The 115,075-nt window shown below is 35.9% G+C and carries 130 protein-coding genes, 2 pseudogenes, 1 riboswitch and 1 other annotated feature (2 of these 134 only partly in view); of the genes and pseudogenes, 46 read left to right on the top strand and 86 right to left on the bottom strand.

Features of this window, described 5'->3' with window-relative positions; genetic code table 11:
* A protein-coding gene (locus tag PQF83_RS24245; RefSeq protein WP_000535242.1) for a helix-turn-helix domain-containing protein crosses the window boundary here: on the bottom strand, positions 1-595 show its 5' portion. The gene continues 293 nt to the left of window position 1, outside the view; only the first 595 of its 888 coding nucleotides appear in the window; the start codon lies at positions 593-595; its stop codon lies beyond the left edge, outside the window.
* An 80-nt stretch (positions 596-675) separates the two neighbouring features.
* Here PQF83_RS24245 and PQF83_RS24240 point away from each other — a divergent pair, with 80 nt between their 5' ends.
* Positions 676-1,137 (top strand): DUF523 domain-containing protein, encoded by a 462-nt coding sequence (locus PQF83_RS24240; protein ID WP_000635515.1) that lies wholly within the window; start codon positions 676-678, stop codon positions 1,135-1,137.
* A gap of 28 nt (positions 1,138-1,165) precedes the next feature.
* On the opposite strand, the gene PQF83_RS24235 is transcribed toward PQF83_RS24240, so the two are convergent.
* Positions 1,166-1,519, bottom strand: a complete 354-nt coding sequence (locus PQF83_RS24235; RefSeq protein ID WP_000833137.1) for a YxeA family protein — start codon at positions 1,517-1,519, stop codon at positions 1,166-1,168.
* 106 nt (positions 1,520-1,625) lie between these two features.
* Positions 1,626-1,715: pseudogene (locus PQF83_RS28525) on the bottom strand (methyltransferase); the annotation flags it as partial.
* Positions 1,716-2,186: 471 nt separating this feature from the next.
* On the opposite strand from PQF83_RS28525, the gene PQF83_RS24230 reads away from it, so the two are divergent.
* Positions 2,187-2,750, top strand: coding sequence for a GNAT family N-acetyltransferase (locus tag PQF83_RS24230; RefSeq protein ID WP_001068205.1), 564 nt, complete (start codon positions 2,187-2,189; stop codon positions 2,748-2,750).
* A 150-nt stretch (positions 2,751-2,900) separates the two neighbouring features.
* Here the strand turns inward: PQF83_RS24230 and PQF83_RS24225 are convergent, their stop codons facing one another.
* From PQF83_RS24225 to PQF83_RS24215, 3 genes are all read right to left on the bottom strand, one after another.
* Positions 2,901-3,254 (bottom strand): HesB/IscA family protein, encoded by a 354-nt coding sequence (locus PQF83_RS24225; RefSeq protein WP_000573822.1) that lies wholly within the window; start codon positions 3,252-3,254, stop codon positions 2,901-2,903.
* Positions 3,255-3,295: 41 nt separating this feature from the next.
* Complete coding sequence (gene dapF / locus PQF83_RS24220; RefSeq protein WP_000077383.1) at positions 3,296-4,162, bottom strand: diaminopimelate epimerase; 867 nt, start codon at positions 4,160-4,162, stop codon at positions 3,296-3,298.
* Between the two features lie 244 nt (positions 4,163-4,406).
* Complete coding sequence (locus PQF83_RS24215; protein WP_000595026.1) at positions 4,407-4,646, bottom strand: YuzB family protein; 240 nt, start codon at positions 4,644-4,646, stop codon at positions 4,407-4,409.
* 352 nt (positions 4,647-4,998) lie between these two features.
* Here PQF83_RS24215 and PQF83_RS24210 point away from each other — a divergent pair, with 352 nt between their 5' ends.
* The 4 genes from PQF83_RS24210 (at position 4,999) to PQF83_RS24195 (ending at position 7,966) form a co-directional block, all read left to right on the top strand.
* Entirely contained in the window at positions 4,999-6,069 is a 1,071-nt protein-coding gene (locus PQF83_RS24210) for an NAD(P)/FAD-dependent oxidoreductase (RefSeq protein ID WP_000682081.1), read from the top strand.
* A gap of 228 nt (positions 6,070-6,297) precedes the next feature.
* Positions 6,298-6,471, top strand: a complete 174-nt coding sequence (locus PQF83_RS24205; RefSeq protein WP_001103328.1) for an aspartyl-phosphate phosphatase Spo0E family protein — start codon at positions 6,298-6,300, stop codon at positions 6,469-6,471.
* A 54-nt stretch (positions 6,472-6,525) separates the two neighbouring features.
* Complete coding sequence (locus tag PQF83_RS24200; RefSeq protein ID WP_000470273.1) at positions 6,526-7,185, top strand: ABC transporter ATP-binding protein; 660 nt, start codon at positions 6,526-6,528, stop codon at positions 7,183-7,185.
* The gene (locus PQF83_RS24195; protein ID WP_000679255.1) at positions 7,169-7,966 is read left to right on the top strand and encodes an ABC transporter permease; all 798 of its coding nucleotides are present in this window, start codon (positions 7,169-7,171) and stop codon (positions 7,964-7,966) included. Before PQF83_RS24200 ends, PQF83_RS24195 begins: the two co-directional genes overlap by 17 nt.
* 200 nt (positions 7,967-8,166) lie before the next feature.
* On the opposite strand, the gene phnA is transcribed toward PQF83_RS24195, so the two are convergent.
* From phnA to PQF83_RS24180, 3 genes are all read right to left on the bottom strand, one after another.
* On the bottom strand, positions 8,167-8,508 hold the full coding sequence (gene phnA / locus PQF83_RS24190) for an alkylphosphonate utilization operon protein PhnA (protein WP_000212737.1): 342 nt from the start codon (positions 8,506-8,508) through the stop codon (positions 8,167-8,169).
* A gap of 235 nt (positions 8,509-8,743) precedes the next feature.
* A complete protein-coding gene (locus PQF83_RS24185; RefSeq protein WP_000289369.1) occupies positions 8,744-9,538 on the bottom strand; it encodes a DUF2628 domain-containing protein in 795 nt (264 codons plus the stop codon).
* 301 nt (positions 9,539-9,839) lie between these two features.
* Positions 9,840-11,498 (bottom strand): outer membrane protein assembly factor BamB family protein, encoded by a 1,659-nt coding sequence (locus PQF83_RS24180; RefSeq protein WP_000714462.1) that lies wholly within the window; start codon positions 11,496-11,498, stop codon positions 9,840-9,842.
* 86 nt (positions 11,499-11,584) lie between these two features.
* Here PQF83_RS24180 and PQF83_RS24175 point away from each other — a divergent pair, with 86 nt between their 5' ends.
* Together PQF83_RS24175 and PQF83_RS24170 are read left to right on the top strand one after the other, a co-directional pair.
* Entirely contained in the window at positions 11,585-12,055 is a 471-nt protein-coding gene (locus PQF83_RS24175; RefSeq protein WP_002163484.1) for an SMI1/KNR4 family protein, read from the top strand.
* Positions 12,036-12,680, top strand: a complete 645-nt coding sequence (locus PQF83_RS24170; RefSeq protein ID WP_001027837.1) for a DUF4304 domain-containing protein — start codon at positions 12,036-12,038, stop codon at positions 12,678-12,680. The genes PQF83_RS24175 and PQF83_RS24170 overlap by 20 nt, the downstream gene beginning before the upstream one ends.
* A gap of 51 nt (positions 12,681-12,731) precedes the next feature.
* Here PQF83_RS24170 and PQF83_RS24165 read toward each other — a convergent pair whose 3' ends face one another.
* The 4 genes from PQF83_RS24165 to PQF83_RS24150 all read right to left on the bottom strand — a co-directional run bounded on the left by PQF83_RS24165 (position 12,732) and on the right by PQF83_RS24150 (position 15,445).
* A complete protein-coding gene (locus tag PQF83_RS24165) occupies positions 12,732-13,400 on the bottom strand; it encodes a hypothetical protein (protein ID WP_000049698.1) in 669 nt (222 codons plus the stop codon).
* A gap of 113 nt (positions 13,401-13,513) precedes the next feature.
* A complete protein-coding gene (locus PQF83_RS24160; RefSeq protein WP_000379266.1) occupies positions 13,514-14,191 on the bottom strand; it encodes a CPBP family intramembrane glutamic endopeptidase in 678 nt (225 codons plus the stop codon).
* Between the two features lie 98 nt (positions 14,192-14,289).
* Complete coding sequence (locus PQF83_RS24155; protein ID WP_002163482.1) at positions 14,290-15,084, bottom strand: nucleotidyltransferase domain-containing protein; 795 nt, start codon at positions 15,082-15,084, stop codon at positions 14,290-14,292.
* Between the two features lie 52 nt (positions 15,085-15,136).
* Positions 15,137-15,445 (bottom strand): YuzD family protein, encoded by a 309-nt coding sequence (locus PQF83_RS24150; protein WP_000248585.1) that lies wholly within the window; start codon positions 15,443-15,445, stop codon positions 15,137-15,139.
* 206 nt (positions 15,446-15,651) lie between these two features.
* On the opposite strand from PQF83_RS24150, the gene PQF83_RS24145 reads away from it, so the two are divergent.
* A complete protein-coding gene (locus PQF83_RS24145) occupies positions 15,652-15,888 on the top strand; it encodes a NifU family protein (RefSeq protein WP_000431159.1) in 237 nt (78 codons plus the stop codon).
* Positions 15,889-16,195: 307 nt separating this feature from the next.
* Positions 16,196-16,411, top strand: coding sequence for a hypothetical protein (locus PQF83_RS24140; protein WP_001125487.1), 216 nt, complete (start codon positions 16,196-16,198; stop codon positions 16,409-16,411).
* A gap of 61 nt (positions 16,412-16,472) precedes the next feature.
* Here the strand turns inward: PQF83_RS24140 and yutH are convergent, their stop codons facing one another.
* Entirely contained in the window at positions 16,473-17,474 is a 1,002-nt protein-coding gene (yutH, locus tag PQF83_RS24135) for a spore coat putative kinase YutH (protein WP_000581273.1), read from the bottom strand.
* 120 nt (positions 17,475-17,594) lie between these two features.
* Between yutH and PQF83_RS24130 the strand changes: the two genes are divergently transcribed.
* Positions 17,595-18,086, top strand: a complete 492-nt coding sequence (locus tag PQF83_RS24130; protein ID WP_000665103.1) for a phosphatidylglycerophosphatase A family protein — start codon at positions 17,595-17,597, stop codon at positions 18,084-18,086.
* 20 nt (positions 18,087-18,106) lie between these two features.
* Here PQF83_RS24130 and PQF83_RS24125 read toward each other — a convergent pair whose 3' ends face one another.
* Positions 18,107-18,586, bottom strand: coding sequence for a GNAT family N-acetyltransferase (locus PQF83_RS24125; RefSeq protein WP_000351179.1), 480 nt, complete (start codon positions 18,584-18,586; stop codon positions 18,107-18,109).
* Between the two features lie 610 nt (positions 18,587-19,196).
* Here PQF83_RS24125 and PQF83_RS24120 point away from each other — a divergent pair.
* On the top strand, positions 19,197-19,778 hold the full coding sequence (locus PQF83_RS24120) for an NAD(P)H-dependent oxidoreductase (protein ID WP_000683422.1): 582 nt from the start codon (positions 19,197-19,199) through the stop codon (positions 19,776-19,778).
* Between the two features lie 33 nt (positions 19,779-19,811).
* On the opposite strand, the gene PQF83_RS24115 is transcribed toward PQF83_RS24120, so the two are convergent.
* The 4 genes from PQF83_RS24115 to PQF83_RS24100 all read right to left on the bottom strand — a co-directional run bounded on the left by PQF83_RS24115 (position 19,812) and on the right by PQF83_RS24100 (position 22,474).
* Positions 19,812-20,342: a hypothetical protein gene (locus PQF83_RS24115; RefSeq protein ID WP_000289887.1), complete on the bottom strand. Its 531-nt coding sequence runs from the start codon at positions 20,340-20,342 to the stop codon at positions 19,812-19,814.
* 113 nt (positions 20,343-20,455) lie between these two features.
* The gene (locus tag PQF83_RS24110; protein WP_000276467.1) at positions 20,456-21,220 is read right to left on the bottom strand and encodes a TIGR01457 family HAD-type hydrolase; all 765 of its coding nucleotides are present in this window, start codon (positions 21,218-21,220) and stop codon (positions 20,456-20,458) included.
* Positions 21,221-21,329: 109 nt separating this feature from the next.
* Positions 21,330-21,962 carry a helix-turn-helix transcriptional regulator gene (locus tag PQF83_RS24105; protein WP_000503354.1) on the bottom strand — a complete coding sequence of 211 codons (633 nt, stop codon included), beginning with the start codon at positions 21,960-21,962 and terminating at the stop codon, positions 21,330-21,332.
* 71 nt (positions 21,963-22,033) lie between these two features.
* On the bottom strand, positions 22,034-22,474 hold the full coding sequence (locus PQF83_RS24100) for a DUF86 domain-containing protein (RefSeq protein WP_000274001.1): 441 nt from the start codon (positions 22,472-22,474) through the stop codon (positions 22,034-22,036).
* A gap of 147 nt (positions 22,475-22,621) precedes the next feature.
* Here PQF83_RS24100 and glpX point away from each other — a divergent pair, with 147 nt between their 5' ends.
* The 3 genes from glpX (at position 22,622) to PQF83_RS24085 (ending at position 24,744) form a co-directional block, all read left to right on the top strand.
* Complete coding sequence (gene glpX / locus PQF83_RS24095; RefSeq protein ID WP_000439091.1) at positions 22,622-23,593, top strand: class II fructose-bisphosphatase; 972 nt, start codon at positions 22,622-22,624, stop codon at positions 23,591-23,593.
* Positions 23,594-23,610: 17 nt separating this feature from the next.
* Positions 23,611-23,877, top strand: coding sequence for a DUF3055 domain-containing protein (locus PQF83_RS24090; RefSeq protein WP_000392606.1), 267 nt, complete (start codon positions 23,611-23,613; stop codon positions 23,875-23,877).
* Between the two features lie 369 nt (positions 23,878-24,246).
* Positions 24,247-24,744 carry a hypothetical protein gene (locus PQF83_RS24085; protein ID WP_001174564.1) on the top strand — a complete coding sequence of 166 codons (498 nt, stop codon included), beginning with the start codon at positions 24,247-24,249 and terminating at the stop codon, positions 24,742-24,744.
* A gap of 45 nt (positions 24,745-24,789) precedes the next feature.
* Here the strand turns inward: PQF83_RS24085 and PQF83_RS24080 are convergent, their stop codons facing one another.
* The gene (locus tag PQF83_RS24080; RefSeq protein ID WP_000435941.1) at positions 24,790-25,092 is read right to left on the bottom strand and encodes a YutD family protein; all 303 of its coding nucleotides are present in this window, start codon (positions 25,090-25,092) and stop codon (positions 24,790-24,792) included.
* Positions 25,093-25,210: 118 nt separating this feature from the next.
* Here PQF83_RS24080 and PQF83_RS24075 point away from each other — a divergent pair, with 118 nt between their 5' ends.
* The gene (locus PQF83_RS24075) at positions 25,211-25,789 is read left to right on the top strand and encodes a YhcN/YlaJ family sporulation lipoprotein (protein WP_000744032.1); all 579 of its coding nucleotides are present in this window, start codon (positions 25,211-25,213) and stop codon (positions 25,787-25,789) included.
* A gap of 37 nt (positions 25,790-25,826) precedes the next feature.
* Here the strand turns inward: PQF83_RS24075 and PQF83_RS24070 are convergent, their stop codons facing one another.
* On the bottom strand, positions 25,827-26,558 hold the full coding sequence (locus PQF83_RS24070; protein WP_001241003.1) for a MerR family transcriptional regulator: 732 nt from the start codon (positions 26,556-26,558) through the stop codon (positions 25,827-25,829).
* A gap of 85 nt (positions 26,559-26,643) precedes the next feature.
* Between PQF83_RS24070 and PQF83_RS24065 the strand changes: the two genes are divergently transcribed.
* Positions 26,644-27,459 (top strand): YhfC family intramembrane metalloprotease, encoded by an 816-nt coding sequence (locus PQF83_RS24065; protein ID WP_002163480.1) that lies wholly within the window; start codon positions 26,644-26,646, stop codon positions 27,457-27,459.
* A gap of 22 nt (positions 27,460-27,481) precedes the next feature.
* Here the strand turns inward: PQF83_RS24065 and PQF83_RS24060 are convergent, their stop codons facing one another.
* Positions 27,482-27,955, bottom strand: coding sequence for a hypothetical protein (locus PQF83_RS24060; protein ID WP_000264801.1), 474 nt, complete (start codon positions 27,953-27,955; stop codon positions 27,482-27,484).
* Positions 27,956-28,058: 103 nt separating this feature from the next.
* On the opposite strand from PQF83_RS24060, the gene PQF83_RS24055 reads away from it, so the two are divergent.
* Together PQF83_RS24055 and PQF83_RS24050 are read left to right on the top strand one after the other, a co-directional pair.
* Positions 28,059-28,613 (top strand): histidine phosphatase family protein, encoded by a 555-nt coding sequence (locus PQF83_RS24055; protein WP_000721036.1) that lies wholly within the window; start codon positions 28,059-28,061, stop codon positions 28,611-28,613.
* A gap of 74 nt (positions 28,614-28,687) precedes the next feature.
* Entirely contained in the window at positions 28,688-29,167 is a 480-nt protein-coding gene (locus PQF83_RS24050) for a YbaK/EbsC family protein (protein ID WP_000272742.1), read from the top strand.
* Positions 29,168-29,187: 20 nt separating this feature from the next.
* Here PQF83_RS24050 and lipA read toward each other — a convergent pair whose 3' ends face one another.
* A complete protein-coding gene (lipA, locus tag PQF83_RS24045) occupies positions 29,188-30,084 on the bottom strand; it encodes a lipoyl synthase (RefSeq protein WP_000166370.1) in 897 nt (298 codons plus the stop codon).
* Between the two features lie 189 nt (positions 30,085-30,273).
* Between lipA and PQF83_RS24040 the strand changes: the two genes are divergently transcribed.
* On the top strand, positions 30,274-31,257 hold the full coding sequence (locus PQF83_RS24040) for a M23 family metallopeptidase (protein ID WP_000944673.1): 984 nt from the start codon (positions 30,274-30,276) through the stop codon (positions 31,255-31,257).
* A gap of 36 nt (positions 31,258-31,293) precedes the next feature.
* Here PQF83_RS24040 and yunB read toward each other — a convergent pair whose 3' ends face one another.
* The 20 genes from yunB to PQF83_RS23940 all read right to left on the bottom strand — a co-directional run bounded on the left by yunB (position 31,294) and on the right by PQF83_RS23940 (position 48,330).
* A complete protein-coding gene (gene yunB / locus PQF83_RS24035; RefSeq protein ID WP_002081169.1) occupies positions 31,294-32,025 on the bottom strand; it encodes a sporulation protein YunB in 732 nt (243 codons plus the stop codon).
* Positions 32,026-32,079: 54 nt separating this feature from the next.
* On the bottom strand, positions 32,080-32,382 hold the full coding sequence (locus PQF83_RS24030) for a YunC family protein (protein WP_000248463.1): 303 nt from the start codon (positions 32,380-32,382) through the stop codon (positions 32,080-32,082).
* Positions 32,383-32,447: 65 nt separating this feature from the next.
* Positions 32,448-33,839, bottom strand: a complete 1,392-nt coding sequence (locus PQF83_RS24025; protein WP_080014969.1) for a bifunctional metallophosphatase/5'-nucleotidase — start codon at positions 33,837-33,839, stop codon at positions 32,448-32,450.
* Between the two features lie 559 nt (positions 33,840-34,398).
* Positions 34,399-35,796, bottom strand: coding sequence for a Fe-S cluster assembly protein SufB (sufB, locus tag PQF83_RS24020; protein WP_001118823.1), 1,398 nt, complete (start codon positions 35,794-35,796; stop codon positions 34,399-34,401).
* A 48-nt stretch (positions 35,797-35,844) separates the two neighbouring features.
* Complete coding sequence (sufU, locus tag PQF83_RS24015; RefSeq protein WP_000009523.1) at positions 35,845-36,276, bottom strand: Fe-S cluster assembly sulfur transfer protein SufU; 432 nt, start codon at positions 36,274-36,276, stop codon at positions 35,845-35,847.
* The gene (gene sufS, locus PQF83_RS24010) at positions 36,266-37,486 is read right to left on the bottom strand and encodes a cysteine desulfurase SufS (RefSeq protein WP_001020761.1); all 1,221 of its coding nucleotides are present in this window, start codon (positions 37,484-37,486) and stop codon (positions 36,266-36,268) included. The genes sufU and sufS overlap by 11 nt, the downstream gene beginning before the upstream one ends.
* Positions 37,486-38,778: a Fe-S cluster assembly protein SufD gene (gene sufD, locus PQF83_RS24005; RefSeq protein ID WP_000152165.1), complete on the bottom strand. Its 1,293-nt coding sequence runs from the start codon at positions 38,776-38,778 to the stop codon at positions 37,486-37,488. Before sufD ends, sufS begins: the two co-directional genes overlap by 1 nt.
* Positions 38,779-38,793: 15 nt before the next feature.
* Positions 38,794-39,579: a Fe-S cluster assembly ATPase SufC gene (gene sufC / locus PQF83_RS24000; protein ID WP_000929157.1), complete on the bottom strand. Its 786-nt coding sequence runs from the start codon at positions 39,577-39,579 to the stop codon at positions 38,794-38,796.
* A 238-nt stretch (positions 39,580-39,817) separates the two neighbouring features.
* Entirely contained in the window at positions 39,818-40,624 is an 807-nt protein-coding gene (gene metQ / locus PQF83_RS23995; protein WP_000722401.1) for a methionine ABC transporter substrate-binding lipoprotein MetQ, read from the bottom strand.
* A 72-nt stretch (positions 40,625-40,696) separates the two neighbouring features.
* On the bottom strand, positions 40,697-41,509 hold the full coding sequence (gene metQ / locus PQF83_RS23990; RefSeq protein WP_000735115.1) for a methionine ABC transporter substrate-binding lipoprotein MetQ: 813 nt from the start codon (positions 41,507-41,509) through the stop codon (positions 40,697-40,699).
* Between the two features lie 23 nt (positions 41,510-41,532).
* Entirely contained in the window at positions 41,533-42,198 is a 666-nt protein-coding gene (locus tag PQF83_RS23985) for a methionine ABC transporter permease (RefSeq protein ID WP_000359556.1), read from the bottom strand.
* Positions 42,191-43,216, bottom strand: a complete 1,026-nt coding sequence (locus PQF83_RS23980; RefSeq protein ID WP_000601774.1) for a methionine ABC transporter ATP-binding protein — start codon at positions 43,214-43,216, stop codon at positions 42,191-42,193. Before PQF83_RS23980 ends, PQF83_RS23985 begins: the two co-directional genes overlap by 8 nt.
* 179 nt (positions 43,217-43,395) lie before the next feature.
* Positions 43,396-43,503, bottom strand: a riboswitch (SAM riboswitch).
* A 125-nt stretch (positions 43,504-43,628) separates the two neighbouring features.
* A complete protein-coding gene (locus PQF83_RS23975) occupies positions 43,629-43,973 on the bottom strand; it encodes a hypothetical protein (protein WP_000424933.1) in 345 nt (114 codons plus the stop codon).
* Between the two features lie 152 nt (positions 43,974-44,125).
* A complete protein-coding gene (locus PQF83_RS23970) occupies positions 44,126-44,434 on the bottom strand; it encodes a thioredoxin family protein (RefSeq protein ID WP_001998544.1) in 309 nt (102 codons plus the stop codon).
* 3 nt (positions 44,435-44,437) lie between these two features.
* Positions 44,438-44,782, bottom strand: a complete 345-nt coding sequence (locus PQF83_RS23965) for a toprim domain-containing protein (protein ID WP_000640869.1) — start codon at positions 44,780-44,782, stop codon at positions 44,438-44,440.
* 499 nt (positions 44,783-45,281) lie between these two features.
* A complete protein-coding gene (gcvH, locus tag PQF83_RS23960) occupies positions 45,282-45,665 on the bottom strand; it encodes a glycine cleavage system protein GcvH (RefSeq protein ID WP_000026900.1) in 384 nt (127 codons plus the stop codon).
* A gap of 41 nt (positions 45,666-45,706) precedes the next feature.
* Complete coding sequence (locus PQF83_RS23955; protein WP_000218967.1) at positions 45,707-46,072, bottom strand: arsenate reductase family protein; 366 nt, start codon at positions 46,070-46,072, stop codon at positions 45,707-45,709.
* Positions 46,073-46,816: 744 nt separating this feature from the next.
* Positions 46,817-47,188, bottom strand: a complete 372-nt coding sequence (locus PQF83_RS23950) for a hypothetical protein (RefSeq protein WP_001206595.1) — start codon at positions 47,186-47,188, stop codon at positions 46,817-46,819.
* Between the two features lie 117 nt (positions 47,189-47,305).
* Positions 47,306-47,548 (bottom strand): DUF3937 family protein, encoded by a 243-nt coding sequence (locus PQF83_RS23945; protein ID WP_000475826.1) that lies wholly within the window; start codon positions 47,546-47,548, stop codon positions 47,306-47,308.
* Positions 47,549-47,802: 254 nt separating this feature from the next.
* Positions 47,803-48,330: a hypothetical protein gene (locus PQF83_RS23940; protein ID WP_000826892.1), complete on the bottom strand. Its 528-nt coding sequence runs from the start codon at positions 48,328-48,330 to the stop codon at positions 47,803-47,805.
* Positions 48,331-48,473: 143 nt separating this feature from the next.
* Here PQF83_RS23940 and PQF83_RS23935 point away from each other — a divergent pair, with 143 nt between their 5' ends.
* On the top strand, positions 48,474-49,121 hold the full coding sequence (locus PQF83_RS23935; protein WP_000713754.1) for a phosphatase PAP2 family protein: 648 nt from the start codon (positions 48,474-48,476) through the stop codon (positions 49,119-49,121).
* 56 nt (positions 49,122-49,177) lie between these two features.
* Here the strand turns inward: PQF83_RS23935 and PQF83_RS23930 are convergent, their stop codons facing one another.
* The 9 genes from PQF83_RS23930 to PQF83_RS23890 all read right to left on the bottom strand — a co-directional run bounded on the left by PQF83_RS23930 (position 49,178) and on the right by PQF83_RS23890 (position 59,644).
* Complete coding sequence (locus PQF83_RS23930; protein ID WP_000666170.1) at positions 49,178-50,191, bottom strand: PTS transporter subunit IIC; 1,014 nt, start codon at positions 50,189-50,191, stop codon at positions 49,178-49,180.
* 22 nt (positions 50,192-50,213) lie between these two features.
* Positions 50,214-51,164 (bottom strand): L-lactate dehydrogenase, encoded by a 951-nt coding sequence (locus PQF83_RS23925; protein ID WP_000820654.1) that lies wholly within the window; start codon positions 51,162-51,164, stop codon positions 50,214-50,216.
* 245 nt (positions 51,165-51,409) lie between these two features.
* Positions 51,410-51,658: a spore coat protein gene (locus PQF83_RS23920; RefSeq protein WP_001002987.1), complete on the bottom strand. Its 249-nt coding sequence runs from the start codon at positions 51,656-51,658 to the stop codon at positions 51,410-51,412.
* A gap of 13 nt (positions 51,659-51,671) precedes the next feature.
* Positions 51,672-51,857, bottom strand: a complete 186-nt coding sequence (locus PQF83_RS23915) for a hypothetical protein (RefSeq protein WP_001180555.1) — start codon at positions 51,855-51,857, stop codon at positions 51,672-51,674.
* Positions 51,858-52,665: 808 nt separating this feature from the next.
* Positions 52,666-53,223, bottom strand: a complete 558-nt coding sequence (locus PQF83_RS23910; RefSeq protein ID WP_000074906.1) for a TetR/AcrR family transcriptional regulator — start codon at positions 53,221-53,223, stop codon at positions 52,666-52,668.
* 3 nt (positions 53,224-53,226) lie between these two features.
* On the bottom strand, positions 53,227-53,949 hold the full coding sequence (locus PQF83_RS23905) for an MBL fold metallo-hydrolase (RefSeq protein ID WP_001242587.1): 723 nt from the start codon (positions 53,947-53,949) through the stop codon (positions 53,227-53,229).
* Positions 53,950-54,087: 138 nt separating this feature from the next.
* Positions 54,088-55,872, bottom strand: a complete 1,785-nt coding sequence (locus tag PQF83_RS23900) for an acyl-CoA dehydrogenase family protein (protein WP_000416296.1) — start codon at positions 55,870-55,872, stop codon at positions 54,088-54,090.
* A 196-nt stretch (positions 55,873-56,068) separates the two neighbouring features.
* A complete protein-coding gene (locus PQF83_RS23895; protein ID WP_001206325.1) occupies positions 56,069-57,241 on the bottom strand; it encodes an acetyl-CoA C-acetyltransferase in 1,173 nt (390 codons plus the stop codon).
* Positions 57,242-57,262: 21 nt separating this feature from the next.
* Positions 57,263-59,644, bottom strand: a complete 2,382-nt coding sequence (locus PQF83_RS23890) for a 3-hydroxyacyl-CoA dehydrogenase/enoyl-CoA hydratase family protein (protein WP_000486396.1) — start codon at positions 59,642-59,644, stop codon at positions 57,263-57,265.
* A gap of 235 nt (positions 59,645-59,879) precedes the next feature.
* Between PQF83_RS23890 and PQF83_RS23885 the strand changes: the two genes are divergently transcribed.
* Both PQF83_RS23885 and PQF83_RS23880 read left to right on the top strand, forming a co-directional pair.
* The gene (locus tag PQF83_RS23885; RefSeq protein WP_001096347.1) at positions 59,880-60,026 is read left to right on the top strand and encodes a YuzL family protein; all 147 of its coding nucleotides are present in this window, start codon (positions 59,880-59,882) and stop codon (positions 60,024-60,026) included.
* 87 nt (positions 60,027-60,113) lie between these two features.
* On the top strand, positions 60,114-60,953 hold the full coding sequence (locus tag PQF83_RS23880) for a D-alanyl-D-alanine carboxypeptidase family protein (RefSeq protein ID WP_000831472.1): 840 nt from the start codon (positions 60,114-60,116) through the stop codon (positions 60,951-60,953).
* 22 nt (positions 60,954-60,975) lie between these two features.
* Here PQF83_RS23880 and PQF83_RS23875 read toward each other — a convergent pair whose 3' ends face one another.
* The 3 genes and pseudogenes from PQF83_RS23875 to PQF83_RS23865 all read right to left on the bottom strand — a co-directional run bounded on the left by PQF83_RS23875 (position 60,976) and on the right by PQF83_RS23865 (position 63,730).
* The gene (locus PQF83_RS23875) at positions 60,976-61,893 is read right to left on the bottom strand and encodes a proline dehydrogenase family protein (RefSeq protein ID WP_000436775.1); all 918 of its coding nucleotides are present in this window, start codon (positions 61,891-61,893) and stop codon (positions 60,976-60,978) included.
* 439 nt (positions 61,894-62,332) lie between these two features.
* Positions 62,333-62,632: a hypothetical protein gene (locus tag PQF83_RS23870; protein ID WP_000800688.1), complete on the bottom strand. Its 300-nt coding sequence runs from the start codon at positions 62,630-62,632 to the stop codon at positions 62,333-62,335.
* Between the two features lie 15 nt (positions 62,633-62,647).
* Positions 62,648-63,730, bottom strand: a pseudogene (locus PQF83_RS23865) (cytoplasmic protein).
* Positions 63,731-63,788: 58 nt separating this feature from the next.
* On the opposite strand from PQF83_RS23865, the gene PQF83_RS23860 reads away from it, so the two are divergent.
* Positions 63,789-64,160 (top strand): DUF1433 domain-containing protein, encoded by a 372-nt coding sequence (locus tag PQF83_RS23860; RefSeq protein ID WP_000728342.1) that lies wholly within the window; start codon positions 63,789-63,791, stop codon positions 64,158-64,160.
* 152 nt (positions 64,161-64,312) lie between these two features.
* Here PQF83_RS23860 and PQF83_RS23855 read toward each other — a convergent pair whose 3' ends face one another.
* The 5 genes from PQF83_RS23855 to PQF83_RS23835 form a co-directional block, all read right to left on the bottom strand.
* Positions 64,313-64,558 carry a YusU family protein gene (locus PQF83_RS23855; protein ID WP_001290595.1) on the bottom strand — a complete coding sequence of 82 codons (246 nt, stop codon included), beginning with the start codon at positions 64,556-64,558 and terminating at the stop codon, positions 64,313-64,315.
* Positions 64,559-64,605: 47 nt separating this feature from the next.
* Positions 64,606-64,908: an MTH1187 family thiamine-binding protein gene (locus PQF83_RS23850; protein WP_001018860.1), complete on the bottom strand. Its 303-nt coding sequence runs from the start codon at positions 64,906-64,908 to the stop codon at positions 64,606-64,608.
* Positions 64,909-64,985: 77 nt separating this feature from the next.
* On the bottom strand, positions 64,986-66,986 hold the full coding sequence (locus PQF83_RS23845) for a methyl-accepting chemotaxis protein (RefSeq protein WP_048520110.1): 2,001 nt from the start codon (positions 66,984-66,986) through the stop codon (positions 64,986-64,988).
* 158 nt (positions 66,987-67,144) lie between these two features.
* Positions 67,145-68,275 carry an RNA-guided endonuclease InsQ/TnpB family protein gene (locus PQF83_RS23840; protein WP_000599323.1) on the bottom strand — a complete coding sequence of 377 codons (1,131 nt, stop codon included), beginning with the start codon at positions 68,273-68,275 and terminating at the stop codon, positions 67,145-67,147.
* Entirely contained in the window at positions 68,275-68,403 is a 129-nt protein-coding gene (locus PQF83_RS23835; RefSeq protein WP_000672785.1) for a hypothetical protein, read from the bottom strand. The genes PQF83_RS23840 and PQF83_RS23835 overlap by 1 nt, the downstream gene beginning before the upstream one ends.
* Before the next feature lie 684 nt (positions 68,404-69,087).
* On the opposite strand from PQF83_RS23835, the gene PQF83_RS23830 reads away from it, so the two are divergent.
* On the top strand, positions 69,088-69,846 hold the full coding sequence (locus tag PQF83_RS23830; protein WP_000939490.1) for a TrmB family transcriptional regulator: 759 nt from the start codon (positions 69,088-69,090) through the stop codon (positions 69,844-69,846).
* Positions 69,847-69,876: 30 nt separating this feature from the next.
* Here the strand turns inward: PQF83_RS23830 and PQF83_RS23825 are convergent, their stop codons facing one another.
* From PQF83_RS23825 to PQF83_RS23815, 3 genes are all read right to left on the bottom strand, one after another.
* Positions 69,877-72,306: a SpaA isopeptide-forming pilin-related protein gene (locus PQF83_RS23825; RefSeq protein WP_196240837.1), complete on the bottom strand. Its 2,430-nt coding sequence runs from the start codon at positions 72,304-72,306 to the stop codon at positions 69,877-69,879.
* A gap of 270 nt (positions 72,307-72,576) precedes the next feature.
* On the bottom strand, positions 72,577-72,744 hold the full coding sequence (locus PQF83_RS23820) for a hypothetical protein (protein WP_162200385.1): 168 nt from the start codon (positions 72,742-72,744) through the stop codon (positions 72,577-72,579).
* A gap of 81 nt (positions 72,745-72,825) precedes the next feature.
* Positions 72,826-74,010, bottom strand: coding sequence for an MFS transporter (locus PQF83_RS23815; RefSeq protein ID WP_113732894.1), 1,185 nt, complete (start codon positions 74,008-74,010; stop codon positions 72,826-72,828).
* 398 nt (positions 74,011-74,408) lie between these two features.
* Here PQF83_RS23815 and PQF83_RS23810 point away from each other — a divergent pair, with 398 nt between their 5' ends.
* Both PQF83_RS23810 and PQF83_RS23805 read left to right on the top strand, forming a co-directional pair.
* Positions 74,409-75,164 carry a YiiX/YebB-like N1pC/P60 family cysteine hydrolase gene (locus tag PQF83_RS23810; protein WP_000736809.1) on the top strand — a complete coding sequence of 252 codons (756 nt, stop codon included), beginning with the start codon at positions 74,409-74,411 and terminating at the stop codon, positions 75,162-75,164.
* Between the two features lie 67 nt (positions 75,165-75,231).
* Positions 75,232-76,446 (top strand): hypothetical protein, encoded by a 1,215-nt coding sequence (locus tag PQF83_RS23805; protein ID WP_000788578.1) that lies wholly within the window; start codon positions 75,232-75,234, stop codon positions 76,444-76,446.
* Positions 76,447-76,570: 124 nt separating this feature from the next.
* Here the strand turns inward: PQF83_RS23805 and PQF83_RS23800 are convergent, their stop codons facing one another.
* Positions 76,571-77,884: an APC family permease gene (locus tag PQF83_RS23800; RefSeq protein ID WP_000546301.1), complete on the bottom strand. Its 1,314-nt coding sequence runs from the start codon at positions 77,882-77,884 to the stop codon at positions 76,571-76,573.
* 65 nt (positions 77,885-77,949) lie between these two features.
* Positions 77,950-78,187: a binding site (T-box leader), on the bottom strand.
* A 165-nt stretch (positions 78,188-78,352) separates the two neighbouring features.
* Here PQF83_RS23800 and PQF83_RS23795 point away from each other — a divergent pair.
* On the top strand, positions 78,353-78,580 hold the full coding sequence (locus PQF83_RS23795; RefSeq protein WP_000562238.1) for a hypothetical protein: 228 nt from the start codon (positions 78,353-78,355) through the stop codon (positions 78,578-78,580).
* A gap of 78 nt (positions 78,581-78,658) precedes the next feature.
* Here the strand turns inward: PQF83_RS23795 and PQF83_RS23790 are convergent, their stop codons facing one another.
* From PQF83_RS23790 to PQF83_RS23780, 3 genes are all read right to left on the bottom strand, one after another.
* Positions 78,659-79,474 carry a hypothetical protein gene (locus PQF83_RS23790; RefSeq protein WP_000730857.1) on the bottom strand — a complete coding sequence of 272 codons (816 nt, stop codon included), beginning with the start codon at positions 79,472-79,474 and terminating at the stop codon, positions 78,659-78,661.
* A 130-nt stretch (positions 79,475-79,604) separates the two neighbouring features.
* Positions 79,605-80,387, bottom strand: coding sequence for a membrane protein insertase YidC (yidC, locus tag PQF83_RS23785; RefSeq protein ID WP_000920535.1), 783 nt, complete (start codon positions 80,385-80,387; stop codon positions 79,605-79,607).
* 28 nt (positions 80,388-80,415) lie between these two features.
* Entirely contained in the window at positions 80,416-80,700 is a 285-nt protein-coding gene (locus PQF83_RS23780) for a hypothetical protein (RefSeq protein ID WP_000394930.1), read from the bottom strand.
* 277 nt (positions 80,701-80,977) lie between these two features.
* On the opposite strand from PQF83_RS23780, the gene PQF83_RS23775 reads away from it, so the two are divergent.
* Entirely contained in the window at positions 80,978-81,871 is an 894-nt protein-coding gene (locus tag PQF83_RS23775; RefSeq protein ID WP_000530037.1) for a YitT family protein, read from the top strand.
* 99 nt (positions 81,872-81,970) lie between these two features.
* Here the strand turns inward: PQF83_RS23775 and PQF83_RS23770 are convergent, their stop codons facing one another.
* A complete protein-coding gene (locus PQF83_RS23770; RefSeq protein ID WP_000397311.1) occupies positions 81,971-82,492 on the bottom strand; it encodes a GNAT family N-acetyltransferase in 522 nt (173 codons plus the stop codon).
* Between the two features lie 462 nt (positions 82,493-82,954).
* On the opposite strand from PQF83_RS23770, the gene PQF83_RS23765 reads away from it, so the two are divergent.
* Positions 82,955-83,341: a DUF3938 domain-containing protein gene (locus PQF83_RS23765; protein WP_001077770.1), complete on the top strand. Its 387-nt coding sequence runs from the start codon at positions 82,955-82,957 to the stop codon at positions 83,339-83,341.
* Between the two features lie 399 nt (positions 83,342-83,740).
* On the opposite strand, the gene PQF83_RS23760 is transcribed toward PQF83_RS23765, so the two are convergent.
* The 5 genes from PQF83_RS23760 to PQF83_RS23740 form a co-directional block, all read right to left on the bottom strand.
* On the bottom strand, positions 83,741-83,881 hold the full coding sequence (locus PQF83_RS23760; protein WP_000512264.1) for a DUF3985 family protein: 141 nt from the start codon (positions 83,879-83,881) through the stop codon (positions 83,741-83,743).
* A 96-nt stretch (positions 83,882-83,977) separates the two neighbouring features.
* On the bottom strand, positions 83,978-85,030 hold the full coding sequence (locus tag PQF83_RS23755) for a hypothetical protein (protein WP_002163475.1): 1,053 nt from the start codon (positions 85,028-85,030) through the stop codon (positions 83,978-83,980).
* Positions 85,031-85,072: 42 nt separating this feature from the next.
* On the bottom strand, positions 85,073-85,786 hold the full coding sequence (locus tag PQF83_RS23750) for a DUF3169 family protein (protein ID WP_002163474.1): 714 nt from the start codon (positions 85,784-85,786) through the stop codon (positions 85,073-85,075).
* A complete protein-coding gene (locus tag PQF83_RS23745) occupies positions 85,770-85,991 on the bottom strand; it encodes a helix-turn-helix transcriptional regulator (protein WP_000776167.1) in 222 nt (73 codons plus the stop codon). The genes PQF83_RS23750 and PQF83_RS23745 overlap by 17 nt, the downstream gene beginning before the upstream one ends.
* 198 nt (positions 85,992-86,189) lie before the next feature.
* Positions 86,190-86,804 carry a DedA family protein gene (locus PQF83_RS23740; protein ID WP_000454757.1) on the bottom strand — a complete coding sequence of 205 codons (615 nt, stop codon included), beginning with the start codon at positions 86,802-86,804 and terminating at the stop codon, positions 86,190-86,192.
* Positions 86,805-87,208: 404 nt separating this feature from the next.
* Between PQF83_RS23740 and PQF83_RS23735 the strand changes: the two genes are divergently transcribed.
* The 10 genes from PQF83_RS23735 to PQF83_RS23690 all read left to right on the top strand — a co-directional run bounded on the left by PQF83_RS23735 (position 87,209) and on the right by PQF83_RS23690 (position 97,451).
* Positions 87,209-87,652, top strand: a complete 444-nt coding sequence (locus tag PQF83_RS23735; protein ID WP_000388752.1) for a DUF3978 domain-containing protein — start codon at positions 87,209-87,211, stop codon at positions 87,650-87,652.
* Positions 87,653-87,682: 30 nt separating this feature from the next.
* Positions 87,683-88,144, top strand: a complete 462-nt coding sequence (locus PQF83_RS23730; protein WP_000734937.1) for a L,D-transpeptidase — start codon at positions 87,683-87,685, stop codon at positions 88,142-88,144.
* A 364-nt stretch (positions 88,145-88,508) separates the two neighbouring features.
* A complete protein-coding gene (locus PQF83_RS23725; RefSeq protein ID WP_000148833.1) occupies positions 88,509-89,174 on the top strand; it encodes a response regulator transcription factor in 666 nt (221 codons plus the stop codon).
* Positions 89,152-90,594, top strand: coding sequence for a sensor histidine kinase (locus PQF83_RS23720; RefSeq protein WP_000201972.1), 1,443 nt, complete (start codon positions 89,152-89,154; stop codon positions 90,592-90,594). The genes PQF83_RS23725 and PQF83_RS23720 overlap by 23 nt, the downstream gene beginning before the upstream one ends.
* Before the next feature lie 139 nt (positions 90,595-90,733).
* Positions 90,734-91,636, top strand: a complete 903-nt coding sequence (locus PQF83_RS23715; RefSeq protein ID WP_000410516.1) for an EamA family transporter — start codon at positions 90,734-90,736, stop codon at positions 91,634-91,636.
* Between the two features lie 72 nt (positions 91,637-91,708).
* A complete protein-coding gene (locus PQF83_RS23710; RefSeq protein WP_000154150.1) occupies positions 91,709-91,963 on the top strand; it encodes a hypothetical protein in 255 nt (84 codons plus the stop codon).
* Positions 91,964-92,209: 246 nt separating this feature from the next.
* Positions 92,210-93,028 carry a class I SAM-dependent methyltransferase gene (locus PQF83_RS23705; protein ID WP_001072269.1) on the top strand — a complete coding sequence of 273 codons (819 nt, stop codon included), beginning with the start codon at positions 92,210-92,212 and terminating at the stop codon, positions 93,026-93,028.
* 412 nt (positions 93,029-93,440) lie between these two features.
* Positions 93,441-95,135, top strand: coding sequence for a methyl-accepting chemotaxis protein (locus tag PQF83_RS23700; RefSeq protein ID WP_000878421.1), 1,695 nt, complete (start codon positions 93,441-93,443; stop codon positions 95,133-95,135).
* Between the two features lie 188 nt (positions 95,136-95,323).
* Positions 95,324-97,015 (top strand): methyl-accepting chemotaxis protein, encoded by a 1,692-nt coding sequence (locus PQF83_RS23695; RefSeq protein ID WP_000008428.1) that lies wholly within the window; start codon positions 95,324-95,326, stop codon positions 97,013-97,015.
* Positions 97,016-97,133: 118 nt separating this feature from the next.
* A complete protein-coding gene (locus PQF83_RS23690; protein ID WP_000082521.1) occupies positions 97,134-97,451 on the top strand; it encodes a metal-sulfur cluster assembly factor in 318 nt (105 codons plus the stop codon).
* Between the two features lie 42 nt (positions 97,452-97,493).
* Here PQF83_RS23690 and nprB read toward each other — a convergent pair whose 3' ends face one another.
* From nprB to PQF83_RS23660, 6 genes are all read right to left on the bottom strand, one after another.
* A complete protein-coding gene (nprB, locus tag PQF83_RS23685; RefSeq protein WP_000745137.1) occupies positions 97,494-99,143 on the bottom strand; it encodes a neutral protease NprB in 1,650 nt (549 codons plus the stop codon).
* A 156-nt stretch (positions 99,144-99,299) separates the two neighbouring features.
* Positions 99,300-99,998 (bottom strand): pirin family protein, encoded by a 699-nt coding sequence (locus PQF83_RS23680; protein WP_000488945.1) that lies wholly within the window; start codon positions 99,996-99,998, stop codon positions 99,300-99,302.
* A 50-nt stretch (positions 99,999-100,048) separates the two neighbouring features.
* The gene (locus PQF83_RS23675; protein ID WP_000845457.1) at positions 100,049-100,459 is read right to left on the bottom strand and encodes a MarR family winged helix-turn-helix transcriptional regulator; all 411 of its coding nucleotides are present in this window, start codon (positions 100,457-100,459) and stop codon (positions 100,049-100,051) included.
* Between the two features lie 112 nt (positions 100,460-100,571).
* On the bottom strand, positions 100,572-101,006 hold the full coding sequence (locus tag PQF83_RS23670) for a DUF3920 family protein (RefSeq protein ID WP_000422825.1): 435 nt from the start codon (positions 101,004-101,006) through the stop codon (positions 100,572-100,574).
* Positions 101,007-101,183: 177 nt separating this feature from the next.
* Positions 101,184-102,383 (bottom strand): cation:proton antiporter, encoded by a 1,200-nt coding sequence (locus PQF83_RS23665; protein ID WP_000380208.1) that lies wholly within the window; start codon positions 102,381-102,383, stop codon positions 101,184-101,186.
* Positions 102,384-102,881, bottom strand: a complete 498-nt coding sequence (locus PQF83_RS23660) for a cation:proton antiporter regulatory subunit (protein ID WP_001026069.1) — start codon at positions 102,879-102,881, stop codon at positions 102,384-102,386.
* Positions 102,882-103,288: 407 nt separating this feature from the next.
* Between PQF83_RS23660 and PQF83_RS23655 the strand changes: the two genes are divergently transcribed.
* From PQF83_RS23655 to PQF83_RS23645, 3 genes are all read left to right on the top strand, one after another.
* Positions 103,289-104,722, top strand: coding sequence for an alanine/glycine:cation symporter family protein (locus tag PQF83_RS23655; protein ID WP_000227570.1), 1,434 nt, complete (start codon positions 103,289-103,291; stop codon positions 104,720-104,722).
* A gap of 212 nt (positions 104,723-104,934) precedes the next feature.
* Entirely contained in the window at positions 104,935-105,375 is a 441-nt protein-coding gene (locus PQF83_RS23650) for a Dps family protein (protein ID WP_001041890.1), read from the top strand.
* A gap of 332 nt (positions 105,376-105,707) precedes the next feature.
* On the top strand, positions 105,708-105,905 hold the full coding sequence (locus tag PQF83_RS23645; RefSeq protein ID WP_000656325.1) for a hypothetical protein: 198 nt from the start codon (positions 105,708-105,710) through the stop codon (positions 105,903-105,905).
* 17 nt (positions 105,906-105,922) lie between these two features.
* Here PQF83_RS23645 and PQF83_RS23640 read toward each other — a convergent pair whose 3' ends face one another.
* The gene (locus PQF83_RS23640; protein ID WP_000390889.1) at positions 105,923-106,204 is read right to left on the bottom strand and encodes a hypothetical protein; all 282 of its coding nucleotides are present in this window, start codon (positions 106,202-106,204) and stop codon (positions 105,923-105,925) included.
* A 118-nt stretch (positions 106,205-106,322) separates the two neighbouring features.
* Entirely contained in the window at positions 106,323-106,886 is a 564-nt protein-coding gene (locus PQF83_RS23635) for a TIGR00730 family Rossman fold protein (RefSeq protein ID WP_002163472.1), read from the bottom strand.
* Between the two features lie 88 nt (positions 106,887-106,974).
* Here PQF83_RS23635 and PQF83_RS23630 point away from each other — a divergent pair, with 88 nt between their 5' ends.
* Both PQF83_RS23630 and PQF83_RS23625 read left to right on the top strand, forming a co-directional pair.
* Positions 106,975-107,298, top strand: coding sequence for a MazG nucleotide pyrophosphohydrolase domain-containing protein (locus tag PQF83_RS23630; protein ID WP_000355737.1), 324 nt, complete (start codon positions 106,975-106,977; stop codon positions 107,296-107,298).
* 53 nt (positions 107,299-107,351) lie between these two features.
* The gene (locus PQF83_RS23625; protein WP_000949389.1) at positions 107,352-107,858 is read left to right on the top strand and encodes a ferritin; all 507 of its coding nucleotides are present in this window, start codon (positions 107,352-107,354) and stop codon (positions 107,856-107,858) included.
* Positions 107,859-107,883: 25 nt separating this feature from the next.
* On the opposite strand, the gene PQF83_RS23620 is transcribed toward PQF83_RS23625, so the two are convergent.
* The 5 genes from PQF83_RS23620 to PQF83_RS23600 all read right to left on the bottom strand — a co-directional run bounded on the left by PQF83_RS23620 (position 107,884) and on the right by PQF83_RS23600 (position 114,426).
* Positions 107,884-108,117, bottom strand: coding sequence for a hypothetical protein (locus PQF83_RS23620; RefSeq protein WP_000664134.1), 234 nt, complete (start codon positions 108,115-108,117; stop codon positions 107,884-107,886).
* Between the two features lie 92 nt (positions 108,118-108,209).
* A complete protein-coding gene (locus tag PQF83_RS23615) occupies positions 108,210-109,391 on the bottom strand; it encodes a NupC/NupG family nucleoside CNT transporter (protein WP_000706846.1) in 1,182 nt (393 codons plus the stop codon).
* A 352-nt stretch (positions 109,392-109,743) separates the two neighbouring features.
* A complete protein-coding gene (locus PQF83_RS23610) occupies positions 109,744-110,925 on the bottom strand; it encodes a NupC/NupG family nucleoside CNT transporter (RefSeq protein ID WP_000673861.1) in 1,182 nt (393 codons plus the stop codon).
* Between the two features lie 296 nt (positions 110,926-111,221).
* The gene (locus PQF83_RS23605) at positions 111,222-112,661 is read right to left on the bottom strand and encodes an alanine/glycine:cation symporter family protein (protein WP_000346386.1); all 1,440 of its coding nucleotides are present in this window, start codon (positions 112,659-112,661) and stop codon (positions 111,222-111,224) included.
* Between the two features lie 334 nt (positions 112,662-112,995).
* Positions 112,996-114,426: an alanine/glycine:cation symporter family protein gene (locus PQF83_RS23600; RefSeq protein WP_001022943.1), complete on the bottom strand. Its 1,431-nt coding sequence runs from the start codon at positions 114,424-114,426 to the stop codon at positions 112,996-112,998.
* A gap of 282 nt (positions 114,427-114,708) precedes the next feature.
* Here PQF83_RS23600 and PQF83_RS23595 point away from each other — a divergent pair, with 282 nt between their 5' ends.
* A protein-coding gene (locus PQF83_RS23595) for an NAD(P)-dependent oxidoreductase (protein WP_000689898.1) crosses the window boundary here: on the top strand, positions 114,709-115,075 show its 5' portion. The gene runs 272 nt beyond the window's last position; only the first 367 of its 639 coding nucleotides appear in the window; the start codon lies at positions 114,709-114,711; the stop codon falls past the right edge of the window.

Below are 115,075 nucleotides of genomic sequence, written 5' to 3'. Positions count from 1 at the left end.
ATATATTAATCTTCTTCGGATTACTCGTCATCGGCAGAAGTGCATATATAAAAGGCTTCGGTATATCATGACGGCAATACGTCTCATCAAGCTCGTACGTTCCTTTTCTATTCTCTTTTATTTGTGGAATGTTTTTAGAAAGAATTGTTTCCCCCTCATATTTTTGCCCCATTCCACTACAGCCAGCTGCATCATTCTCACTTTCACATGCGGACAATTTCATACGGTCATCCATGCGGTCAATTGCAGATATAAGAAATACATATAAGTTCGCACTATACCCGCCGCGTTTATGTCTTTCTTTCGTTGCAACACGCTTTATAATTCCTAATTCCTCTAACTTTGCAATGGAGCGGCGTACTGTACGAATACTTTTTCCAACATTCGTCGCAATCGTCTCCATTAACGGACAAGCAACCCCCACTGTTTTTTGTTTCTCATTTACTGCATACTTCCCTAAAAAATGAATGATGGTAGCATCTGTTTTATTCAATTGAAATCGGTAGCATTTCAAAATTTGTTTTTGATATGTATTAAACTCTTCTTTACTTCGAAATTCACTATATGGTTTCATTAAGTTATATAAGCTTCCCATTTTTATCACCTCATTTATAAGTAAGAGGGAGGAAGGGGATTTGGCGTGCTATTTAATATTTTTTTAATGGAGATGAAAATATGATCGTAATTAGCGCTTGTTTAGGTGGTATCGCTTGTCGGTATGATGGAAATGACAATCTCGTTTCAAAAATAGGGGATTTGCTGCAACAAGAAGAGACACTCCTCATTTGCCCCGAAGTATTAGGAGGATTGCCAACGCCTCGTCCCTCAGCTGAAATTATTGGCGGGAATGGCGATGACGTTTTGGATGGAAAAGCGAAAGTGATGACAAAAGACGGTGAAGATGTCACGGAAGCTTTTGTAAATGGTGCTTATAAAGCATTAGAACAAATGAAAGATTTGCGCCCAGAATATATTATTTTAAAAGAACGCAGTCCCTCTTGTGGTAGTTCCACAATTTATACAGGAGAATTTAACGGGAATAAACAAACTGGTTACGGGGTAACAACTGCTTTATTCAAAAGACATGGATTTACAGTCATTTCAGAAGATGATTTTGAAAATATAAAAAGGAATTGACCCTGTTCGTCAATTCCTTTTTTCTTTCTTATTTTGCACCTAATTTTTCTTTCACTTTCGCAGGAAGCTCATCTTTCTTAACTTCTTCCCAAGCCGAAACACCTTTTTTATCTGAGTGGTATACGCGTAGGAATGCATCTTTACGTAAGTTTTTTTGAGCTGTGAATTCTAATTCTTTCTCTTTACCGTCTTTATCGAATCCTTTTAATTTATACTCAAAATATTTGTATGGCTCTCCGCTATCAGACTTCTCATTTTTTTCAATTCCATCAGCTGTGATTTGAACATAGTACTGATCTTTCCCCATACGGTTAATATCACAACCAACTAAAAGGCTTGCGAATACAACTAAAATACTAAACAGTGCAATATATCTTTTCATTTCCTTCACCTCATATGTTTTTTCTTATATTGTTATCTTAAAGCCCAAAGCTTAAAGAAGAAATTCAAAAACATGACATGAACATTACACTTTTGTAAGATAATAATTATTGCTTCACTTTAGAAACCGTCATGCCGTCACCAATTGGCATGAGTACAGATTCTAAATTTAGATGAGTTGCTACTACTTCATTATAAAAAGCCTTAAGGGAAATGAATGAATCATCTCCCTTAAGGCTTTTTATCCTCTATCTCTTTACTGCCAATTTTTTATGTACCTATTACCGCCAATAACGTCTTTCACGCCACTTTCGCCACTTATCACGTAATTTCCTTATACCGTTTATTACACCTTCTATTATGCATTCTATTATAATATCTATCACAAGGTATCTTATACATCTAAAAATAGGACCTATAACGTACTTCAATATAAATTCAAAAATATTTTCCAGCATATATCCCCTCTTTCTACCCTTCAATTATAACTGGAAAAAAGAAAACTTAAAGCTCAAATAACTGATAAAGAAATTAGAAGTCAATAGATGAAAAAGGATTTCTAAATGATGAAGTGAATATATATTTATTGTTCTCTAACTTTTGAACGAAAGTTTTTTTACATAAGTTTCATTCTGTCCTAATTTAAAGGTTTTGAGGGGAGAAATAATATGAATCCTATTTTATTAGATGTTCCGTTACAAATAGAAACAGATAGACTCATTCTTCGAGCGCCACTTCAAGCAGGTGAAGGGAATGTAGTACATAAAGCTATTAAAGATTCAATTCATGAATTAAAGCAATGGTTGTCTTTATTCCAGTCCATTCCTACTGTTGAAGAAACGGAAATTCTTCTGAGAAATGCCCATATAAATTTTTTGAACAGAGAAAGCTTTCGCTACCTTATCTACCATAAGAAGACGAATAATTTTATTGGAACAGCTAGCCTTCACCGAATTAATTGGAATGTTTCTAAATGTGAAATTGGATACTGGGTTAACACGCAATTTAGTGGCAGTGGATACATAACAGAAACAGTACGTGCGTTAACAAACCTTGGATTTCAGTTATTCAAATTTAGAAGGATTGAAATACGATGTGAATCTAATAACACGAAAAGTCGTGCGATTCCTGAAAAACTAGGCTTTGAACTTGAAGGGGTATTACGTAATGAAGATGTTTCAGCTGACGGCAAACAACTAACTGATACTTGCATCTATGCAAAGATAAATTAGTTTAAGATTTTAAAATTTGTTATACAAATATCTTAAGGCTCGTTTCTAAATTTAGAAGGCGGCTTTTTGATTTTTTACTGTAAAAGAAAAGACCTCCTTAACGATTGCACTCCATCGCTAAAAAGGTCTTTCTCTATTTCAACTAAAAACTTAGCACTCTTCTGGCTTACCAGCATTCGTCGCTGTACGGAAAGATGATCCACATCCGCATGATGCGATTGCGTTTGGATTATCAATTGTGAATCCGCCGCCAAGCATAGATTGTTTATAATCAATTTTTACTCCTTTAACAATCGGAGCACTTTCTTTATCGATAACAAATTCGACACCGAAAAACTCAAGAACTGTGTCGTCTTCTTTTGGTTCTACTTCAAATCCTAAGCCGTAAGAAAGACCACTACATCCGCCGCCGTGTACAGCAAGGCGCACGTACTTCTCTCCATCTTCAGCATCTTTTAACATATCTTTAATTTGAAAAGCTGCTTGTTCTGTTACTTCAATCATGAAATACACCATCCTTTCTGTTCTCGTTCTATTATACATCTTTACGCTTCTATCTTGTACTCATACACTCCGTGGCAAATTACTTCTGCTGGTCCTTTCATTAACACGTTGCCTTCTTCTGCCCATGCAATCATTAAATCGCCACCAGCTAAATGAACTGTAATTTCCTTACCACGTTCCATTTTTCCATTTAAAATAGAGGCTACAACTGCAGCGCACGCCCCTGTTCCGCAAGCTTGTGTTACACCAGATCCACGTTCCCAAACGCGGAAGTTCATCTCTTCCTCATTCAAAATCTCAATGAATTCAACATTTACTCGTTCTGGGAACATTTCATGTGTCTCAAGAACTGGTCCAAGTGTTGTAAGAGGTGCTTGTTCTACATCATCCACAAAAATAACTGCATGCGGATTTCCCATTGAAACAGCTGTAAATGCATAACGATGGTTATTGTATAAGAAGTTTTCACGAATAAATGGTGTTTCACCTTCGCCAAGCATCGGTATTTCTGCACGCGTTAAACGCGGTGCTCCCATATCAATTTTCGCTAACGTAACTTTCCCTTCTTCTACCGTTACTTCAGCCGTTACAATGCCAGCTAACGTTTCAATTGTGAAAACTGTATCTTCTACTAGTTTATGCTCATACGCATATTTCGCTACGCAGCGTAGACCGTTACCACAGCTCTTTCCTTCTGATCCATCATTATTAAACATGCGCATTTTCACCGGCGCTACGTCAGACGGACAAATTAAAATCATTCCATCTGCTCCAATACCAGTATTAATATTTGAAACCTTTTCCGCCACAAGAGCTAAATCTTCTTCAGGAATTTGTTCTTCAAACATATTTACATATATATAACTATTGCCAAGACCATGCATTTTTGTAAAAGAAAATTGGCTCATTTGTATTCACTCCAAAAATAATTTGTTATTTCAAGTATAAAATGCACGCTTTTAGAACACAATATGAATGTCCCCCGTTTCTCATATTTGACAACATTTGGCGATGAGCCATTCTTGCGCAAATTGTGTAAGAAAAAAGCCCTTCTAAAAAGGGCCTTTTTTATTTATATACAATATTATCCTCCCCTGCGAAATAAAATTTTATCTAATAGAAAAAGAAAAAGGTGCTGCCGATTGCAACACCTTAAAACATTGGATTTTCATCCAAATACTCATATACATTATTAACAAGTTCTTCTACTGTAGCCCCTTGTACCACTTCACCATTTACAAGTGCAAACGGTCCTTCAAAACAAATACCACAATATCCTAAACAACCATACTCCATTACATCTAAATTCGGATCTTTTTCTAATTTCTCTAAAGCGGCTTGTGAACCACTCGCAAGGTTACCTACACAAAATTCAATTAATGGTTTAATCAAAATTCTCCCCCCCTGTACTACAAAACAAATTACTTTCTGACTTCATCTATAAGAAAAAAACTAAGCTGTTTCTTGTTGTTTTCATTACACCTTCTAAACTATTTAGTTACTTCATTATTTCACTTCAAAATAGATGATTCCTTCTATATAACATGCTATTTACGATGAAATGGTAACTAAATAATGCAGATCGTTTACTCTACTTTTCTTCTTATTGTACAACAGAGTATTCATTCATGCATTGTTATTTGTTCACAAATTCGATATAATTTGATTGAGTAAAGTCAAAATATTTTATTAATATAAAATTTTATGATTAGGGGATATTTCAACAGAAAAGGGGTAATCCATCATGAAACACCTCGTAATATTAGGTGGCGGCTACGGTGGAATGAGAATTCTGCAACGGCTACTTCCAAGCAACCAACTTCCGGATGATGTACAAGTGACATTAATCGACAAAGTACCATATCATTGCTTCAAAACTGAATATTATGCATTAGTTGCGGGTACTATTTCAGAAACGCATATTCGTATACCGTTTCCTGAACACCCACGCCTCAATATTCAATACGGCACAGTAACAAATATTGATCTCAAAGAAAAAGCTGTTCATCTCGATGGCGGCGAAGCAATTCAATATGATGATTTAATTATTGGACTTGGCTGTGAGGATAAATATCATAACGTTCCTGGGGCGAAGGAATATACACATAGCCTACAATCGATTGAACAAACACGTAAGACATATGAACAATTAAATAGTCTAGAACCAAATGCAACAGTAGCAGTCGTTGGTGCTGGATTAAGTGGCGTTGAAGTTGCAAGTGAACTTCGCGAAAGTCGTTCTGATTTAAAAATCTACTTATTTGATCGAAAAGATAGAATTCTATTCCCATATCCAGAGAAATTAAGTAGATATGTAGAAGAATGGTTCGTAAAACATAAAGTTACTATTATACGAAACTCTAACATTACAAAAGTAGAGCCAAATATTGTGTACAACCACGATGAACCACTTGAATGTGATGCAATTGTCTGGACAGCTGGTATTCAAGCAAATGAAGTTGTTCGAAACCTTCCAGTTGAACAAGATGGTAGCGGACGGGTTGTTTTAACAAAATATCACAATATTCCAAATAACGAGCACGTATATGTTGTAGGAGATTGTGCAGCACTTCCACACGCACCATCTGCACAACTTGCTGAAGGTCAAGGGGAACAAATTGTCCAAATATTATTAAAACGTTGGAATAATGAACCACTTCCTGACGAACTACCTGTCATTAAATTAAAAGGTGTTCTCGGCTCTCTTGGTAAGAAGCACGGCTTTGGTTTGCTAGCAAACCAACCATTAATGGGACGTGTACCAAGGTTACTAAAATCCGGTATCCTCTGGATGTACAAATATCATAACGGTTAATACTTTACAGGCTGTCTCCTAATTAGGCAGCCTCTTATTCGTTAAAATATAATTATCAGACACATCTTTCTCAATATGAATCATGATTTATTTTTCATTTTTATATTAAAAACTACCAATAAACAGTGTATGCTATTGATAAGTTGTTTTATTTCCTTTAAGGCCGAATTCATTCGGTCTTATTTTTTGTGTTGTAAATACTTTTACAGGAGGCATTTCATTTCACTTATGAACGTAACGAAACTAAATGATCGAATAGAAGCGAAGAAGAAAGAATTGATCTATCTCGTTGAAAAGTACGGATTCACTCATCATAAAGTAATTTCTTTCAGCCAAGAATTAGATCGTTTACTTAACTTATTAATAGAAATCAAGACGAAGAAAAAACGTTGCTCTTTATAACCGTTACCTTCTCTTTTTTGATACGATAGAACTAGAATCAGAAAGGAGCCATCTATGTTTATATTAAAAGACGTTACATATAAAGATATACTGCACATTCCTTATTTACAGATTCAAAAAGAAAAAATCACATGTATTATCGGCGAGAGTGGGAGCGGAAAAAGCACATTGCTCCGTATGTTAAATGATCTACAATCTCCAACATCTGGAACAATTGAATATAACGGAAAGCTAATTTCTGATTATCCCCCTATTCAATTACGACGTGACGTAGTCATGCTTGGGCAAACGCCACCTATTTTCGATGGAACCATTAAAGACAATCTATTAATGGGACTTCGTCTTTCTGAAAAGCCATTTCCAAATGATGCTGCCTTGCGAAGTGCATTAACGACTGTTAGCTTGGAAAAAAATTTAGAAGACAACGCTGATTCATTATCAGGTGGCGAAAAACAACGACTTGCTTTTGCACGTATCGTACTTATGGATCCACCTGTTTATTTATTAGATGAACCAACTTCGGCGTTAGATAGCGATACAGAACGACGCGTTATGAAGCAATTCACTATGCTAGCAAAAGAAAAGAAAAAAACAGTCATCTTCATCACACACTCACAACAGCTTCCAGAAGAAATTGCAGACGATATTATTGAGATTAGTAAAGCAAACGGTGCAACTAGAAAGGAAGTGCTCTCAGTTGAAGGGCGTGATTGAACTCCAAATTTGGCAACTTGCCGCTGCATATATTTTCATTCTTATTTTAATTGGGCTTGTGAAGTTAAAAGGAATACCTCGCGAAAAACAAATCGCGCTCGCAACGTTCCGTATGACGATTCAGCTCGTACTCGTTGCATATGTCCTTACATACGTATTTGAAAATAGTAATCCATTTTATACAATTGCTCTTATTACTTCTATTACTACCTTTGCAATTTTTAATATTTATAAACGAGTGAATATCCCAATGTCTAAAGAATTAAAACGAGTAGCCGCCCTTTCCATGGTAGCCGGATCAATTGGGCCACTTCTACTATTTATCTTTGTTATTATCGGACATGATCCGTGGTACGCCCCGCAATATATCGTTCCGATTACCGGAATGTTAGTTGGGAATGCAATGACAGGTGTTTCTCTCGGTGCAAATACGTTCTTAAACAATATGAAATCGCAAAGAGGTCAAATCGAGGGGGCACTTATGCTCGGCGCCACACCGAAAGAAGCCGCTGCTCCGCTCATACGCGACGCTTTTGACTCCGCTATTTTACCAACGATCAATTCTATGGTCGGAATGGGGATTATAAGCTTACCGGGCATGATGACTGGTCAAATCTTATCTGGTGTATCACCATTTACAGCTATTCAATATCAAATCGCAATTATACTCGGTATTTCAGGAAGTACCGCTTTTGCGGTTATTATCTTCTTGCAGCTTGGATATAAAACTTTCTTTAATAAGAGGTGTCAGTTGAAGGAGATTGACTATGGCGGACGGTAATCTAGCTTTTTGCTCGGTAAATGATGCACCTTTCTCGGTGAGTGAAATTATATCGACGATTTTTCGAATATATGTATCATAACTCAAAATATATCAACGATTTTTGAAATATATCGACGATTCGACAAGGAATATCGACTTACCGACAAAAAATGACATAATAAAAAGAGGAGGCCTATACGCCTCCTCTTTTTATTTACTTACGCCTTCTTAACGAATTGTGATTTTAACTTCATAGCTCCGAAACCGTCGATTTTGCAATCAATATCGTGATCGCCATCAACTAGACGGATACTCTTTACTTTCGTACCGATCTTCACAACTGAAGAAGTTCCTTTTACTTTTAAATCTTTAATGACAGTAACAGCATCGCCGTCTTGAAGAACGTTTCCGTTCGCATCTTTTACAACTTTTGCACCATCATTATTTTCAGCTTCTGCTTCTTGGCCCCACTCATGAGCACATTCTGGACATACGAAAAGAACGCCATCCTCATACGTATATTCTGAATTACATTTTGGACAATTTGGTAAAGTAGCCATAAATTCATTTCCTCCGTTCATTATTTATACGTAAAAATCAAAATTGATGTTTACATCTCGATAAATAAAATTTGTATAGCATTTCTATATAGTGCCATAGTCTCACGTTATTGACAACCCTACCTCAAATTCTCATTTTTTATTGTATTTTACAAAATTTCAATTCGTATGGTGTTTCCAAGTAAAAAAGAAGAACCTTCACAAGATTCTCCTTTTCAAAATGAATGAGTTCTAACTAGAATACCCAACCATTTTCCTCAATGTGAAATTGATACTCTTCTAGCTCATCTTCACTTAACTTCTTATTATTCTCATATACTTCTTGCCATTCAAAATAGTCTTCACTAAAATAAACAGCAAATTTAATTTTCACGTTTTTCTTCTCTGTATAATCATAACCAGTAAATTCTACTACATCATAATCTTGTTCTTTCTTCACAAACTTCCAAGTTGGATTATCCGTCATAATCTCTAAAGTCACACCTTCACTACTTGAACGAACGACATTTTTAATATTCGGCTCAGTTGGTAAAAGGGAAAATCCAAACATAGCTCCACCAAATACTATCATCACTATAACCTGTAAACCAACCATACCAGCAAAACTAGCGCCACCCTTTGATTGTAAGTAATACGCCTTCTCATGATCTGGCATATCTTCTCCCTTATGTAATACACGAACAGCATGCTTATAATATAAACGGTTTCCTTGCCATCCAGTAAATATCATCGTTCCTAACTGAAGAACTAAACTAGATGTTAAATAAATCCCATCTGGAATATCTATAAAAGGAGTTACAACGATACTAGGTACCGCCAATAACGTAAGTATAATAAACAACTTATACATTTTACGATAAGCTAACCAAAAAGGTGGGAAGAAAAAGGCTACCCAATTCCACGTATTTCCTTGCGCTGGATTTTCTACTTTGCCCCACTTAAAGTCATAATACGCCGTATTCTTTTGAACGACTGTATGTAACTGTTGCGGAGAAATTGTTTCTTGTAAAACAGTGTCCTTCACGTACATCATCCTTTTCTTCTTTCTACATACATGTATTTTATAGAAAGAAAAAGAAGGAATCTAACAAAAAGTACATATATTTCATAAAAATGAACAGAAATCGAATATATTCCTACAATTTACCGTTTATTATTCCATTTTACTTTTAAATATATTAGAATACTTATGAATGATACGTTTAATACACTAAGTTAATTATTTTATATATTCACTAAAAAGGATGCATCAAAATCATTTTATACATCTTTTTTAGTGAATATATACTACTATTTTAAAACAAACATCTCGATTTAAGAGAACTCACAAATTAGCTTTCTACTATTTCAAACATATTTCCACTTACGCAACTAATGAATAATGCATTATTAACTTCCTCAATTGATACAATAAAATCTATTGCTACAACATTTTTAGGCAGTTTAATTATATCTTTTACCTCGCCACATGCAGCATCAAGTATTATCAATTCTAAATTTGAAGTTGCAATATAAATTTCTCGATCTTTATATAACAGAACCTCTGTAATATCATGTAGAGTCGTATTGTTCCAAATCACTTTACCTGTTTGAATATGAATACCACAAATTCTTCCTTCTCCTAAGGACAATACCATCATCTCTCCGATAAGAAATGGAGGCAATTCAATTTCAAAAGGCATATTTACTTCATATAACTTTTGAGCGCTCTTATGGTCATAACATTGTATTTGTTTACTTACCTCTTCATAATCATACTCAGTTCTTGTTAATAATATTTTTGATCCCTGTGATGCAATGTAAGAGTACTGTACCTCATCAAAGGCTTTTTCAAAAATTAAGTTACAACCTTCTTTTCCATATTCCCACTTTTGTAATGAATCTATTGCTACACATATAAAATGTTCATTAGTTAAAGTAACTGGTTCATTTGGATTACAATCTTCCATCATTTGTTTCCATCGTGTAGAAGCATCTAATAATTGAATGGCAATTGCAACGTTACTATATGCATCAACTTCCGCATCTTCATCCAAAGGATTCCCTGCTAACACATAGTAATCTGAGCCAAAATGGCATTGCAACTTCTCTCCTCCAACTCGGACATTCTTTTCCCATACTTTCACTCCACTTTCAAGCTCTAATAAAACATTGTAGCCTTCCTGTGTCATAACTAATAAACGTGGTAATTCTTCCTTCGTAGTTTTTACAACTTGTATAATATGCCCTTCTATTTCTAAATTCCATAGAAACTCCCCAGAACTTGATGAAATAGCGTACAATTTCGCAATATTTTCTCCAAATCTATTCGCATGCCAAATAATTGTGACATCATTCACAGTTATGCAATTACAATCTTCTACTAGTGGAAGATGACACTTCCAAACCTCTTCTTTCGTTTCACTATCGAGTTTACGAATTTCGTGGCTGTTTTCCTCCACATAAAAGATACTCTTCTCATTATGAGATAGTACCGGAGTAAATATCGGTTCAACCTCTACCCCCTTTAAATAATTCCAGTTTAATTCATACTTACCACTTGTAGAATGATATGTTCGGTACATAATTGCGTTATTTCTATTTACAAGTTCAGAAAGAAATGGCTCAATTTCTAAAATTCTATGATACGCATCTTTTATTCGGAAAGAATCAACTCCACTTATGTAAATCTGCTCTATCTCCTTTTTAAGAAACGAAAAGATTACTCGTAAAAATTGCTCGCTATCAACACTAGCTAACTTTTTTCCTCTCTGATTAATAATGAGAAAGTTCCCATCCTTCTTCTTAAACTCTACCTTTTTTTCATATCTATCTAAAAAAATCACAGCACCATCATCTTTAAAACATTCACCCCATGCGTCAAACAACTGACAAATCGGGTCGATTATGTCTGTTTTTTCTTGCAACACAATTCTATCATCTATACTAATTACTATTTCTCCGGCATTTTCTGTCGGCAGTTTATTTAGTTCGATTTGAAACTTTTTCATTATTTCCTCCCTCTATTGCTCGTTATTCAAACTAACTATAATATATGACATAAGATTCTTAAAACTATTATTTGAGGTGACCCAATATGAAGACTACAATTTGGACAGAAGATGATTATTTAAAACTAGCACCCATTAACGACGAACTAATCAAAAAAGCAGAAGAAGTACTGAACGTAAAGCTTCCGGAATCATACATAAACCTTCTAAAAGAACAAAATGGAGGAACACTGCGCCTTGATGCTCACCCTACTTCAGAGCCGAATTCTTGGGCAGACGATCACGTTAATGTTTCTGGCTTATATGGCATTTCTTTTGATGAAAATGAATCTAGTATTTTAGAGAGTCATTATTTAATTCAAGAATGGGAAATGCCTGAGAATCTCGTACTTTTATCTGGGGACGGACATACATGGATTGCATTAGACTATCGAAATGTAGCTGAAAATCCTCCAGTTATATTTATTGATAATGAAGTTGAGCAAATAATTGAATTAGCACCTAACTTTGAAAGTTTCTTACAAAACTTAACTACATATGAATATAACGAAGAGTAAACCTTATTCTAAAGCGGTACAAAATTCCATTGCAAATTTACATGCTGCTTTAAAACTGCTTGGATTTAAGAAAAAAAGACATACATTTTGCAAAGCTGAAAACGGATTTTATAAACTCATTAACATACAAAAAAGTCAATTTGGAGATGACTTCTATATACATATAGGAGTTCATCCTATCGGTCTCCCGCAGCTTATCACGGACCAATTACTAATTAAAGAAAACATCTCAATATTCGATTGCATTCTGCGAACGAGAATAGAGCCTATACATATGAAACAGAACCAGTTATTGCATAATGTTTCACATGAAACTATCGACATTCCGAATTATCTTTCTACTATTTTCGACTGGTTTCAAGTGTGGGCATCTTATGAGAATTTAGTAAAAATAAATATACATTCCGTTACTCCAGTACTAGCCGTCGTTCCAATATTACAGGAAAAAGCGTTTTTGCTTCTTACTTGTTTCTCTTTCTACAATTTAAAACAGTACGAGCAAGCTAATCACTACTTACAGCAATATTTGCAATGTGCTGTACATCTGAATACCGAGGAAAAAGAGCCCGTATTCTTTCACGAAGTTGACATGTATATGAAAAAACTAGTAGAAAACGCAATGTAACTTCACATTGTGCTTTCTGCTAGTGCTTTATCACACTTTTATATCCTTCTCCTACAACTCCCAAGTAATATTCATCTCTTTAAAAGATACTTTACTAACTTCTAACCCTTCACTATCATCCGTTCCAATCATTGCTACCTCATCTTTAGACAATATAATTTCCTCATTTTTACTTTGGATTTTTCTCTCATACACGATTTGTAAAAGCTCTATTTGTTCCTCTGTTAGCTCATACTCTTCTTCCAATCTTTCCATCGCTGATTCCTTATCAAGTAATGGCGTTTCTAATAAGAATCCGCCGTGCTCTTCCATCTCTTCAAATGAATCAATTGAATACGCACCGCTATCCTCAATCCAAAATGCAGTTGTAATAAAAGGAACTGTTTCACCTTCTACTTCTTCTAATACGTATTGAAGAGCTTCTTCTTTCGCAATATCTATCACTTCCGAAGGTGCTCCTTCAAAATAATTTGCCACATCAATCCACTCATCCATTCTCTCACTATTCACATCTTGAAGACATACGATCGTATAATCCGGATGAAACGTAATTGTCCCTCTTCCGCCTTGACTATCTTGCATACTATAGTTACATCCATCCCATGAACTTTCATGTAAAAAGTCCGGAGCATGCGCTACATTAATAGCATGAGCAATCGAATTTAAAACGCACCCTTTCCATAACTGTTCTCTATCTATATGTAATTTATATTTACTCATCGTCTTCCTCCACACACATATTTTTTCTATTATCTTTCCTCTACATAATACTTGTAAAGCCTTTCCCACCTACTACATAATACGAAAGACGCCCTTTCAAAAAGGCGTCTTTTTTACAGTTGAAAATTTACTAATAAATAAAATGAATTGTTTAATACATGAATTCCAATTGGAACGAGTAAATTGTTTGTTTTCTTATAGGTGTAGGCTAAACTTATGCCTATACCAAAAATATATAAAATACTCCCTACTGTAAGGGGATGCCCTAAAGTAAATATGAAAGCACTTATAACGGCACTACTAAGTGTAGAGAAGCGCTGAGATAATTTCATAAAAAACATACCTCGGAATACAAGCTCTTCCCAAATCGGCGCAAAAATCGTGAGTACAACTACATATAAAATGATTTCATTTTTAGTAGGCTCTATTACTATATTAGATTCCCCCACACGAAGCCCATGTGGTAAAACTAAATTTAATACTGCAAGATATATAAGCAGTACGATCATTGTCATTATTATTGTTACATAATGTTTTGAGTTATTGAATTGTATTGATTTTAGTAAATGCACACAGTAATTTCTTGCCGGTGCATACATTACAATAATCATACAAAACGTGAAGGGTGAAATGAGATGATTTACATACCACGGATATAATGAGAATTCATATAAAAAGTTCAAATAACCAATTCCGTACATTACCCCAAAAATAATTACGATCATACCGATTACTTCTAGCATACTCATTTGTACATTCTTTTCTTCATATGTAACTAATTCCGTGTCCACTATATCCCCTCCAGTATAATTAAACCTTTTAAACCATTATATACCAAATTAAACGTAAAAAAAGACAATACACTCAACTGTATTGTCCATTTTCTTCCCTACCATTTCTCTCTACACGTCTCAATTAAGTGCAGCAAATACCTCTTCGTCATATCTGCCCTTCTCCACCTTGAGAGCATTCTCTTTTCTTTTGGATTTTGCCGTATTCTCGCTACTTCTTTTAATAAAAGCTCCCACTCTTCCGCTGAATGTTCTAATAAGTATTGCAATCCTCTATCTTTTGAAACGATTGTTTTATGATCTAGTGTATATAAAATACGCCCCATCGTAACGACCGCTGATTCTACCCATTCTTCTATAAAGAATAAATATGGCTGCTTCGCCTTCCCACTCCAGTACTGTTCTACGTTGTATTTCATCGTATTTACTACATCATCCCACCTTATTTGGAACGAAAGGTCTTCTTTCGCTTTCCCGATCACTGTAATACCTTGATTTTTCAAAGTCCACCATGTGACTGCATTAATATCCCAATGTCCTATATTCGCCTTACCATCCGCACAATACACGTACTCATTCATTTCATCATTGTATTTCCCTAAGTCAGCAAGCGGAATATACATACCATCCATTCTTTTCCCTAACGTACTACCACTAAGTTTCTTATGCAGTTCTACCAGTTGCTGTTTTTCAGCTTCATTCACGGGATCACTTATTACCGTGACAAAATCAACATCACTCGTTTCTGCATGAAATGCACCGAGTGCGATGGATCCGTAAATATATACGCCAACTATTTTTTCATCTAAAAAAATTTCTTTTAACCCTACTATGTACTGCTCCATCAACTGCTCTACTTCTTTCGGTAACGCATGCTTTACTACATTCTCCACATCTATCCCTCCAATAAAAAAAGCCTTTGCAAATTCGCAAAGACTTCCTGCTTTATAAATATTTCTCGATTTCTTCGTAAACATCCTTCAAACGAGGATTTCCTTCTCCAACAATTTCTCCATTTACAAGAACGACTGGATAAAATAAATCTTCCTCCACTACGCGCTCTGCGAATGCTTTTTTATTTTCATCTTCTTGTTCTTCTTGAAAATCAATATACTCGAAATTAAATTTATTTTCTTGTCCTTCATATTTACGACCAATCGCCGCTTGTAACCACTCAAACGTTTCTGTTGAAGATGGCATTCCAACGCAGCTCGCACAAATTGCTTTCGTCCCATACACTTGCACATTAACCATTTCTTCTCCCCCACTTCTTGTTCTAACAGTATATTCAGATGCCTTAGCACATAAGCACATCATTTTACAAACTTATTCCATACCCCTATACTGAAAAAACACGTTGTAAACATGATAAAAAATTTCGGCAATAAAACAAGAACAGAAAAAATAGATTTTCCCCTCTATCTTGATTATAATAAAACTGATGAAAGGAGTCGATAAAAATGGAAAACCCACATATGCAAGAACAAGTACTAGAAGTATTAGATAAATTACGTCCATTCTTACTTCGCGATGGCGGAGACGTTGAGTTAGTAGACATTGAAGAAGGTATCGTAAAATTACGCCTTATGGGTGCATGCGGAAGCTGCCCAAGTTCTACAATCACACTAAAAGCTGGTATCGAGCGCGCGTTACTTGAAGAAGTACCAGGCGTTATCGAAGTAGAACAAGTATTTTAATTAAAAGCGGAAGCGGCTCGTTCAGAACAGGAGGTCATTGGAGCTCCTGACGAAGAGGCGCTTTTTGCCTCACAGGAAGGCGCGAAATGGCCGACTGTTCTAGCCGCTGGAGCTGGATATTATCTAGTGGCTCGTTCAGAATCACTTCCTAGAAAGAGACCCATTTGGGTCTCTTTTTTTATTCAAATCACATTTATCCGTTAACATCATAAAACAAAATTGGAAATCCTTCTCAAAAAATGCGATAATTAATACTATATAGTGGATCGTTCACACATATAAAGTAAAAAACATAGGGGGACGACACATGCCAAAAATGGGGAACACGTTTTTAACAATTCAAGAACTAGAAAAGAAAAAAGAGTATTTATTAGACCTTTCATCCGTTATACCGACATGGAATGCGAGCTATCAATTTTTATTTAAAGAAATCCAGCAAGAATTATTGAGTAAAGTAAATGAAAAAATCGAAAAACATCAATTCATTTTAAATATATGTGCAGATCAACAGGTAGGGGCATAATGTATTACATACAATTGTGGTATATAAAAAAGAGACCTCAATCGGTCTCTTTTTTATATTTTTAAGACAGCCAATCTAATTTTCTAATCCCAAGCTTATCAACTGGTAAACGGAGTGAGCCATAAAAATGCCTCATAAATTGCTCTGAGCGGTTCACATCGTGTAAAATGGCTTCTAAGCGATCTCTATATATGCTTTTTTGTTCTTCGTTTCCAGTTTGGTAATATCGTTCAACTGTTTCAAAATAGTGAAGTGGGAATAAGAGCCTTGCAAATAATAAGCGCCAGCCAAATGAGGATAGCGAATAATTCCGTTCATAATCTGTAACAAATTGAACGATTGTTTGATCCCAGTCTTTCTTTTTTTCAATCATCATATAGCGAATCCATTCTGCTATATCTCGAGTTGGGTGATCATACACCCAATCAAAAGGGAGTTTGAGACGCTTCGTTTGATGCCATAATAAAGGTGTGAATCGTTCTTGGCAAATTGTCGCTGCATCAGTTAGTTGCGGCGTATCATCCATTTCTGTATCAACAACATATTGAATGGCATTTTCTGCAACCCCTAAGTAATACGGGAAGGATTCAATAAACAATTGATCGAATACGTCTGTAGGGTGGTTCATCACTTGTGATTGCCAAAACTTTTCTAACTGATCGAGTCTCTTTTCCCATAACGCTTTCCATTCACCAATGCGGCTTAATTGCTCAATTTCTTCTGGAAAGAATGCACCTCGTTTATGGAATATAGAAAGCTCACTTCCTAATGACGTAGCATGTCGTTCTAACGCGCGCATACCTTTTAATAAGCAGTAATTTTGTTCTTCTATCTCACTTACATAGTAGCCGTGTATAGTCGGAACGAAAGTCGCTACAGTTATATCCCCTTGCTGGTTCATATAGTCACTGAGCTTTTTCATCTCTACAAGTACTTCTTCCTCCATTTCTCCAATTGGAACAAGTACATAAATTTTGTTGCGAATCCAAAAGCTTTTATAGGGGCCAAGGGGGATTAATTCTTTAACATGCATGTGATAATGCTCATAAATATGATGAATCATCGCAGTCGCCACCTATGGTTTTTCTTTATATATATGAGCTTGTGCTCGCCTTTCATTCCTATGCACATGATAAAGCAACGAAACGTATACAAATACTAAAAAGAAAAAAAGGTGATAAACATGAAAGAATCAAATCAACTACAAGAAAGAGCATTACAACTATTACAAGAACGCGGTGTAACAATTGACGATATTGCTGAGCTTGTTCATTTTCTTCAAAAAAAATATCATCCAAATTTAGAGATGTCAGAATGCCGTTATAACGTTGAGCGTGTATTATCAAAACGTGAAGTACAAAACGCACTGATTACAGGTATCGAACTCGATGTTCTCGCTGAAAAAGGAATGTTAAGTGAGCCGTTACAAGATATCGTAAAACGTGATGAAGGCTTATACGGAATTGATGAAGTGATCGCACTTTCTATCGTTAATGTGTACGGCTCTATCGGTTTCACAAACTTTGGATATATCGATAAATTAAAACCTGGTATTTTAGAATACTTAAATGATAAATCAACTGGAAAGGTGCATACATTCCTTGATGATATCGTTGGCGGAATTGCTGCCGCTGCTTCAAGCCGTTTAGCGCACAGAGCTGAGCATTCGGAGTGAAATACGAAAGACCGTCAGTGTCATACTGACGGTCTTTCGTATTCCATGAGCATAAATTCTCTTCCTCGGCTTACAAAAATAGGGCCTTGTTGAAAACCTATATGTTTATAAAGCGTAATCGCTCTTGTATTAAATGTCGCTACGCTAAGTCGAAACGTTTTCGGCTTACATTCTTTAACAGCAAACGCTATCCCAGCTTGAAAAAACATTTTCCCTAGCCCTTTCCCTGTTAACTCCGGCTTCATGCCAAGTCCGATATCCATTACATCTTCTCCACCATATAAATGAGCATCTCTTCCCCCTGGCACTTGTGCATTTTCCCCAAAACAAAAATAGCCGATAAACTCTCCCTTATCGTCACAACAACCATAATACGTCCCATCTAATAATTCTTCTATTACTTCTTCCTCGCCTGAAAAGCTATATAAATTATAGGGTTCTTCGTACGTCCACGTATTTATCTCATTTGCTTCTTCTACCGTTAACTTATGTATATCCATCCTTCTCTCCCCTTATCAAATACTTTATATATACTCATTCATTTTTCGCGCCTCATTTCCCTTCAATTGAAATATGCACAATTGCATACGCACACCCGTGGAAGAAATGGTACAATTTATTCGAATCGCTGTTGCTACACTTCTTGATCAAAGAAAAGGCGTTAAAACGGATATTAGCGCCTTATCAAACTCAAACAATTGGCACATTTTGTCATCTTGAAAGACACTCGAAAGAGTGTCTTTTTTTCTATACCTTACAAGGACTTACTCATTTCAAAGCATAAACACATAAAATAATATAACTCTTTACACGCATGAATCCCTTTCTAAACGTTGCGAAGTAGACTTAAAATAAAAAAGCACTCTTGGCTAGAGTGCTTTTTACTTTCAAACAAGGAGGTTACATAATATGGATAGTACTCTCGTATTTAACTTCGGCATTGGTATTATCATCATTTTATTTGTTTTCTTTGTTCTTTGTATGAGCGGGGTGTAGAAAGACGATTTGAGGCGTCTTTTTATACATATGTATTACTTGACTTTCGTAAAAGAAGTAACAATAATGGTTACAGAGAAACCATTCACATATCCACAAATAGGAGGAAGAACAATGAAACATGTAATCGTTTATGCACACCCAAATACAGAAAGCTTCAACCATGCGATTTTAGAAACGGTAAAAAGTGAATTAGAAGAAAAAGGTCATGAAGTACGGGTTCGCGATCTATATGAATTAAACTTCAATCCAGTATTAGGCGCTTCCGATTTCATCTCATTTTCTCAAGGAAACACACCAGCAGATATTAAAGAAGAGCAAGAGCATATCTCTTGGGCTGATAGCATTACGTTTATTTATCCAGTTTGGTGGGCGGGACTTCCTGCTATTTTAAAAGGATACGTTGACCGTGTATTTAGCCACGGCTTCGCTTATGCTTACGGTGAAAATGGCATCGAGAAGTTATTAAGCGGTAAAAAAGGATTATTATTATCTACAATGGGAAATACGAAAGAGGCATACACAGCAGGCGGTATGTTTGACGCAATGAAAAAAACAGCTGATGTTGGTATTTTTGAATTTACAGGCATTGAAACAATTGAGCATACATTCTATACAAGTGTCCCTTCTGTGGATGATAGTGTGCGTAAACAATATCTTGAAGAGGTTAAAGATGTTGTGAATCGTGCATTTTAATAAAAAAACTCCGGCTTTAACAACCGGAGTTTTTTATTTCATCATTAATTTCGGAATATATCTTTGAAGAATGCTTTCTAATTCATTCATATCTTCCTGTCTAATAAGTAAATTCACATTGTCATTCATTTTTTCTCGACCGCGATATAAAAATATATTTTCTTTTGGATTTTCCCATGTTGATGTTTTATAGCCTTTTAATTCTTCGTATGAATAAAAGTTTAATCCGTCTACTACACCTTTTTCATATATTTGTACACTTTTAATAAGATGGATGGCTATTAAAGTCATAAAACAACTTGCTACAGCATGAATACCTAGCTGAATGAGAAACTGTTCAACTGTATGAATATCGCCACTTACGTACCGAGCATATATATACATACATTGTCCAATGAAATATGCTGGTCCAAGTAATACAATCCAACGTCTTTTCACCCGAGGGTACATTGCAATCAGTTTTCCTGCGCTTTTTTTCATTTCATTTATTTTATATATTTTCCATAGAACAAAAAACAAAACACACAATGTAAAAACAAATATAATACATGACATCCAGTACATTCTTATTCTCCCCCTTACATCATTACATTTAAATTTTACATTTTATATACTTATAGTACATATGCAATTATGCATAAAAAAACAGGTAACCTCTTTCGGTTACCTGCGTTTCCTTACATCTTCTCAATCCACTCCGTCAAGTTATGCACAACTTGCGTCGGTTGTACTTCATATTCTGTTAACTTCTCCACAGTTGTGACTCCAGTGTGGACAAGAAGCGTATGCATACCAGCATTTATTCCTGCTAAAATATCTGTATCGTAGTTATCCCCAACCATTAATGCTTCATTCTTTTCTATGCCAAGCACTTTCAAAGCTTGTTCCATAATGATTGATTCTGGTTTTCCGATAAAGATTGGATCCACACCTGTTGATACTGCTACAACTGATGTTAATGAACCGTTACCTGGTAATAACCCGCGCTCAGTCGGAATGGCAATGTCTCCATTTGTAGAAATAAATGTTGCGCCGTTACGCACAGCAAGACAAGCTTTTGCTAATTTTTCATATGTGATGTCACGATCTAAACCAACAACAACGAAATCAGGATTTTCATCCACAAGTTCAAATCCTTTTTCCACAAGCGCATCATGTAAGCCTTCTTCACCAATCATATATACAGTTGCGTCTTGTTTACGTTCGTAAATGAAGTTTGCTGTTGCCATACTCGTTGTGAAAACTTGCTCTGCTTTCGCTGGAATATCGAAACGAACAAGTTTTTCTGCCACTTGTTCTGGTTTACGAGTTGAGTTATTCGTAACGAATAAATATGGAATGCCGCGCTCTCCTAATGCTTTTACGAAGTCGCTTGCTTCTTCAATTTGTTCTTCTCCGCGATACATTGTACCGTCTAAGTCAATTAAGTAACCTTTATACATCGATTATGTCTCTCCTTCTATGCTAACGTTCTCACCTTATCATACCACTCTTATATTACCCGCTTTTCCAAAAGAAAAAAACGCTTTACCTTAAAGCGCCCCATAACGTTCATTTTTTCTCTTTTATTTGGTAAGAACAACTACAATCGCCCTCGCACATATTTGCTAGCGTCTTTACTTCTGCTCCTGCAAATAAACGATTATACATCTCTTTTTCATCTTCACATACTTGCGGGAATCTCTCAGCGATTTCCTTTAACGGACAGTTTTGTTTTTCAATTATGAAAGAGTTCTCTCCATCTCTCTTAATTTGAACCATATAACCATTTTTCTCTTGCATAGCTGCTATCTCTTGCACTTTATATGCTAAATTCTTTTGGTTACTCACACGCTTTTGTAACTGTTCTTCCATACGCTTCGTTCTTTCTTTTAAAACGTAACGAAGTATTTTTTCATCGCCCATTCGCGCTAAATCTTCTAGCATATCAATTGCAAATTGCTTATACTCTTTCGGGAATGTATCTTCTCCCTTTTCGCTTAATCCATACAAATAAGTTGGTCTTCCGACATGTTGCCTTACCATCTTGGAATAGATGAAACCATCCTTCTCAAGATTACTTAAATGTCTTCGAATCGCCATTTCTGTAATCTCTAAAACTTCAGCTAGTTCCGCTACCGTGTGCTCTCCCTTTACTTTCAACAACTGCACAATTTCATCTTTCGTCGTACGTGCTTCCCCCATGCTTCACCCTTCTCCCTCACATACAATATAAGACCCCCAAAAGGCATTCTTTGGGGATCTTATAAGCATAATTATTCTGGTACAAATGCAGATACAGGCCCTAATTCCTTCTCTAAATAACTGCGAATATTTGCTGGGTATTTTTCTACCACTGCAATATGTTTTTGAATCGTCTTATATAATTCATCATGATTCATTTGAATATAATCTTGCGTAAGCATTTTTCGAAGAAGGATAATTTCTTTCATTCCTTGTCCATCTTCTGCACTTATCACTCGCTCGTCCATTAAAATATCAATAATATCTTCATAGCTTCCTGGGTCGCGCATAATAAATCCATCGATCATCGCATTTCCTACATCTAATACACAATCAATAATTAAATGAGCTATGCGTTCTAATGCGTAAAATTCAAACTCGGTTTCATATATCTTTTTCTCTTGAAATGTACTTGTTGCTCGTTCTAAACATACTAGCATTTGTTCTATTTTCTTTCTGTCTACAAAATACATGAATGTCACCTACCTGGAAATTAAAGCATTTACATTTTAATTGTAACGCTTTCTTCTGAAAAAATCGACAATTTTTCGAATTCACCTTTTCCCCGTAATTTGTTATAGTTATATTTGTATGATTTTTGAAATTGGAGGAATGGAATCTTGGAACGTGAACTCGCACTAGAAATTGTCCGTGTAACAGAAGCAGCAGCATTAGCATCCGCACAGTGGATGGGCCGCGGAAAGAAAAATGAAGCAGATGATGCAGCAACTACAGCAATGCGTGATATGTTCGATTCAGTAAACATGGCAGGTACAGTTGTAATTGGTGAAGGAGAACTTGATGAAGCACCGATGTTATATATTGGTGAAGAACTAGGAACAGGTAACGGTCCAGAAGTAGATATCGCCGTTGACCCATTAGAAGGTACAAACATCGTTGCAAAAGGTCTTGCAAATGCAATGGCAGTTATCGCAATCGCAGATAAAGGAAACCTTCTTCATGCTCCTGATATGTACATGGAAAAAATCGCGGTTGGTCCAAAAGCAGCTGGTAAAATTAGCTTAGATGATCCAATTGAAAAAACAATTGAAATTGTAGCGGAAGCTAACAATAAAAAGATTCGCGATCTAACAGTTATCGTTCAAGAACGTGAACGTCATCAAGATATTATCGATCGTGTTCGCGCAAAAGGTGCACGCGTAAAATTATTTGGTGACGGTGATGTTGGTGCGTCAATCGCAACAGCACTACCTGGAACTGGTATCGACTTATTCGTAGGTATTGGCGGAGCTCCAGAAGGCGTTATTTCTGCAGCAGCATTAAAATGCCTTGAAGGTGAAATGCAAGCTCGCTTAGTTCCAATGAACGAAGAAGAAGAAGCTCGTTGTCGTGAAATGGGATTAGAAGACCCTCGTCAACTTCTAATGCTAGAAGACTTAGTGTCTGGTGATGATGCAATCTTCTCAGCAACTGGTGTATCTGCTGGTGAGTTATTAGACGGCGTGAAATTCCTAGGCGGAGATTTAGCTGAAACATACTCTATCGTAATGCGTTACAAAACAAGAACGGTACGATTCATTAAAACGCATCACCATTTAGATCATAAGCCACACTTAAACTTAGATATTTAATAAAAGGAGCCATGTGTATGGAAGAACGTTTCTTTCTGTACGACGATACTGTCGCTACAAAAACTCGTTTCGTTAGCTTTATGGGAGAAAATGAGCGTCATGATTTAGCGCTACTATACTCCGATCGTCATTACGGTAAAACAATTGTCCTTGATATGCAGCGTAATAAATTTGCAATCATCGGCGCCGACGATTTAAACGAACCAGGCTACTTAGAGCACGCATTTTCTATGACTGAAGAAATTGCAGAAGAACTACGCTCATTTTTATTTGAACTTATATAATTTATCTTAGGCACCAGCTTTTTAGCTGGTGTTTTTTCACTTTAATTATTTTGAATTTTCAATTATCCGTGTTATAATGAAAAATAAATCTATTTGGATAGAAAGGACGTTATCTACGTATGCCAACATTTACTTTGTAATGGACCAGCAATTGGATAGCATTACTCTCAAAAAAGCACCGTGCTTTTTCAAGGGAGTAGTCTGCCCATTCCCATTACAAAGGAGCGTAACTCATCTGTAGTATGATGTTTACGGAGGTTCCTAAGGGAACCTCCTTTTATTTTTGTCTTTTCCTCATGTCTTCATACTACAAGACATCCAAATAGCTGTATTACGTTCCTTTACCACTACTATAAGAGGTGAAGGAAAATGCAGAAAGTACAACTTTCTTGGAGCTTATATGAAAATGAACAAGGTACAATTGAAAAATATTGTAAAAATTGCAGACGCACTACCCTATTTACCGACACAAATATTCGTAGGCATAACGCCAACGGAAAAAATATATATCGTTTTGCTATTTATAAATGCCCGAAAGATCATACGTGGAATCAAAAACTTCGTATTTATAAATCATTTACTGATCATGTGGAAACAGTCGATATGCCTCAGCAAGATCAAACGGAAACAACTACTACCATTTCCATTACACAGCATAAAGAAAGTGGCATAGCCGAAATCACAATTGTATTAGACCTCGTTTTCGGTTCCCACCGGATGGATAAAGCTTTATCCACATATATTTCCGACTGGAGCCGTACACGCATTGTGGATAAAATTAAAAACGGGGATATTCAATTGAACGGACAACAAATGAAACCAAATACAATACTTTCTGAAGGCGATCGTATCTCGATTTGTTTATAAATGAGAATATACAAAAAATCCTCTTACAATTGTAAGAGGATTTTTTTATTTCTTCACTTTTCGTAATACGAAGTGTGCACAACCAAAGTTACAGTACTCGTATAAATACTCCGATAACGTACTAATTTTCGTATCATATGTCGCACGCTGGTTACTATCATCAAAGAATCCGCGCAATCTAAGTTGCTCATAACCCCAGTCCCCAACGATGTAATCATATTTATTTAAAATTTCTGCATAGCGCTCTTTAAATGCTTCTTCACTAAAACCGTCACGAAAGTTTTTAATTACTTCGTACTGCACATTATTAATGCTCACCGTAGCATGAATCTCCTGCTTTTGCTCCATCATTAACTTCCTCTCTAAGCATTCTTCTTTTTATCGTATCACAAAGCATACCAACCAACAATTTCAAATACAAAAAATTGAAAATTAGTGCATGCTATGGAGAAGGAGGTGATACATCGTGAAAAAACAAATTATACTTTCTCTCCTCACTCTTTCCTTATTTGCAGGCTGCCAACCAACGAATAAAGCCGAAATGGAACGTGAAGAAGGAAGTCGTGTTCTTGTTTCCAATAAAAACGACATGTATCATACGGAAAATACAAATACACGATTAACGAGAGTCGGTTATTCATCTAAACAAAAGCATGAAGTATCTAATAAACAAGTAGGAGCCATTAACCGTGAGAAAGTTGCTGAAATGATTACAAGCATGACAGTCAAACTTCCTGACGTTACAAACGCTGCTACGCTCGTTACAGACGATGAAGTATTTGTTGTATACCGTGCAAACACAACGGATCCGAAACTCGTAGCGGATCAAGTATATAGAGCTGCTTTGTCCATCGTCCCTCGCTATTATAAAGCATATGTATCAACAGACCAAAAGTTGATTTCTCAAATTCAAGGGCTTCAATCTGGCGCATTAAATGATACAGAATATACGCAAAGCCTCGATATGTTAAAACGTGAAATGAGTAAAAATCCTCATTTGAACAATACAGGGGATCAGACTTTGAATGATATGATAAAAAAATAAAGAAGGTGGAGAAAACCTCCATCTTCTTTATTTTTTACTATTTCTTACGATTTGCGTAAACCTCCATCGCATCACACATAAACTGCGCTAAACCTTCGCCAAACTTATCGATATTTTTCGTAAAGCGCTCATCAGCGACGTACATTTGACCGAGTCCTTTAAAAGCATCTAATGAATATTCACCGAAGTTTTGCAAGTAATCGTACCATACTCCAATTGCTTCTTGTGCCTCTTTAGAATCTGGTTCTCCGTGTCTAAGCGCCGCTAAGTTTCTGTAAATCGTATTAAACTCTTCTTGGTTTTCTTTAGACATACCTTTCGCATATTCATTCGCTTTATCTACAGCTCTGTCTCCCCATCTTTCACGCGCTTCTTCTTCGTACGGATTATGGCTGAAATCGAAGCCTTCAAATTTCTCTTTGTTCGTCATTTCAATCTCTCCTTTTGTATGCTGAATTGTCTTATCAATCGTCGCAATCACTTTATCTAACCTAGCCCGCTTTTCAAGAAGCATTTTCTTATGAAGCTGCAATGCTTCTTCCCGGTCAAATGATGGACTCATGATAATTTCTTTAATTTTCTTCAAAGGGAAGCCTAATTCTTTAAAAAATAAAATTTGCTGCAGCGTCTCTAAATTTTCATTGGAATACAGACGATATCCAGACTCTGTCGTTTCATCTGGGGTTAACAACCCAATTTCATCGTAATGATGCAGTGTGCGCACACTAATTCCAACTAAATTAGCTACTTCTTTTACCTTCATTGCCATGTGTATCTCCCCCTTAATACATACGATAAAGTATGACGCAACGTTAGAGTCAATAAGTAAATTCATTTTCTTTATAAAATATTTCATGCATAATAGATATGTACATATATTAGAAAGCGGTGAAAATATGGTTTCAAATACTGTAATTGCCAGCATCATCTTTCAACTCATTGTCTCGATTCTGGTCCCAATTATTGTACTCGTTTATTTCCGTAAAAAATATAATATAAATTGGAAAGTAGTCGGTGTTGGTGTTCTTATCTTTATCGGATTTACCCAAATTCTCGAAACACCATTCCACCTATTTATGCGCGGTAATCCAGCAATCGCTCCAATTTTAGAAAATCCATTTGTCTTCGCACTTTATGGCGGACTAACTGCTGGTATTTTTGAAGAATTAGGACGCTTCGTTGCCTTCTTCTTCCTACTAAAAAAATATCAAGAATATAAAGATGGCTTTGCTTACGGAATCGGTCACGGCGGAATTGAATCCATTTTAGTTGGCGGATTCTCTGCATTCCAAGCACTTATATTTGCGAATTCAATTAACAACGGTAGCTTCGCCCAGATGGTCGAAAAAATGCCAGAACTAAGCCGCCTACAAGACATGTTAATTCAGCAACCTGCCTACTTATACTTCCTTGGCAGCTTAGAAAGAATTATGGCACTCGTGCTGCAAATCGCCTTTACAATGCTTGTTTTATACGCAGTAAAACAGAAGAAGTATATCTTCCTTGTGTACGCTATACTATTCCACGCACTTGTAGACTTCTTCGCGGCACTTTACCAAACGAAAACAATTAACATCTTTGTTGCAGAAGGAATCACCCTTCTCTTCACAATTGGCGCTATCATTCTTATTCGTAAAATGAAAGAGAAATTAATGAGTGTGCCAAAGTAAAAATAACCCGCCTGTTGGTGGGTTATTTTTTATAAAGATTATCATAGCGATGATAACTTTTACCGCTTTGCAGCTCCTTCTTTGTTTCTGCATCTATAACGATGTACTTGTGTAACTCTTCTACTTCATTTTGAGAAAAGGAAGCGAAAAAATAAACTTGGCGATCAGGGTGAATAAAAGAATCTTGAAGCACTACTTCACCCCGACAACCCGCGGCTGTTTTTTGTAAAAAGGAATATTCTTCGTCGGGTACTTCTTTAAATAAAATCTTTTTTCGAACACTATACGCTGCATTATTGTATTCTTTATACATTTTCTTATCTAACTGTTCGTAAAACACATCTTCGCTCACAAATGGCTTATTTCGATTACTTGGATAATCTAACTTTTGATTGGATTGTGCATATGTTGTGGACAGTTGTGAGAGAAAACAAATCACAAATACAATACATAGCATTTTTTTCATCATTGCACCTCGATTTTCTATTATCCACATTACTTTTCCACATGATCAGATCATTATGTCCTTTCCAATAAAAAGGAATATTTTCCACATTTGTCGAAGTATATAGCGTCAACTTGAAAGATGGGGATGAATTATGAAGAAAATCATTGTAATACGACATTGTTCAGCAACTGGCCAAGAACGTGATGCCGAATTAACGACCGATGGAAAAAAACAAGCAAACACCCTTGCTACATTCCTTTTAGAAAACCAACTACAAATAGACCATATTATTTCAAGCCCATTTGTGCGAGCTATCGATTCTATTCGGCCCTATGCACTCCAAGCTAATTTGTCTATCCAAGAAGATGAACGATTAGCTGAACGCATATTAAGCGACGTTTCAATGGACGATTGGATGCAAAAACTAGAATCTACTTTTACAAATATAGATATTGCCTTTTCAGGCGGAGAGTCAACAAAACAAGCAACGGACCGTGCTATATCACTTATCGAAGACGTTTTAAAATTAAACCATACTACAATATTACTCGTTACACATGGAAACTTACTTACTCTCATTTTAAAGCACTTTGATCATACGATCGGCTTTCATGAATGGAGAACTTTAACGAATCCTGATATGTATGAAATTACAATTGATGAACAATGTAGCCTAAAACGATTATGGAAAGCACCGTCCAAGTAATATCTCTTTCCAACACATTCAGTTGACGCCACGAGAAGAAACTGTACCAATAATAGAAAGGGGTATCACTCCATATGTACGAAGATGTACTTGCTTTACTACATAAAACAAATGTTTCTTATGAAAAATTCGAACACGAACCGGTACTCGATTATGAGACAGATCGGATTGTACGCGAGAGGCTTGGCTTACAAGGTACTCCAAGTAAAAGCTTATTTTTAAAATCAAAGGCTGGAGATTATTACGTATTTTTCACGTTAGAGGGCACAAGGCTTAACCGCGGAGAGATGAAAGAACTAACAGGAGAACGCTTATCTCTCTGTTCCGCTGATGAACTGCGAGACAAAACTGGTTGTACGCCAGGATGTGTAGCTCCTTTCGGGTATGCACACGATGTAACAATTATTGTGGATAACGCTATTTATACGTACGATAAAATTTTAATTACACCTGGTGTACCTGAATTTACAATTGAATTATCCACAGAAGAATTAAAAAAGATTTTATTAACATGCCCAAATACTGTTTTGGAGTACAAACAAAAAGAGAGCTAATCATTAGCTCCCTTTTTTCATTATTTTGCTTCTGCTGTGTTTTCTTTTGCAGAACGAACTTGCTCGTCCGCATGGTAAGAAGAACGCACAAGTGGGCCAGCTTCACAGTGGCTAAAGCCTTTGCTAAGTGCAATTTCTTTTAGCTCTGCAAATTCCGCTGGTGGGTAATATTTAAGAACTGGTAAATGCTTCTTAGATGGTTGTAGGTATTGTCCAAGAGTTAAAATATCCACATTGTTTGCACGTAAGTCATCCATTGCTTCAATTAAATCTTCTCTCGTTTCCCCTAAGCCCACCATAATGCTCGATTTAGTTGGAATATCAGGCTGCATTTCTTTTGCTCGACGTAAAAACTCTAATGAACGATCATATTTTGCTCTAGCGCGAACTCGGTCAGATAATCGACGTACTGTTTCAATGTTATGGTTTAAAATATCTGGTTTTGCATCCATTAACATTTTTAAGTTTTCTTCTACTCCACCCATATCAGATGGTAATACTTCGATTGACGTAAATGGATTTTTACGACGTACAGCGCGTACTGTTTCAGCAAAAACAGCTGCTCCACCATCTTTTAAATCATCACGTGCAACCGCTGTTATAACAACGTGCTTTAAGCCCATTTGTACTACAGAATCTGCTACGCGTTCTGGCTCTTGTAAATCAAGCTCAGTTGGTAATCCTGTTTTAACCGCACAAAAACGACAAGCACGTGTACAAACCGCACCTAAAATCATAAATGTTGCTGTTTTTCTTACAGCCCAGCATTCATGAATATTCGGACATTTTGCTTCCTCACAAACTGTATGAAGATTTTTAGAACGCATCATTTTCTTTAAGCCTGTATAGTTTTCATTCGTGTTTAACTTAATTTTCAACCATTCGGGCTTGCGCTTATATTCTGTTTGTTTTGTCATGGTTATCAACTCCGCACAATATGAAATAGTTTACCGTGTTCGCTTCTTTCAATGTAACATATCTATTCTAACGTATGAAAGCGATTTGCTCAAATGAAGATTCTAAGATTTTTTCCAATCGTTCCCTATAATGAAATACTCCGTATATCCCACACTAAAAAGAGTGATGATGTGAAAGGAGTCTATTTCATGCTTCGAAAAATTTCTCTTTTGCTTTCGATTTGCTTTCTTCTCCACCAAAACATCGCTTACGGTGAAGATAATCAGCAAAGCATATACGAAAAGCGCATGGCACTATATAAAGAAACCGAGCAATCTTCAGGCATTCCGTGGTATTACTTAGCTGCAATGGATCAATACGAAAGAAATATACGGAGCGTAAGAAAAGATATTCCGAAAAAACCAGATGCCATCATTTCCCTTTATTTCAAACCAGAAATATGGGCTGGACCTGTTAATGGTAACGACACTCTCCCCCACACAATTGCTCTATTTGGCGGGTTAGGTTTAGATGGTGACAAAGATGGATTTGCAAATGCAAATAACGACCGTGATCTTTTGCATACAGCAGCAACGATTTTAAAGAAACAAGGAACGTCAGAAGAACGTATTAAAATCATGCTCTGGGAATATTATAGACGTGCAAAAACAGTTGATTTAATTACCGAATACGCCCAAATTTATAAACATTACGGACGTATTAATTTAGAAGGAAATGCGTTCCCTCTTCCGATTCGCAGTGACCATAGCTACCGTAGTACTTTTGGCGCTGGAAGAAGTTTTGGGGGAAGAAGGGTTCATGAAGGAACCGATATATTCGCAGGCTATGGCGTACCAGTAAGATCCACTTGCTATGGCATTATTGAAACAAAAGGCTGGAACCGCCTTGGCGGATGGCGCATCGGTATTCGTGACCTTCATAACAATTATCATTATTACGCTCACTTAGGCGGGTTCTCAAAAGAGATACAGCTTGGACAAATTGTCGAACCCGGAAAAGTAATCGGATTTGTTGGTAGCACCGGTTACGGTCCTCCCGGCACAGCTGGAAAATTCCCGCCTCACCTACATTTCGGCATGTATAAAGACAATGGTTATACAGAATGGGCTTTCGACCCCTACATGCACTTAAGTCTTTGGGAGCGAAAAGAACGCGCAAATACAAAACGATAACCGTAGCACATTGCTACGGTTATTTTTTATTTATGGCTAACTATCCGTTTTCTTTTTATCAGGTACAACAACACTTCCGCTTCCGTAATAAGTAGGCACTTCCCCTTGAACGATGCGCGTCGCAATTGGAACATTTTGTTTCACTTTTATTTCTTTCGTATGAAATGGAATAATGACTTGCAACGTAACTTCCATCTCCATAATAATTTGAATCGCTGTCGTATTGATTCCGTGCGGCTCAATTTTTTGTTTAATATCCGTATTTACATGACCAATCGTCGTGAAATCAATTGGAATATCGGGTCCGATATTTCCAAGAAGCGCATTATTTGTTACACGACCAAACGGAACTGCCATCGTTGCCCCATTTTTTTCAGAAATACCTAGTCCCTTCAAATTCCCTTGTTCTACTTGCTGTAAATACTTTTCTATGTATGTGGTCGTTGACGTTACGATTTCATTTACTTGCTTCGTATTTAAATTAATTGTGGATACTTTCCCGTTTTTATCATTTTGTACTTTCATTAATGAATCGACATCGAATCCCTCATCAATTCTATCTTTTACCGCCTTCGTCATAACCGCTGTCGCCATTTTATGTGTCTCTACTTCTCCATATTTCATTAATGTCGGCTGAATGCTACTATTCACAATCCATAATCCTTGCACGAGTAATATGACAAAAAGAATAAACGACATAAGCAGTATGTGCCGAAAGGAAATAGGCCCCCTTCGAAACCGCGAATTTTTCGAACGAAATATACTCATAAAAAACCCTCCTTCTTATATCATTTCTATGCAAGAAGGAGGGACGATATATGCTTATCTCATTTTTAATAATGCTTCTTTTCCGATTGTGCCAGCCGTAATACCTAACGCTTCGGCTTCAATCGTTACTGATTCTAGCGGTGCTTCAAGAAGTTGTTCAATCGTTCTTACACCAACCGCGCGACCAGCAATAATACCACGATCCCCTAACTTCTCATTTAAAAGACCTACATCTAATGCACCGCACATAATATATCCTTTATCGCTCATTACAGCTAGCAAATTTGTCTTTGGAAGTTTGACGCTAACCGCAATAAACGTATAATTATCGATTATAATCGGCTCTACATTAACCATAGTTCACACTCCTCTCTTTCTTATCTGTATGACAAGAGAAAAATGAGTGTTACAAGTTAACTAGCCTATAGTTTGACAGAAGATGTATAAGTTATTAACATGTCTGCTAACACATCTCTAAGTAGTTCTGGCATATAATATTGTTTGTCAGAAAGTGTGGATAGCTCTGGGTATAAGTAGCCAAATGTAAACATATCAATCGTTCCTACCGTATATATACGTTCTAATTCCAGCGATTCCCCGTTAATTAATACATCTTCGAGTAAAATTTTATTCCCAGGAATCGTATCTGGAATGACTTCTACACCAGCGTAAATCATTTTCCCCATTACTTTCCCCCGAAATCCAAACCCTTTTACCTCAAGGTTCTCCATATTCGGCCGACGTGCTTTCAAGATCACTTCTCTTAACGTTTTCCCCGGCACTTTTAATAGGCATGGATTAATTGGATGTGGACAAATTCTGTGAATATCTCCGCGCGTCACAACGCCTTCTTCTAATCCTTCAAGAAGTACACCAGCGTTCACCATGCCAATCTCTGCATCGCACCAGTTTTTCAACGCATTTGCTAACATGTGCGAAAATGCTGTCTCATGAAACCAATCAACCGGTAATGATTCCTTTAAATGAACAACAGGTTCTTCCATAATATGTGTACTTTCTTCCTGCAGCGCTTCAATTGTGGATAATGGTTTGTTATAAGCACCTAAACGTTCAGTCTTAATTGCTCTACCATCCTTTTTCAACAGCTTCTTCGTCTCTTTATCCACAGTAAGCTGAACGTGCCCAACGTAACGTCCCCACTTTTCACAACAACAAAGTAACGTATGATTCATAAGAACACCACGCTCAAATAAATGATGCGTATGTGCCCCTAAAATAACATCTATATCATAATGCTCCGCCATATGCTCATCCATACTTTTTCCAAGGTGAGAAAGGACAACCGTTATATGAGCCTCATCTCTCACTTCTTCTAAAATAGACTCTAAATGCTCAATTGGATCTTCAATATGCCAATCTAACATTTGATAAAACTCTGGATACGCAACCGTTAATCCGATAAAAGCAATCGTAATCCCATCTGTCGTTGTATGTAATTTATAAGGCTTTGCCCACTCTGGACGTACCCCTTCTTTTTCAAATAAATTTGCGACAAGCACCTCAAATCCAGCATCATCATATAGACGATTCAAATGCTCCTTCGCTAACGTAATTCCTTCATTATTTCCGATCGTTACATAATCATATAACGCCTCATTTAAAAGCTTCGTATTGCCAAGCCCATTCGTCGCTTCCGAAATACTATGAAAACGATCCACATGATCGCCGATATCTACAGTTAAAACAGTCTCTCCCGCTTCCTGTCTTCGCTTTTTCTCTCCTTGTACAAAGCGAGAAATTTGCGGCCAATTTTCAAAATGACTATGTATATCGTTTGTATGATAAAGGTGGATGATTGTTTCTTTATTTATATTCAGAGAAAAAACCTCCTCTCAGTTCCTTACTGCCATTTACGCTATGCGCACGCAATAATCCTGTAAATACTTTTCGTCTTTTCTTGCTATTTTACATTGTACTCGCATTGTGAGAAAAAGCAAAAGATTGTCCTTTTTATATGAGAAACTTTACTTTTTCCAGTCTGGGGATTTGTTGGTAGAGCGGGGATTTGTCAGAAAGTTCAACAGGAGATTCGCAGGTCTTTTTTCAATTGGATTCACCAGTGGATTTGTCAGTATCTTTGCCTTACTTCCAGTCGGTCCCCTTTCATATAAAATGTTGCAGGGTATATGAAGAATTTCTTTTGTCGTAATTTGTTGATAAGTCGATATTCCTTGTCGAATCGTCGATATATTGAAATAATCGCCGATATATTCCGAGTTGTGATCGATATATTTGAAAAATCGCTGATATATTTAGTCAGAAACCCACCTGGGTATCTCGGCTAACCCCACCCCAAGCCCAACTCACACAATAAAAAAAGCGCCCTGCACAGCAAGGCGCTTCCTTTATATATTATCCAATAGAACCTTCCATCTCAAACTTGATTAGGCGGTTCATTTCAACTGCGTATTCCATTGGAAGTTCGCGAGTGAATGGCTCGATGAAGCCCATTACGATCATTTCTGTAGCTTCTTGCTCAGAAATACCGCGGCTCATTAGGTAGAATAATTGTTCTTCTGATACTTTTGATACTTTCGCTTCGTGCTCAAGTGAAACGTAATCGTTTTTGATTTCGTTGTAAGGAATTGTATCAGATGTAGATTGGTTATCCATGATTAACGTGTCACACTCGATGTTAGAGCGAGAGTTTTTCGCTTTTGGTCCGAAGTGTACGATACCACGGTAAGTTACTTTACCACCATGCTTCGCAATCGATTTAGAAACGATTGTTGAAGACGTGTTTGGTGCTAAGTGAATCATTTTCGCACCAGCATCTTGGTGTTGGCCTTTACCAGCAATCGCGATAGATAATGTTAAACCACGAGCGCCTTCGCCTTTTAAGATAACTGCTGGGTATTTCATCGTTAATTTAGATCCGATGTTACCGTCAATCCATTCCATCGTTGCGTTTTCTTCACAAACCGCACGTTTTGTAACTAGGTTGTATACGTTGTTCGCCCAGTTTTGGATTGTTGTATAACGGCAATATGCATCTTTCTTAATGATGATTTCTACTACCGCACTGTGAAGTGAGTTAGTCGTGTAAACAGGTGCTGTACAACCTTCTACGTAGTGTACGTGTGCGCCTTCGTCTACGATGATAAGCGTACGCTCGAATTGTCCCATATTTTCAGAGTTAATACGGAAATACGCTTGAAGTGGTGTATCAACTTTAACACCTTTTGGAACGTAGATGAATGATCCACCAGACCAAACTGCAGAGTTTAATGCTGCGAATTTGTTGTCTGTCGGTGGGATTACTTTTCCGAAATGCTCACGGAAAATATCTTCGTTCTCTTTTAATGCGCTATCTGTATCTTTGAAGACGATTCCTAGAGCTTCTAGGTCTTCTTTCATGTTGTGGTATACAACTTCAGATTCGTACTGTGCAGATACACCAGCTAAATACTTTTGCTCAGCTTCTGGAATACCTAATTTATCAAATGTAGCTTTAATTTCATCAGGTACTTCATCCCAAGACTTCTCAGATTTCTCAGATGGTTTTACGTAGTACGTAATTTCATCGAAATCTAAGTCGTTTAAGTCGCCGCCCCATTGTGGCATTGGCATTTCATAGAACTTATCCAGTGATTTTAAACGGAAGTCTAACATCCACTGTGGTTCTTCTTTCATACGTGAAATCTCTTCAACGATCTCTTTTGTTAAACCGCGTCCAGCACGGAAAATCGAAACGTCTTTGTCTTTGAAACCATATTTATAATCGCCGATATCTGGCAGTTGCTTCGCCATGTTGGTGTGTCCCTCCTTAGATAACCTCGTTTTTAGGAACCTTTAACATTACTTATCTTCGTTTAAGCCCTTTTCTAACGCTTTCCACGCTAATGTTGCACATTTAATACGTGCAGGGAACTTGCATACGCCTTGTAATGCTTCAATATCTCCTAAATCGATGCTGTCATCGTACTCTTTTCCTAGCATCATGTCAGAGAAAATTTTAGAAAGCTGAAGTGCCTCTTCAATTTTCTTACCTTTTACTGCTTGTGTCATCATTGAAGCTGAAGACATTGAGATAGAACATCCTTCTCCTTCAAACTTCGCTTCTTGCACAATACCTTCTTCTACTTTCATCGTAAGTTGAATACGGTCGCCGCAAGTTGGATTGTTCAAGTTAACTGTAACACTATCTTCTAACACGCCATGGTTACGAGGATTTTTGTAATGATCCATAATAACTTGACGATATAACGTATCTAAATTATTAAATGACATTTGTGAAATACTCCTTTGTCTTGATTAGCGATTCAACAAATGTATCAATTTCTTCTTTTGTATTATATAAATAGAAGCTTGCACGTGCTGTTGAAGAAGCTTTCAGCCACTTCATAAGCGGTTGTGCACAGTGATGTCCTGCGCGAACCGCAATACCTTCTACATCTAATACTGTCGCTACATCATGAGGATGTACGTCTTCAATATTAAATGTAACAAGACCAGCGCGATGCTTTGGACCATAAATTGTAACGCCATCTACTTCTGATAGTCTTTCTAAAGCGTATTGCGCTAATTCATGCTCATGCTTTTCAATATTATCAAGACCGATTTCTTCTAGGAAATCAATTGCCGCACCAAGTCCGATTGCATTACCGATAATCGGCGTACCTGCTTCGAACTTCCACGGAAGCTCTTTCCAAGTAGATTCTTGTAAATCTACGAAATCAATCATTTCACCGCCAAATTCAATTGGCTCCATATTGTTTAGCAATTCTTTCTTACCATATAATACGCCGATACCTGTAGGGCCGCACATCTTATGAGCAGATAATGCGTAGAAATCACAGTTTAAATCTTGTACATCCACTTTCATATGAGGTGTACTTTGTGCACCGTCAACGACCATAATTGCGCCATTTTCATGTGCAATTGCTCCGATTTCTTTTACAGGGTTAATCGTTCCAAGTACGTTAGAAACATACATGATAGAAACGATTTTTGTATTCGGTGTAATTGTTTGACGAGCATCTTCTATTGAAATTGTCCCATCTGGTTGAAGCGGAAGATATTTTAAAGTTGCACCAGTTTTCTTCGCAACTTGCTGCCACGGAATGATGTTACTATGGTGCTCCATGTAAGAAATAACGATTTCATCGCCTTCTTTTACATTTTCAAGACCATAGCTAGCCGCTACTGTATTTAATGCAGTTGTTGTTCCGCGCGTGAAAATAATCTCTTCCATTGATTTCGCATTAATAAACTTGCGAACTTTCTCGCGTGCACCTTCATACGCGTCGGTAGCTTTCGTACCGAGCGTATGAACACCGCGATGCACATTAGAGTTATATTCTTTATAGTAACGTTCTAACGTTTCAATGACTTGAATTGGTTTTTGAGAAGTTGCTGCACTATCGAAATAAACAAGTTGTTTGCCGTTCACTTTTTGATCAAGAATTGGAAACTGTTTGCGTATTTCATGAATATTCATTAGCGAACTTTCCTTTCAATTACCTCAACAAGCTGTGCCTTTACTCCTTCAATTGGAAGCTCATTAACTACAGGTGCTAAGAATCCATGGATGACTAAACGTTCTGCTTCGCGTTTTGGAATACCACGGCTCATTAAGTAGTATAGTTGAGTTGGATCTACGCGACCTACTGAAGCTGCGTGACCTGCCATAACATCATCTTCGTCAATTAAAAGAATTGGGTTTGCATCACCGCGTGCTTTCTCATCTAACATAAGAACGCGAGAAGATTGTTGTGCATTTGACTTAGATGCACCGTGTTCAATCTTACCAATTCCGTTAAAGATAGATGTTGCACTATCTTTTTGTACACCGTGTTTTAAAATCCAACCTTCAGAGTGTTTACCGAAGTGAACAACTTTAGTTGTAAAGTTTTGTGTTTGGTTACCACGGCCAATTGTTACTGTTTTCGTATCAGCATATGAACCGTCGCCCATTAAGTTTGTAACGTTCTCTGAAATTGTGTTTCCGTCATTCATAAGGCCTAGAGCCCAATCAACGCGGCCGTCGCGTCCAACAATACCGCGGCGGTTAACGTAAGTTGTTACGTCTTTTGCTAATAGATCAACCGCACCGAATTTCACTTGTGCGCCTTGTTCCACGATTACTTCTGCTACGATATTTGCAATACCTTTAGCATTTTCATTTGCAACGTAGTTTTCTACATAAGTTGCAGTACTGTTCGCATCAGCTACGAATAATACGTGGTTATATACGTTAGCTTCTTCGCCGTCTACTAAGAATACAGCTTGAAGTGGAGTTTCAAGAACAACGTTTTTCGGAACATATACGAATGCACCACCGTTGATTAATGCAGCATGAAGTGCAGTTAGACGATGCTCGTCTACCTTCACGCCGTCTTTCATTAAGTACTTTTGTACTAGTTCAGCATGCTCAGTTGCAGCTGTTACGATGTCTGTGAAAATAACACCTTTTTCTTTTGCTTCGTCTGCTAAAGAAACGAATGCAGTTGTACCAGTACGTTGCACTAATACACTGTTATTTTCATCGATTAAGTTTTTCACTGCTTCTGGAAGCTCTGTTAAAGAACTTACAGGCTCTTGCTTAGCAGCGTCGCCTTTTCCGATAAAGTCCCATTTGTCAATTTTCGTTTTATCAGGAGTTGGCATTGGAAGTTCAGTTGCTTGTGCAAGAGCTTGTAAGCGGAACTCAGTCAACCAAGCTGCTTCGTTTACTTCGCTTGCGCGTTGACGGATTGTTTCTTGATCGAAAGGTAATGTACCGATTGTCATGTTTATGCTCCTCTCTTACGCTTCTTGCTCTGTTGTTTCGTCTTCAATACCTAATTCTTTTTTAATCCAGTCGTAACCTTCAGCTTCTAGACGTTGTGCAAGCTCAGGTCCACCAGATTTAACGATACGACCATTCATCATAACGTGAACGAAGTCTGGAGTGATGTAGTTTAATAAACGTTGGTAATGCGTAATCATTAGGCAACCGAAGTCTTCGCCGCGCATTTCGTTAATACCTTTAGATACAACTTTTAATGCATCGATATCAAGACCTGAGTCAATTTCGTCTAAGATTGCGATTTTTGGCTCAATCATCATTAATTGAAGAATTTCGTTACGTTTTTTCTCACCGCCAGAGAAACCTTCGTTTAAGTAACGTTGTGCCATTTCTGGATCCATTTCTAGGAATTCCATGTTTTTATCTAATTTACGGATAAATTTCATAAGAGAAATTTCATCGCCTTCTTCACGACGTGCGTTAATTGCAGAACGTAAGAAGTCAGCGTTTGTTACTCCGCTAATTTCACTTGGATATTGCATTGCTAGGAATAGACCTGCTTGTGCGCGCTCATCTACTTCCATTTCTAATACATCTTCACCGTCGATGATGATGCTACCTTCTGTTACTTCATATTTTGGGTGACCCATAATTGCAGAAGATAAAGTTGATTTACCTGTTCCGTTAGGTCCCATAATTGCGTGGATTTCTCCACCTTTTACTTCAAGGTTTACACCTTTTAAAATTTCTTTGCCATCAATTGATACGTGTAAGTCTTTAACCGTTAATGTAGAACCAGCCATCTCAATACCTCCATTAATCCTATATATACATTTTAAAAATTCCTAAAACGTTCATATTCTCATTTTATTCTCATTCTAATTTTATATCAAATAAAATGATATCGCAAACGACGAAAAAAAGTAACAATTTTTTCACAAATGTATATAAGTATTTCCTTCACATCTTTCTATGATACACCTTTCTTCTTATTTATATAAAGAAAAAAGGACTGGTAATTTTCCAGTCCTTTCCTTATATTTATTCACTTACCGGAAGTACAGCACCTTTATATTCTTTATTAATAAAATCTTGAATTTCTTTTGAATGCAGTACTTCTACTAGCTCTTTAATTTCTTTTTTCTTCTCGTCACCTTTACGAACTGCAATAATATTTGCATACGGAGAGTCTGATCCTTCAATCGCAATCGCATCCTTTGTTGGATTTAATTTTGCGTCAATTGCATAGTTTGAATTAATAAATAATGCATCACCTTCATTATTTTCATATAACTTTGGTGAAAGCCCAGGCTCTACATCTGTTTTAAACTTTAAGTTTTTCGGATTTTCTACAACATCTTTTACTGTTGCTTTCACAACATCTACTCCGTCTTTTAGTTTAATAACGCCACCTTTTTGTAACAGTGCTAGCATACGGCCACGCTCCGCTACGTTATTACTCATAATCACTGTCCCGCCATCTGGTAAGTCTTTTAAGCTTTTATATTTCTTTGAATAAATACCCATTGGCTCTAAATGAATTTTTCCCGCGTTTACAATTTTATATCCTTTTTCTTGGATTTCTTTATCTAAATAAGGAATGTGTTGGAAGTAGTTCGCATCAATTTCCTTATCCGCTAACGCTTTATTTGGCAACACATAATCTTGGAATTTTTTAATTTCTAATTTAATTCCCTTTTTCTCTAATATCGGCTGTGCCTTTTCTAAAATAACAGCGTGCGGTACGTTAGAAGCTCCCACAACAAGCTTATTCTCCTCTTTCCCTCCGCAAGCAGCTAATGTAAATACAGACAACGCTGTAACAACTGACAATAGAATCTTTTTCATATGATGTCCCCTTCTCCCGTATAATTATGTAGTTATAAAAAAGGCTGGCATACACCAGCCCTTTTACAGCAATTATTCTTTTACAGGAACAACTGCCCCTTTATATTCTTTATTAATGAAGTCTTCGATTTCTTTAGAATGTAATACTTCTACAAGAGCTTTAATCTCTTTCTTATCTTTATCGCCTTTACGAACAGCTACTACGTTTGCGTATGGTGAATCATTACTTTCAATTGCAATTGCATCTTTTTCTGGGTTTAACTTCGCATCAATTGCATAGTTCGAGTTAATTAAAACCGCGTCGCCTTCTTTATTGTTATACACCTGTGGTAATAAACCAGGCTCAATATCTGTTTTGAATTTCAAGTTTTTCGGGTTATCCGCAATATCTTTTGGAGTTGCTTTAACTGGATCCACCCCATCTTTAATTTTTAAAATGCCTTCTTTTTGTAAAATTGCTAAACCACGTCCATGATCAGCAACTGAATTACTCATAATAATTGTCGCTCCGTCTGGAAGTTCTTTTAAGCTCTTATATTTTTGAGAATATACACCAATCGGTTCTAAATGAATTTTTCCTGCTACTTCAAAATCATATTTTTTATCTTTCATTTCTTTTTCTAAATACGGAATGTGCTGGAAGTAGTTTGCATCTAAATCCTTATCCGCTAACGATTTATTTGGTAATACGTAGTCTTGGAATTTTTTCACTTCTAATTCAATTCCTTTTTTCTCAAGTAACGGTTTTGCCTTTTCTAAAATTTCAGCGTGCGGTACGTTAGAAGCACCAACAACTAGTTTCTTTTCATCGTTATCTTTCCCGCCACAAGCAGCTAACCCAAAAATTGAAGTTGAAATAAGTGCTGTCAGTAATAATTTTTTCATTTGAAACATCCTCCCGTTTTTTATTATCGTTTATCTATTCGAGTCGTTACACGATCACCAATCCATTGAATGAAAAATACAACTAGTAATACACAAATTGTCGCAACGATTGTTACGTCGTTATTTCCTCGTTGGAATCCTTCTAAATAAGCAAGTGTTCCAAGGCCACCAGCACCAACAACTCCCGCCATTGCTGTATAGCCTACTAAAGCAATTGTCGTAACCGTAATACCAGATACTAATGCTGGTAACGATTCTGGAATTAACACCTTCAAAATAATTGTGCTTGTTTTTGCTCCCATCGCTTTTGAAGCTTCAATTACACCTTTATCAATTTCACGAAGGGCGATTTCAACCATTCTCGCGTAAAACGGTGCCGCTCCAATAATTAAAGCTGGAAGTGCTGCACTCGCTCCAAGAATTGTTCCAAGCAGAATCTTTGTGAATGGGATTAATAAAATGATTAAAATAATGAACGGTATCGAGCGGAAAATGTTTACGAACGCTCCAATCGCCGTGTTAACCGCTTTGTTTTCCCATAAATTATCTTTCGCTGTCATAAAGAGTAACAATCCTAAAATGAGTCCTAAAACAAATGTGGCAAGAGCTGCGATTGCCGTCATATATAACGTTTCACCCGTTGCTTCTAACATTTGATTCCAATCAACATTTGTGAGTAATTTATCCATGTGCAATCACCTCCAGCTCTACTTGATCTTGATGTATTCCCTCTATTGCTTGCTGAATCGCTGTTTCCTCACCATTTAAATGAACAACTAAACTACCGTAAGAGCCGTTATTCGTTTGTGCAATATTTCCTTGCAAAATGCTAACTTCTATATCACTGCGCTGCATTAACCTTTGAAGTACTGGTCTTTCTACCGCTTCACCGATAAACTGCAAACGAATTACTTTTCCATCTGGATATTTTTCAATTAAACTTTCAATCGTTTCATTTGTATCTTCAGAATCCGTTAACTGCTGTACAAATCGTTTCGTAATGTCTTGCTGCGGATTACGGAATACATCAAGTACTGGACCTGTTTCTACAATCTTTCCTTTCTCTATTACCGCAACGCGATTACAAATCTTTCGAATTACGTGCATCTCGTGTGTAATGAGTACAATCGTTAAACCGAGACGTTTATTAATATCTAATAATAGATCTAAAATTTGATCTGTCGTTTCTGGATCAAGAGCTGACGTTGCTTCATCACATAAAAGTACTTGCGGATTGTTAGCTAACGCTCTTGCAATCCCAACGCGTTGCTTTTGTCCTCCGCTCAGCTGAGATGGGTACGCGTCTCCTCTTCCTTCTAATCCAACAAGATGAATTAGCTCATCAACGCGTTTTCTTCTCTTCGCCTTATCAACACCTGCAATTTCAAGTGGGAACTCAATATTTTCACGTACAGTTCGTGACCAAAGTAAGTTGAAGTGTTGAAAAATCATTCCGATCTCTTGTCTTGCCTTACGAAGTTCGCTTCCTGTAATCGCTGAAATGACGCGATTGGCAATTGTAATTTGACCTGAAGTTGGTTTCTCCAACTGATTGAATAATCGAATTAAAGAACTTTTTCCAGCGCCACTATATCCGATAACACCAAATATTTCACCTTTCTCTATTTTTAAATTGGCATTATCTACAGCAGTGACATCACCGCTTTTTGCTTTATATATTTTCTTTACATTCTCTAATAGAATCATGGTGTATCACCCCTTTTTTGTTTAGGTCGACTCCGCAATTTTTTATTTTTGATGCGTGTAGTCTACCGTTCTCATTACTTTTATTATTTGAATGTCCTCCACATTCAAACAACAAAAAAACCTTTCCGCTTTAGAGAAGCAGAAAGGTTTATATGCGTATATAACAACATTATCCCTCTCTCTCATCTCTCAAAGCATTTGCTTTGCAGGAATTGGCACCATTTCAACATAAGTTGACGGTTGCCGGGCTTCACAGGGCACAGTCCCTCCACCTCTCTTGATAAGAGAAATCAGATTACATTTTCGTCTGATTTGTAATTTATGAAATTGTCTATATTTTATGAATTGAATTGTATCAATATCCACACACCATGTCAACAGAAATTTTTGTAAAAAACGAAACTTCAGAATTTTAAGCGCCCACTGACATCGGTTTACATATATGAAACATCGATTCAATTAATAACATCGTTCGATACGTTCCCGAATATTGTATACGTCCATCGTTCATTAACGTTTGCAATCGTACATTGCCATTCACCAATTGTTTTACATCTTCTTCATCTACACAAACGATTTGCTCCGTTCCTCTTTCTTCTTTCAACAGTTCTATATAATCTCTTGAAATTTGTAACGAACAACTTTCATCTCCAAAGCGGAAATTAACAGTTTTTTCTCCTTGTCTTAAAAGCGGCTCTAAATGATATTGACCATTAGCGTAATTTACAAATGATTGAAGCAAAGAATATAATTCCACTCTAAATCACATCCTTCATATCACTTTCTATTACATACCATTCCCTCTCACTAAAGAGCAATCCTGTTACTTTCGCTCGACAAATACTGTAACCACCCTGCATCTCGACATATTTCCCAAGAAATATGTCGAGGCGGCAAAAACTTTGCCGCCTACTTTAATTCCGTATATAAATATTCAACCGAATGAAATGCATATATCTTCTTCATGAGTGTCCCATTTTCAAAAACAAGTAAACACGGTACACTTTCAATTCCATACTCTTTCGCGAAATGCGGAGCATAATTTAAATCTAACATCCCAATTTTCAAATCTTCAATTGTCATCTCAACGACTGTTAACATCTTTTTTGCTAATTGGCATGTTCCACACATTGGAGTATATACATATAACACTGTTTTTTCTTCGTTCTCTATTAGGGCTGTAGCTTCGGCTCCTGTCCAATCAATCACTTCTATCATTCCTTACCGTAAATATTCTGTATAAACGTCAATGTCAGCTCCCCATAATACATTTGCTAAGTGTGAAGATGGCGCTGTTGCCACTTCCCGGTACGAGCGATCAATATAAATATGCTCTGCTTGCGGAAATTCTTTTCGAAACTGTTTCCTTAACTTTTCTCCAGCATCATCAGCATCCACTAGGACATACACTTCCTTATCAAAAAACTGATCAACGAGCTCATCCATTTTCGACAAACCAATTGTACCATTTGTACAAACAATTTCCACCGGTTCCCGAATAATAGATTCAATCTTTCTTCTATCTGATGTACCTTCTACAATAATGACTTTTTCTACATAAATCATATGTCATCACCCGATCACCATATACTATACAACCTTTAACTTAGTATATAGTATATTCGTTATTTTCATGTTGTTTCCTGTTTATTTTTGCAAAAGAAAAGCGCAAGCGGCTCGTTCAGATTGTGAGGGGGATGGAGCTTCTGACGTAAAGGCGCTTTTTGCCTTGCAGGAAGAAGCGAAGCCACTGAACAATCTAGCCGCTGAAGCTGGATCATAGTGAAAAGCGGAACCGACTGTTTAGCCCTGTTGGCTAAGGTTCTTTCACACAGAAGACGCTTTTTGTCTTCTCGTGCGGAAGGTTCTTAGACATGAAGGGCTAGGAGGTGGAGCTAGACAATGAAAAGCGCAAGCGGCTCGTTCAGATTACAAAGCCCCATGAAACCTTATCGAAAAACATTCATTCCCATAATAGCTTATTCATTTGCGCTCGTTTTTAAATGCATTATGTAACACAAAATAAAAAAGGACAGCACAAAGGCTGTCCTTCAGTCGACTATAATTAGTCTTGGTTTGTCATTTCTGCATATTTTTCAGCAGTTAATAACTTCTCAACTTGGCTTGCATCAGAAAGTTCAACTTTAACCATCCATGCACCCTCGTATGGAGATTCGTTAACAAGTTCTGGTTGGTCACTTAATTCTTCGTTTACTGCTACAACTTTACCGCTTACAGGTGCGTATAATTCAGAAACTGTTTTAACAGATTCTACGCTTCCGAATGGCTCGTCAGCTTCGATTGTTGCACCTACTTCTGGAAGTTCAACGAATACGATATCGCCTAGCTCACTTTGTGCAAAGTGAGTAATACCGATAACAACTTCATTACCTTCAGTTTTTACCCATTCGTGTTCTTCAGAGTAACGTAAATTATTTGGAATGCTCATGACTGTACCTCCAGTGAATGTATTAATTATGTAAAAATACCTTATTGGTACTTTTTCCACACACTTTCAAACTGCTCTTCGTTAAAACCAAGTGTTACCTTCGTTCCATCTGTTACAATTGGACGTTTAATCAACATGCCATCAGATGCTAAAAGCTCGTACATTTCGTCTTCACTTGCATCTTTTAACTTATCTTTCAGACCAAGTTCACGGTAACGCATTCCACTTGTATTAAAGAATTTTTTTAATGGTAATTCACTTTTTTCATGTAAATTACGTAAATCTTCTTTTGATGGTGGATTTTCAACAATATGAATCATCTCATATGCTACATCGTTTGCCTCAAACCATTTCTTTGCTTTTTGACATGTGCCACACTTTGGATATGAATAAAATGTTACTGTCATAAATTCACCTACTTTTTTACTAACCTTTACCTTTATCATATAGAAAACGTTTTATTATTTCAAACGATTATTCGCTAAACTTTTACTTATTTCGTGATAATTTTTAATAATCCTGCAAATTTTTCTTATTTTTCCGCCATTAGTTAAGGAAAAATAAATATATAAATTTTTTTAGATTCTTCTCTTATCACTCTCCGAACATATATCTTAAACAAACGTTTGATTAACTCCCCTTTTTTCTTTGTTAACCCTTGAGCTGTATCGCTTTCTTCCTACCGAACATACATCTTAAACAAACGTTTGATTAATTTCCTTTTTTCTTTATTAACCCTTGAGCTGCATCGTTTTCTTCCTGCCGAACATACATCTTAAACAAACGTTTATTTAACCAGTTCAGCCTATAGTCACAAAACCCGGAAACACTTTACATGACAAAGGCGTACAGATGAAAGGAACTAACGATTTTGACCGTAGTAGTGAGCCCATAAAAAAGTTATTAAGCCTATCATCAATAAAGCAAAAGTAACTGCTCCTGAGAATATGAAATTCAAATTACTGACTGAAATATAAAAAGAAGTGCCCTTGCTTAGAAACAGGAGCACTTCTTTTTTATCATCAATCTAAAGGTAAACGTATCCTTTATTAAAGCAGAAATGTATACTTTTCTACTTTTTCGTAGTTTATTTAAACTCTTTGCGGAATCGCCACTAGCTTATTTACATCATTATCGTTAGCTGAGGTTAATTATATTTTTCTACGTACTACATAAAAAGCTAAGGAACCCATAATAATAGGTGCAACTAAACTAGAAGCATATGCACTAGTAATAGTAAAAAGAGAGAGTATAAATATATAGATAAGAGATAGTCCAATAAATACAGGAATTCCAACTCGAAACTTCCTACATTGTTTTATGTTCCTGTATAACACTTCTCCAATTAGGCAAGCTACAAGATCTAATACACTACCAAATATGATGAGAATTACAATAAATCCAACTATGTTAGGTAAACCATTCTCGTTAGAATAACTAGGATCCGAAATATACGGTATTAAGAACCATATAATAGTAAAAGTAAGCAGGCTTGCAGCATAACTAATTAAAAATTCCCTCAACGTAATCATCCCCATAAATTTCTAATATTATCTTCATTGTATGGCATAATGCTCTATCATTGATAGCAAGACTACCATCCACAAAATTGCTAATTGCATGAAATAAAAAAGACGCATTTAAATAGATGCGTCTTTTGGCGATGTTTCTTTTGTGAAATCATATAAAGCAATTGCGCCTAAAATAACCAATATACTTTCAGGGGCATCTAACAAAATAGTTTTCCAAGTTTCTGATATTACCCATTTAATACCTGCCGCTGATTCAAGATATGCTTGAAAATAACCGATTGTAAAATCAATTACAAATAAACATACAAGTAATGTTAGACCGAATCGAATTAATTTCTTATTTTTAAACATGTAACACCTCTCAAAATTCATTGGATATTTCTAATTTTAGTTCATTACATATAAAAATCTCTATATTTAATTTTAACATACAAAAATTCCAAATAAATACAATATGCATATTTGCATATTTCGTGTATATTGAGGAATTACTGTTAATAAAAAAGCCCTACTAGTAACCTCATAAAAATGGAATCATTTGGACCATTATATAACCAATTCCTGAATGCAAAATAAAGGAGAAACCTTGTTTACAGGCTTCTTCCTCATCTATTCAAATAATCTGCAATTGTTTGAAATACGACGATATACATATTATGAATACTTTCTTCTGTATTTCCGCCATTAGATAAACCAACTGCCCATTGTTGTCCTTCACCACTTCCGATATTTGCAAACCCTTGCGTATACATCGCATTTACATCTTTTCGGGCACTGTTATACTCTATCCCTTTTGTAATAAAAATCGAATATGATTTATCTTGTAAACCGATAAAAAATACTGGTTTCTTTAGTGATGAAAATACATTTTTATATTGCTCTGTTGAGGCTTCTTGAAAGTGATCTTTCATTATTAGAAAACCATCTACTTCCTTAGATTTCTTTTCCAGTTCCTCTAACTTTATTTCCTCAAACTTTACATTCCTAAACGTATCTTTCGGTTTTTCTCCAACAACTCCAATTACGAGTGCTCTTCCGTTATATTCTAATTTCTCTCCTTCTTTATCCTTTGCACACCCAGCACCGACTAGGCATATGAATATAAAAACTAAGAAATACGATAAACGCTTCATTCAGCACCCTCCCCTTCTTTTCAGTCAAGTGACAAAAACGTAAGGTTCATTCAAGAAAATGTAAGCAAAATCGATAGCCCAAATTACGTTTCTATATTATAATCAATTGAATTTACTTACATTACTAAACATAGGAGATTATCATGAAGAAATTTAAACTTTCATCTTTTCTTCCGTTAAGTTATATACTTCTACTCGTACTCGTAAGTCCCCTTTACGATGTATTAAATAAATCGACTGTACACGCAGTAGATGTCACAACTGTAGTAGATGATTGGATTCCATTTGTGAAAGCATTTATTATTCCTTATTTAATTTGGTTTCCTTACTTATACGGCGCACTTATTTATTACTGCTTTGCAGATCGAAAACAATATTATGTCACTTTAAGTAGTATCATTCTTGGAAAACTTGCTTGTTTTTCTATTTATTATTTTTGGCAAACAACTGTACCACGTCCAACCGTCGTTGGAACAGACGTATTTTCCGAACTAGTCCGCTATATTTATAGTATCGATCAACCGGTGAACTGTTTCCCTAGCATTCACGTTCTTACTACCTTTATCATTATGTTAGCTGCCTTTAGACGTAGAGAACAACATGCTTTTGAATATTACATTCTTACCTTCTTCGGTACGCTTATTATTTTATCAACGCTATTTACGAAGCAACACGCATTTGTAGACGCCATTTCTGGAATGACGCTTGCAAGCATACTCTACTTCGGCGTTCAGCTTTTATTAGCAAAAGAAACCGTACGTGTTCCAGTAAAACAAAATCATAAAATGTAAAAAGCAGACTGTGGCTTCTCAGTCTGCTTTTCTCTATATAAAAGGAGATTTTCAAGTTAAGATTGCGGTACAGTCATATCACCAGAGTGAATACGACCTGCTTTTTTAAGAGCAATGTAAAGTATATAAGAAACAGCTACTGGAATGACGATATAAGTGATTACCATCGCTGGGACAACTTCCCATCCTTCGCTGGAAATTAAATTAATTGGTGCGATAAGAGAACTTAATCCAAGACCTGCAATTTCTTTTCCTGCTTCCAGTTGGAAAATTAATGCGGATACTGGACCAACTATCGCACTGGCGACGACAGTTGGGACGAGAATCATTGGATTTTTAGTGATATTTGGCAACTGTACTTTCGGAGTACAAAGTGCTTGAGCTAATATGCCACCTAAATTATTTTCTTTCGCTGAGATGACAGAGAATCCGATAAACTGAGCAACGCAGCCTGCAAGAGCAGCACCACCTGCAACACCATCTAAGCTAAGTGCGATCGCTAACGCAGCTGATGAAGCTGGAGAGATAAGTAATAGTCCCCAAACGACTGCAATGACGATAGAAGCGATAAACGGGCTACCAGCTGAACTATCTTTAATGAATGCTCCAACTGCATTTAAAACAGGAGTAATATTATGAGATAACCAAATACCGACTAAACCAGAACCTAATATTGCCGCAAATGGAACGAGCATCATATCTAACGCAGTTTTTCCACTTAAACGTTTACCAATATATACAGCTAAAGTCGCTGTTAATAATGCACCGATTGGCTCACCTGTTTTAATAATTAGACCTGCTTCAGTAATTGAAATGGATCCGGCACCAATCGCTCCAGCTACCATAGCTGAGAAGATTACAAGACCGTTTGCACCGAGCATAAAAGCAATTCCGGCACCAATGGCTGGTGCCATAAGTGATTTTGCAACAACTCCGATTGTAATAAGCAACGGAATATCAACAATTCTTCCTATATTTTCGATTAGTAAACCAATTCCAAGGGATACGAAAATACCTTGTGCGATTCCAGCTGATGCTTTAAATACACGAGACATTATATATTCCTTCATTTGTTTCACCTTCTCCTATAAGTTAGTAGCCAATTGTTTTAATATAATCACGTAAAATGTCGTTTGATTTTGCGAATCGAGATTCTTCATCCTCCGTTAAATTTAGTTCTACAATTTCTCTTATACCATCTCTAGTAATAATAGCTGGCACTCCTGTACAAATATCATATTCACCATACTCACCATCTAAAATAGCTGATACAGCAATGACACGGTGATCATCGTTAAAGATTGAGTTTGCAATATATGCTAGAGAATTTCCGATTCCGTAATAAGTAGTACCTTTTCGTTTATAAATTTCCCATCCGGCTTTCGCAGTCTTCTCAACGATTTCATCTAAATCTATTTCACCAAATCGTTCTTTTTGTTCTTCTAATATTTGCAGAATTGGTTTTCCACCAACAGTTACGTGTGACCAAGCAACCATTTGAGAATCACCATGTTCTCCTAATGAATACCCATGAATACTACGAGGATCTACATGTAACATTTCAGATAAAATTGTTCGTAAGCGAGAAGAATCTAGTGATGTACCAGTACCGATCACATGATTTCTAGGTAATCCAGATAATTTCCACACTTGATATGTAATAATATCAACTGGGTTTGATGCAAGTAAGAAAATACCATCAAATCCACTTTCCATTACGCCGCCAACAACACTTTCCATAATCTTTGCGCTTGCTCCTAAAGTATCTAAGCGACTTTGTCCTGGCTTTGGTGCTGGTCCTGCTGTAATAATAACGATGTCCATATCTTTGCAGTCTTCATAGCTTCCTGCATATACTTTTGTTCTTGTATTTGTAAAGTTAATGCAGTGTGATAAATCCATTGCTTCCCCAACTGCACGTTCATGATTTATATCAATTAATAATAGCTCTTCGCAAATGCCTTGATTGACAATGGAATATGCACAACTTGATCCAACTAATCCAGTACCGATAATTGCAATTTTTCTTGTATGTCTTTTCATAGCAATCTCTCCTAATTGATCATATAATCTATTTCTTTTGTTCCTTACACTCCTAATTATAGAGGTTCCCACGATAGAAACCATGGATACTTTGTGAAATATTGAGCAAAGTTTTTGTCCTTTTTGTGAATTGTTATATTCCATTTTCGTCATATTTGTTACAACTGGAAAAATATTTATTATGTATTTATTGACATATACAAAAAGAAAACGAGCGAATAGATTCGCTCGTTTTCTTTTTCCTGTTATTCCGCACTTAATTGGCTTTTTAATTGCTGTACAATCATCGGATTTGCAGGTGCTGCCGGTTTGTAATAACTCTTTTGCTTTGCATACTCATACATATTACGTTGGCGCATTTCATCTTGATTACGAATTTGGATTAACGTTTGGTGTAACTGTTCATTATCAGACTGAGCAATATAATTTGCATAACTTGTTAAACTTGCATTTAATCCTGCTAAATAATCATTTACCATATCTTTTTCATTCATCTTTCGCTTCCTCCTATCCTAAGAAAGTCATTAATTGTTGTTTCGTATTTCGTGCATCTTGCGCATCTTTTTGTAGCATTTGTTTCAGTTGTGGATCCGTACACGTCTGTGCATACTGCTCCAACTTGTTAATAATTGTTGCGTGTCCACCAATTAAATGACGTAAGTTTTCTACTTCAAGCTCTGTTAAGTTTTGCATAGGATACTCCTACCTTTCTTCTTTCATTCTTCTTTAGTATTCTGTTCTTTTTAAATCGTATTCATGAAAAAGCCTTCTTACATTTCACATCTATTTATAAATACAGAAAAATGTTATAATTACAGAAAAATACAAATTTTCAAAAGGTCACCTTACACTAACGATAGTATCTCAAAACAAATCATAGTAGGTAGGTGTGCTTATGCAAAAATATTTTAAAATTATCTTCTTAATGGTTTATGCAATTCTGTATATAAAATTGTTGATTGATATATTAACTTTAAAGCCATTACTCACTTCTATTCCTTTACATATGTTATTTCTCATTTGTTTTTTATTCATTGCGCTTAACAACTATAAAAACCGTAATACTACATTTTTCTTAGTATTTATTAGTGCAACTCTATTAGTAAGTATTAGTTTCATTAAACGTATTCTTATATAAAGGAGCAATAAAACATGAAAACACATGACTTCCTTACAGAAATCCAGAAGGGCTCTGAGCCTAGTCCATATCAAGATCCTATCATATTCAGTTTCGTTTGCTTTTTCTTAGCCATATACACATTTTTCAAACCTGCAAAATAATATCATTTAACAAAAAAGAGCCTCTAAACCACTAGAGGCTCTTTCTCATCTAATATCTTCTTTTCAAAACTACGATAGTTAAAGCATAAGAACAAAGTACTCCTGCTAATAAAAATGCATTTGCTAATTTATACTGTTCGCCTGTTAACGAATATAGATTCCCGATTAAAAAGATAACTAAAAAATCACTTCTAAGGTTTTTGGTTGCCTCGCTTCTTATTCACTCTCTCATTCCACGTAATCCGTTAATAAACGTTTCCAACAATACATGTAAACTCGTATCCAGATCTAACGGCAAACCAAATCCACCCTGCTGTTCAATCGACGCAAATCCGTGACAAATGCTTCTAAATCCACGTGTCGCATGAAGTGCATTCGCCCCTTCTAAGCCATACTGTTGTAAAACTTGAAGACAAAGCTTTACAATTCCGTCGCCTGCTTTTCTTACTTCTTCATCTCGTAAAAAGGTTGCTTCATATAGTCCAGGATGTTTGCGTACGAATGCTACATACGCTTCTCCTAAAGCATGAATTGCTTCATCCATCCGTTTACCCTCGGCCGCTTCTTCCAGTTTGTTATACAGCTGTTTGATTCCGTAAATACCAAGATGTTTCCGTACATCTTGTAACCCTTTTACATGATTATATAGTGAGGGAGAACGTATCCCTAACCTTTGCGCTAATGAAGCTAACGTTACTTCTTGTATTCCATTTGCATCTGCTATTTCTGCTGCTGTTTCTACAATTTTCGGTAATGTAAGTCCGATTCTCGGTGACATAAATTACCCCTCTTTTCTACTTTCTATATTTCGCTTCGCTTCCTTAATAGCAAGCTCTATAATAGCACCTGGATCCTTTATCATTTTCCCATGTCCTGCCGCAAGTAAGGAAGGCTCATATTCTCTTAACTTCTCTGCACTTTGTAATGATATTTCTTTACTCCACGTTGCCATCGCAGGAAACGGAAACCAAAATTTCATTTGTCCCGAAACAGCCGTACCTCCTCTTGTTTGAAATGCATCCCCAACAATAAGAGCTTTATTTCTTATATCAAGAAACGACATGGAGCCCGGTGTATGTCCCGGTGTCACAATAGCAAGCAGCGATCCAACTCGGTCACCATCTTCTAATAAAATATCAGGTACCGTTTTTATCTTTTTAGGTACACCGCCTTTTATTGGCGTATTTGGTTCATCCTTTTGTAACGTCGTATCTCCTTCTAACAGCTTTGCGTCCCGCTTAGAAATATAGACTGGAACATGAGGAATTACTTCCTTTAATGCGTCTAATGCACCGATGTGATCATCATGCGCATGTGTTAATACAATCTTAGTAATTGGTTTCCCTATTTTCTCAGCCGCCTGCAAGATCCCTTTTGCGCTATATGGTAAAGCAGCATCAATTAAAGTTAAACCATCTTCTTCCTCCACAAAGTAACAATTCACAGGAAACACTCTTGGCAAAAATGACAATTGATATACCGTTTTTTCATGCATCATTCTCATATTCCCATCTCCCTCTTCACGAAAACTAACACTATTAGTTTTATTATACTAATGGTATTAGTTTTATGTCACTAAAAATTTCATTTTTTCAGAAAAAAGAACAGTAGCCGTATAAACGACTACTGTTCTTTAAAGGTATTAAACTGTATAACGCTCATCTTCTAAAATTTTCGCAGCGATTTCACGTTTCTTCGGAATTACGTTAAGTGGTGTGTGGCGAGTTAATTTACGTAATGATGATAACATCATGCGCAGCATGTCGCCGTTTTCAACTGCGATAAGTGTTTCTTTCGCATGTGCTTCAATTTCGTTGAATGCTTCTTGGCAGAATACTTCAGTGTATAACACTTTTTGTTTATTCTTTTCAAGACCAGTTGTTTTAATTGCTTTTTCTGTACGAAGAACAGCTGATTCCATTGCGTATAAGTTGCTTACGATGTCAGCGATATTCACAAGAATTTCTTGCTCTTTATCTAATGCTTTACCGTATTTTTGAGCAGCTAATCCAGCTACCATTAAGCCGATTTTCTTCGCGTTATTTACTAAATATTTTTGAAGTGCTAATGGCTCATCGCCTACTTCTTCTGGCATCATCATCATTAACTCTTCTTGTAATTTTTGTGCTTTTTGAAGAAGTGGTAATTCACCTTTCATCGCTTTACGTAAGAACGTACCTGGTACGATTAGGCGGTTAATTTCATTCGTTCCTTCGAAAATACGGTTAATACGAGAATCACGGTACATTCTTTCAATCTCGTACTCTGCCATAAATCCGTAACCACCGTGAATTTGAACACCTTCATCTACTGTATAGTCTAGTACTTCAGAACCGAATACTTTGTTTAAAGAGCACTCGATTGCATATTCAGCGATAGAAGCTGCTACTGCTTTACCGTCTTTTACTTCTTCTTCAGATAATGTGCTCATTCGGCTTTCGAATAAGCCTACTGTACGATATACAGAGCTTTCAGCTGCATATGTTTTTGCTGCCATATTCGCAAGTTTCTCTTGAATTAATGGGAAACGAGCGATTGGTTGCTTGAACTGTTGACGTTGGTTTGCATATTGTGCTGAAATTTCTACTGCACGTTTCGCAGACCCAACTGTACCAACACCTAATTTATAACGACCAATATTTAAAATGTTGAATGCGATAATATGACCTTTACCGATTTCACCAAGTAAGTTTTCTTTCGGTACTAACGCATCTTCTAAAATTAACGTACGAGTTGACGAACATTTAATACCCATTTTCTTTTCTTCTGGGCTTGTAGATACACCAGCGTAGTCTTTCTCTACGATAAATGCTGAGAAGTGCTCTCCATCAATTTTTGCGTATACGATAAATACGTCAGCGAATGCAGAGTTTGTAATCCACTGTTTTTCACCATTTAATACGTAATGTGTACCTTCTGCATTTAAACGTGCCGTTGTTTTTGCACCTAATGCGTCAGATCCTGAACCTGGCTCTGTTAATGCGTATGCAGCTAATTTTTCACCAGTTGCAAGTAATGGTAAATACTTTTTCTTTTGCTCTTCGTTACCGAATAACACGATTGGTAAAGATCCGATACCTACGTGAGCACCGTGAGTAATTGCAAAACCACCAGCGCGAGAGAATTTCTCTGCGATTAACGCTGAGCTTACTTTATCAAGACCAATTCCGCCGTACTCTTCTGGTACGTCAGCGCCTAATAAACCAAGTTCCCCAGCTTCTTTTAAAAGACGAACAGAACGATCAAACTCATGTTGCTCTAAATATTCAAGCTCTGGAAGAACTTCATTTACGATAAAGTCCTCTGTCGTTTTTGCAATCATTTTATGCTCAGATGAAAAATCTTCTGGCGTAAACACTTGATCAATCGTAATCTCATCTACTAAAAAGCTACCGCCTTTAACCGCACTTCCTACTGTTTTTTCCATGAAAATTTCCTCCTTCATATTTTCATAAGCCGCTTCTCTCATTTTGAAAGAAGCTGGCTCTCCCGTTTATTTTTTATAAACCTTTGTTGCTTCCATTCTTTGCATTGGTGACGTCTCGTTGTGAGCGAGGCAAAGAGCGCCTCTACGTCTGAAGCTCCATCCCCCTCACATTCTGAACGAGCCGCTTCCACTTTTTTTATAGTAATTCAAATACTCCCGCTGCTCCCATTCCGCCGCCGATACACATTGTTACGATACCGAATTGTTCGTTGCGGCGTTTCATTTCGTGAATAAGAGATAGTGTTAGTTTTGCTCCTGTACAGCCAAGTGGATGTCCAAGTGCGATTGCACCGCCGTTTACGTTTACTTTTTCTTCATCTAAACCAAGTTCACGAATAACTTGGATCGATTGTGAAGCGAATGCTTCATTTAGTTCAAATAGGCCGATATCAGATAGCTCTAAGCCAGCTAATTTTAATGCTTTCGGAATTGCTGCGATTGGGCCGATTCCCATTACTTCTGGTGGTACACCCGCTACTGCAAATGAACGGAATTTCGCAAGTGGCTTCATGCCATCGCTCACTGCTTTTTCACGATCCATCAATAGTACAGATGCTGCACCGTCACTCATTTGTGAAGAATTACCAGCTGTTACAGAACCGCGAACGTTAAATGCTGGACGTAATTTACCTAAAATATCTAGCGTCGTTTCAGCTCTTACACCTTCGTCTTGCGTGAAAGTGATTGTTTCTTCTTGCAGTTTGTTATTTGCTCCAACAGTACGTAACGTTACATCTACAGGTACTGTTTCATCAGCAAAGTTTCCTGCAGCTAATGCTTTCGCAGCGCGTTGATGACTTCTTACTGCAAATGCATCTTGCTCTTCACGAGAAATTCCATATTTCACAGCAACTTGCTCTGCTGTATGTCCCATACCCATATAATATTCTGGAGCTGCTTCTACAAGGCGACTATTCGGACGAACAACGTGCCCCATCATGGGAACTAAACTCATTGATTCCGCTCCGCCTGATAATACCGCTTCCGAGTGACCAAGCATAATGCGCTCTGCTCCGTAAGCGATACTTTGTAAACCTGAAGAACAGTAACGGTTAATTGTAATAGCTGGAACATCGTAAGAAAGTCCTGCTAATCCGCCGATATTACGAGCCATATTTAAACCTTGCTCTGCTTCTGGCATCGCACAACCGAAAATTAAATCATCGATTGGCCCTTCATAATTCGCACGCTTTAACGTTTCCTTTACTACTAACGCCCCTAAATCGTCAGGACGAACTGTTTTTAATGAACCCCTCTTTGCTTTTCCAATTGGTGTTCTTGCTCCCGCAACAATGACAGCTTCTCTCATGAACGATATCTCCCCTCGTTATTAGTTACGTAATGGCTTTCCTTTTACAAGCATGTGCTGCATTCTTGCTTGTGATTTCATCTCACTTACTAAGCTAATAAATGCTTCACGTTCTACATCTAATAAATACTGCTCATCAACTTCTGTTCCGTACGGCACTTTTCCGCCTGCGATGACATATGCAAGTTTCTTCGCAATATGAAGGTCGTACTCTGAAATGTAACCAGATAAATGCATTGCTTCTGCACCAAGTGCAAGAGTTGCATATCCTGTTTCACCAACAACCGGTATCTTTTTACGAATCGGTGCTTTATAACCAGCTTCATATAAAGCAAGTGCTTTCTGTTTCGCATCGTATAGTAAGTGATCACCATTCACACTAATACCGTCTTTATCACCTAAGAAGTTATGAGAAACCGCTTCTTGTCCTGAAGTTGAAACTTTCGCCATTGCGACTGTTTCGAACACTTTATTTGCAACTTTTTGTAGATCGAACTCTACGCCATTTGCCATTTTATTTAAGTGTTTAATGTATAGCTCTTTATTACCGCCTCCGCCAGGGATTAAGCCAACACCAACTTCTACTAAGCCCATATACGTTTCACTAGAAGCTTGAATGCTCGCTGCTGGTAAGCAAACTTCTGTACCTCCGCCAAGCGTCATACCATATGGCGCTGCTACAACTGGCTTAGAAGAGTATTTCATTTTCATCATTGCATCTTGGAAGTTTTTCACAACTAACTCAATTTCAAAGTAGTTGTCGTCTTGTGCTTCCATTAAGATCATTGCTAAGTTCGCACCAACGCAGAAGTTCTTCGATTGGTTACCGATAACAAGACCTTTATAATTCTTTTCTACTTCATCAACAGCGTAGTTAATCATTTGCGTAATATCCATGCCGATTGCATTGCTCTTCGAATGGAATTCTAAGCAAAGGATGCCGTCGCCTAAATCGATTAAGCTCGCTCCGCTATTTTTCTTTAATACGCCATTTTTCGCTTTTAATTGTTTAAGAGAAATGGCCTTTTTATTACGCTCGATTAACTTATATTCGCCATTATCGTAATAGTAGCTATCTCCGTTATCATGTTTGTAGAAAGTAGTGAAACCTTTCTCTAACATTTCTTTCACCCAAGCCGGAACAACTACGCCGTTTTCTTCCATCTTTTGAACGGACTTTTCAACGCCGATTGCATCCCAAACTTCAAACGGTCCTTGCTCCCAGCCGAAGCCCCACTTCATCGCTTGGTCAATTGCAACGATATCGTCAGCAATTTCTTTATGAAGTTTTGCAGAGTATAAAAGAGTTGGTGTAATGATGTTCCATAACAACTCTCCTGCGCGGTCTTTCGCGTATACAAGCGCTTTCAATTTATTCGATAAACCTTTTTCTTGTTTACTTAACTCGATCGATGCAGCTTTTAATTTTTTGCGAGCTTCGTACTCCATTGTTTCTGGATTTAATTCTAGAATTTCTTTTCCTTGTTTTAAGAAGAAGCCTTGACCTGTTTTGCTTCCAAGCCATTTTTTATCAAGCATGTCATGCATGAAAGCTGGTACTTTAAATACATCGCGCTCTTCTTCTTGTACGTTTTCATATACGTTATTTGCAACGTGTACAAATGTATCTAAACCGACAACATCTAATGTACGGAACGTTGCGCTCTTCGGACGACCAATAAGTGGGCCTGTTACAGAATCAACTTCCCCAATGCTATAGCCGCGTTTTACCATCTCTTGAAGAGTTACTAATAAACCGTACGTACCGATGCGGTTTCCAATAAAGTTTGGTGTGTCTTTCGCGATAACAACGCCTTTTCCAAGAACGTCTTCGCCAAATAGTTTCATGAAGCTTAATACTTGTGGATCAGTTTCTTTCGTCGGTATTACCTCTAGAAGTTTTAAATATCGTGGTGGGTTAAAAAAGTGTGTGCCTAAGAAGTGTTTCTGGAAGTCGTCTGAACGACCTTCTGCCATTTTTTCAACTGAAATGCCTGACGTATTCGAGCTTACGATAGAACCCGGTTTACGAACAGCATCTACTTTTTCAAATAGTTTCTTTTTAATATCTAAGTTTTCAACTACTACTTCAATAATCCAATCTACATCAGCTAGACGCTCAAGGTCATCTTCTAAGTTACCTGCTTCAATCAGTGCTAAATTTCCTTTCACTGTCAGAGGAGCTGGTTTTTGCTTTAATAGTTTTTGTAGTGCCGTATTACTAAAACGATTTCTCACACTTTTATGTTCTAATGTAAGTCCCTTCGCTTCTTCTTCTTGCGTAAGCGCAGGTGGTACAATATCAAGCAATAATGTCGGAATACCAATATTAGCTAAGTGTGCCGCAATTCCTGAACCCATTACGCCTGAACCTAGAACAGCAGCCTTTTTAATTTGGAACATCCAATTCTCCCCCTATTCTTGAATGAATGCTCATTCAATTTTTCGACATAAGTCGCAATCAATGAGTGAGCCTCTACTAATAAATATATGATACTGTTTAAATTTTCGCAATATATTTATTGATAAAATTTTCTGAAATAAATATTTTTCTTTTATTTGCCCATGCTATATATGTATTTTCTTCACTAAAATACACTTTCCCTTTTTATAATCTGACGAAACTGGAGGAATATATATGGCAAAACTTAAGAAGAACCCTTCAAAGGCTGGAATTAGCGCAGCAAGTGTGACAGGAAACGCTGGACCAACTGATCGAGGCGTGGAAAAAGGACGTCAAGGTAATAACCAACAATATAAGAAGCATAATATGGGCGAAAAATAACGCTATATTTTTGGGCAGAGAACGTGGCATAATGGGTAATGGCTGCTTTTTCTGCCCAATTTATTTGTAACAAATGAGGGAATTATAATGAAACGAACAATAGTTATGATTGTAATGATTGCCACACTATTTACAGGGATGATTTTCTTCTCTTACGCACAAAGACAACAAGCTGTAAGAGCCGATCAACCTAGCATCACTGGGCAATACGGGATTACAATCGATGCAGACACAGGTGAAATTTTGTATGGCAAACGAGAAGACGAACGCTCTTATCCGGCTAGTATAGCCAAAATGATGACAACGCTTCTTTTACTAGAGAATGTAAAAGAGGATGAGGAAATTACAGTTACAGAAAACGCAATTAAAACAGAAAGTCAAAGTAAGAAAATTAAACTTCGTGCTGGGGAAAAGTTAAAACGTGATGAGGCATTAAAACTGATGCTTATCATTAGTGCAGATCCAATAGCTGAATCCATCGCAGAACATATCGCAGGATCAAAAAATGAATTTGTAAAAATGATGAATGCTAGAGCGAAGGAACTTGGTACAAAGCATGCGACTTTCAAAAACGCAAGTGGTGCTGATGCACTAGGAAACAAAGTATCACCATATGACATTGCTATAATTACGAAAGAAGCATTAAAGTACCCAGTTGTTTTAGAATATATGAATTCAACGCGTACAACTCTACATACTTCAGAACGCTCTCCAAAGATTGCAAACTATGGACGAGAAGAACTATATGACGATCCATATGCAATTGGAAGTAAAAGCGGTCTATCAGCACTCGGAAAATATACAGTCGTAACAGTGGATGAGAAAGACGGTAAACGCGTCATTAATGTTGTATTATCTTCTACTCGCAAGCAACTGTATCCTGATACGAAGAAAATGGCACATTACGCATTTCAGCAATTAAAATAACCAAGGAGTATTTTCTCCTTGGTTATTTTTTAACCATACCTTTTAATACGAACGCAACGTTTGCTGGACGCTCTGCTAGACGACGCATGAAGTAGCCATACCAGTCGTTTCCATAAGGTACGTAAACACGCATTTTGTAACCTTCTTTTACTAGCTCAAGTTGACGCTCATTGCGAATACCATATAACATCTGGAATTCAAATTGATCCCTTGGAATGTTGTGTTCTTCGGCAAGTTTTTTCGTATATTCAATAATCGCTTCGTCATGTGAAGCAATTGCAGTATAATTTCCATTTAATAAGTGCATTTTAATAATCTTTTTATAATTTTCATCTACATCTTTCTTGTCTGGGAATGCCACTTCTTCAGGTTCTTTATAAGCCCCTTTTACAAGACGTAAATTAGGATTATAAGCATTTAAATCCTCAATATCTTTTTCTGTACGATATAGGTAAGCTTGAATAACAGTACCGATATTATCGTACTCAGATTTTAATTGTTTAAAGATATCGATTGTCTTTCCGCAACGTGTATAATCTTCCATATCAATTGTAACGAATACACCATTTTCTTTTGCAGCTTCTAAAATGCGGCGCATATTGTTCATTACAATTTCATCAGAGATATCTAATCCCATAGAAGTCATCTTTAAAGAAAGTTGCGAATCCAAACCTTCTCTTCCAATAGCACGGATTGCTTCAATCGATTGGTTAGCCATTTCATTTGCTTCCGCTTCATTATCAACGAACTCCCCTAAATAATCGATTGTTACACAAAGTCCTTGCTTGTTTAATTGTTTAATAGCTGCTGTCGCTAATTCAATTGTCTCCCCTGCGACAAAGCGACCTGCACCAAAGCGTAAACCGTACTTTTTAGCCAGTTTTGTTAGCGCTTTATTTTTAGATAAGAAAAGAAACGAATTTCGCATTAATTGTTCCATGTAATTCACCCCTATGACTTAATTTATCTGTTTTTTACCCCTCTTCAAAATTATATCATTGTTTAAAATTATTGGATACAAATAATTATTTAGATAATTTATAAAATACTATAAAAACATTTAAAACCCTATATTCTCGCTTATAAATATGCCTGAAATATTTTTCGACATTTAGAAAAATAGAGTTTAATAGGCACAAAATAAGCATGCCGAAAATATTCGACATGCTTATAAAATCCTTTATATTCCATGTAAATTATATGAGGATATTAATGTGAAAAACATATACACTTCACATTCATCAATCATCGTGACTTTGAATATCTCCTTAAAAATAGTTTAATGACTAGCTCTTACAATTAAATATACCCTTTACATTAAAACCAAACTTCTATGTAGATTAAGATTCATTTTATATTTTGCATATAGAGGATATTGGTTAGTATTTTGGCCCCATCATCATAAACTGATTGGCAAAACTGTCTACACTTCTTCTATACCTTGCTAAATCCCCTTCTATATTTTGAAATTGATTAAGTACATACATTAATTTGTCTTCAGTTTCATTTAATCTTCTTTCAATTTCATTTGCTGTATTCCCTTTCCAATTATGAGCTAATAATGTTTTGATAGAGTATAGTTTAACTTTATGATTTTCTAAATCTGATAAACACCTAGCTAATTGATTAGTTGCCCCTTGTACATCTAAAGAATGTTGAATAACATCATAGTTTTTCATATTACTTCCCCCTATTTACCTTTCATTATCCACTCGTTCAAATTCATTTGCCTTTTGATAAATAAAATCTGATGTGGAACGTAGAGATTCCATATAGTTTCTTTGAAATTGATTTACAGCATACGTAATTGTAGGAATTAAATTTCCATCTACACTAGCTGGTGATTGCTGTAATACTTGTATAACCTTTGAACTGGCTTCTACAATTTGTTCGTTAATATGATCTATTTCACGTTTTAAATCCGTTGTAATTGCTTGAATATCCTCAACTTTCAGATGAATTTCTGTATTTTTCGCTTGACGAATAACGCCATGAGGTTCGGATACTAACATCGGGCTTCCATCGGAATGGAACATCCCTTGAAACGTATCCATAGGATGTTCTGCCATAAGTAAAAGACCTAACACACCATGAGAAGTTCCATTACTTTTTACGATATATTGTTTACCAATCGGATTTGCACCAAATTGTTCAAAATTCCCTACAGCATCTTTTTCATGTGTATAATCAACAGCCTTATGATCCATTACACCTTCATCTACACGTTTTTTTGCTTCATCACTTAACAAGCGGTAAATATTAGGGGCAGCATACGTTGTCGCATAAAAGTTTCGTTCAGCAGCAACAAAATCAGCTTCTGCAGCTCCTTTGCTATGTCCAGTCGTGTGAACAGAGATTGGTTTATAGGTTTTGTTAACCCTGTCTACAAATTCTAACGAACTATCAAAAGAAGTCGGGAGTTTTTAAATATCTCCGCCAACAGCTCCCCAGTTATCTTTCATTCCCATTGTGATTTGGAAAGTATCCGTAGATAAATCGCCATCAAACTTTCCAAATTCCGTTCCACGAAAAGAATAAATAATATTATCATATTGCGTTTTATCTGGTTCATAATCCTTGGCAGGTACAACAGCAATAGCTTGCAGGCCATTTTTTGCTTCGGTTTGATTGGTATCGACGGATTCAATCACTACCCATCTTTTCCCTCCACTACCTTTTATTTCAGTACCCTTTTGCAAAACGTCACCATAAACTTGATCTGCTAATTCAAAATAATCTTGATCTGTCGCAATAGGATTTTTTTGAAATTCAGTCATCTTTCACCAATCGTTTCATGATATATTTTAATTATATTTTAATGCAAGGAGATTCCAAATGAAAAAGAAATTGGTAATTACATTAACCATTATTTGTATTATAGCAGGAGGATATATTGCGATGAAATATGTAGAGAAGAAAAAACAAGAAGAGCTGTTTTGGAAGAAACAAGAAGCACGAGTGGAAAAGTACATTCGTTATAATGTAAAGGATGTGAAATCTATTACATTTACAAAAAGGGAAATAACCCCTATGGGCATTCCACATATAAATGGATATATAAACCAAGATGACAAATTATGGTTTATAGCTAGCGTCAGTACTACAAAAGATTTTGAGGAACAGCTTACACGTTCTGGAGAACTGGGAAAACTTATAAAAGATCCTGAAAAATCTGTATCCGAAATAGAAAAAGAAGAAAAAAGATAGAGCATGAATTCAAATCAGCATTCTTCCAAGAACATACGAAATAGCTGATTAAAAAATTGAAGAATGCATTTAATTTTATAATGAGGAATCGATCAAAAAATGCACAACCTTTCTCAATATTGTATTGAGAAAGGTTGTGCATTTTATTCTTTTTATCCTTCATTTCTCTTCTCTTCATTCAGCCTTTTAATATGTGTAATTAACTGCACCATCTCTTCTTTCGCATCGGGATACGTCTCATTCCAGTGCTTCACTAAAGCTGGCATCGTCTTCGCTATGTAAGAATACAGTGCCCACTTCTGTACCTGTTCTTTTCTCTCTTCATTGCTCTCTCCAAGTAATAGTTCCGTGTATTTCTCTAACAACCCGTCAAACTGTTCGTTAAACTTTTCGCTCATCTTATTACCTCCTATATGAAAAAAGCAGCGAAAATCGCTGCTTTTCTTTATAATTTTGATCGAACAGAGTTTAATTTCTTCTCCATTGTGCTTACTTTATCACGACGATCATCGATACGAATTGTTGTTGCAACGCGCTGTGCACCTTTCGTATATGGAACTTCATGCATTTGTTGAATAACTTCTAGAATGACAGGAAGATCTCCTTCAATAATTGTATTCATTGGTGTTAATTGATACTTCACGCGATCTGCATTTTTCTCTAGCACCTTTTGTACTTCTGCTACATATTCACTAACACTTGGATTACCTGTTCCTACTGGAATAATCGATACGTCAACAATTGCCATAGTAGTCTTCCTCCTATAATTGCTTCTTATATATCCATTATCTATTTTACCGAAATACGCATCATTTTACTAATTTGTTATTCCTCTATTTTAAATTGCTCAACCAATCTTTCCAAGTCTCTCATATGCTCCGTCAAGCTTTCCATCGTATGAGCTACCTTTTCTAGATGATTCACTTGTGATTCAGTTGCAGCATTTACTTCTTCCGAAACAGCTGCGCTTTCTTGACTCGTACCAGCAATTGTATGCATGACCGCTGTAATTTCTCCTTGTTCATGACCAATGTTATGTACCTCTTCTACAATTTGTTCCACTGAAGTACTGATGGTATTAACAACTGACATAATTGTGCGGAACTCCGCCTCTGCTTCTGTCGTAACATTATTTTGTATATCCGCAATATCTTTTAATTTACTTACAACTTCTACAACTCGTCTTACCTCTACTTGTACATCACCAATCATCGTCGCAATTTCTACTGTCGCTTCTTTTGATTGTTCCGCTAATTTTCGAACCTCTTCCGCAACAACAGCAAAGCCTTTACCTTGTTCACCCGCACGTGCCGCCTCGATTGAAGCATTTAAAGCAAGTAAATTCGTTTGATCCGAAATACCTTTTATAAGCTCTACAACATTTTGAATCGATCCAACTCTTTGCTCTAACTTTCCAGATGCTTCCTCTGTATGAACGACAATTGAAGAGGATTGTTCTCTCGTACGAACTAAATTTCGCATCGTATTTAATCCTTGCTTAGATGCCTCTTCTGCTTTACCAGCTACTCCTTTTATTTCACCAACAGAGTTATTCATTTGTTCCACTGACTGCGCCATATTCTCGAGCTGCTCTGAAACTTCATCTACACTATTAGCGAGCGTAGAAGCTCCTCCGCTCACGTCATCCATTGCACCTGACACTTCTTTACTAGCTGCTACAGTTTCATTCGTTAAATAATGTAGATTATTCGTTGATTGTTGCACGGTTGATACACTATTTTTAATTTTGCTTACCATTTCATTCATTTGTTCAACCATATGATTAAAATGGTTCGTCAGTTCTCCAACTTCATCCTTACTTGTCACTTTCATTTGCAATGTTAAATCACCTTCTGCTACTTTTTGAACGTGATTCGTTAATAATTGCAGTGGTCTTGCTAATCTTCGTGAAAACAAGTATGAAGCTACGATTCCAACGAATAAGCTAATACATGCCATTATAATGACTGTATTTCTCGTACTATGTAATAGCCCATCAATTGTTTCTTTCGGATAAAAAATTCCTATCTTCCATTTCATCAAATCAAATGACTGACTATATGCAACTACCTCTTCACCTTTTAATGTAGTGACAGCATATTTTGTTACATCTTTATTTAAACTCTGCACAAGTGGCTCTTTCGAAACATCTTTCCCTATCTTTTCCGGGTAAACAAGAGCCATATTTTTATCATTTATAATAAACATTTCTCCGCCGTTATTGTATTGAATATTATGAAGTAATTTCTGAATTGTTCCGAGCGATACATCCATCGCCACAACACCTAATACAGATCCATCGTGAGCTGTAATTGCTTTAGAAACTCCCACGCTTAACTTACCTGTTGCAATTTCATACATAGGTTGTCCCCAGTGAACCGTTTTCACATCAGCTTCTGAGTCTTTATACCAAGGTCTTGTCGTTGGATCATACCCCTCTGGCACTTTTCCACCTTCAGCAAGATTGGCACTTAATGTTTTTTTATCTTTCGTACCAATATATAAGTCTAAAATGCCTGGATGATTCTTTTTATACTCCGAAAACTCTTTCGTTAAAAATGCTTCCTCTTCTGGAGTAACTCCGTCTTGAAGCATATTACGAATCATCTCACTGTTCGCATAATACCCCATATCTTCATCCGTTCTTTGAACAAATGTCGTCAGTTGCTCTGTCACAAGATCCATCGTATTTTGAGAATACTGGTCTAAGGAGCGCACTTCCTTCTCTTTCTGTAATTCATACATAGCTGTACCTAATATTACGAACATCATAGAAATAAGTACCGAAAATACTACCGCAATTTTTAAACGTAAACTTCTTAACATCTTCCCCCAAGCATCCCGATACGATAAACTTAACTAAATCTATACAATTCAATCAAATTTACACGAGTTAGTGCTTCATCGTGTTCTCGCAACCCCGAAGGGACGAGGGGTATAACACTCCACACGAGGCAGTATCGTTACCTCCTATTATCAAGCATTTATTTTACCCATCTTGATAAATTTATCGCAGCATTTACATCCCTATCGTGATGGCTATTGCATGAAACACAACACCACTCACGTATTTTTAAACTCCATTGTCCTTCTGGTTGAACTGAATGGTCGTATTTTATGCCGCAACATGAACAAATCTTGCTTGAGGCGAACCATTTATCAGCTTTTTCATACGCAATGCCGTACTTCTCGCACTTGTATGATAAACATTGAAAGAAGAAGTTTAATTTTTGAAAGGAAAGTGCCTTCGATAGTTTTTTGTTTTTTAACAGGTTCGAAATAGATAAGTCTTCCACAACAATCCTCATTGGTTTGGTTTTCACCAATTTAGCTGTTGCTTGATGGATATGGTTATTTCGGATATTCATAATTTTCCTAGATAACCGCAGGTGCTCCGCTTTCGCTTTTTCATATCCAGCAGATTGAATTTTCACACCTTTTTTAAATCTCCTAGACATATCTCTTTGTGCTGACTTTTTCCTTTTCAAAAGCTTTTTAACCTTGGCATCTTTGTTTATATTTCGTTCTTTCATACCATTAGAAGCTACAAACAACTCTTTTAACCCAACATCCACACCAATCGACTCATTCGTTAGTTCTTGTGATTCAAAGTCTTCTTGGAATCCTACACTAATCCACCAGTGACGACCATCAAAGGTAACTCTTGGATTGGATGGTTTTTTGTTTCTTGGTAGTTGTTGGCTTGTTTTCACTTCTCCAATAGACTGAATATGAACGACTTTCTTTCCTATAATCAGTCTTTCATAATTGGCATAAAATCCTTGGATTACATCTTTTTTGGATTTATAAGAAGTGTGAGAACCATTTTTGTACTTTTTGAACGAATGTTTTCTCGCCGTATCAAAATCTTTTGAAGCCTGTTTGGGAACTTGTGCATTAATGTCTTTTAACCACTCATATCTCTTTCGCTTCTTGATCTTTGTAAATCGTTTCTGTAAAGCTAACTGTGAAACAGATTTTCCAAATAGCTTATAGTATCTATCACTCATTCTTTTACAATAGTTATAAGCAAATCTTGCAGCACCAGCATGATTTCTAAGCACTTTCTCTTGTTCAGGCGTTGGAATCAGTCTGACTTTCTTCGCTAATATCATCAGAATGTAACTCCTTTAATGAAAGATTTGTTCTTCTGAATCGTAGCGTGTTCCACCAGCATTCTCCTTAGACTACTCGGATGCAAACCTGTTAATTCTGATACTTGACTAACTCGTGAAAATTTCATTATTATTCTCACCTCATTAAACCTAACATAGCACGTATGTTCGATACTTTCAATGAAGTTTGATAGATTTAATTAAATGTATCTTGTTCAACTAAGGGCGCAATTCCTTAGCCAGTTCTCTTATGAACTTCTCATGTTTTCACATGAGCGCAGACTATATGTTTATCTACTTAAAGATAGAGGATTTTTCCACCACCATAGGCTTGTGATGTACTCTCGTCAGTTATACGAGATAGTCGTTGAACGTTCACCTTATCCATTTTGACTTAGATGATTCGAGGCGGAAGACCCATTGTTCTAGTGTTTAGGATTTAACCTTGCACCATCTGATTGATTTTTTCTGCTTTCGCGACATTCACGCTCGCTATTTCTAGCCACGTTGTAGTTCAATCAGCTTTAGGGATTGCCCGCAGTTAACCCTCACTACTAGCCAATCACTTGACTAGCAGGGCTTACTGATATATTTAATTAACTTTCGTTATAATTGGTTAAATAAATCGTAACAGTTAATTACCCTTCTTGTTGTATTGTAATCATATTAATCATTATATTAAGTATAATAGATAAAATTAAAAAATTGAAATTAATTCTCACCTTAATACAATTAGAAAACTGACTACCACTTGTGCAAAAACAAATAGTTCATTATCCTTAAACTATAATCTCATTCGTTCGGAGGGAACTATGTTACAAAAATTCGGTTTCTCACAATATGAAAGCCAAGCTTACGAAGTTGTCGTATCAAGCAACGAACCATTAGATGCTACAACGATTGTGAAGCATTCTGGCGTGCCAAAAGCAAAAATATATGAAGTGCTTGCACGTCTAATCGATAAAGGAATGGTAATGGATTCTGTTTCGGAGAAGAAAAAGATGTATACAGCATTACCACTCAAGCTAGCAATTGAAAAATTAACGACAGAATTTCAATCCAATATTAAAGAATTAGAGACAACTATATCGAAAAAATCATTTACAGATGATCGTGTATGGAGCTTAAAAATGCAATCTTCTATTCGCGTTCAAAGTAAAGAGCTCATCGAAAGTGCAAAAGAATCAATTCGCATTTCAGCTTGGAACGATACCCTTTTAGAATATCTTCCGTTATTAGAAGAAAAAGCAAAACAAGGCGTCAAAACCGAAGCCCTTATAGTTGGAAAAGTAAAAACAGACTTAGAAAACATGCATTTTCTAATCCCAGCCGAAGAGCCTAACGCGCTAGAGCGATACTTACTGCTCATCGTTGACGACCGTGAAATTTTATTTGCTGGTGTAGAGCAAGAGTCATGGCAAGCGATGAAAACAATGTCACAACCTTTCGTAAAGTTCTTTACAGAATTTTTCTACCATGACGTTGCACTTGCAAAGATTACCCAGAAACACCATGATCTCTTTATGGAAGATGAGGAAATTAAGAGTTTGTTGATGAAGTTGAGATACTAAAAAAACGCCTCTATTACAAGGCGTTTTTTTCTACATTTCTTTTCTATTTTTCATCTTTAACACATAAGCTCCTGCAATAATAAAACCAAGTCCTAGAACAAATAAAACCGTAAATTCATTGCCGACGCCACCTGTAGCTGGTAATCGCACTTCATTATGAGTACTAGGTTGTTGCATTGGCTTCACATCAGCAGAAGGTTTCACTTCTCCATTCGGTGTTGGCTTATTTGGCTTAGAAGGAAACGATGCCTTTTCTTCTTTCTTATTTTTCACAATATGTTTAATAATTTCTCCATCCTCTTTTATTTCAAATCCGAATGTCTCTTCATTTATTACATATCCATTTGGTGCTATTGTTTCTTTATACGTGTACTTTCCGTATGGTAGTTTGAATTTCGCTATACCTTGCTCATTTGTTTTTCCTTTTACTACTTCTTTCCCTTGTTCGTTGTAGATTGTAAATTCTGCGTTCGGCAGTTTCGTATTCCCATCCGCTATATCTACTTTCGTTATTTCTAACTCGCCTTCTACTTTCTTATCTTGAACGATATGTTTAATAATTTCTCCATCCTCTTTTATTTCAAATCCGAATGTCTCTTCATTTATTACATATCCATTTGGTGCTATTGTTTCTTTATACGTATACTTTCCGTATGGTAGTTTGAATTTCGCTACACCTTTTTCATCTGTTTTTCCTTTTACTACTTCTTTCCCTTGTTCGTTGTAGATTGTAAACTCTGCATTTGGTAATTTCGTATTCCCATCCGCTATATCTACTTTCGTTATTTCTAACTCGCCTTCTACTTTCTTATCTTGAACGATATGTTTAATAATTTCTCCATTCTCTTTTATTTCAAATGCGAACGTCTCTTCATTTATTACATATCCATTTGGTGCTATTGTTTCTTTATACGTATACTTTCCGTATGGTAGTTTGAATTTCGCTACACCTTTTTCATCCGTTTTTCCTTTTACTACTTCTTTCCCTTGTTCGTTGTAGATTGTAAACTCTGCATTTGGTAATTTCGTATTCCCATCCGCTATATCTACTTTCGTTATTTCTAACTCACCTTCTACTTTCTTATCTTGAACAATATGTTTAATAATTTGTCCATTCTCTTTTATTTCAAATCCGAACGTCTCTTCATTTATTACATATCCATTTGGTGCTATTGTTTCTTTATACGTGTACTTTCCGTATGGTAATTTGAATTTCGCTACACCTTTTTCATCCGTTTTCCCTTTTACTACTTCTTTCCCTTGTTCGTTGTAGATTGTAAACTCTGCATTTGGCAATTTCGTATTTCCATCCGCTACATCTACTTTCGTTATTTCTAATTCACCTTTTACATTTTCATTTTTAAGCTCTAATACAGCTGTTTCACCAGTTTTCACTTCAATTTTTTTAACGCTTCCGTCTAACACATATCCAGCTGGCGCTTGAATTTCTTTGACGCTATATATACCGATTGGAAGATTACCTAACTCCGCAATCCCCTTATCATTAGTCGTAACATTTTGTTTAAAGTTTTCATTAGAAACTTCAAACACCGCTCCTTTTAATACTTCCTTTTTTTCTCCTAATTTCATAATCTTTAAAGAACCTACTGATTCCCAATTTACAACTAAATCTGTACTGATTTTCTCACTATTTCTTTTTAACAATACCGTTGTATTTTGAACTTTTTCCGATCCTTTAAAAGCTATTGCTTGTAAATTAGTTAAAGTAGACTTCACTTTCATTTTAAAGTTACCACTACTCGTATTTTTTGGTATTAAGATTTTGAATTTTTCGTTAATTGATAACGTACTTTTCTCTTCACCATTTTCATTTACAATGCGAAGCCCTTTAGGAGCATTTTCAGGAAGAATTGTATAAGAGCCAGAAACCGCATTTGTTTGCACTGCATAAAATCCTGTTTCTAAATAATCACCTTTTTTTGTAGCAGTTTGTGAATCTACAGGATTAACTTTAAAGAATACATTTTGTGATCCAGTTTCTTTCTTTGAAGCCTCTACTAAACGCTTCATAAGATTATGTACACGTTCATTTTTTGCAACTAAATCTTCTTCCGTTAATTCATTTGCTGCAATCCATACTGCTAATTGTGTAGCATAATGCGCTTCTTCCGTTGTCGCTACACCTAATTCAGATGGGCTTTTTTGAGGATATCCATTTAATAAAATACGATATACAGCATCGGATGTTTTCCCCATCTCAGGCAAATCATCCCCATTGGGCGAACGTAAATCAGGCGTTAAACAATACGCAATACTACCCGAAGCCGTTTTAATTATTTCTGTCTTTATTTCACGCTGTTTCAAATTACTATAGCTCCAATCCATTTTATATGTTTCTCTGTTCATTACTTCTGCCTTTACTTGTGGCATCGCAATTCCTAATAAAATAATAAGAGCACTTAAAAAACTAAACCATTTTCCTACCATCTTTCGTTTCATTCTCTCCACCACCATATATAAATTTCTACATGAAGCAATCTTACTGTTTCATTGTACTTATAGTGAAAAAAAGAGAATAGGTGGTTTTTTTGTAGTATCTTGTCGAATTGTTGAGAAAGTTTCACAGTAATAAGCCATTTTAAAACGTTTTGTTGTCATGCTGCTATTGACAAATAAACATTACATGTTTCCAATTTTCAAACATAATAAAAAAGGCACTTTATAAGTGCCTTCATATCTTACGAGAAACAAATTTCAAATGAATACATATTACTTATCTTTTTCCTTTATCTCCATCAACAGCTCAATAATCTTCTCATTTTGCTCCACTTGTTTCTCTGAATTTTGATAGATGAAACGAACCCATCTTAATGCAAAAACAACTATCAATATCGGTAGTAGCGCAATTATCATGCCGAATACCGAGAAATTAGACATCATTTTCCATCACCTCGCTATATACACCTTTCTCCATTTACCCACCAAACCCTTCCATTTTTTACAAATAAAAAGAACCTATCAAACGATAGATTCTTCTTTTGCAAACTGAGTAGAACGTCCTCTCGTAATCGAGAAAATTGCACAAAGCAGCGCTAATATAATAAAGCCGCCTCCTACCCAAGCATTATATATAACAGATGATTTCTCAATAACAACTCCGCCTACTGTTGAACCGAGCGCAATTCCTAAGTGAAGAGCAGAGTTATTTAAACTTTGCTGAATACCAGCTGATTCCGGTGCAATTTCAATTAAATAATTTTGTTGTGCTGGCGAAATAGCCCAGCTCAGCATACTCCAAAGTCCCATCATAATAATGAACAGCGGGAATGAGAATGTCATCATCGGCAATAGGAAGATCGCACACGCAAATACGATAATAATTGAAATAATACTTTTCTTCGATCCCCATTTATCAGCAAGCCAACCTCCGAAGCCGCCCCCAATTACTGCTGCGATTCCGAAGATGAAGTAAAATACACTAATCCAATTCGCTTCCACATGCATAACATCTTTTAAAAATGGTGTTAAATATGCATATAGTGTTAAATGACCCGTTAAAAATAAGAATGACGTTAACTGTGCACTGACGATTTTTTTATCTTTTAACGTAGCAATCTGCTCTCTTATTGATAATACCGATGTCGGTGGTACTTTCGTTAAGAATAATGAAATACAAGCGATTGCTATAACTGTTAAGATCGAAATGAGTACAAATGGTGCACGCCATCCGTATGCATTTCCGAGTACAAGGCCAAGCGGTACTCCAAGTACAAGTGACCCACTAATCCCCATGAAAATGATTCCAATTGCACGCGCACGAAAATGCGGTTCTACAACGCTAGAAGCAAGTGTTACTGACAGTGCAATAATAAGCGAACCACTCGCCGCACAAATCACCCTTGAGAACATTAACATCCCGTAATTCACACTAAATGCTGAAATAATATTTCCGATTAAGAAAATTGATAATGCCCCAACATACAATGTTTTTCTTTCAAATTTCCCTGTTAAAGCTAGTAAAACAGGACCTGATAAAGCAAATACTACTGAAAATATTGTGATAAGCTGACCAGCTGCACTAATAGATACACCTAAATCGTTGGCAACTAAATCGAGCGTTCCTCCTATAATTAGCTCAACCGTTCCGACTACGAAAGCCGCGATAGCTAAAATATACACACGAAAATTCAAGTCTTTCCCCACGCTTTCTTTTTTGGTTACTACGATTATAGTAACCAAAAAAGAAAGCGGAAGCAAGTACAATTTTTTATCATAAGAAACTCCCCTCTTATGATATATCTCCAACATTTAAATAAAGATCCTTATCTGAAAAATTATCACTACTTCTATCCAATTTGTAATCAAACTAAGAAATATTAATAAAAAACAACATTTATTATTAAATTTATATATATAAATTTAATTTATAATAAACTTGATTAAATTTCCTATTATTTACAAACGAATTGTACCAAATAAGATTTTTCTTTACTAGACTTGTATTAAAATTACAGAAAAATTATTATTTTCTTGTAGAGTAAATACTATACTTTACAAACACACAATAGTTTGGAATATCAAAAAACTTAGGGGGAAAAGAAATGAAAAAATTAACTGCACTAACTTTGACAGCAAGTATTTTAGCTTCAGCTGGGCTTGTGCCTACATCATCTTTCGCAGCAAGTAACGAACTTCCGTATTTAAATGAGATTAAGAAATTGCAGCCAGACGTAAGTACAGAAGAGTTAATTTCAGATATTATTGAAGTTGCAAAAAATACGGGCAATACAAAAGAAGCTTTAGCAGAACAAATTTATAAAGAATTAAAAGCAAATCATGAACAAGGAGAACGAGAAGCTACTCAACGAAATAATAAAGATACTACTAATGTTCAATATGGTGCTAGCGGCGGAAATGTAAAAGTAGGAAATTCTAATATGGGCGACTTTTATTATACTGGATCTACAACTGCTTATATGAATCACGGACATGTCGGTATGTACTATAGTAAAGACTTGATTGTTGAATCTGTACCAGACAAAGGTGTGCGCACAATTGCTACTAATAAACGCTTAGTTGATAAAGGTGATGCAGTTGTCAAATCTGTAAATACTTCTTGGCAAAATAAAAATGACGCAGCTTGGTGGGCGAAAGATCGTGTAGGAAAGGATGACTATTCTTATAATTTCGCAAACAATAGAAATACTAGCCATTATGGCGCGAAGAATTGTTCTAAATTGATATGGTCTGCTTATAAATTACATGGTGGTTTAGATTTAGATAAAGATGGTGGAGCAGGTGTATATCCTCGAGATGTTAGAGATGCGCAAAAAACATCGTTAATTCGTAATATATAATTTTAAAACTGAAAGTGAAACAATTTATTTGTTTCACTTTTTGGTTATTTGAGGAGCAGAAGTGAAAATGAAAAATCACCGGAAAATAATTCTATTTTTTACGATTATTATAACGATTGCAGTATTAGCTTACTATTTATGTATAAAAGATAAGAATGCAAACTTAATATCAGATAAAGAAATACAAAATAAAAATTTTTTAGATGATAAAAAGGCTGTGCTTTACTTCTCATCCACTGCCGATCAAGATTTAGATGGTAAAGGCATTAGTTATGCCATATTTATAAATAAACAAGGCGTTGCTAGCGGATATAAAATGGGTGGTCTAGAGCTCGGCGGTATTGGTGTATCCGACGATAAAAAACAAGTTCTATTAGAGAGTAAAAATACTATAACATTTCTAGGAGAAAATCCTACTACTCATAAAATAAAATACCAACATACCGGTGATTTTAATGGATATTTAGCAAACCAAAAGATATTTGTTACTATTTACAATTCAGGAATGGACAAAGAGAACGGGAACTATAATTCAAATGTTTTATTCGGAAATGAAAAAGTTATTCATAAAAGCAATATCCCTCATTTCATTATTAGCTCTGGATTAGATGGGGAAAATATTTTAGTAGCCACTCAAGAATTAGTTACTAATAAATACGAATTAAAAAAATTAACGTTTAATGATGCAACAATGAATATAGAGAATATTACAGCGCTTAATATAAATGGAAAAGAGGACCATGCTAATCTTTCACCTATTTTAGTAGATTCAGAGAATTACTACATGGTTATGAGTACAATTGATAAGGATGATCCGCTAAAAGGGGAAACATTCTTGTTACGTACTAATAAAGCCACTTTAGAACAAAATACAATATTTATGTATAAAGAAGAAAACTCAACTGCAACCAGCCCATTTTCATTAGATAATTCCGCATATATATATAACAACGAATTATATTTTTTAAACGGTCTTGGTGATATATATACATATAACCCTAAAAATAATACGATGAGCCATAAATTCACCATAGATTACCATGTTAAAGATGGCGTTAGATATAATGAACAAACTTATTTCGAAAACGACTCATTATATGTTCTACGTTATGATGCAAAGCGCAATAATAAATACTATATAGAAAGATACAACTTAACAAACGGAAGAAAAGTATCCGAACAAGAAATACAAGGTATAGAATCTATACTCGCCACCGTGAAAGGCGGAAAGAAAGTTTATGCTTATGACTTTAAAATGTTACTACCCAAAACAGGTAATTAACTATACTTAATTACCTGTTTCTAGGTTATAAAATAGGGTAATGTAATTCCCCATAATTCTAATTTTATACTTTCAAATTTTTTCACATAAAAAACAGGCGTATGATACGCCTGTTTTCTAATTATTAAACAGCAGTTTTATTCTTCTTATTTAAATACCAATATACCGGCAGTCCCGTAAAGACAATTCCAATTGATAAGAAACAACTTAGTGGATCGTTAATAATCGCACTACCGATTACAAAGAGTGAGCCCAAAATCGCAACGATTGGGACGATTGGGAATAACGGTACACTGTATGCACGCTCTTTATTTTTATTACGTTTTCTTAAAATGAAGACACCGATAAACGTCATTACATAGAAAATATAAATAATGAATACGGAAATCTCAGATAGCTTATTCGGATCGCTAATAATCATTAAAATAATTCCTAAAATGATTTCAACAGTAATCGCATTTGCTGGTGTTTTAAATCTTGGACTTTCCTTCGCAATAAACTTAGCAAATGGAAGTTGTCCACGTTCTGCCATCGACATCGGGATACGTGGGAACGTTAAAATCTTTCCATTTAAACAACCGAAAATAGAAACGATAATACCGATACTAATAATTTTCCCACCATATTCTCCAAGTAGCATTCCTGCAGCTGTCGCTGTTGCATTTTCTCCAAGTTCTACAATTTGCGTTGCTGGTAATACATTCAATAACGCCAAATTAATTAATACGTAAGCAGCTGTTACAATTAAAATCCCAACTGTCATTGCTTTCGGTAATAGCTTTGTTGGATTCTTCATTTCTCCACCAATCGAAGCAAGTAAAATCCAACCGTCATAAGCAAATAACGTTGCTAAAATTGCCATCCCGATACTTTGATTTTCTGATATCGGCACAACTACGTTAAAGATATCGCTATTCCCTTTCCAAAAACCTAACACAACAATTAATACGATTGGAATCATCTTCCCGATTGTCGTGATCGTTTGAACGATACCTCCGTATTTTGTTCCCATACTATTTACAACGCCAAGGAACACAACTGTTCCAATTGCGATTGGTAAATTCCATACTTTATCTAAATAGAAAAAATTAATCATTAAAGAACTAAAGTATAGCCCTAATGTTCCAATAATAGCTGGCCCATAAACAATTGTTTGCATCCAGCCTGATAAATATCCCCAAAAACTTCCATAAATCTCCTCTAAATACGTATACAACCCACCATTTTTCGGGATTTGCGCTCCTATTTCAGCTACTGTTAAACCGCTTGCTAACGTCAACAGACCACCAATTATCCAAGCAAGAATCGCCATATTAGAACTCCCCGAGTAATCTAATACGCTCCCTGGTTTCATAAACACACCAGACCCAATAATCGTTCCTACTACGATAGAAAGTGCTACCGTTAAACCAATTTTGTTCTTCTCATCATGATGCATGCTTCGTATCCTCCTTCCAATTCTAGTGTGATGCAAAAATGAAATAAAAAAACACTCCTCCCTAAAAAAGGGACGAGTGTTATATTCGTGGTTCCACCCTTGTTTCAATTCGCAAAGTAACACACTTCACCAATTTCTCAAGTCTAAAATAACGGTTTTTGCCGGCAAGCAATTACTAAATGTTCGTTCACTGCTGCAGTTCAGAGGTGGTAATCTATTTTTTCGTATTAGGAAGCTCACAGCCAAAGGCTTCCCTCTCTGAGAATCGTAAAAAATTGATCGTGTCCTCATCATCACTTCTTGATGTCGAATTTTGTAGTTATTGTTCATTATATTGAATTGTTAGAAAAAATCAATATATTTTTTATATAACATACGAAATTTTTCTCTTCTTATATTATAACAGAAGTTACGCCACTTCTCTAATTACCTAAAAATGGTATAATCCATACAGGAGGTGTATCAATAATGATTGCTGTTTTTTGTATCATCGCTACATTTCTTTCTGTTCTATTCGCTATCATGCATCGGCACAAATATCCTGGTTATAGCATTTTAGCGGTAGCTATTATACCGGCTGTTTCCTTCTATGTATTAGGTAAATATCAATATACAGAAGTATTTATCGGTTTTGCAATCTTCTACTGCGTCTTTGGATACATACTAACTATGAAAAAAATTTTATTAAATCATTAAAAGGGACCGATTTCTGCTGACAGAAATCGGTCCTCGCACGTACCTTCCGGTTGCCCACACGAAAGATACATAATTCGATTATTTATTTTCTTTGTTCATAAAAAACTTATGGTGCGGTAAATCAACATTCAATGCCTCTAATTGTTTCTTTTCATTGTCTAAAATCTCTTTTGCCTTTGTTTTTGTTGCCTCATCTAATCCCGCAAAGATATCTTCATGCTTCTCTTTCTCTGGGAGTTTCACGCCTAACTTCGTTAATTCTTCTTTTGCTTGCTCATGCGTTAATTTGCCGGACTTTTCTTGTTCAAAAATTGACTTCACTTTTTCTTTCGCCTGTTCATCTAAGTTAGCAAGCATGTCTTTACGCTTACCCTTCTCCGGCATTTTCACGCCTAATTTCGTTAATTCTTCTTGCGCTTGTTCACGTGTTAATTTACCGGATTTCTCTTGCTCTAAAATGGATTTCGCTTTTTCTTTTGTTGCTTCGTCTAATCCCGCAAACATTTCTTTGTGTTTACCCTTTTCCGGCAACTTCACGCCTAATTTTGTTAACTCCTCTTGTGCTTGTTCACGTGTTAATTTACCAGACTTTTCTTGCTCTAAAATTGATTTCGCTTTTTCTTTCGTTTGATCATCTAATCCCGCAAACATTTCTTTACGTTTTTCTTTCTCTGGAAGCTTTACACCTAACTCCTCCAACTGTTTCTTTGTATCGTCCATAATTGTTTTTACTTTTTGTTTTGTAGCATCATCTAAATCTTTTTTCGCCGTTTTTGCAGACTGATCCACTGCTGGAGTATTCGTTGCCGCGAATGCCGGAATACCGACTCCTCCAATGATTCCGAATGATAAAGCACCTGCAATCGCTAAATACCCAACTGTTTTCTTCTTCATAGGAAATTTCCTCCTTCATATTTCTAATGCATGTACACTTTCGTATACAACGCCTATAGTAATGTTGGTTTCTTAACATTTCCTTAACGACTTAACAAAAAAAACACCGCTCATCCCGAGCGGTGTTTTTCTAAGCTTTTTGTAATTGTAATTCTTCACGTTCCATTATTTTTCTTAATACGATTGTTTGTGTCATTGTAAATAAGTTACCTGTTATCCAGTACAACACAAGACCTGATGGTGCCGCAAATCCCATAAATAAAATCATTGCCGGCATCATAATTTGCTGCATCTTTAGCATTTGTACTTGTTCTCCAGGTGTAATATTCGATTGGAAAACCTTCATTTGAATAAATGTCGTTAATGCTGCAATAATCGGTAATATATGATAAGGATCTGCATGTCCTAAGTTCACCCATAAAAACGAAGATGTACGAATCTCTTCTGTTCGGCTAATCGCATAATACAAAGCAGAGAAAATCGGCATTTGTATAAAGATTGGCCAACAACCAGCAAGTGGATTCCAACCGCCTGATTTCATTAGTTCTGACATTTCTTTTTGATACTGTTTTTGTTTTTCTAGATCTTTGCTTACATCACCGTATTTCTGCTTTAACTTCTGCAATTCAGGTTGCATTTTCTTCATTTTCGCTTGGCTACGATATTGCGAAACAGCTAATGGAATCATTGCTGAACGAATAACGAGCGTCATAATAATGATAGCAATCCCAAAGCTAGCTCCCGGTATATGATGAGCAACAAATTGAATCATAAACGAGATTGGATATACAAAATAATGATCCCAAATTCCCGTACTATGTGCATCAATTGGTGCTGCATTACTGCAACCAGATAAAACAAAAACAAGTAATAATGATAAACTAACGAGCACAGCTCGGTATGATTTTAACATGTTCATTCCTCCAATGTTTCGTAATTATTTAGCGAAACATTGGTGTATACGGACCGACCTCGTCATTCTCTTCACTTGATTCTTGTCTGCGTACAGAACGAATCATTCCATATTTATAAAAAATAGAAAATAGCGGTACATTCCCCGCACTATCTTCACATGTATCAACTAACGCAAATGCTCTTTGTCTACCGCTCGATGCTTGCTGACGCACAAAGCGAGAAACGTTAGCAAGGAAGAAAACTTCTAATAAACAAAGTGCTGTCGTTACAAACGATATATATAGAATTGCATCCTGCAATAAAAATTCCATCGCTTCACATCCTTAATAAGGTCATTTTAGCACATTCGGCAAACATTCTCTATTTCCTTTTATCGTCAAAAAAAGTATTTTGCATATTTTCTCAAGAAAATAATAATTGAGAAACATTGTATTCGCTTTCTTTAGTATATTCACACACATCAATGAATAGGCTTGATTTATTAGAAATTTATAAAATTTTTGCATTATAATAAAACTATTGCCAGTTTTTGAAAAAACCTTTATTCTCTTCTTGTAATCAAAAATGAATATGGAGATGAAACATACTATGGGTCAACTAGGAGACGCCGATTACGTTCCCGACACCGCCTTTTTATCCTTCCCAGCAGCTAAAACATTTCACTTAGAATTTATCATACAGTTGGTTGTTATTTTCGTAGCTTCTATTTTGTATGCAATTTCTATGAATATGTTCTTTATCCCGCATAACATGATTAGCGGTGGATTCGCTGGAGTAGGGATGATTATCGGTTATTTAATGCACTACAATATCGGTGCACTTATCTTTTTACTAAACATTCCTCTTCTTATTTTAAGTCACTTTTACTTAGGCAAGAAGACAACCTTTTTAACAGCGTACTTTGTAGCTGTATCATCGTTAGCGATGAACATTATCCCTGTACACCAAGTTTCAGACGATATTTTACTATCTTCTGTATTCGGCGGTGTAATCTGCGGAGCAGCCTCAGGAATCATATTCCGATTTGCTTCTTCAACAGGTGGTTTTGATGTTGTTGGATTGATTGTAGCGAAATATCGAGATGTTTCAATTGGAGCAATCATATTTGTATTCAACTTAATCTTACTTGTTGTAGCAGGATTTATTTTCGGATGGGATATTACACTTTATACGTTAATTAGTCGATTTGTAGTCAGCAAAGTGATCGATGCTGTGCATACGAAACATATTAAATTAACGATAATGACAATTACAGAAAAAGGCGAGGAAATAAAAAGCGCCCTACTACATCACGGCATACGTGGCGTGACAATGGTAGATGCTGTCGGCGGCTATACAAACCATAAGAAAAAAATGATTTACACTGTCGTGACTCGCTATGAGTTAGGCGAAATGAAACGTATTATCCGTCAAGTGGATAACAAAGCATTTATGAACATTACTGAAACAGTTGAAATTGTCGGCCGTTTCAAACGCATATAAAAAAGGTCAATACATGAAAGGGCATCACATATTATATGTGATGCCCTTTGTTATTCCACTCACGCACCTTTTAGCATAATACAATCACTACGTTTATTACTACAAATCGGAGGATAGCATTCCATATACAATACTGTCTGTCCATTCATCTTTATTCCAGAAATCTTGTATGAAATGTGCTTCCTTTCTCATGCCTATTCGTTCACACAATTTTTGTGAAGCTGTATTTCGTGCATCAAGATTAGCTTGTATACGGTGTACATTACATTCATGAAATAATTTAAATACCAAACGACTTACTGCTTCTGTTGCCAAACCTCTCCCAGTTACTTCATTTGAAAAACTATAACCAATCTCAACAGTGTCTTTCATATTTGTGTACCATACGGATAAATCACCAACTACCTTAGTTTTGTATATAACCGCCAAACTTAATATTGAGTCTTTAGTAAGTGCATTGTTTGCTAGCTTCTTATTAAATCTTTCCTGCATGTCTTCATAAGTCCACTTATTATGTAATAGGAACTTACATGTATCCTCACTATTATAAATAGCAAATACATCCTGTAAATCAGTACTTTTAAAAGGCCTAATTATTAATCTTTCTGTTGTGAACTCCAAGTTAGCTCTCCTCCCTTACATTACATGCATGCCATAAAACATTTTTTATCATATTTAAGTCTACTTAGATCTCACCTTGATTACATATTTCATCAAAATAAATGAAACTCCTTCTTCTACTAAACCGCACCGTTAATGGTATTTCCTTGCGTTTTTTATTTTTTACACTTATTACAAAATCAGATAATTCTATTATTATGTCTCTAAATATGTTATAATGAAAACAGACTCACAAAAAAAGAGTATATAGACTTGGAAGTTTCTCATATTTTACAAACAAAAAGAAACGAGCAGTCAGGTATATTTCAGACACCATACACGTAACGGTTTAAATAACCGATCATCTTAGTTACTCTTCAATGATCTTTTTATAAAAAGATACGTACAATTAAAACTCACTTCAATATACTATACCTACCTTTTTGACTTCCAAATCATCTTATTACATAAGGAGATGAACATATGAATCAATATATACGATATACAATAGCTGTCCTGTTTGCTATTATCGGCGGAACAATCTGCTTCTGGACAAACACTCAGCTTGGAGAGAATATCATTTTTAATGGAATCGAAACACTTGTAAGCGCTTCAATTTTAGGTGGATACATTTTCTTCCTCTTTAATCCAGAAGAAAATGCGCAAAAAACAATGTTATTAACAATGATCGGAATTGTCGGCGGATGTATTTCCTACTCAATGACTAACTATACATTACCACTTCAATTAAGCTCAGCTTTCTTCCACGGTCTATGGACTTGGTTCATTGCCTTCTGTCTAGCAGATGTATTCAACCTATTACAAGACAACGAAGAAGAAAACGGTCGCCAAATTGAAAGTAACTCGTAAGCTGGAAGAGATTCTTCCAGCTTTTTTTATGTTGGTTTGCATACCCTGATTGGTATTTACCAGATTATATCAGCGATTTTTCAAATATATCGACGATTTCTCCACTTATATCAGCGATTTTTTCATTATATCGACGGTTCGACACAGGATATCGACTTACCGACAATTCTCGGCAATCTATTTATACTCTATACCCCGCCACTACAATAAAAAGAAGTTACCCTCACGGCAACTTCTTTTCCATATACCCCATCCAGTACCAACCAGATTATATCAGCGATTTTTCAAATATATCGACGATTTCTCCACTTTTATCGGCGATTTTTTCATTATATCGGCGGTTCGACATAGGATATCGACTTACCGACATTCTTCGACAATCAAGACGCTCAACATACCCTATCCCCCAAGCAATTTACTGCCGAACTCTACGATTAAAAAGATAATTAATAAGATCGCGAGTATTTTTAATGCTACATATGCCACTTTAAAAACAACATAAATGAGCAAGACGATTAAAATAATCGTTAAAATTCCCATCTAGAATTCCTCCAAGCTTTGCTCTTCTTATCTTATTTTACTCGCCCCACACTTTTTATGGAACGGCATAAGAAGACATAGAAAAAAGAGGTTACCTCACCCATCGTAAGATACCCTCTTCTTTAGCTGCTCAAACCATTCTCTCTCTAATTGTAAATATCCCATTCCACTCTTCTCAGCGCTCTTCAATTCTTTATCAGCTTTCCTCATATAAGTACGAGATGCTTCCATATCGCCCTCTAAATATTTAATAATTCCTTGTGTGCGATAATATCCGTTTAGGTCCATTTTTGTAATAGCCTTCCCATGTTCCCTCGCTTCTTCTAAAGAAAGACTATCCATCTCATAAAGGGCTTTATATAAAAGGTACCAACTATGAAAACTACTAACGAAAAACTTATTTTCTTTCGTTACAGGTAGTTGAACAATTTGTTTTATATACGGTACGGCTCTTTCCATTCCCTCTTGATCCGCACGAGCCAAAAAGACGAGCATAAGTCTACTCATTATCTCTCTTATCCCTTTATTCTCTTTTATTTTTTCCTCACTCAGTTCTACCAATCTTTCATCCCAATCTCTCGGTCTTTTATAACTAAATAACTCACTCGATATTTGAATCTCATATAAATGATTTCTAGCTCTTTCATCATCTTTAATTAAAATAAGAAATTGCATCCCATCACTCATAAGCGTTCCTTTTATCGGCACAATTGTAACCGCAAAGATTGCAAAATGGAAAAAGGAAAAATATAAAAGATATTGATAATAACTCACCATATATATATAACCTGAAGTAATACCAAATAGTAAACTCGTAATCGGTCCACCTAAAGTAAGCCATGCCCACTTTTTCGAAAGGTTCGGTGTCTCTATAGAAGGTGGTACTAGTGTTGCAACGCCTCCAAAGTACGCCCATAATTTATTTTCTCGAATGCGTACTTTCCCCTTCTCTTTTTGAACAGTAATGGGTCCTACTGTCATAAATTTAAAATTCAAACCACCTATTACACCGAATGCTACATGCCCTAGCTCATGAATGGCTAATACTAACAATGAAATTCCAACTATTGCCCATAGATTCAAAATTACTTCTAATTTCCCAGTTCGGATTACTCCGTATAAAATGGACAAAACTAACGCCGCCGTCATAGTACCAGCTGGCCTTCTTAAAATATCCACCTTTTTCTCCCCTTAATAAATCATTTTTCTATGCATTTCGTACATATATGTTCCAACATGTAAAACCCAAACGAACGAAATCATAATGACCATAAAATAATCTTTCCCATCTAAAAGTACATACGCAATTGCCACTAACCATGCACAGGCAAGTGTCATATTTGTATATTGATATGCCTTATATCCCGCCTCATGAACAATTTGTTTTTGTCCTTCATCTGCATTCTTTGCCCACATTTCCATTGACTGAGAATACGTAACACTCTGTTCTGGATATAAAGCGTTATACCTTTTCCTCATTACAGACCCTAACCAAGTTATAGCAATAAAGCACACTGTAGATACCACAATACTTACACTAACAAAGAGCAAGCTCCCTTCTTTTGTATACGTTCTATAAAACGCAATAACTGAGCAAACAAACCATGATGGAATAATAATTTCCATTACTCGAAAATAAATAAGCACTATCCCTAACCTTCGTCCCTTAACATTTTCTTCTTCATCTTTCGTTTGTGCGAGTACTCTTGTACGCTTCCAAATATAATATATAGCTATTACGCCAAATAAACTCATCATGCCAATGCTAATAACAGGGGATATTTTACTAGTTCCCTCTGTTGCACTATCCCCTACTACATACCCTATGAACCCGCCACATATCACTCCTGCTAACAGCTTCAGTATAGCCAACATTTTCCCCTTTACTTTACCCTTCACCATCATCTTCCCCCTCCACTAACGTAAATATTTCCTCCACCGGTACATTGAAAATTTGTGCGATTTTTAACGACAATACGATAGATGGTGCATAATCCCCGCGCTCAATTAAACTAATCGTTTGCCGCGATGATCCAATCGCTTTCCCCAAATCCCCTTGTGATAAACGATGCTTTGCTCGCAATTCCCTCACTCGATTTTGAAGCTTCATATCTTCCCTCTTTTTCATTTATTTAATTAAAATTGTAAATAATATCCTTATTTTTGTCAATTATAATTGTCATTTTGACGTTAATAATTGACAATATAATCTATAAATTTTTAAACAGGTAAACAAAAACTTATTAAAATAAAAAAGGCAGTGCATCTGCACTGCCTTCCTAAATTCTGACATAGAATGGATTCCATATTAACTTGCGTTTTGTAATAATGCTCGTTTTAACTGTTTACGGAAACGAACTCCTAACGTAATTGCTACAATCGCAATCACTCCAAAAATAATTTTACCGATATGACCTTCTAGCGCTCCAAAAATATCATGTAAATTGCCACCTAGCCAGTAACCACCGATTAAGAAGAATGATACCCAAAATAGAGCACCTGAGTAAATTGTAATTGCAAAACGGCGGAACGGTAAGTTAATAATTCCCGCAAAGTATCCTGTAAAGTGACGTACACCAGGAATAAAGAAACCGATAAAAATCAAGAAGTATCCATACTTATCAAACCACATTCTTGTTAAGTCGATTTTTCTTTGTGTTAAAAATACGTATTTCCCATACTTTTGAACAAAGGGCATTCCTAATTTATTTCCTAAAAAGTATTGGATCGTCATTCCTACACTTGTCCCAATGAAGGATAGGATAATTAAAATCGGTAAACTTAAATCACCCTTATGTGCTAAAAATCCCGCATATGCTAACGTTGGCTCTCCCGGAAACGGAAGTGCAATATATTCTAACAGCAAACCAACAAGTACAACATAGTACCCGTATTGCTGAAATAATTCATGAATCCATTCCATGTCATCTCTCCTTTCAATCACGTGCAACTTCTTACTAATATTGTATAAAAAAATTGTCGAAATAACTATCACAATAGCTTACATTTTTATTACATTTTTGTAAGGCTCTCACTAAACTTTTCCGTTCTTTATTTACTTTCATTTTCAGACAACTTAACAAGTATATAACGTGAGAAACCAAGGCCTTAATATGCATTTTTTATCCATTTTTTAACACTTAAAAATCGTTATATTTTGTTCTTAATAAAAAACCACTACAAACTCATACGAACTTCATATTAGCTTCATATACGTATTGTAAGATTATATCGGAATTTGTTTAAAAATTTAACTAATATATGACTAAACATTAATTTGAATAAATATTAATCGCTTTTCGAAATTGAAAAAAGGGTGAATACGAAATGGAAGCTTATAAGATGCACGATTTTATTAATACAAATGTTGAATCTCACCAAAATGAAACCGTTTTTAATTTACACATATGTGAAACAAATGAATTTGACGTAAGTTTAACAAAGTCTACAACACTGTCTTTTATCGTTTCAAAAAAGAACATTAAGATTGTTACGAAAAAATGGATTAATTCAAATCAAGAAAGCATGATTGGCAAAAGCTACATCATTCCAACGAAAGCTTTTCACTACTTCTTACCAATTATTTCTGAAACGGAAGATGAATTAAATATTCAAGTTCAAAGTTTTGGACTACATGGCGAACTTTTATTAAATGAAAGATTACTTATTGATAAAAACAACAAACACAATGCCAAAATTACTACTTTCTTTGAAACATTAGATGAAAATGTAAATAAAGTATTACGAGGATTGCAAATTCATTGTATGTAAGACTATTACAATAGTAAAAAGGAGAAAATAATGAAAAAACTATTATTAGGCGCACTATTATCATTAGGATTTTTAACTATTCCATTCACAAATGCTGAGGCAGCTACAACGAAAGATCAACTGATTGTAAACACACAGTTAAATAAAATGGATTATTATCAAAACGGAAAATTCATAAAAAGTTTTACTGTCGCTACTGGAAAAGCATCTACTCCTACACCTAAAGGTACTTTCCAAATCGTAAATAAAATTAAAAATCGTCCTTATTACACAGGCAAAATTAAAGGCGGCGATCCACGTAATCCGCTTGGTGACCGTTGGCTCGGACTAAACATGGCAGGAACTTACGGAACAACTTATGCGATTCATGGTACGAACAATAACCAGGCAATTGGTAAGTGGACAACACTAGGTTGTATTCGTATGTATAACAATGATATACACTGGTTATTTGAGCGTATTCCCCAGCAAGCTACTGTCACTGTAAAATAACCTCAAAGCGCGATTTACGTGTAGCCAAGAATTTTATGTCTTGGCTTATTTTATTTCTTCATTTACAGTAGCAAAACAACTGTATTTACATATATAATAGGAATAGATTGTGTTAGGTAACATCCAAACATTGATAAACATGGATATTAAAATTATACAGTTATAATATTTTATAAATTTTATAATACATACTATAATAGAATTACTGTAATTCTTAAATATTCAGTTTCACTAAACAACTCCCCTTGCTACTTTCATGATTATTTTATGGCAGGGGCTTATTATATGTATAAACAATCTGAGTCATCGAAGAAATGATGAATTCGAATATTGCAGTAAAAAGCGTTATTTAGGAGGTGTTACTATGACGCATATACTGGTGATTGAAGACAACCCAGATATACAAGAACTAATTCGTGAATTTCTAATGGCACAAAACTTTACTGTTGATGTCGTTGGTGCTGGGACAGAAGGTATACTCCTTTTCCAAAAAAATTCATACGATCTTGTCCTCCTTGATGTGATGTTACCAGATATAGATGGCTATAGTATTTGTAAAATTATGCGAGGACAATCTGATGTACCAATCATTATGTTAACAGGCTTACATAATGAAGAAAGTGAAATTAAAGGATTTGAATTAGGTATTGATGACTATATTACGAAACCGTTCCATTACACCGTATTTATTAAACGTGTAGAAGCTGTATTAAGAAGGGCAGCAACGAAGGAAGCCGAAGCTGCGACTATACTACAATTCCATGAATTGATGTTAAATTCTACAGCATACGCCGCTTATGTTCATGGTAATCAAATTGAATTGACAACAAAAGAATTTGAAATTATTTATACTTTACTGCAAAATCGAGGAAAAGTATTATCAAGAAGTGATTTGTTGAATAAGGTATGGGGCTATGAACATTATGGTGATGTAAGAGTTATAGATACACATATTAAAAACTTACGAAAAAAATTAGGAATTCCTTATATTAAAACGGTGAAAGGCATTGGCTACAAAATCGAATCGTAGCAAAGACAACATCACCAAAAATATTTTCATCAAAACCTTATTATTTTGTATTCTTTTATCACTTTGTCTTTATCAAGTTATTTACTTCTTAGCTTCAAACTACGATAAAGAACGTTTTGCGAAAGAAAATGGAACGCATACTACAGAACAAGCGGATTCAGATAAACAAAACGACCAAAGTAAAACGAATCAAAATAAAGCTGTATCACAGGGGGACATGTTTAATTTCCAATCTGCTATTATAGATTATAATTCTCTCTCTACAGCTATCAATCACCTTTTGCAGCCTAGCCAAACTGCAAAAGCAAAAGAACATACTCAAAATATTTCGGGGGAAAATAGCGCTTCTGCTCCATCTACAGAAATGGAAAAGCAAGTCGCTACTAATGATGCCTTACATAAACAAAATGCAGCAAGTAAAGCAAATGATGCACAAGATAATCCAAAATTAACAGATGTACTGCAGCAATTAGCTCCACATATTGGCGCAACAATGCTTGCACTCTCTCTGCTCGGATCTTTAATTTATGCAAAACTAATTGCTAAACCTTTTCAATATATGAGTGATGCTTTAAAAGATATTATGAATCTTGATTTCTCAGATAAAAAGCTACTCAACAAAAATACGGATCAAACAGATTTTAATTTACAAGTAGCTGCTTCACAAATACCAAATATAGTGAAGAATTTACATGCAAGCAATCAAGATTTAAGAAATGAACTCAAAAAGGAACAACAATTAGAACAATCTCGTAAAGAATTTATGTCTATGGTTTCCCATGAATTAAAAACACCAATCGCAGCCGTTATGGGACAACTAGATGGCATGATTCACGGAATTGGAGCTTATAAAGATAGAGATAAATATTTAAAACGTTCCTATGAAATGATGCAAGACATTAACATATTAACGGAAAAAATGTCGGAATTATCCAAAATACAAAACCCTCAATTTAAACCTGATTTAAAAGTTATCTCATTAACTAATATTATTGAGGATGTTATGAAGAAAGTAGATTATTTCGTATCTGTAAAGCAGTTAAATGTTCAATCTAACATTAAACAAGATGTACAAGTTTTAGCTGATCCTAAATTTATTCAAACTGCCATTTTTAACATTATTTCAAATGCAATTCATTATACAATTGACCATCAGCATGTATATATAAAGCTTTATGAAAAGCCAAACGGTTACGCATTAGAAGTATTAAATACAGGTTCACAAATAGATGAGGATAAACTTGCTCATTTATTTGAGCCATTCTATCGCGCAAACCCTGACAAACACGGCTTAGTACAAGGTAGTGGTCTTGGGTTATACATTGTAAAACAAATACTAGATAAACATCAATTTCCTTATGGTATACAAAACACGCCTCAAGGTGTAAAATGTTCTATTGTATTCCCAAAAGCAATGTAAAAACCTACTACAATTTCATATCCCAAATTCATACTTCGTATGAGTGGCGGAATTTTGTAGAGTATATGACTCTGTTTCGTTCGCCCGTTATCCTTATTTGGATAGCGGGCGTTTTTTATTATGTAAAAGGAGGATTTTCATGGAGAAATTTAAGTATTCATTACTCGTTTTATTCGGAGCTTGTAGCTACGGCGTACTTTCAACTATTTTCAAACTCGGATTCATTAATGGATTTTCAGCACATCAACTATTAGGAGGACAATATGTCTTCGGATGGATTGGTCTTCTCCTGCTCGTTCTTTTCGTTTCACGTCATAAAGTAACAAAAAAGCAATTCTTTTCCTTACTAACAGTTGGCACAACGATGAGTATGACCGGTATCTTCTACGCTATTTCTGTAGAAGAACTACCAGCATCTATCGCTGTCGTTCTACTTTTCCAGTTCACATGGATTGGTGTCGTTATTGAAGCAATTGCAAACCGAACATTTCCAAGCCGTGAGAAAGTTATATCTATCATTATTTTATTTGCTGGAACATTGTTTGCAGGCGGTGTCTTTGAAGGTCTCGGACAAAACTTTTCCACGAAAGGTATGATCTTTGGTCTATTAGCCGCTGTCTCTTTTTCATTCTATGTTTTCGCCAGTGGGCGTGTTGCTACAGAAGTTCCGCCTTATACGAAAAGCTTTCTTATGACAACAAGCGCTACGCTTATCGTATGCCTATTCTTCCCGCCAACCTTTTTAACAGACGGTGCTTTGCAAGCTGGCCTATGGAAATATGCTTTCTTCCTCGGATTATTCGGCGTTGTCGTACCTGTCATTTGTTTTTCGATTGGCGTACCGAAAGTAGGAACAGGACTTGGTACAATACTAGGTGCAGCTGAATTACCAACAGCCATTATTGCTTCTATTACACTTGTACATGAAGTCGTAACGTTCATGCAGTGGATTGGGATTATCGTTATATTACTTGGGATTTTCACTCCTCAACTTCTTACAGCTAGGAAAGAAAAAAAACGTAATCGCGTGTATAGTGCTTAAAAATATTAACTTGCGTATAAATGGAAATAAAGTTACAATTCGGTATAATTTCAAATCTATTTGGAGGTATAAATGACTATTTTAAGCGTAGCCTTTTTTGCCATTATGTGTATCTTCTTCCTAATAAGATATATGAAAGAAAAGAAATTTTACGATTTGCTCCTCATTCCCATTTGCATATATGCTGGGGCAGTCAAAACCCCTTTGGTGGAGTACTTAAACTTTAATACCACATTCAAAATAACATATGATATTGCAGCTATTATTCTCGTAATCCTTGCTGTGCTGTTCTTCTTAAAGGATAAGAAGGAGAATCCTACTGCATAACAAAAGACCTTTCATTTATTTGAAAGGTCTTTTTCTCTATCTCACTTTACCGCTCCATATAGCTTTTCTAACTCACGCTCAATTTGTTTTACATCGATTCGTTCAAATAGTGGCTGTACATTATCAATTTTATTCGGCAACGTATTTCACGAAGTAATAACAGAAAAATCAAACTTTTATCCAAAAAGAAAAGGAAATCCCACCCTCTCGCCGAATACCTATACGTTCACAAAAGGAGTGATATAATTGAATCAAAAACAACTAAGCACACGTAATGAAAAAAGCTGGAATGCAGCTGCTTATGAAGCTTGGACGAATCGTCACGGGGCACCAGCTGATTATGCGAAAAAAATCATAGAAGACCCTATGCGTGAGGTAGATCACTATTTACCTTACATACAATCTCCGAAAGGAAAACGTATTATTAATTTACTCGGGTCAAAAGGAAATAAAGCTGTTGCTCTCGCTCTTTTAGGAGCTGACGTAACAGTTGTTGATATTTCAGCAAGTAATGCAAAATATGCAAATGAACTTGCGGACGCAGCCGGTGTCTCTATCGAATATGTCGTTTCTGATGTATTACATGTGCAGCTCTCCGAATCATTTGATATCGTATTGCTGGAACTCGGTGTACTCCATTATTTTTTAGATTTAAAACCGCTCTTTCAAAAAATTGCTACTTTACTTAAAGAAGATGGAATGCTAATCCTTCGTGACTATCACCCTGTTTATACTAAATTATTAGGAGTCGACCACCCATCATTTCGAGCAAATGGAAATTATTTTGATGAAGAATTGATTGAAGATGATGTTGCTTATAGCATCCTTCTTACAGAAGCGCAGAAAGAATCGTTACCTAAAACAACCATCCGTCGCTGGACGCTAGGAGAAATTGTTACAACACTTGCAGAAGAACATTTTAAAATTGAAAAACTAGTTGAAGAACACGGGCCTCATCAAAGATGGGTCTTCCCTTCTACTGCACCGGAAGGAATGGAAGAGCGTGTACCGGGTCTCTATACATTAATTGCGACAGCATGCAAAAAAGGATCCCTTCACGGATAGGATCCTTTTTGCATGCTCACGCATATAAGTTGAGGTTGGAGATTACCATAATTCTGTAGAATAGGACACAAGATATTTCAACATTTCGTCTCTGACTTACGTCGTCAAAAAGGGGTATGACCAACATAACGAAGAGTAATGTCTTAGTTGATACTGATAATCGTTATCAACTAATTAGAAGTATACATGATGTTATTTCAAATTACAATAGCATTTCTCATTTTTATTGATGAATTTTTTGATATACAAATGTATACATTTTAAGAACATTTACTCATATCAATCTGCCATATTCCATTATCTGCTATAATTTTTATTGAACAGATTAATAACTTCATAATGATGTTTTTATTAATTCTGCTCTAAATATTTATAAATTATAATAAACAGTTTTTAAAAGGCAGGGGTAACGATGAAATATGTTAGTATTCGAAAAAAACTACTGTTCACACTCTTAAGCATTTCTTCTTTATTTAGCATTGCTCTTATTGTTATTCTTTCATTCGCTATAAGCCAAGCGAGCGAAATTGAAACGTTAAAAAATGATGTTTCCAAAAGAGCAACCATTTTAAAAGAACGTGGCGATTGGTTCCAAGCACAAGTTGCTGGTTTACAAGAATATTTACTGTCACATGATCAAAAAGGATTGGATAAATTCAACCGAGAAGGAAAAAAACTAGCTGATACGAGAGAAAAAGTAACCAGTGATAAAAAACTTTCGGAAGGAATGAAAGAAGCCATTTTAATGGGCGGAAAATGGCGAAGCGTCATAGATAATGAAGTCCTCCCTCTCGCTCGCGAAGGAAAATGGGACGAAGCATCTAAAATCGCTTTAGCTCAAACTGATTACGTAAACGACCTTTTAAGTCGTTTTACGAAATATGCAAATGAAGAAAATGATAAACGTGACGCATTAATTGCTGACGTAGAATCTTCTTCATCTCTTATTCAATATATTATTTTCTTCTCACTTATTACATGTACAATAACATCTATTTTATTAGCATGGTGGTTCTCTGGTAAGCTCGTTAAACCGATACGACAAATTGATGAGAAATTAAAAGAATTAGCTTCGCAAGATGGTGATTTAACTGCTAGATTGCATGTAACGAGTAAAGATGAAATTGGTGATATCGCCAATTCCTTTAATCAAATGCTCACTAATTTACAACGTATAATAAAACAAGTGCAACAAACATCAACAAGTGTAAAAGAAGCATCTGAAAATGTGTTTATCGAAACAACTGCTTCTATGGAAAATACCGCCAAAACTGAAGAGACTATGAATGCTCTTGAGCATAATATTCGTTCACAAGTTTCCAGCATCGAAGAAAGTTCAACTGCAATGGACGATATGGCAACAAGTGTTCAGCGTATTGCAGAATCCGCCTCTTCTGTTGCTAGCCTAGCTGTTACTACTTCAGAAAAAGCTGATAGTGGGAATAAAGTCATTGAGAAATCTATTACACAAATGCATACCATTAATGAAGCTGTGAACGCTACGTCACAAGTAGTAGAACGACTCATTACACATACAAATCATATTGATACTGCACTTCAATCTATTTCTAATATCGCGGAACAAACGAATTTACTCGCTTTAAATGCTTCCATTGAAGCGGCTCGTGCTGGTGAACATGGAAAAGGCTTCGCTGTTGTTGCCGATGAAGTACGAAAGCTTGCTGAACAATCTCAGCTGGCAGCAACTGATATTAACCATTTACTTCATCAAATTCAAGCAGATACAAAAATAGCAAATGAAATGATGACGCAAGGTCAATCAGAGGCTTCTGAAGGCATTACAGTCATTCGTACTGCTGGATCTTCATTCTCAGAAATTGTTAACCACATTAACAAAGTTTCTACACAAATGCAGGAGGTGTCTGCAACTGCTGAAGAAATGGCCGCAAGTTCTGAAGAAATGAACGCAGCTTTAAATAACATCGCTTCTATTTCAAATGAAGTTGCCGCCGAAACATCACAAACAGCAACTTCAGCTGGTGACCAAGTAAACAAAATGAGTGTCGTTGCTAAAAAAGCATCTGAAATGAAAACGACTGTACAAGAACTTGAAGTTCTCGTTTCTCATTTTAAAACAAATGCTTAAAGTGAAAAAAGAGAGATTTACAATCTCTCTTTTTTCACTTTAAAATATCTCTTTCTATCTTTCATTCCGTCTGCTATAATTCCTAAAGGAAAGAAGAAAGCTTTATTCCAGACGGAGTAAAGCTTTCTTTCAATTTTTCACATTAATTAATTCTAATACTATGATTTCACAAAGGAGGATTTTATTATATGAGTTTTATTAGCATTCGAAAAAAACTAATGTTCATGATGGGAACGATTTGCGCTTTATTTGGAATCGCCTTAGCTTTTATTTTATTTTTTGCCATTGATCAATCTCGTCAAGCTGAAGCATTACAAAAAGAAATTTCTCCTCTAGCAACACAATTAAAAGAGCGCGGGGATGCTTATCAAGTACAGCTCTCTGCTTTAAGAGGTTATTTATTACAACATGATCAAGTTGAATTTGACAAATTTAACGAAATGAGTAAACTTCTTGAAGATAAGAAGGATGAGCTTCTTTCAAATCCTAATCTTTCTCAATCTGTGAAAAGTACAATGGAATCAGGATTGGCTTGGAGAAAATTTATTGAAGAAAAAGTTTTCCCTCTTGCAAAAGAACAAAAGTGGGAAGAGGCCCTGCAAGTAGCTTATGCAGAAAATGGTACTGTTTATAAAGTAATTGGTGACTTCACAAATTACAGTAATGAACAAGCTAAGTTACGTGATCAATCTATTAAAAAAATTGATCAATCTTCACTACAAATTGAATATGTTGTTTTCTTATCACTTGTTATTTGTATTATTGTAGCTATGATTCTTGCATGGTGGTTCTCAGGTAAACTTGTAAAACCAATTCAACAAATTGATAGTAAACTAAAAGAATTATCATCTCAAGAAGGTGACTTAACAGCCCGCCTACAAGTAAACAGTAATGATGAAATTGGTACGATCGCAACATCATTTAATAAAATGTTAGAAAACCTACAACATATCATTAATCGTGTTCAAAAAACATCTGTAGAAGTACAAAACGCTTCTGAAAACATGCTAGAAAAGACGAATATATCACGCGAGGCAACGATAAAAGTTCAAAGCACAATGTCCAACTTAAATGAGAGTATTCAATCACAAGCCGCTAGCATGGAAGAAAGCTCAACTGCAATGGACGATATGGCAGTAAGTGTTCAGCGCATTGCTGAATCTGCCACATCTGTAACTGAACTTGCTGTAGCTACATCTGAACAAGCTAACGATGGAAATACTGTTATTCAAAAATCTGTTTCACAAATGACAACGATACACGACGCTGTAAATGCTACGTCAGAAGTGGTCGAACGTCTAATCACCCACACGAAGTATATTGATACAGCTGTACAATCTATTTCTAACATCGCGGAACAAACAAACTTACTTGCTTTAAATGCATCTATCGAAGCAGCTCGTGCTGGCGAACAAGGAAAAGGCTTCGCTGTCGTAGCTGACGAAGTTAGAAAACTTGCTGAACAATCTAAAACTGCTGCAACAGATATTAACCAATTACTACATCAAATTCAACAAGACACTGAAACTGCGAGCTCTATGATGTCACAAGGCCGTTCGGAAGCATCTGAAGGCATTCATGTCATTCGTGAAGCTGGCAATTCTTTCACAACAATTGTGGAGCAAGTAAATAAAGTATCTACTCAAATGCAAGACATCTCAGCAACTGCTGAAGAAATGGCTGCAAGTGCTGAAGAAATGAACGCTTCACTGAATAACATCGCTTCTATTTCGACTGAAGTATCTAGTGAAACAGCGGCAACAGCACAATCTGCTGAGAAAAAAGTCGTTACGATGAATGAGATGACACAAACAGCTAAACAAATGAAACAAACAGTTGAAGAATTAGATCAACTCGTATCTCATTTTAAAACTGAATAGCCATTCCAAAAATATTCCTCTTCCAAGAGGAATATTTTTTTGAGCTCATTTCCTGCACTTTATGTATATATCCGTTATAATGAGAATCGATATCATTAATATGTAGGGGGTGCTACACATGTCACAACAAGCATTTGAAGAAAAGTTATATGCAAACTTAGAAGCTGTTATTGACCCTGAACTCGGTGTTGATATTATTAATCTTGGATTAGTTTATGACGTTACAGCAGATGAAAATAATAATGCTGTCATTACGATGACTATGACTTCTATCGGTTGTCCAATGGCTGGGCAAATTGTATCAGACGTAAAAAAAGTATTATCAACGAACGTACCTGAAGTCAATGAAATAGAAGTAAATGTCGTATGGAATCCGCCCTGGTCTAAAGAACGTATGTCACGTATGGCGAAAATCGCATTAGGTATTCGCGACTAAATACAGAAAGACCTGACATCCTAGTCAGGTCTTTTTCTCTTATTATTTTACGCCTACTGCATCATAAGCTTTCGTTACAGCTTGTACAGCTTTAGAGTTTTTACCATATAAATCTTCAGCTGACTGAAGTGCTGCTTGACGCATCATCTTAAAGTCAGAGTTTGCAGTTAAATATTTCGTAAGAGCACGGTAGTAAATTTTTTCTGTCGCTTCACGGCCTACTCCTGTTACTTTCACGCCGTAATGCTCCCCACCTTCAGATACTAAGTATGCAGCTTTATTGTTAATACTACTGTTAATATGAACGCCGCCGTTATCAGCTGTTCCAGTGTAGCGTTTATTATAATGATCTGGGTAACCTTCACCTGGTTTTAATGGATTTGGAATAGACGCTGGATCTTTCAGAGAACGAAGTGCATCACCAGGTTTTCCAGGTGTATAAATGTCAGCACCTAAATCCCAGCTCTTCTTCTCAACCATGACACCCATAATATCAGATAACGATTCATTTAACGCACCTGACTCATTTTTATAAACAAGATTTGCTGTATGTTCCGTTACAGCATGCGTTAATTCGTGACCGATAACATCTAGTCCAGCAGATAATGGAATAAATGTCGTACCATCGCCATCACCATACATCATTTGTACACCATTCCAAGCTGCGTTATTCCAGCTTTCTCCAACGTGAACAGTCGAAATAAGCTTCGCGCCTTTATCATCGAAAGAGTTACGATTAAATGTCTTTTTGTAGTAATCATATACTTTTCCTGCGTTTACATGCGCATCAACTGCAGCTTTATCTTCGAAGAACTTAGATTTACTTTCAACTTCTTCTCCTGTATATCCAAGCCATTGTGAGAATAAATTAAACAAGTTTTCATCCATATTTTCTGCATCAAACGTATGGATACCTTGTCCTCGTTTACCATCAAACAAGTTGAATTGTCCTGTTTTCTCATCTTGAGCAATTTCAAATGATTGTCTAGCTCCTAGTACTCCGTAACCAAATCCTGTAATGTGATCTACAGCGTTATATTTCTCAATCACATTTCCATTCGTTGCATCAACAAAGTAATGCCAATACCCTGGAGCTGGCTTTGAAATCGACGCTTTCACTAAGTATGCAAGATAGTAATTCCCATCTTTTTCATACACATATAAATCTTTTTTCACACCGTCATAATTCTTTACTTTACCAACTTCTTTTTCAATATCTGCCTTTGCAATTGTTTCTGCTTGCTCTGCACTAATCTTTGCAAACTCAGGAATATTTTTATCCTCTAAATTCGGAATAACTTGTCCGAAGAATGCTTTTACATTATTCTCTTTATCTAGTGTAACTGTTTGATCTGAACCGTACACAGGAATGTTATTATGTTTCTCAACTAGCTTCACGTGTGTTGTACCGGATTCAGCATCTTTTTCTTCCCCAACGACATTAAAGTGTTTATCAATATTTCCTGCTAATTTGAACATATCTTTCTTACTCTCTAAATATTGAAAGACCGTTTCTTTTTTATCTAGTCCTTCCGGTGCTTTCCATTCTTCACCTATGTATGCAGGCGTTTTAAATTCTTGATGGTATTGAATTTTTTGTTCTTCCGCTTTCGTTGTCGTTGCTCCAAATGTTCCAAATCCCCCGGCGATAACAGTTAACGCTAATGCTGATGAAATGACTTGCTTTTTCACTATAACATTCCCCATTCCCTAAAGATTTTTGACACTTTTATACAGTTCTTGGTTTTCAAGTGGATACCTTTACCTAAAATTTGAGAAAGTTTTTTCTGACAATTCTACTCAAAAAAAGAGGACATCCTATCGGACGTCCTCTTTTTTATAAACATTTTATTGCTTTTTCAATTCAATTGCTAAATAGTGTGATTGCTCTTTCGCTTCAATATGAATATCTTCTTCAATCGCTTCTGCTGCATCACGCATAACAAGTGTCTCACCATTGATTACACTACTACCTTCAATTTGTACAACATACAATTGACGGCCTTCTTTCACTGGAAAATGAATTTCTTTTCCTGCTTCTAACGATAAAGAATATAAATTCGCATCTTGATGAATTTGAATTGGTGCCCCGCCTTCTACTTGAGATACCATATGAAACCATTCATTTTCACGCTTGCTCCAATCAAATGTAAACTCACCATAGTTTGGCTTATGATCCTCACGGTCTGGTAAAATCCAAATTTGTAATAAACGTAATGTTTCATTTCCTAAATTATGCTCACTATGAAATACACCTGTGCCAGCACTCATATATTGAACATGTCCACGCTCAATTGTTCCGCGGTTCCCCATGCTATCTTCATGTGTTAAAGCACCGTCTACAACGTACGAAATGATTTCCATATCGCGGTGTGGATGCATATCAAAACCAGTTTGCGGTGCTACTAAGTCATCATTAATTACACGTAATGCACCAAAGTTCATGTTATTAGGATTATAATAATTGGCAAAGGAAAAATGAAAATGTGTATTTAACCAACCGTGATTTGCTCTTCCCATATTTTTATGATCAACTTTTCTAAACATACCGTTCACCTCATATTATCTCGAATTCAAGATTTATTTTAAAATTTTTCTCACTGTAACTTTTTTAGTAATTGTAATAATTGATGTTGTTCTTCTACATTTAAATTTTGAAACTGCTCCGCTTGGAATGTTTCTTGAGGCGGGACGATTTCTTCATATAAAGCTCTTCCCTTTTCTGTTAATGAAATATATTTTGTAGTACCTTCTTGTTCACGACGAATCCACTCAAGCTGCTCCATTTTATTTAAAAGCTGCGTAATATTTCCTTTCGTAACAAATAGCTTATTTCCAAGCTCTTGCTGCGTTAAACGATCATGCCCTCCAACTTGAGCTAGTACATCAAACTGAGCGGCAGATACATTCCATTCTTTCAAATGCTGATTCGTCTCACGAATACTTTTGTTATAAAAACGTGATAAACGAAACCATAGGAGTAAACCTAGTCTATCTTCTGTTTTCATTTCATCACCTCGCTCGTTTCATACCATTAGTTTAGAACTAAACTTTATAAAAGTCAATTACTTATTTTTAGTAAGAAACAAAGAAAGCACAGCGTCATTTCTCCACTATGCTTTACATTAGCTTTCTATTTTTATATTCATCTAACTTCCTCTCCGCGAACTTTCTCGCATCTTTCTCAATCCATCTATCTTCGTACAATTCACTTCCCACATATAATACTTCGCTCTTATGCTGCATTGCATGACGAAATTCATGCAGTAGTGTTTTAAGGACTTGCTCATACTCTTCCCACATACAAACAAAAATTAATTGTTTTTCTTTATGATAAAAACCACCTACCGGGAATAAAAATTCCTCTTCTTCTTCTCCTAATGATAAAAGGACATGATTCGCATCACACGTATCACAAAAAATAACCGGTGTTTTACATACTTCAATCAGTGAAAATAAATCGTCTCTAAGCCTTTTGACATCCCAAGGAAGCTCCGAATCCAACACATACCAATTCTCCACCTGTTGATATACATTTTGAAACTGGAGTTCCATTTCTCTTTATTCCCCTTTCCAAGCATCCTTTTTCTATATGTATGCCACAATATAGTAAATATTAAACGTATTCTTTCATCCTTGAAAAAATGCCAATCAAAAAGGAATCTATATCGACATAGATTCCTTTTCCGTAATCAATTTTTCATACATATCTTTTACTTTTATTTTTTTAATTTAGTTAGTCTTCGTATCCCACTTAAAGACTTTATTTAAAAATTTATATACATTCTTTGACTCTTTCGTCAGAAGTGGACCTAAGATAGATAGTATAAGCACGTATAGTGCTGAAAATGGCTTCAAGACTGACATTAAACCACCAGCGATACCGATATTGGCCATAATGATGGAGAATTCTCCTCTTGAAACAATTGTTAATCCAATATTTGTTGACGCTTTATGAGATAATCCAGCTTGTCGTCCTGCAATCATTCCTGCTATAAAGTTTCCGATGATTGTAAGAAGGACAGCACCTAACGTTAACCATATCGCTCCGCCCAGTGAGAACGGATCAATGCTTAATCCGAAACTGAAGAAGAAAATAGCTCCGAAAAAGTCTCTAAATGGAACAACGAGATGTTCAATTCTGTCACTATGCTCTGTCTCAGAGAAAACTAACCCTAAAAGAAGTGCTCCAATTGCTTCAGCAACATGAATTGTTTCCGAGAATCCTGCAATAAAGAATAATGAAGCAAATACTACAATAATGAAAATTTCATCTGAACTAATATTGAGCAATTTATTTAATAACGGCGTCGCCTTTCTAGCTACAATAAAGAATAGAAGCATATATCCTAAAGCAATTCCAATTGAAGTAAGGGCACCTAAGAATGAAGCGTGATCCCCTAGAACTAATCCAGAAACGACTGATAAATATACAGCCAGGAATATATCTTCGAACATGATAATTCCTAAAATTAATTCGGTCTCATTATTACCAGTTCTTCTTAAATCCACTAACACCTTTGCAACGATAGCGCTAGAAGAAATCGTAATAATCCCCGCAATAATTAAGATTTCTAGTAAAGGGAATCCCATTATAAATCCGTATAATAACCCAAGTGAAAAGTTAATTAAAATATAGATTGTTCCACCAATCGCAATAGAACGTCCAGATTTAATTAGTTTTTTCATTGAAAACTCTAGTCCTAGATAGAACAGAAGAAACAGAACGCCAATCCGTCCAAGGAAGGAAATGACATTTGCACTTTCAATAAATTTGAAATCGATCACACCTATTGTCGGCGCATGTGGTCCCACTAGCATCCCAAGAACAATTAGAAACGGAATGACTGAGAATTTAAACTTTCCAGCAATTACTGCCGCAATTGCAACTAATACTAACGCTGTACCAACTTCAAAAATTAACGTATCCATCTAGTCAGTCCCCCTATTCGAAAGTAACTCATTAATAATTTTTTTAATTTCTTCTCTCTCGCCTGAAACTACAAGCATATCGCCTTCCTCAATTACTGTTTCTGGTCCTGGATTAAATAGCTTTTTCATATTCTTTTTCATAACTGCAATAATCGTTACGCTATATGTTTTTCTTATTTCCAGATCGCCGATTGTTTTTCCGATTGCTGGCGCAGCATTCTCTACTTTAAACCACTCAATCGCTAAACCTTCAAAAACCATTTCAACATTTTCCAATGCTCTAGGTTTATACACCATTCCACCTAATATTGCTGCAATTTGTCTTGCCTCTGAGTCGCGTAATGAAATACTTGAGATACTTTCTTCATGGTCTGAATCAAAATGATACATTTCTCTACGTCCGTCATCATGAATAACAATTACCATCTTTTCATTACCTTTCGTAACGATTTGAAATTTATAGCCAATACCCGGAAGTTCACTTTCTCTAATATTCATCTTTAGCTCCTCCTCGAATTTTATTTAAATTTTCTGTTTTTCTGTCTTTTTTTCATCCAATCCATTTTAGAAATTCTAACCATTCAGGATACCTGTGATTTGGAAATATTTTATTGTAATAATAAGTGGCTCCTAAAAAGATACTAAAAGATGTAATGATAAAACATATATTACTTCTCATTTTCAAACTCTCAAGGCTTACTTTCCATAAAGATTCTTCTTTCAAATCATCCCCTCTTTCTCGCTTTACATTTAGTTTTTTAAAATGTAAATAATTCTAAAAATATTATTATGTAACATAATCATAACATAAAATACATTTAAGTAACATGATTTTTTAGAAAAATTGATTCTCGTATATTTTTTGCATATAATTTTCTTATTACGGAAAAAAGGAAGTGTATTATATGGTTGATATCTTTAGCAGATTCCTTGAGGTAACGAATAATATTTTATGGTCATATATTCTTATTGCAATGCTAATCGGCTTCGGTCTTTATTTCTCTTTTAAATTGAAGTTTGTCCAAATTACTCATTTCGGTGAGATGGTCGGTTTAATTAGTAAAGGATTTAATCGAAAAGAAAAAAAGAAAGATAGCATCTCCCCGTTCCAAGCATTTTGCTTAAGTGCAGCTGCACGTATCGGTATCGGAAACTTAGCTGGTGTAGCATTAGCTATCTCAATGGGCGGACCTGGCGCAGTATTTTGGATGTGGTTTATCGCTATCCTTGGAGCAGCTACTAGTTTCGTAGAATGTACGCTCGCGCAAATTTATAAAGTAAAAGATGGAAGCAGATTCCGTGGTGGCCCAGCATATTATATGGAAAAAGGATTAAACAAACGCTGGATGGGTGTTTGGTTCTCACTTCTTATTACAGTTGCGTACGGATTAATTTTCAACTCTGTACAAGCAAACACAGTAACAATAGCATTTGAAAATGCTTTTGGACTAGAGCGAACGATCGTAGGAGCTCTATTAGCTTTATTAGTTGCAGTTATTATTTTCGGTGGTATTAAGAGCATTTCACGTATTACGGAAATGATTGTTCCTCCAATGGCAATCATTTATATTGGTGTGGCTATTTTTGTTGTTATTAACAACTTTACTATGTTACCAAGCATTTTTATGGAAATATTTAATGGCGCATTCGGTTTAGACCAAGCCATCGCTGGTGGTATTGGAGCAGCAATTAAGTTCGGAATTCAGCGCGGTCTATTCGCAACAGAAGCAGGTATGGGTAGCTCCCCTAACGCAGCCGCAACATCAGATGTATCTCACCCTGTCAAACAAGGACTTGTTCAAGCGTTAGGTGTTTTCGTAGACACGTTCTTAGTATGTACATCAACAGCATTTATCGTATTATGTTCGGGCCTTTACAAAGGAACAAACTTACAAGGTATCGAATTAACACAAAATGCATTAAGTTCACAAATCGGACCATGGGCAAGTACTTTCTTAGCAATTATTATTTTCCTATTCGCGTTCAGTTCTTTACTAGGAAACTACTATTATGGTGAAACAAACATCGCATTTATTAAAGAAAGCAAAACTTGGTTAATGATTTATCGCGTTGCAGTTGTCGGAATGGTATTCTTCGGATCGATCGCTGCCCTTCAAACAGTTTGGAGCTTAGCTGATTTATTCATGGGACTAATGGTATTGACAAACTTAATTGCCATCTCATTCCTAAGCAAATTCGCCTACGCAGCATTAGTAGACTATATGAAGCAAAAGAAACAAGGAAAAGATCCTGTTTTCGTTGCAAGTTCTATCCCTGGCTTACAAAATACAGAGTGCTGGGATGGACAGGATGTAGAAGAGAATAAAAAAGCTGTATAACAGCTAAAAGCGGAAGCGGCTCGTTCAGAACAAGAGCTATATATTAAACAAAATCCCTATTACTCTACAGTAATAGGGATTTTTATTTACACAGTTCATAATTTGTTCAAATTAATTCCAGCAAAAGGGTTGATTTATACGAATTACTAGATTATAATAATTATAAATTAGTAATTGATATCACATAACAACTCAAAAGGAGATTGATCATAATGAACAAACAAGTAATCGAAGTATTAAACAAACAAGTAGCAGACTGGAGCGTTTTATTCACAAAATTACACAACTTCCATTGGTACGTAAAAGGACCTCAATTCTTCACATTACATGAGAAATTCGAAGAACTTTACACAGAATCAGCTACTCACATCGATGAAATTGCAGAACGTATTTTAGCAATTGGCGGCAAACCAGTAGCAACAATGAAAGAGTACCTAGAAATATCTTCTATTCAAGAAGCAGCATACGGAGAAACTGCAGAAGGGATGGTCGAAGCAATCATGAAAGACTACGAAATGATGCTAGTCGAACTGAAAAAAGGCATGGAAATCGCTCAAAACTCTGACGACGAAATGACATCTGACCTACTACTAGGCATCTACACAGAACTAGAAAAACACGCTTGGATGCTACGTGCGTTCTTGAATCAATAATAGACTTTAAAGCGGAAGCGGCTCGTTCAGAGTCGCTTTTTTCTATGGAATGGTCGCGCGTGCTGGTACATGAAATTTATATCAACGATTTTCCCTATATATCGACGATTTTTCAAATATATCAACGATTTTTTCATTATATCGACGATTCGACATAGGATATCGACTTACCGACAAATCACGACAATATTAGCACCTCCCTATCCCCTACTTTCATCAATATATTACAATCTCTTTTATGCTAAAATATAGGTAACACCCTTTAGTAAAATAGATCCAAAAAAGCTTTTCCATATTCATCATTTACTACTTAAATGGCGGGAGTGGTTCAGTTGAAAGACTACTTAATTAGAGCATTTTTTGCATTAATAACAGTTGGGATTGTCTTACTTATAGCTAATATTTTCAATATACGTATCGAGGTGAAAGACTATGCTTTCCTCGTTGTTGTAGCAATTAGTGGCGGCTGGGGTGGCTGGTACTTGTATAAAAAACAAAGTAATCAAAGTGATAAAGGCATTCCAAAGTAATACGGAATGCCTTCTTTTTATTTCCGCCTATAATAAATAATGAAATTCAAACCACTAATACAAACTATCCCAATAAACATATCAAACGAAACCGAATCTCCACCTAAATTATACTCATCAACAATAAACCCAGACATAAACAACGTGATCGCGGAAACACCGATACATAGTATCGAAATAAACCAAAGCGAAAACGCATTAATCAGCTCTTTCTTCTGTATTGAAACAATTAGCATAACAAGAATAGATGCTGCTAAAATACATTTAAAAACCGGCCTTAAAAATACGAATTCCTCCATCTATTTCTCCTTTTCCCAAAACATTACACCTTAACATTAACATATTTAACCAAATTAAAAACACATGCCTTTTCAAGATAAAATGACATGTATTTCCAAAATTTCCTATACAATTGTATTATAATAATTGCTTCCACTTCGTTCCTAAAACAGGACGCTCGTAATTCTGTATTTCATGAATTAATTTATCGGCTGTCTCAGCTGAAACGATTAACTCTTTATTTGATGGATTCATGAATCCTTCTTCTGCTGCACGTTCAACCATTTGCAGAATTGGTCCATAAAAATCTTTTATGTTCAATAAACCAACTGGCTTATTATGTATACCAATTTGTGACCAACATACTGCTTCAAATAGCTCTTCAAACGTTCCATATCCGCCTGGTAGTGCAATAAAAGCATCCGCAAGCTCTGCCATTTTCGCTTTACGTTCATGCATCGTTTCTACTTCAATTAATTCTGTTAACCCTGTATGAACGATCTCTCCTCGGAATAGACCGCGCGGCATAACACCTGTTACACGGCCACCTAAGCGAAGAACTTCGTTTGCTACTTCTCCCATTAATCCGACGCAAGAACCACCGTATACAAGCTCATAATCATTCTCAACAAACATTTTACCTAATTCAATTGCCTGCTCTTTGAACTCTGGTCTCTCCCCTAAATTGGAACCTGCAAACACACAAATCTTTCTCATCCTTACACCCCAAGACTATATATTGTTATGATACAATGAACATTGTACAACATATTGAGGGGATGAGAAAGAAATGGATATCGTCGCATTTGAAAGGTGGGTTGAGGAATTTTACGAAAAACGAAGCTGGTCACAGTATAATGCCTTTATTCGGTTAAATTTCTTAACAGAGGAAGTTGGGGAAGTTTCACGCGTTGTTCGCGCAATCGAAATCGGTCGGGATCGTCCTGATGAAAACGTGAAAACAGAAGAAGAGCTAAAACAAGAACTAAAAGAAGAACTTGGTGATGTACTATCTAATCTTATTATTCTTTCGCAAAAATATGATTTGGACTTACAAGACATTATGGACGCACACGTCACAAAGCTTTCGAAAAGGTTCGAGACATCTAAATGAGAATATTATCAATTATGGTATAATATTCTTGTCACAATACTAAGGGGGATTTTATGTTATCAAAAAAATTGCACGACGCACTAAACGATCAAATGAACTTTGAATTTTACTCTGCCCACGCTTATATGGCAATGGCTGCTTACTGTACGGCGGAGAGCTATGATGGATTCGCTAACTTTTTCCTTGTACAAGCTGAAGAAGAACGTTTCCACGCAATGAAGCTTTACAACTACATTAATGACCGCGGTGAGCGCGCTATTATTACTGGATTTGATAATCCAAATAACGAATATGACTCTGTACTGAACGCTTTTGAAGTGGCACTTGAGCACGAGCGTGAAGTAACGAAACGTATTTACAACCTATCTGATATCGCCTGGGATGAGCGTGAACACGCAACAATTACATTCTTAAAATGGTTCGTCGATGAGCAAGTAGAAGAAGAAGCTTCATTCGATAGCATCATCCAAAAATTAAAACGTATTACAAGCGATTCAAACGCATTATTTATGCTAGATGCTGAATTAGAGAAACGTACATTTACGCCTCCAGCTGAGTAGTATTTCAATCACCTTAATGAATGGATTAAGGTGATTTTTTTATTTCTTCTCTAAGTTGAATAACCCTCGCCACATCCTTTTTATAGAGCCCAGAAACCATTTCAACAAAGTCACTATGAGTAAAAGTTCCATCTCCTTCTTCTACTATACTCAAATGTCCATGTATAAATTTCAAAAACGCTCTAGCATCTTCTCCAGTTAAACGATTAATGTTATCTATAACCTCATCAAATTCCTTTAAACTATTCTGTTCTTTCACTCTAATTCCCCCTCTCCACACTATTTATCATACCAAAATAAAAAAGCCGTTCATCCCTCTAGGCGAGAGATAAACGACCTCTTTACTATTTATTAAAGCATAACCCCAACGATAACCGCTGATAATATACTTACTAACGTTGCACCGTATACAAGTTTTAATCCGAATGATGATACAACGTTTGCTTGTTTGCCATCGATACTCTTCGTTGCACCTGCGATAATTCCGATTGATGAGAAGTTCGCAAATGATACAAGGAAGATAGATAAAATACCTACTGTACGAGCTGATAAATCACCAGCTACTTTACCAAGGTCAAGCATTGCAACGAATTCGTTCGTTACTAATTTCGTTGCCATAATTTGTCCTGCTGTTAGCATCTCTGATGTTGGGATACCCATTACGAATGCTAATGGTGAGAAAATGTATCCTAAAATGCTTTGGAATGTGATTCCGAAAATTGAATCGAACACACCATTAATTGCTGTAATTAATGCTACGAAACCAATTAACATCGCCGCTACTGTTACAGCGATAGAGAAACCAAGCATAATATATTCGCCTAACATTTCAAAGAATGTTTGCTTTTTATCTTCTTGTAATTCTAAAATGTCGTCTTCTTCTTTCACGTCATATGGATTAATAATATGAACGATAATGAATCCACTAAATAAGTTTAATACAAGTGCCGTTACTACATATTTTGGATCAATCATTTTCATATAAGAACCGACAATTGACATCGATACTGTAGACATGGAAGATGCACAAAGTGTGTATAAACGATTTTTCGGTAATTTGCTTAATTGATCTTTTACTGTAATGAATACTTCCCCTTGACCAACAATCGCAGCTGCTACTGCATTATATGATTCTAGTTTTCCTAAACCGTTCACTTTACTTAATAGGAAACCGACTGCACGAATGATAATCGGTAAAATTTTAATATGTTGTAAGATCCCAATTAGTACTGCTAAGAAAATAATTGGTAATAATACTGTTAAGAAGAATGGTGCTTGTCCATCATTTGCTAGACCACCAAATACGAAATTAACCCCTGCTTCCGCAAATTTTAAAATAGCGCCAAACCCATCTGCAATCCCTTTTACTAATACAAATCCGACTTTTGTATTCAGTAAGAAATATGCAAGTACCAATTGAATGACAAGCATAAGTGCAATTGGTTTATATTTAATTTTCTTACGATCTGAACTGATAAGGAAACCTAGTACAAATACTACAAGTAAACCGACTAGAAACATTACTATTTTCATATGTGAATCCTCCACTTCTCCCACGAGTTATTGGTCGTATAACGTATAACGAATGACGTCTGACCATTGATGTTAAAAAAATTTAAAACCCCTAAATACTATTCAACTGTTATCTAAAATCAGTAAGCGTTTACATAAATTGCAATTTATTAAAGGTAGCCTCTTCTCTCCTACCATACTTGAAAGTCTGAAATTGATACCACCTACAAATCAAATTGTAAGCGTTATCTAACTGAAAAGCAATATAAATTTAAAAAGATTTTTATATGTTAATATATTCCTAATTAATTGGTTTTTCTATGCAAATTTACCATAAAAAAATAGCCCTAGCTATGAGCTAGGACCATCTTTTTTATAACATAACACCAACGATAATCGCTGATAAAATACTTACTAATGTCGCACCGTACACAAGGCGTAGACCGAATGATGATACAACATTTGATTGATTTTCATCGATACCTTTCGTTGCACCTGCGATAATTCCGATTGATGAGAAGTTCGCAAATGATACAAGGAATACAGAAAGAATACCAACTGTACGAGCTGATAAATCACCAGCTACTTTTCCAAGATCAAGCATCGCAACAAATTCGTTTGATACTAATTTCGTTGCCATAATTTGTCCCGCTGTTACCATCTCTGCTTGCGGGATACCCATTACGAATGCTAATGGTGAGAAAATGTATCCTAAAATAGCTTGGAATGTAATACCGAACATAGAATCAAACAAGCTATTGATTGCTGTAATCAATGCTACGAAACCAAGTAACATCGCTGCTACCGTAATCGCGATTGTGAAACCAAGCATAATATATTCGCTTAGCATTTCAAAGAATGACTGTTTTTTCTTATTTTCTAATTTCAGTGTATCTTCTTCTTCTGTAATATCGTACGGGTTAATAATATGAATAATAATGAAACCACTAAATAAATTTAATACAAGTGCTGTTACTACATATTTTGGTTCGATCATTTTCATGTAAGAACCGACGATTGACATCGATACTGTCGACATGGAAGATGCACATAATGTATATAAACGATGTTTTGGGATTTTACTTAATTGATCTTTTACTGTAATAAATACTTCCGCTTGCCCAACAATGGCAGCTGCTACTGCGTTATATGATTCTAATTTTCCTAGACCATTTACTTTACTTAACAACGTACCAATAGCACGAATAAATATCGGTAAAATTTTAAAGTGTTGCAGAATTCCAATTAAAACGGCAAAGAATACGATTGGTAATAACGCTGTTAAGAAGAATGAAACCTCTCCTTTATTAACAAGGCCACCAAATACGAAAACGATTCCAGCTTCTGCATATCCAAGAAGCGCGCCAAATCCATCTGAAATTCCTTTTACTAAAATATAACCAACTTGTGTATTTAATAAGAAATAAGATAATGCTAGCTGAATAATAAGCATAATTGCGATTGGTTTATACTTAATCTTCTTTCGATCGGAGCTTATAAGAAAACCGAGTACAAATACAACGAGTAATCCTACAAGAAACATAACAAACTTCATTAATAAAATCCTCCATTTAACTCTTCATTAACGTTGAACGTCTGACCACTCAAAACAAGAAATAATCCGAACTTTCCATTTCTCCTCCAAAACCTTCAATCGTATAGGAAAAATCATAAAACCTCTTGTTTCAAAGGCATTTTCCATTCTAACATAAATTACAACTCATATCCGCACTTTTCTTTAAAAAATTACATTTTATTATAAAACACTCATTAATGTTCGTCTTTTACTACCGACAAATATCTGGATAAAACAAAAAAATGAGCATCAAGTTTCACTTGATGCTCACCTCATTATACCGCTTTTTCTTTCTCTGCTACTTGCTCTTCCCAGCACTCTGTATTTTTCAGGCCTGGAATTGAATTCGCATAGAAGACTGGATCTTTTCCTTGTTTCTTTTGCTTTACGTAATCTGATAACGCTGCAAAAGCATACTTAGAAAGGAATACGATTGCAACTAAGTTAATAACAGCCATAATACCCATGAATAAATCTGCTAAATCCCAAACGATTTGAATTGTTGCGACAGACCCTAACATAACCATACCAAGTACAGCAATGCGGTAAGCTGTTAATAGCACTTTACTTCCATTTAAGAACTCAATATTTGTTTCACCATAGTAGTAGTTACCTACTAATGAACTAAATGCAAACAAGAAGATTGCAACTGCTACAAATATAGAAGCCCATGGACCGATATGTTGACTTAACGCTTGTTGCGTTAATTGAATACCATTTAAATCAGCTGCATTATGCACATCTGATAAAAGAATGATAAATGCTGTACAACTACAAATTAATAATGTATCTGTAAATACCCCTAAAGTTTGAATGAAACCTTGTTTAACTGGGTGCGTTACGTTTGCAGTCGCAGCTGCGTTCGGCGCACTACCCATACCTGCTTCATTTGAGAATAATCCGCGTTTTACCCCTAATAAAATCGCAGCACCTAATCCCCCGCCTACTACTTCTTTAATTCCGAAAGCATGTAAGAAAATTTCTTTAAATACATACGGAATTGCCGTAATGTTTGTTACAACAACGAATAATGCTACTGCTACATAAATAATCGCCATTACTGGAACAATCATTTCAACCGCGCGTGCAATTCGCTTTACTCCGCCGAAAATAATAACTGCAAGTAGACCAGCCATTACAAGACCTACTAATCTACTATCTGTTTTGAATGCCCCATCAAAAGCAGCTGCTACAGTATTAGATTGTACAGCGTTAAAAATTAATCCGAAACTTACTGTTATTAATACAGAGAAAATAGCTCCAAGCCAGCGCTTATTTAAACCCTTTTCCATATAATACGCTGGACCACCACGGAACGTATTCCCATCTTTCACTTTATAAATTTGCGCTAATGTGCTCTCGACAAATGCAGAAGCACCCCCAATTACCGCGATTAACCACATCCAAAATACTGCTCCTGGGCCACCTGCTGAAATTGCAATAGCTACACCAGCTAAGTTACCAGTACCTACACGAGAAGCTGTACTCATACAAAAAGCCTGGAATGATGATACACCACTCTTCTCTTTTTGTGCTTTCCTCGTTTTCGAACTCGCCCCATCCCCAAGCAATCGAATCATTTCACCGAAGTAACGAACTTGGACAAATTTCACACGAAATGAAAAGTAAAGTCCTAACCCAATTAACATCGCAATAATGATATATGACCAAAGGACATTATTTATATCCCCAATTACCTTAGCTAAAAAATCCATAATTGCATTGCCCCCTCTTCCTAACAATAAGAAAATTATATTCTAAAAACTCTTAGTAATCAAGAACTTTATGTTAGGTTTTCTAACATAAGTAAGTTAACTTACTTAACACATGTGTTTTTTTACGCAAAATTATAACTAGTACGCGCATTTATCCAATACTAAATCACTCATCCTATGTGACCAGCCATACCTTTAAGACAGTACGTTCCCTACAAATAATATGAGAAATGAACAAACAAAAATTATATTAACAATTACCTCTCATCCTTTTCATCCTTTACTACAACAAAAAAGGCGAGCATCGAATTCAACTCGATGCTCGCCTTTTCATTTACACTGCTTTTTCTTTATCCGTTACCGCTGACTTATCCCAACACTCTGTATTCGTTAAACCAGGAATAGAATCTGCACGGAAGACTGGATCTTTTCCTTGTTTCTTTTGCCTTACATAGTCTGCCAATGCCGCATACGCAAATCGGCCAAGAAGTGTAATCGCAATTAAGTTTGTGATTACCATTAGACCCATAAATAAGTCTGCCATATTCCATACAACTTGAAGCGTCGCAACAGAACCGAATAATACCATTCCCACTACCGCAATACGGTAAATTGTTAACCAAGTTTTACTTTGTTTAATGAATTCAATATTCGTTTCACCATAATAGTAGTTTCCTAAAAGTGAACTAAACGCAAATAAGAAAATAATAATCGCTAAGAAGCTACTTGCCCATGGGCCAATTTGTGAACTTAATGCATTTTGTGTTAGTTCAATACCTTCTAAATTCGTTGCTTTATATGCACCAGAACATAGTACGATAAATGCTGTTGATGTACATACTAAGAATGTATCTACTAATACGCCAATTGTTTGAATAAAACCTTGTTTTGCTGGATGCGTTACATCAGCTGTTGCTGCCGCGTTCGGCGCACTACCCATACCTGCTTCGTTCGCAAATAATCCGCGCTGAATACCATATTTCATCGCAGCACCGATACCACCACCTACAGCTGAATCTAAACCGAATGCACCTTTAAAGATTTCTGTAAACACATCTGGTATTAAATAGAAGTTTTTAATGACAACGAAAATAGCTACCGCAATATAAATAAGCGCCATTGGCGGAACAATCATTTCCGACATACGTGCGATACTTTTTACACCACCAAAAATAATAACTGCAACTAATACAGCTAATACAATCCCAACAATATAACGTTCTAAACCAAATGCATTTTTAAACGCTAATGTAACTGTATTTGCTTGTACTGAGTTGAAAATTAAACCGTAACTAACTGTAATAAGGATAGAAAACCAAATTCCCATCCAACGTTTATTTAAACCTTTTTCCATATAATAAGCAGGACCACCACGGAAGCCACTGCCATCTTTTACTTTATAAATTTGGGCAAGCGTACTTTCTACAAAACTTGAAGACGCCCCAATAATCGCAATAACCCACATCCAAAATACTGCTCCAGGTCCTCCCATAGAAATCGCTAAAGCTACCCCAGCTAAGTTACCGATACCAATACGGGCTGCTGAACTCATACAAAATGCTTGGAAAGAAGATACACTACCTTTTTTACGCGTCTTTCCAGTTAATCCATCACTCATTAATCGAATCATTTCCCCTAAATGAGTAATTTGTACGAATTTCAATTTAATAGAAAAATAAAGACCTAAACCAATTAACATTGCAATAAGAATATACGACCAAAGAATTGTATTCGTCGATGAAACGAATTGTTCCAAAATATTCATACAATTAACCCCTCCTTTTCTCCATAAAACGAATTATATTTAAAAAATATTTAAAAATCAACATTTTTCGACAATTTTCGATTTCCAAATATTAGAGGTTTCATGACTCCTCTTTTTAGCAAATGTACATACTAAAACAAAAAACAAATTCCTAAACAACCCATTGACAAAAATACCAATCTGTAACTATAATGATTACAACAGGTTGTAACAAACCTAATTACAATACATTCATTCACTTTCAGATATACACTTTAACAAAACACTTTGGAGGGATTTATTATGAAAATCGGAATTATTGGAGCAACTGGTAAAGCAGGAAGTCGTATTTTAAAAGAAGCATTGGATCGCGGACATGAAGTAACTGCAATCGTAAGAAATGCTGCAAAAATTACAGAAGAAAACGTAAAGGTTTTAGAGAAAGACGTATTCTCTCTTACATCTAACGACTTACAAGCATTCGACGTAGTTGTAAATGCATTCGGCGCTCCAGCAGGCGAAGAACACCTTCACGTAGATGCAGGAAACGTACTTATTGAAGCTATGAAAGGTGCACCAAATACAAAATTACTTGTAGTTGGCGGCGCTGGAAGCTTATTTGTAGACGAAGAGAAAACAACACGTGTATTTGAAACGCCAGGTTTCCCAA

This window comes from Bacillus sp. FF-1 (assembly GCF_028548245.1).
GTDB lineage: Bacteria > Bacillota > Bacilli > Bacillales > Bacillaceae_G > Bacillus_A > Bacillus_A paranthracis.
Note: the sequence above shows the minus strand (reverse complement) of the source record. Positions and strands in the feature narration are given on the sequence as shown.

Excerpts from the sequence above, each read along its gene's own strand:
- PQF83_RS23935 (WP_000713754.1), top strand. The coding sequence starts at position 48,474 with ATGAAGAAATTTAAACTTTCATCTTTTCTTCCGTTAAGTTATATACTT.
- PQF83_RS24100 (WP_000274001.1), bottom strand. The coding sequence starts at position 22,474 with ATGTATTTTGTAGACAGAAAGAAAATAGAACAAATGCTAGTATGTTTA.
- PQF83_RS23675 (WP_000845457.1), bottom strand. The coding sequence starts at position 100,459 with ATGAAAACAGAAGATAGACTAGGTTTACTCCTATGGTTTCGTTTATCA.
- PQF83_RS24065 (WP_002163480.1), top strand. The coding sequence starts at position 26,644 with ATGCATAATAGATATGTACATATATTAGAAAGCGGTGAAAATATGGTT.
- yidC (WP_000920535.1), bottom strand. The coding sequence starts at position 80,387 with ATGTTAAAATCATACCGAGCTGTGCTCGTTAGTTTATCATTATTACTT.
- PQF83_RS23790 (WP_000730857.1), bottom strand. The coding sequence starts at position 79,474 with ATGAAGAAGAAAACAGTTGGGTATTTAGCGATTGCAGGTGCTTTATCA.
- PQF83_RS23895 (WP_001206325.1), bottom strand. The coding sequence starts at position 57,241 with ATGAGAGAAGCTGTCATTGTTGCGGGAGCAAGAACACCAATTGGAAAA.
- PQF83_RS23860 (WP_000728342.1), top strand. The coding sequence starts at position 63,789 with ATGAAAAAGAAATTGGTAATTACATTAACCATTATTTGTATTATAGCA.
- PQF83_RS23750 (WP_002163474.1), bottom strand. The coding sequence starts at position 85,786 with ATGATGGTGAAGGGTAAAGTAAAGGGGAAAATGTTGGCTATACTGAAG.
- PQF83_RS23600 (WP_001022943.1), bottom strand. The coding sequence starts at position 114,426 with ATGAATATTTTGGAACAATTCGTTTCATCGACGAATACAATTCTTTGG.
- PQF83_RS23940 (WP_000826892.1), bottom strand. The coding sequence starts at position 48,330 with ATGAAGCGTTTATCGTATTTCTTAGTTTTTATATTCATATGCCTAGTC.
- PQF83_RS24030 (WP_000248463.1), bottom strand. The coding sequence starts at position 32,382 with ATGGTTAATGTAGAGCCGATTATAATCGATAATTATACGTTTATTGCG.
- PQF83_RS23775 (WP_000530037.1), top strand. The coding sequence starts at position 80,978 with ATGGGTCAACTAGGAGACGCCGATTACGTTCCCGACACCGCCTTTTTA.
- PQF83_RS24070 (WP_001241003.1), bottom strand. The coding sequence starts at position 26,558 with ATGGCAATGAAGGTAAAAGAAGTAGCTAATTTAGTTGGAATTAGTGTG.
- PQF83_RS23965 (WP_000640869.1), bottom strand. The coding sequence starts at position 44,782 with ATGATTTATGTAGAAAAAGTCATTATTGTAGAAGGTACATCAGATAGA.
- yunB (WP_002081169.1), bottom strand. The coding sequence starts at position 32,025 with ATGAGTATATTTCGTTCGAAAAATTCGCGGTTTCGAAGGGGGCCTATT.
- PQF83_RS23780 (WP_000394930.1), bottom strand. The coding sequence starts at position 80,700 with ATGGAATTTTTATTGCAGGATGCAATTCTATATATATCGTTTGTAACG.
- PQF83_RS24060 (WP_000264801.1), bottom strand. The coding sequence starts at position 27,955 with ATGTGGATAATAGAAAATCGAGGTGCAATGATGAAAAAAATGCTATGT.
- PQF83_RS23700 (WP_000878421.1), top strand. The coding sequence starts at position 93,441 with ATGAAATATGTTAGTATTCGAAAAAAACTACTGTTCACACTCTTAAGC.
- PQF83_RS23740 (WP_000454757.1), bottom strand. The coding sequence starts at position 86,804 with ATGGAATGGATTCATGAATTATTTCAGCAATACGGGTACTATGTTGTA.
- PQF83_RS23885 (WP_001096347.1), top strand. The coding sequence starts at position 59,880 with ATGGCAAAACTTAAGAAGAACCCTTCAAAGGCTGGAATTAGCGCAGCA.
- PQF83_RS24150 (WP_000248585.1), bottom strand. The coding sequence starts at position 15,445 with ATGGTTAATGTGCAAGTGTATGGGACGAAAGCAATTTGTGCGAGCTGC.
- PQF83_RS23715 (WP_000410516.1), top strand. The coding sequence starts at position 90,734 with ATGGAGAAATTTAAGTATTCATTACTCGTTTTATTCGGAGCTTGTAGC.
- PQF83_RS24225 (WP_000573822.1), bottom strand. The coding sequence starts at position 3,254 with ATGATTGAAGTAACAGAACAAGCAGCTTTTCAAATTAAAGATATGTTA.
- PQF83_RS24090 (WP_000392606.1), top strand. The coding sequence starts at position 23,611 with ATGGAAGAACGTTTCTTTCTGTACGACGATACTGTCGCTACAAAAACT.
- PQF83_RS23970 (WP_001998544.1), bottom strand. The coding sequence starts at position 44,434 with ATGATAGAAGTGATTGATTGGACAGGAGCCGAAGCTACAGCCCTAATA.
- PQF83_RS23655 (WP_000227570.1), top strand. The coding sequence starts at position 103,289 with ATGGTTGATATCTTTAGCAGATTCCTTGAGGTAACGAATAATATTTTA.
- PQF83_RS23955 (WP_000218967.1), bottom strand. The coding sequence starts at position 46,072 with ATGACAGTAACATTTTATTCATATCCAAAGTGTGGCACATGTCAAAAA.
- PQF83_RS23795 (WP_000562238.1), top strand. The coding sequence starts at position 78,353 with ATGATTGCTGTTTTTTGTATCATCGCTACATTTCTTTCTGTTCTATTC.
- PQF83_RS23665 (WP_000380208.1), bottom strand. The coding sequence starts at position 102,383 with ATGGATACGTTAATTTTTGAAGTTGGTACAGCGTTAGTATTAGTTGCA.
- PQF83_RS23630 (WP_000355737.1), top strand. The coding sequence starts at position 106,975 with ATGGATATCGTCGCATTTGAAAGGTGGGTTGAGGAATTTTACGAAAAA.
- PQF83_RS23945 (WP_000475826.1), bottom strand. The coding sequence starts at position 47,548 with ATGTTTAAAAATAAGAAATTAATTCGATTCGGTCTAACATTACTTGTA.
- PQF83_RS23930 (WP_000666170.1), bottom strand. The coding sequence starts at position 50,191 with ATGAAGGAATATATAATGTCTCGTGTATTTAAAGCATCAGCTGGAATC.
- phnA (WP_000212737.1), bottom strand. The coding sequence starts at position 8,508 with ATGGCTACTTTACCAAATTGTCCAAAATGTAATTCAGAATATACGTAT.
- PQF83_RS24165 (WP_000049698.1), bottom strand. The coding sequence starts at position 13,400 with ATGAGTAAATATAAATTACATATAGATAGAGAACAGTTATGGAAAGGG.
- PQF83_RS23870 (WP_000800688.1), bottom strand. The coding sequence starts at position 62,632 with ATGAAAAACTATGATGTTATTCAACATTCTTTAGATGTACAAGGGGCA.
- PQF83_RS23650 (WP_001041890.1), top strand. The coding sequence starts at position 104,935 with ATGAACAAACAAGTAATCGAAGTATTAAACAAACAAGTAGCAGACTGG.
- PQF83_RS24055 (WP_000721036.1), top strand. The coding sequence starts at position 28,059 with ATGAAGAAAATCATTGTAATACGACATTGTTCAGCAACTGGCCAAGAA.
- PQF83_RS23610 (WP_000673861.1), bottom strand. The coding sequence starts at position 110,925 with ATGAAGTTTGTTATGTTTCTTGTAGGATTACTCGTTGTATTTGTACTC.
- PQF83_RS23915 (WP_001180555.1), bottom strand. The coding sequence starts at position 51,857 with ATGCAAAACTTAACAGAGCTTGAAGTAGAAAACTTACGTCATTTAATT.
- PQF83_RS23920 (WP_001002987.1), bottom strand. The coding sequence starts at position 51,658 with ATGAATGAAAAAGATATGGTAAATGATTATTTAGCAGGATTAAATGCA.
- PQF83_RS23755 (WP_002163475.1), bottom strand. The coding sequence starts at position 85,030 with ATGACGGCGGCGTTAGTTTTGTCCATTTTATACGGAGTAATCCGAACT.
- PQF83_RS24200 (WP_000470273.1), top strand. The coding sequence starts at position 6,526 with ATGTTTATATTAAAAGACGTTACATATAAAGATATACTGCACATTCCT.
- PQF83_RS24235 (WP_000833137.1), bottom strand. The coding sequence starts at position 1,519 with ATGAAAAGATATATTGCACTGTTTAGTATTTTAGTTGTATTCGCAAGC.
- PQF83_RS24170 (WP_001027837.1), top strand. The coding sequence starts at position 12,036 with ATGAATATAACGAAGAGTAAACCTTATTCTAAAGCGGTACAAAATTCC.
- PQF83_RS23985 (WP_000359556.1), bottom strand. The coding sequence starts at position 42,198 with ATGGATAAATTACTCACAAATGTTGATTGGAATCAAATGTTAGAAGCA.
- PQF83_RS23725 (WP_000148833.1), top strand. The coding sequence starts at position 88,509 with ATGACGCATATACTGGTGATTGAAGACAACCCAGATATACAAGAACTA.
- PQF83_RS24130 (WP_000665103.1), top strand. The coding sequence starts at position 17,595 with ATGAAAGAATCAAATCAACTACAAGAAAGAGCATTACAACTATTACAA.
- PQF83_RS24125 (WP_000351179.1), bottom strand. The coding sequence starts at position 18,586 with ATGGATATACATAAGTTAACGGTAGAAGAAGCAAATGAGATAAATACG.
- PQF83_RS23855 (WP_001290595.1), bottom strand. The coding sequence starts at position 64,558 with ATGAGCGAAAAGTTTAACGAACAGTTTGACGGGTTGTTAGAGAAATAC.
- PQF83_RS23605 (WP_000346386.1), bottom strand. The coding sequence starts at position 112,661 with ATGGATTTTTTAGCTAAGGTAATTGGGGATATAAATAATGTCCTTTGG.
- PQF83_RS23690 (WP_000082521.1), top strand. The coding sequence starts at position 97,134 with ATGTCACAACAAGCATTTGAAGAAAAGTTATATGCAAACTTAGAAGCT.
- PQF83_RS24115 (WP_000289887.1), bottom strand. The coding sequence starts at position 20,342 with ATGTACTGGATGTCATGTATTATATTTGTTTTTACATTGTGTGTTTTG.
- PQF83_RS23840 (WP_000599323.1), bottom strand. The coding sequence starts at position 68,275 with ATGATATTAGCGAAGAAAGTCAGACTGATTCCAACGCCTGAACAAGAG.
- PQF83_RS23735 (WP_000388752.1), top strand. The coding sequence starts at position 87,209 with ATGGAAGCTTATAAGATGCACGATTTTATTAATACAAATGTTGAATCT.
- PQF83_RS24040 (WP_000944673.1), top strand. The coding sequence starts at position 30,274 with ATGCTTCGAAAAATTTCTCTTTTGCTTTCGATTTGCTTTCTTCTCCAC.
- PQF83_RS24105 (WP_000503354.1), bottom strand. The coding sequence starts at position 21,962 with ATGGGGGAAGCACGTACGACGAAAGATGAAATTGTGCAGTTGTTGAAA.
- PQF83_RS24240 (WP_000635515.1), top strand. The coding sequence starts at position 676 with ATGATCGTAATTAGCGCTTGTTTAGGTGGTATCGCTTGTCGGTATGAT.
- PQF83_RS23850 (WP_001018860.1), bottom strand. The coding sequence starts at position 64,908 with ATGGCAATTGTTGACGTATCGATTATTCCAGTAGGAACAGGTAATCCA.
- PQF83_RS24080 (WP_000435941.1), bottom strand. The coding sequence starts at position 25,092 with ATGGAGCAAAAGCAGGAGATTCATGCTACGGTGAGCATTAATAATGTG.
- PQF83_RS23875 (WP_000436775.1), bottom strand. The coding sequence starts at position 61,893 with ATGGAACAATTAATGCGAAATTCGTTTCTTTTCTTATCTAAAAATAAA.
- sufU (WP_000009523.1), bottom strand. The coding sequence starts at position 36,276 with ATGTCATTTAATAATTTAGATACGTTATATCGTCAAGTTATTATGGAT.
- PQF83_RS23640 (WP_000390889.1), bottom strand. The coding sequence starts at position 106,204 with ATGGAGGAATTCGTATTTTTAAGGCCGGTTTTTAAATGTATTTTAGCA.
- PQF83_RS23825 (WP_196240837.1), bottom strand. The coding sequence starts at position 72,306 with ATGAAACGAAAGATGGTAGGAAAATGGTTTAGTTTTTTAAGTGCTCTT.
- PQF83_RS24110 (WP_000276467.1), bottom strand. The coding sequence starts at position 21,220 with ATGTATAAAGGTTACTTAATTGACTTAGACGGTACAATGTATCGCGGA.
- PQF83_RS23820 (WP_162200385.1), bottom strand. The coding sequence starts at position 72,744 with ATGTCTAATTTCTCGGTATTCGGCATGATAATTGCGCTACTACCGATA.
- PQF83_RS24140 (WP_001125487.1), top strand. The coding sequence starts at position 16,196 with ATGCCAAAAATGGGGAACACGTTTTTAACAATTCAAGAACTAGAAAAG.
- PQF83_RS24180 (WP_000714462.1), bottom strand. The coding sequence starts at position 11,498 with ATGAAAAAGTTTCAAATCGAACTAAATAAACTGCCGACAGAAAATGCC.
- lipA (WP_000166370.1), bottom strand. The coding sequence starts at position 30,084 with ATGACAAAACAAACAGAATATAAGCGCAAGCCCGAATGGTTGAAAATT.
- PQF83_RS23730 (WP_000734937.1), top strand. The coding sequence starts at position 87,683 with ATGAAAAAACTATTATTAGGCGCACTATTATCATTAGGATTTTTAACT.
- sufC (WP_000929157.1), bottom strand. The coding sequence starts at position 39,579 with ATGGCTGGTTCTACATTAACGGTTAAAGACTTACACGTATCAATTGAT.
- PQF83_RS23625 (WP_000949389.1), top strand. The coding sequence starts at position 107,352 with ATGTTATCAAAAAAATTGCACGACGCACTAAACGATCAAATGAACTTT.
- PQF83_RS23695 (WP_000008428.1), top strand. The coding sequence starts at position 95,324 with ATGAGTTTTATTAGCATTCGAAAAAAACTAATGTTCATGATGGGAACG.
- PQF83_RS24230 (WP_001068205.1), top strand. The coding sequence starts at position 2,187 with ATGAATCCTATTTTATTAGATGTTCCGTTACAAATAGAAACAGATAGA.
- PQF83_RS23910 (WP_000074906.1), bottom strand. The coding sequence starts at position 53,223 with ATGTCACCGAGAATCGGACTTACATTACCGAAAATTGTAGAAACAGCA.
- PQF83_RS23900 (WP_000416296.1), bottom strand. The coding sequence starts at position 55,872 with ATGGAAAAAACAGTAGGAAGTGCGGTTAAAGGCGGTAGCTTTTTAGTA.
- PQF83_RS23680 (WP_000488945.1), bottom strand. The coding sequence starts at position 99,998 with ATGTTTAGAAAAGTTGATCATAAAAATATGGGAAGAGCAAATCACGGT.
- PQF83_RS23615 (WP_000706846.1), bottom strand. The coding sequence starts at position 109,391 with ATGAAAATAGTAATGTTTCTAGTCGGTTTACTTGTAGTATTTGTACTA.
- PQF83_RS24175 (WP_002163484.1), top strand. The coding sequence starts at position 11,585 with ATGAAGACTACAATTTGGACAGAAGATGATTATTTAAAACTAGCACCC.
- PQF83_RS24210 (WP_000682081.1), top strand. The coding sequence starts at position 4,999 with ATGAAACACCTCGTAATATTAGGTGGCGGCTACGGTGGAATGAGAATT.
- sufD (WP_000152165.1), bottom strand. The coding sequence starts at position 38,778 with ATGACAATCGGTACATTACCTTTCGATCAAGAAACAATCCGTCAACGC.
- PQF83_RS23890 (WP_000486396.1), bottom strand. The coding sequence starts at position 59,644 with ATGTTCCAAATTAAAAAGGCTGCTGTTCTAGGTTCAGGCGTAATGGGT.
- PQF83_RS23845 (WP_048520110.1), bottom strand. The coding sequence starts at position 66,986 with ATGTTAAGAAGTTTACGTTTAAAAATTGCGGTAGTATTTTCGGTACTT.
- PQF83_RS23810 (WP_000736809.1), top strand. The coding sequence starts at position 74,409 with ATGAAAAAATTAACTGCACTAACTTTGACAGCAAGTATTTTAGCTTCA.
- PQF83_RS24145 (WP_000431159.1), top strand. The coding sequence starts at position 15,652 with ATGGAAAACCCACATATGCAAGAACAAGTACTAGAAGTATTAGATAAA.
- sufS (WP_001020761.1), bottom strand. The coding sequence starts at position 37,486 with ATGAATATTCATGAAATACGCAAACAGTTTCCAATTCTTGATCAAAAA.
- PQF83_RS24085 (WP_001174564.1), top strand. The coding sequence starts at position 24,247 with ATGCAGAAAGTACAACTTTCTTGGAGCTTATATGAAAATGAACAAGGT.
- PQF83_RS24120 (WP_000683422.1), top strand. The coding sequence starts at position 19,197 with ATGAAACATGTAATCGTTTATGCACACCCAAATACAGAAAGCTTCAAC.
- PQF83_RS23905 (WP_001242587.1), bottom strand. The coding sequence starts at position 53,949 with ATGAGAATGATGCATGAAAAAACGGTATATCAATTGTCATTTTTGCCA.
- PQF83_RS23925 (WP_000820654.1), bottom strand. The coding sequence starts at position 51,164 with ATGAAAAGACATACAAGAAAAATTGCAATTATCGGTACTGGATTAGTT.
- PQF83_RS23805 (WP_000788578.1), top strand. The coding sequence starts at position 75,232 with ATGAAAAATCACCGGAAAATAATTCTATTTTTTACGATTATTATAACG.
- dapF (WP_000077383.1), bottom strand. The coding sequence starts at position 4,162 with ATGAGCCAATTTTCTTTTACAAAAATGCATGGTCTTGGCAATAGTTAT.
- yutH (WP_000581273.1), bottom strand. The coding sequence starts at position 17,474 with ATGATTCATCATATTTATGAGCATTATCACATGCATGTTAAAGAATTA.
- PQF83_RS23830 (WP_000939490.1), top strand. The coding sequence starts at position 69,088 with ATGTTACAAAAATTCGGTTTCTCACAATATGAAAGCCAAGCTTACGAA.
- PQF83_RS23980 (WP_000601774.1), bottom strand. The coding sequence starts at position 43,216 with ATGATTCTATTAGAGAATGTAAAGAAAATATATAAAGCAAAAAGCGGT.
- PQF83_RS23765 (WP_001077770.1), top strand. The coding sequence starts at position 82,955 with ATGAATCAATATATACGATATACAATAGCTGTCCTGTTTGCTATTATC.
- metQ (WP_000735115.1), bottom strand. The coding sequence starts at position 41,509 with ATGAAAAAATTATTACTGACAGCACTTATTTCAACTTCAATTTTTGGG.
- PQF83_RS23760 (WP_000512264.1), bottom strand. The coding sequence starts at position 83,881 with ATGGGAATTTTAACGATTATTTTAATCGTCTTGCTCATTTATGTTGTT.
- PQF83_RS23660 (WP_001026069.1), bottom strand. The coding sequence starts at position 102,881 with ATGAATATTAGAGAAAGTGAACTTCCGGGTATTGGCTATAAATTTCAA.
- PQF83_RS23670 (WP_000422825.1), bottom strand. The coding sequence starts at position 101,006 with ATGGAACTCCAGTTTCAAAATGTATATCAACAGGTGGAGAATTGGTAT.
- PQF83_RS24185 (WP_000289369.1), bottom strand. The coding sequence starts at position 9,538 with ATGTACGTGAAGGACACTGTTTTACAAGAAACAATTTCTCCGCAACAG.
- metQ (WP_000722401.1), bottom strand. The coding sequence starts at position 40,624 with ATGAAAAAGATTCTATTGTCAGTTGTTACAGCGTTGTCTGTATTTACA.
- PQF83_RS23835 (WP_000672785.1), bottom strand. The coding sequence starts at position 68,403 with ATGAAATTTTCACGAGTTAGTCAAGTATCAGAATTAACAGGTTTGCAT.
- gcvH (WP_000026900.1), bottom strand. The coding sequence starts at position 45,665 with ATGAGCATTCCAAATAATTTACGTTACTCTGAAGAACACGAATGGGTA.
- PQF83_RS23745 (WP_000776167.1), bottom strand. The coding sequence starts at position 85,991 with ATGAAGCTTCAAAATCGAGTGAGGGAATTGCGAGCAAAGCATCGTTTA.
- PQF83_RS23710 (WP_000154150.1), top strand. The coding sequence starts at position 91,709 with ATGACTATTTTAAGCGTAGCCTTTTTTGCCATTATGTGTATCTTCTTC.
- PQF83_RS23880 (WP_000831472.1), top strand. The coding sequence starts at position 60,114 with ATGAAACGAACAATAGTTATGATTGTAATGATTGCCACACTATTTACA.
- PQF83_RS23800 (WP_000546301.1), bottom strand. The coding sequence starts at position 77,884 with ATGCATCATGATGAGAAGAACAAAATTGGTTTAACGGTAGCACTTTCT.
- PQF83_RS24050 (WP_000272742.1), top strand. The coding sequence starts at position 28,688 with ATGTACGAAGATGTACTTGCTTTACTACATAAAACAAATGTTTCTTAT.
- PQF83_RS24205 (WP_001103328.1), top strand. The coding sequence starts at position 6,298 with ATGAACGTAACGAAACTAAATGATCGAATAGAAGCGAAGAAGAAAGAA.
- sufB (WP_001118823.1), bottom strand. The coding sequence starts at position 35,796 with ATGGCGAAGCAACTGCCAGATATCGGCGATTATAAATATGGTTTCAAA.